Origin of the sequence: Kitasatospora sp. NPDC051853 (assembly GCF_044452665.1) — a bacterium.
In the GTDB taxonomy this organism is placed as follows: domain Bacteria; phylum Actinomycetota; class Actinomycetes; order Streptomycetales; family Streptomycetaceae; genus Kitasatospora.
This window is the reverse complement of sequence record NZ_JBITBY010000014.1, coordinates 175750-261224: the sequence shown is the minus strand read 5'-3', so window position 1 is coordinate 261224 and position 85475 is coordinate 175750. Positions and strand designations below refer to the sequence as shown.

The 85475-nt window shown below is 73.3% G+C and carries 65 protein-coding genes, 1 tRNA gene, 1 rRNA gene, 1 other RNA gene and 1 riboswitch; of the genes, 50 read left to right on the top strand and 18 right to left on the bottom strand.

The features are described from left to right. Positions 1-83: ribosomal RNA gene (gene rrf / locus ACIA8O_RS34000) — 5S ribosomal RNA — on the top strand; the annotation flags it as partial. A 42-nt stretch (positions 84-125) separates the two neighbouring features. Next, positions 126-176 (top strand): hypothetical protein, encoded by a 51-nt coding sequence (locus ACIA8O_RS33995; protein ID WP_396297878.1) that lies wholly within the window; start codon positions 126-128, stop codon positions 174-176. Between the two features lie 676 nt (positions 177-852). On the opposite strand, the gene ACIA8O_RS33990 is transcribed toward ACIA8O_RS33995, so the two are convergent. From ACIA8O_RS33990 to ACIA8O_RS33970, 5 genes are read right to left on the bottom strand one after another with little or no spacing between them, the layout of a single operon-like run. Beyond that, positions 853-2163 (bottom strand): DUF58 domain-containing protein, encoded by a 1311-nt coding sequence (locus ACIA8O_RS33990; protein ID WP_396297866.1) that lies wholly within the window; start codon positions 2161-2163, stop codon positions 853-855. 30 nt (positions 2164-2193) lie between these two features. Then, positions 2194-3222: an AAA family ATPase gene (locus ACIA8O_RS33985; protein WP_396297865.1), complete on the bottom strand. Its 1029-nt coding sequence runs from the start codon at positions 3220-3222 to the stop codon at positions 2194-2196. Further along, positions 3219-4484 carry a DUF4350 domain-containing protein gene (locus tag ACIA8O_RS33980; RefSeq protein WP_396297864.1) on the bottom strand — a complete coding sequence of 422 codons (1266 nt, stop codon included), beginning with the start codon at positions 4482-4484 and terminating at the stop codon, positions 3219-3221. The genes ACIA8O_RS33985 and ACIA8O_RS33980 overlap by 4 nt, the downstream gene beginning before the upstream one ends. Next, positions 4481-5140 carry a DUF4129 domain-containing protein gene (locus tag ACIA8O_RS33975; RefSeq protein ID WP_396297863.1) on the bottom strand — a complete coding sequence of 220 codons (660 nt, stop codon included), beginning with the start codon at positions 5138-5140 and terminating at the stop codon, positions 4481-4483. Before ACIA8O_RS33975 ends, ACIA8O_RS33980 begins: the two co-directional genes overlap by 4 nt. Next, positions 5140-6399, bottom strand: coding sequence for a hypothetical protein (locus ACIA8O_RS33970; protein ID WP_396297862.1), 1260 nt, complete (start codon positions 6397-6399; stop codon positions 5140-5142). Before ACIA8O_RS33970 ends, ACIA8O_RS33975 begins: the two co-directional genes overlap by 1 nt. A 205-nt stretch (positions 6400-6604) precedes the next feature. Between ACIA8O_RS33970 and mtrA the strand changes: the two genes are divergently transcribed. From mtrA to ACIA8O_RS33955, 3 genes are read left to right on the top strand one after another with little or no spacing between them, the layout of a single operon-like run. Then, entirely contained in the window at positions 6605-7282 is a 678-nt protein-coding gene (gene mtrA, locus ACIA8O_RS33965) for an MtrAB system response regulator MtrA (protein ID WP_104816374.1), read from the top strand. Position 7283: 1 nt separating this feature from the next. Then, positions 7284-9410, top strand: a complete 2127-nt coding sequence (mtrB, locus tag ACIA8O_RS33960; protein WP_396297861.1) for an MtrAB system histidine kinase MtrB — start codon at positions 7284-7286, stop codon at positions 9408-9410. After that, positions 9388-11226 (top strand): LpqB family beta-propeller domain-containing protein, encoded by a 1839-nt coding sequence (locus tag ACIA8O_RS33955; protein WP_396297860.1) that lies wholly within the window; start codon positions 9388-9390, stop codon positions 11224-11226. The genes mtrB and ACIA8O_RS33955 overlap by 23 nt, the downstream gene beginning before the upstream one ends. Here ACIA8O_RS33955 and ACIA8O_RS33950 read toward each other — a convergent pair. Further along, positions 11214-11906 carry a ComF family protein gene (locus ACIA8O_RS33950; RefSeq protein WP_396297859.1) on the bottom strand — a complete coding sequence of 231 codons (693 nt, stop codon included), beginning with the start codon at positions 11904-11906 and terminating at the stop codon, positions 11214-11216. The genes ACIA8O_RS33955 and ACIA8O_RS33950 overlap by 13 nt on opposite strands. Before the next feature lie 340 nt (positions 11907-12246). Between ACIA8O_RS33950 and hpf the strand changes: the two genes are divergently transcribed. Continuing rightward, positions 12247-12939 (top strand): ribosome hibernation-promoting factor, HPF/YfiA family, encoded by a 693-nt coding sequence (hpf, locus tag ACIA8O_RS33945; protein WP_396297858.1) that lies wholly within the window; start codon positions 12247-12249, stop codon positions 12937-12939. 144 nt (positions 12940-13083) lie between these two features. Beyond that, positions 13084-13812 carry a response regulator gene (locus ACIA8O_RS33940; protein ID WP_396297857.1) on the top strand — a complete coding sequence of 243 codons (729 nt, stop codon included), beginning with the start codon at positions 13084-13086 and terminating at the stop codon, positions 13810-13812. A gap of 28 nt (positions 13813-13840) precedes the next feature. Here ACIA8O_RS33940 and ACIA8O_RS33935 read toward each other — a convergent pair whose 3' ends face one another. Then, positions 13841-15007: a winged helix-turn-helix domain-containing protein gene (locus ACIA8O_RS33935; RefSeq protein ID WP_396297856.1), complete on the bottom strand. Its 1167-nt coding sequence runs from the start codon at positions 15005-15007 to the stop codon at positions 13841-13843. A 259-nt stretch (positions 15008-15266) separates the two neighbouring features. Here ACIA8O_RS33935 and secA point away from each other — a divergent pair, with 259 nt between their 5' ends. Beyond that, positions 15267-18026, top strand: coding sequence for a preprotein translocase subunit SecA (gene secA, locus ACIA8O_RS33930; RefSeq protein WP_396297855.1), 2760 nt, complete (start codon positions 15267-15269; stop codon positions 18024-18026). 331 nt (positions 18027-18357) lie between these two features. Here the strand turns inward: secA and ACIA8O_RS33925 are convergent, their stop codons facing one another. Next, complete coding sequence (locus ACIA8O_RS33925) at positions 18358-18828, bottom strand: Rv3235 family protein (protein ID WP_396297854.1); 471 nt, start codon at positions 18826-18828, stop codon at positions 18358-18360. 251 nt (positions 18829-19079) lie between these two features. Between ACIA8O_RS33925 and ACIA8O_RS33920 the strand changes: the two genes are divergently transcribed. Together ACIA8O_RS33920 and ACIA8O_RS33915 are read left to right on the top strand one after the other, a co-directional pair. Continuing rightward, the gene (locus ACIA8O_RS33920) at positions 19080-20066 is read left to right on the top strand and encodes a patatin-like phospholipase family protein (protein ID WP_396297853.1); all 987 of its coding nucleotides are present in this window, start codon (positions 19080-19082) and stop codon (positions 20064-20066) included. 65 nt (positions 20067-20131) lie between these two features. After that, the gene (locus ACIA8O_RS33915) at positions 20132-20641 is read left to right on the top strand and encodes a DUF6912 family protein (RefSeq protein ID WP_396297852.1); all 510 of its coding nucleotides are present in this window, start codon (positions 20132-20134) and stop codon (positions 20639-20641) included. Between the two features lie 14 nt (positions 20642-20655). Here the strand turns inward: ACIA8O_RS33915 and ACIA8O_RS33910 are convergent, their stop codons facing one another. Next, positions 20656-21873: a PucR family transcriptional regulator gene (locus ACIA8O_RS33910; RefSeq protein WP_396297851.1), complete on the bottom strand. Its 1218-nt coding sequence runs from the start codon at positions 21871-21873 to the stop codon at positions 20656-20658. A 300-nt stretch (positions 21874-22173) separates the two neighbouring features. Between ACIA8O_RS33910 and ACIA8O_RS33905 the strand changes: the two genes are divergently transcribed. From ACIA8O_RS33905 to ACIA8O_RS33885, 5 genes are all read left to right on the top strand, one after another. Then, positions 22174-22620: an SsgA family sporulation/cell division regulator gene (locus ACIA8O_RS33905; RefSeq protein WP_396297850.1), complete on the top strand. Its 447-nt coding sequence runs from the start codon at positions 22174-22176 to the stop codon at positions 22618-22620. A 29-nt stretch (positions 22621-22649) separates the two neighbouring features. Beyond that, on the top strand, positions 22650-23303 hold the full coding sequence (locus ACIA8O_RS33900; protein ID WP_396297849.1) for an HAD family hydrolase: 654 nt from the start codon (positions 22650-22652) through the stop codon (positions 23301-23303). Positions 23304-23583: 280 nt separating this feature from the next. Further along, a complete protein-coding gene (locus ACIA8O_RS33895; protein WP_396297848.1) occupies positions 23584-28524 on the top strand; it encodes an NAD-glutamate dehydrogenase in 4941 nt (1646 codons plus the stop codon). A 102-nt stretch (positions 28525-28626) separates the two neighbouring features. Further along, the gene (locus tag ACIA8O_RS33890; RefSeq protein WP_396297847.1) at positions 28627-29241 is read left to right on the top strand and encodes an RNA polymerase sigma factor; all 615 of its coding nucleotides are present in this window, start codon (positions 28627-28629) and stop codon (positions 29239-29241) included. Next, complete coding sequence (locus ACIA8O_RS33885) at positions 29241-30215, top strand: CU044_5270 family protein (protein WP_396297846.1); 975 nt, start codon at positions 29241-29243, stop codon at positions 30213-30215. Before ACIA8O_RS33890 ends, ACIA8O_RS33885 begins: the two co-directional genes overlap by 1 nt. A gap of 7 nt (positions 30216-30222) precedes the next feature. On the opposite strand, the gene ACIA8O_RS33880 is transcribed toward ACIA8O_RS33885, so the two are convergent. Next, positions 30223-32964 carry an FtsK/SpoIIIE domain-containing protein gene (locus ACIA8O_RS33880; protein ID WP_396297845.1) on the bottom strand — a complete coding sequence of 914 codons (2742 nt, stop codon included), beginning with the start codon at positions 32962-32964 and terminating at the stop codon, positions 30223-30225. 276 nt (positions 32965-33240) lie between these two features. Between ACIA8O_RS33880 and ACIA8O_RS33875 the strand changes: the two genes are divergently transcribed. The 3 genes from ACIA8O_RS33875 (at position 33241) to prfB (ending at position 37730) form a co-directional block, all read left to right on the top strand. Continuing rightward, on the top strand, positions 33241-35154 hold the full coding sequence (locus ACIA8O_RS33875; protein ID WP_396297844.1) for a serine/threonine-protein kinase: 1914 nt from the start codon (positions 33241-33243) through the stop codon (positions 35152-35154). A gap of 182 nt (positions 35155-35336) precedes the next feature. Next, positions 35337-36611 carry a serine/threonine-protein kinase gene (locus ACIA8O_RS33870; RefSeq protein ID WP_396297843.1) on the top strand — a complete coding sequence of 425 codons (1275 nt, stop codon included), beginning with the start codon at positions 35337-35339 and terminating at the stop codon, positions 36609-36611. Between the two features lie 9 nt (positions 36612-36620). Continuing rightward, the gene (gene prfB, locus ACIA8O_RS33865; protein WP_396297842.1) at positions 36621-37730 is read left to right on the top strand and encodes a peptide chain release factor 2; all 1110 of its coding nucleotides are present in this window, start codon (positions 36621-36623) and stop codon (positions 37728-37730) included. Between the two features lie 57 nt (positions 37731-37787). Here prfB and ACIA8O_RS33860 read toward each other — a convergent pair whose 3' ends face one another. Continuing rightward, on the bottom strand, positions 37788-37982 hold the full coding sequence (locus tag ACIA8O_RS33860; RefSeq protein WP_396297841.1) for a hypothetical protein: 195 nt from the start codon (positions 37980-37982) through the stop codon (positions 37788-37790). A gap of 299 nt (positions 37983-38281) precedes the next feature. On the opposite strand from ACIA8O_RS33860, the gene ftsE reads away from it, so the two are divergent. From ftsE to ACIA8O_RS33810, 10 genes are all read left to right on the top strand, one after another. After that, positions 38282-38971 (top strand): cell division ATP-binding protein FtsE, encoded by a 690-nt coding sequence (gene ftsE, locus ACIA8O_RS33855; protein WP_345281355.1) that lies wholly within the window; start codon positions 38282-38284, stop codon positions 38969-38971. A 57-nt stretch (positions 38972-39028) separates the two neighbouring features. Then, positions 39029-39940, top strand: a complete 912-nt coding sequence (ftsX, locus tag ACIA8O_RS33850) for a permease-like cell division protein FtsX (RefSeq protein ID WP_345281357.1) — start codon at positions 39029-39031, stop codon at positions 39938-39940. 59 nt (positions 39941-39999) lie between these two features. Beyond that, on the top strand, positions 40000-41085 hold the full coding sequence (locus ACIA8O_RS33845) for a S41 family peptidase (protein WP_396297840.1): 1086 nt from the start codon (positions 40000-40002) through the stop codon (positions 41083-41085). A 45-nt stretch (positions 41086-41130) separates the two neighbouring features. Continuing rightward, a complete protein-coding gene (gene smpB, locus ACIA8O_RS33840; protein WP_396297839.1) occupies positions 41131-41610 on the top strand; it encodes an SsrA-binding protein SmpB in 480 nt (159 codons plus the stop codon). Between the two features lie 93 nt (positions 41611-41703). Next, positions 41704-42079, top strand: a transfer-messenger RNA (tmRNA) gene (gene ssrA, locus ACIA8O_RS33835). Between the two features lie 187 nt (positions 42080-42266). Further along, a complete protein-coding gene (locus ACIA8O_RS33830) occupies positions 42267-43631 on the top strand; it encodes a nitrate/nitrite transporter (RefSeq protein ID WP_396297838.1) in 1365 nt (454 codons plus the stop codon). A gap of 167 nt (positions 43632-43798) precedes the next feature. Further along, on the top strand, positions 43799-44965 hold the full coding sequence (locus ACIA8O_RS33825; RefSeq protein ID WP_396297837.1) for a uroporphyrinogen-III synthase: 1167 nt from the start codon (positions 43799-43801) through the stop codon (positions 44963-44965). 263 nt (positions 44966-45228) lie between these two features. Next, a complete protein-coding gene (locus ACIA8O_RS33820; RefSeq protein WP_396297836.1) occupies positions 45229-47511 on the top strand; it encodes a HelD family protein in 2283 nt (760 codons plus the stop codon). A 325-nt stretch (positions 47512-47836) separates the two neighbouring features. Further along, positions 47837-49312: an NAD-dependent malic enzyme gene (locus tag ACIA8O_RS33815; protein WP_396297835.1), complete on the top strand. Its 1476-nt coding sequence runs from the start codon at positions 47837-47839 to the stop codon at positions 49310-49312. 528 nt (positions 49313-49840) lie between these two features. Next, a complete protein-coding gene (locus ACIA8O_RS33810; RefSeq protein WP_104816345.1) occupies positions 49841-50122 on the top strand; it encodes an HU family DNA-binding protein in 282 nt (93 codons plus the stop codon). Between the two features lie 78 nt (positions 50123-50200). On the opposite strand, the gene murA is transcribed toward ACIA8O_RS33810, so the two are convergent. Beyond that, on the bottom strand, positions 50201-51541 hold the full coding sequence (gene murA, locus ACIA8O_RS33805) for a UDP-N-acetylglucosamine 1-carboxyvinyltransferase (RefSeq protein ID WP_396297834.1): 1341 nt from the start codon (positions 51539-51541) through the stop codon (positions 50201-50203). A gap of 283 nt (positions 51542-51824) precedes the next feature. On the opposite strand from murA, the gene ACIA8O_RS33800 reads away from it, so the two are divergent. The 10 genes from ACIA8O_RS33800 (at position 51825) to ACIA8O_RS33755 (ending at position 63267) form a co-directional block, all read left to right on the top strand. Continuing rightward, a complete protein-coding gene (locus ACIA8O_RS33800; RefSeq protein ID WP_396297833.1) occupies positions 51825-52394 on the top strand; it encodes a YqgE/AlgH family protein in 570 nt (189 codons plus the stop codon). A 72-nt stretch (positions 52395-52466) separates the two neighbouring features. Beyond that, the gene (locus ACIA8O_RS33795; protein ID WP_345290380.1) at positions 52467-52748 is read left to right on the top strand and encodes a DUF3039 domain-containing protein; all 282 of its coding nucleotides are present in this window, start codon (positions 52467-52469) and stop codon (positions 52746-52748) included. Between the two features lie 73 nt (positions 52749-52821). After that, positions 52822-54423 carry a beta-N-acetylhexosaminidase gene (locus tag ACIA8O_RS33790; RefSeq protein ID WP_396297832.1) on the top strand — a complete coding sequence of 534 codons (1602 nt, stop codon included), beginning with the start codon at positions 52822-52824 and terminating at the stop codon, positions 54421-54423. Positions 54424-54710: 287 nt separating this feature from the next. Then, positions 54711-55571: an FAD binding domain-containing protein gene (locus tag ACIA8O_RS33785; RefSeq protein ID WP_396297877.1), complete on the top strand. Its 861-nt coding sequence runs from the start codon at positions 54711-54713 to the stop codon at positions 55569-55571. Further along, positions 55568-56773 (top strand): (2Fe-2S)-binding protein, encoded by a 1206-nt coding sequence (locus ACIA8O_RS33780; RefSeq protein WP_396297831.1) that lies wholly within the window; start codon positions 55568-55570, stop codon positions 56771-56773. Before ACIA8O_RS33785 ends, ACIA8O_RS33780 begins: the two co-directional genes overlap by 4 nt. After that, positions 56770-59097: a xanthine dehydrogenase family protein molybdopterin-binding subunit gene (locus tag ACIA8O_RS33775; protein WP_396297830.1), complete on the top strand. Its 2328-nt coding sequence runs from the start codon at positions 56770-56772 to the stop codon at positions 59095-59097. The genes ACIA8O_RS33780 and ACIA8O_RS33775 overlap by 4 nt, the downstream gene beginning before the upstream one ends. A 113-nt stretch (positions 59098-59210) precedes the next feature. Beyond that, entirely contained in the window at positions 59211-59843 is a 633-nt protein-coding gene (locus tag ACIA8O_RS33770) for a DUF3558 family protein (RefSeq protein WP_396297829.1), read from the top strand. A gap of 104 nt (positions 59844-59947) precedes the next feature. Beyond that, positions 59948-61315 (top strand): type VII secretion-associated serine protease mycosin, encoded by a 1368-nt coding sequence (mycP, locus tag ACIA8O_RS33765; RefSeq protein WP_396297828.1) that lies wholly within the window; start codon positions 59948-59950, stop codon positions 61313-61315. Positions 61316-61454: 139 nt separating this feature from the next. Next, on the top strand, positions 61455-61781 hold the full coding sequence (locus ACIA8O_RS33760) for a hypothetical protein (protein ID WP_396297827.1): 327 nt from the start codon (positions 61455-61457) through the stop codon (positions 61779-61781). A 1-nt stretch (position 61782) separates the two neighbouring features. Further along, positions 61783-63267 (top strand): PPE domain-containing protein, encoded by a 1485-nt coding sequence (locus ACIA8O_RS33755; protein ID WP_396297826.1) that lies wholly within the window; start codon positions 61783-61785, stop codon positions 63265-63267. A 178-nt stretch (positions 63268-63445) separates the two neighbouring features. Here ACIA8O_RS33755 and ACIA8O_RS33750 read toward each other — a convergent pair. After that, positions 63446-63520, bottom strand: a tRNA-Cys gene (locus tag ACIA8O_RS33750). A 261-nt stretch (positions 63521-63781) separates the two neighbouring features. Next, positions 63782-63842, top strand: a riboswitch (guanidine-III (ykkC-III) riboswitch). Between the two features lie 35 nt (positions 63843-63877). On the opposite strand from ACIA8O_RS33750, the gene ACIA8O_RS33745 reads away from it, so the two are divergent. Next, entirely contained in the window at positions 63878-64192 is a 315-nt protein-coding gene (locus ACIA8O_RS33745) for a DMT family transporter (protein ID WP_396297825.1), read from the top strand. Positions 64193-64297: 105 nt separating this feature from the next. Then, positions 64298-65746, top strand: coding sequence for an MFS transporter (locus tag ACIA8O_RS33740; RefSeq protein ID WP_396297824.1), 1449 nt, complete (start codon positions 64298-64300; stop codon positions 65744-65746). A gap of 8 nt (positions 65747-65754) precedes the next feature. Here the strand turns inward: ACIA8O_RS33740 and ACIA8O_RS33735 are convergent, their stop codons facing one another. Further along, the gene (locus ACIA8O_RS33735; protein ID WP_396297823.1) at positions 65755-66999 is read right to left on the bottom strand and encodes a hypothetical protein; all 1245 of its coding nucleotides are present in this window, start codon (positions 66997-66999) and stop codon (positions 65755-65757) included. Between the two features lie 191 nt (positions 67000-67190). Here ACIA8O_RS33735 and ACIA8O_RS33730 point away from each other — a divergent pair, with 191 nt between their 5' ends. From ACIA8O_RS33730 to ACIA8O_RS33715, 4 genes are all read left to right on the top strand, one after another. Further along, positions 67191-69764, top strand: coding sequence for a phosphatidylglycerol lysyltransferase domain-containing protein (locus tag ACIA8O_RS33730; protein ID WP_396297822.1), 2574 nt, complete (start codon positions 67191-67193; stop codon positions 69762-69764). A gap of 306 nt (positions 69765-70070) precedes the next feature. Further along, positions 70071-70685: a class F sortase gene (locus tag ACIA8O_RS33725; RefSeq protein WP_396297821.1), complete on the top strand. Its 615-nt coding sequence runs from the start codon at positions 70071-70073 to the stop codon at positions 70683-70685. Positions 70686-70721: 36 nt separating this feature from the next. Beyond that, positions 70722-72032 carry an alpha/beta hydrolase gene (locus ACIA8O_RS33720; RefSeq protein WP_396297820.1) on the top strand — a complete coding sequence of 437 codons (1311 nt, stop codon included), beginning with the start codon at positions 70722-70724 and terminating at the stop codon, positions 72030-72032. Beyond that, a complete protein-coding gene (locus ACIA8O_RS33715) occupies positions 72029-74545 on the top strand; it encodes a bifunctional lysylphosphatidylglycerol flippase/synthetase MprF (RefSeq protein ID WP_396297819.1) in 2517 nt (838 codons plus the stop codon). The genes ACIA8O_RS33720 and ACIA8O_RS33715 overlap by 4 nt, the downstream gene beginning before the upstream one ends. A gap of 12 nt (positions 74546-74557) precedes the next feature. Here ACIA8O_RS33715 and ACIA8O_RS33710 read toward each other — a convergent pair whose 3' ends face one another. After that, positions 74558-74983 carry an SsgA family sporulation/cell division regulator gene (locus ACIA8O_RS33710; protein ID WP_396297818.1) on the bottom strand — a complete coding sequence of 142 codons (426 nt, stop codon included), beginning with the start codon at positions 74981-74983 and terminating at the stop codon, positions 74558-74560. Between the two features lie 340 nt (positions 74984-75323). On the opposite strand from ACIA8O_RS33710, the gene ACIA8O_RS33705 reads away from it, so the two are divergent. From ACIA8O_RS33705 to ACIA8O_RS33695, 3 genes are all read left to right on the top strand, one after another. After that, positions 75324-77144: a DEAD/DEAH box helicase gene (locus tag ACIA8O_RS33705; RefSeq protein WP_396297876.1), complete on the top strand. Its 1821-nt coding sequence runs from the start codon at positions 75324-75326 to the stop codon at positions 77142-77144. Between the two features lie 380 nt (positions 77145-77524). Continuing rightward, positions 77525-78175 (top strand): IclR family transcriptional regulator, encoded by a 651-nt coding sequence (locus ACIA8O_RS33700; protein WP_396297817.1) that lies wholly within the window; start codon positions 77525-77527, stop codon positions 78173-78175. Positions 78176-78307: 132 nt separating this feature from the next. Beyond that, entirely contained in the window at positions 78308-79087 is a 780-nt protein-coding gene (locus ACIA8O_RS33695) for a S16 family serine protease (protein ID WP_396297875.1), read from the top strand. Between the two features lie 29 nt (positions 79088-79116). Here the strand turns inward: ACIA8O_RS33695 and ACIA8O_RS33690 are convergent, their stop codons facing one another. Next, a complete protein-coding gene (locus ACIA8O_RS33690; protein ID WP_396297816.1) occupies positions 79117-79671 on the bottom strand; it encodes an Lrp/AsnC family transcriptional regulator in 555 nt (184 codons plus the stop codon). Between the two features lie 226 nt (positions 79672-79897). Here ACIA8O_RS33690 and ACIA8O_RS33685 point away from each other — a divergent pair, with 226 nt between their 5' ends. Then, positions 79898-80431 (top strand): VOC family protein, encoded by a 534-nt coding sequence (locus tag ACIA8O_RS33685; RefSeq protein ID WP_396297815.1) that lies wholly within the window; start codon positions 79898-79900, stop codon positions 80429-80431. A gap of 219 nt (positions 80432-80650) precedes the next feature. On the opposite strand, the gene ACIA8O_RS33680 is transcribed toward ACIA8O_RS33685, so the two are convergent. Both ACIA8O_RS33680 and ACIA8O_RS33675 read right to left on the bottom strand, forming a co-directional pair. Further along, positions 80651-82027 carry a sensor histidine kinase gene (locus ACIA8O_RS33680; RefSeq protein ID WP_396297874.1) on the bottom strand — a complete coding sequence of 459 codons (1377 nt, stop codon included), beginning with the start codon at positions 82025-82027 and terminating at the stop codon, positions 80651-80653. 35 nt (positions 82028-82062) lie between these two features. Further along, positions 82063-82776, bottom strand: a complete 714-nt coding sequence (locus tag ACIA8O_RS33675) for a response regulator transcription factor (protein ID WP_396297814.1) — start codon at positions 82774-82776, stop codon at positions 82063-82065. Positions 82777-82944: 168 nt separating this feature from the next. Here ACIA8O_RS33675 and ACIA8O_RS33670 point away from each other — a divergent pair, with 168 nt between their 5' ends. After that, entirely contained in the window at positions 82945-83496 is a 552-nt protein-coding gene (locus ACIA8O_RS33670; RefSeq protein WP_396297813.1) for a hypothetical protein, read from the top strand. 281 nt (positions 83497-83777) lie between these two features. Next, a complete protein-coding gene (locus ACIA8O_RS33665; protein WP_396297812.1) occupies positions 83778-85334 on the top strand; it encodes a cellulose binding domain-containing protein in 1557 nt (518 codons plus the stop codon). Positions 85335-85475: the final 141 nt, after the last annotated feature.

Sequence of the window (85475 nt, the reverse complement as noted above, 5' to 3'; positions counted from 1 at the left end):
ACATTCCGAACCCGGAAGCTAAGCCTCACAGCGCCGATGGTACTGCAGGGGGGACCCTGTGGGAGAGTAGGACGCCGCCGAACAATCATTCAAGAAAGCCCCGCCGGGTATCCCGGCGGGGCTTTCTGCATTTCACGGCAGTGGCGGGAGCGGGACCGGGGGGATCGTGCTGCTGACGCCGTTCTGGTCGACGACGACGCGGGGCTGGGTGGGGTCCTTGAGGTTGGACGCCGAGACGTAGGCGGTGTCGGAGGCCTTGTCGAAGAGGATGCTGCTGCTGTGGGCGGTGAGCAGTGACTTGTCGAGCTCGCGGACGGAGACCCAGGTGGCGGCCGGCGGGAGGTGGGGGACCAACGGGGCCGGGAGCTTGCCGAGGTCGCGTTCGCGGTAGGTGACGGGGTACTGCTGGACCTGGGGGAGCTCGGCGGCGGTGACGGGGCGTTGGCCGAGGAGGCTGGTGACGTGGCCCGGGGGGAATCGGGCGACGATGTGGCAGCGGTAGTCGTTGGGACCGGGGAGGCGGTCGCCGGGCCGGGCGGAGGAGCTCTCGATCCAGTGGGTGGAGACGACCGGGCCGAGGCGGGCCAGGCAGCGGCGTACCGGGTCGAGGTCGGTGAGGACCTCGGGGGGCTCCATCAGTGGGTTGTGGGCCTCGGCCGGCTGGGTCTTCTTGCCGTCGGGCAGGACGAGCAGGGCCAGTGGTGACAGGCCCAGTGCGCCCAGCAGGAGGAAATTCCTGCGCTTCATGTGGTGCTCCCCCGGAGGTGTTTCGGTGATCGGTCAATTCGATCACCGGGAGGAGCGGCGGGGGATACGCCGGAGGTACCGCAGGCGTACGCCGCAGGTACCGGTTCAGAGGCGGCCGGCGGCCTTGAGGGCGAGGTAGGTGTCGGCGAGGGCCGGGGGGAGGGCCGCGGGCGGGGCGTCGAGGACGGTGACGCCGCGGCGGGTGAGGTGGGTGGCGGTGCGGGCGCGGTCGGCGCGGGTCTGCTCGGCGGCCGCGGCGGCGTAGACGTCCTGGACGGTGCCGCGGGTGGTGGCGAGTTCGTCGAGGCGGGGGTCGGCGACGGAGGCCAGGACGACCTCGTGGCGCTTGGTGAGGAGGGGGAGCTGAGGGAGCAGGCCCTCCTCGATCGGGCCGGCGTCGAGGCCGGTGATCAGGACGATCAGGGAGCGGTGGGGGGCCAGCCGGAGGGTGGCGGAGGTGAGGGCGCGCAGGTCGGTCTGGACCAGGGCGGGCTCCAGGGTGGCCATCGCGTCGGTGAAGGCGGGGAGCACGTCGGAGGCCGAGCGGCCGACGACGGTGCGGCGCTTGTGGGAGTCGTGGGCGAGCAGGTCGACCCGGTCGCCGGCCTTGGTGGCCAGGGCGGCCAGCAGGAGGGCGGCGTCGAGGGCGGCGTCCAGGCGGGGGGCGTCGCCGACGCGGCCGGCGGAGGTGCGGCCGGTGTCGAGGACGATCAGGACGTGGCGGTCGCGTTCGGGGCGCCAGGTGCGGACGGCCACGGTGTGGCGGCGGGCGCTGGCGCGCCAGTCGATGGAGCGGACGTCGTCGCCGGGGAGGTACTCGCGCAGGGAGTCGAACTCGGTGCCCTGACCGCGGGTCAGGATCGAGGTGCGGCCGTCGAGTTCGCGCAGGCGGGCCAGCCGGGAGGGCAGGTGCTTGCGGCTGGCGAACGGGGGGAGGGCGCGGACCGTCCAGGGGACCAGGTGGGAGCCCTGGCGGGCGGCCAGGCCGAGCGGGCCGTGGGAGCGGACGGTGACCCGGTGGGCGTGGTGGTCGCCGCGGCGGCTGGGGAGCAGGTGGGTGGTGATCCGGCGGCGCTCCCCGGCGGGGATGGTGAGGGCGTGCCGGGAGGCCTCGAAGGAGGTGCCGGGGCGCCAGCTGGAGGGCGGCCAGGCGTCGCGCAGGCGGGCCCTCAGGGGGCGCCGGGAGGGGTTGGTGACGGTCAGTTCGACCGTGGCCGGCTCGCCGAGGCGGACGGTGGTGTCGCCGGTGCGGGTGAGCACCAGGGACCGTACCGGGGCCGCCAGGGCGAGGTCGGCGAGGACGGCGAGCAGGAGCGGGCCCGTGACCGCGCCGATCCCGGCCCAGGAGGGCAGCAGGAGGCCCACGACCAGCGCGCCGAGCGCGGCGATGAGGGCGGTGCGGCCGGTCAGGGCCATGGGTGACGCTCCTTCAGCAGTACTGCGTGGTCAGCGCGGGGCCGGGGTCTGGGCCAGGACGGCCTGGATGACGGAGTCGGCGGTGACGCCCTCCATCTCGGCCTCGGCCCGGAGCTGGACCCGGTGGCGCAGGGTGGGCAGGGCGAGGGCCTTGACGTCGTCGGGGGAGACGTAGTCGCGGCCGGCCAGCCAGGCCCAGGCGCGGGAGGCGTTGAGCAGGGCGGTGGCGCCGCGCGGGGAGACGCCGATGGAGAGCGACGGGGACTGCCGGGTGGCCCGGCAGAGGTCGACGATGTAGGCCAGCACCTCGGGGGAGACGGTGAGCTTCGCGATCTCGGCGCGGGCGGCGGCGAGGTCGGCGGGGCCGGCCACCGGGCGCACGCCCGCGGCGGCCAGGTCGCGCGGGTCGAAGCCGGAGGCGTGCTTGGCGAGGACCTGGAACTCCTGGTCCCGGGTGGGGAGCGGGAGGACGAGCTTGAGCAGGAAGCGGTCGAGCTGGGCCTCGGGCAGCGGGTAGGTGCCCTCGTACTCGACCGGGTTCTGGGTGGCGGCGACCAGGAACGGGACGGGCAGCGCGCGGGGCTCGCCGTCGACGGTGACCTGGCGCTCCTCCATGGCCTCCAGCAGGGCGGCCTGGGTCTTCGGCGGGGTGCGGTTGATCTCGTCGGCCAGCAGCAGGTTGGTGAAGACCGGGCCGGGCTGGAAGGAGAACTCGGCGGTGCGGGCGTCGTAGACCAGGGAGCCGGTGACGTCGCCGGGCATCAGGTCGGGGGTGAACTGGATGCGCTTGGTCCCCAGGCTGAGCGCGGTGGAGAGGGTGCGCACCAGCAGGGTCTTGGCGACGCCGGGGACGCCCTCCAGCAGCACGTGGCCGCCGCAGAGCAGGGCGACCACCAGGCCGGTGACGGCGGCGTCCTGGCCGACCACGGCCTTGCCGATCTCGGCGCGCAGGGCGGTGAGCGCGGCCCGGGCGTCGGTGGCGGCGGCCGGAGCGGCCGAGAGGGTGGCACCGTCCTCGGGGGTCGGCTTGCTGAGGGAGGTGGTGGCCTGCTCGGTCACGGCTGTCGTACCTGCCTTTCCAGGGCGTCGAGGGCGTCGGTCAGCCGCAGCAGGGCGGCGTCGTCGGTGGGTGCGTCGCCGTACAGCAGCGCGTGGAGGTCGGCGGCGGGGCGGCCGAGGCGGTCGGCCAGGGCGGTGCACAGGGCGGCCGGGTCGGGTTCCCCGGTGTGCAGGGGGATGCCGAGGGCCGGGGCGGTGCGGTGGCGGGTGGCCCGGCGCAGGGCGTCGGCGGCCCGGCCGCGGGCCTTGGCGCGCTGGTAGAGCCGGGCCCGGCCCTCGGTGGTCTCGGCGGCCCGGACCACGACCGGAAGCCGTTCGGTGACCACCGGGCCGAGCCGGCGGGCCCGCCAGAGGGCGGCCAGCACGGCGGCGACGGCGAGCTGGAGGGCGGCCCAGTTCCAGCCGGCCGGGATGTGGTCGGTGAGGCTCTTCGGCTGCTCGGCCGGGGCCTGGGAGTAGTCCGGGAGGTACCAGACCAGGTGGTGGCGGGAGCCGAGCAGGCCGAGGGCCAGCGAGGCGTTGCCCTGCTCGGCGAGCCGTTCGTTGGTGAGGAAGCGGCCGCTGCCGAGCACCACGGTCTCGCGGGAGCCGGGGTCGGTGTGCCGGACCAGGGAGGGGCGGCCGTTGACGGGGTAGCAGCCGGTGTCGCCGGGGCCGGGCCGGTAGAGGACGCCGCCGAGCTCCGCCCTGCCGGCCCGGGCGGCCTCGGGGAGGGTGCAGCCGGGGGCGGTGGGGGCGGACTCGGCGAGGTGCGGCTCGCCGGAGGCGTCGGTGGCCTCGGAGATGCCGGGGGCGAGTCCGGCCAGGGCGTCGGCGTCCGGGCCGATCAGCACCAGGCGGCTGTCGCTGCCGCGCTTGCGGGCGGTGAGCGGGCCGAGCTGACCGGCCGTCAGGGGGACGGTGAAGGGCAGCACCACGGTGGTGCCGGGGGCGGCCAGGGCCTCGGAGAGCTCGTCCTGGGTGCCGGCGGTGCGGACGTCGACGCCGCGCTGTTCGAGCAGGCGGACCACGGCGCGGGTGCCGTGCGGGTCGGGGTCGCGCGGGTGGAGCGGGGGGTACTCGCGGTGGTCGTCCAGGCCGCTGACGAGCAGGCCGCCGACCAGGACGACGGCGGTGCCGAGCAGGAACCAGCGGCTGCGGCGCCAGATCGGACCCCAGCCGGGGAAGACCCGGACGGCGGTGCCGGAGGCGGGCGGGGCCTCGGCGGACGGTGCGTCAGGAGCGGGGGCGCCGGGGGCCGGCGCGGTGGTATCGGTGCTCACGTGGTGCTCCCGGCGAGGGACGGCCGGCTGGCGGTGACGGCCCGGTCGAGGTCGAGCAGGGCCTGGTAGGCGGCCGCGTCGGCGGTGTGCTCGCCGTAGACCACGTCGTCGAAGGTGCGGGCGGCCCGGTGCAGCGCCTCGGCGTGCTCGGGGAGCACCCGGCCGGCCTCGGCGGCGGCCTCGTCGGCGGTCCGGCCGGGCCGGACGTCGAGCAGCGTGCGCTCCTCCAACCCGCGTATCAGGGCGCGCAGTTGGTCGCGTACGGCCTCGGCCCAGGCGCCCGCTGCGGCGTGTGCGGCGGCGGCCGCGCGGTGCTCGTCGGCGGTGGTCGGGCGGTCGGTGCCGAACAGTGCGGCGGTGCTGCGGGCGGCCCGGCGCGGGGCGCCGAGGCGCCACCACAGGAGGGCGGCCAGGACGACCAGGACGAGCAGGAAGAGCATCACGGTGGTGATGCCGTGGGTGGCGATGCCGACCGCGCCGAAGGCCTTGTCGAGCTGCTCGAGCACCCAGTCCCAGATCCGCTGCATCAGGCTCGGGTCGTGGTGGTGGTACGCCGGGTCGAGCCGTTCGATCCGGGCGGCGTCCCGGGCCGCGTCACGCTCCTCGGTGACCGGGACGCCGGTGGCGAGCGGGGCCCACTCCCCCCAGTTGGGCATCAGCTTCCCTGCGGTCCGGTCTGGTCGGGGGCGGTGCCGGCGGCCGGGGCGGCGGCGGGGGACGGCTCGTCGGCGGGCGTGCTCGCGGCGCGGGCCAGCTCGATGTCCAGGCCCTCGCGGCGGATCCGGCGGTCGACGTAGAGCAGCACGTTGATCGCGGCGACCAGCGGGATGGTGACGCAGGAGGCCAGGATGGCGCCGACCGACAGGAGCAGGATCAGCGACGGCGGGTAGCTGGTGCCGATCAGGCCGAACTCCGAGTCCGGGGTGAGCGCGTCGTCGCCGAGTGCGGCCATCCCGATGACGGTGAACGGCAGCACGAAGACGGCGGCGATCAGCCCGGCGATGAACTGGCCGAGCAGGGTGACGCCGAAGGTGCGCCACCAGGCGCCCTTGACGAGGCGTCGGGAGCGGGAGAGGGCGGTGAAGACGCCCTGCTTCTCCAGCATCAGGGCCGGGGCGGCCATGCTGAGCTGGACCATCACCCAGACCATCACGCCCAGCCCGGCGAGCAGCGGGAGCACGGCGAGGGCGATCAGCGCGTCGTCGGCCCCGGAGATGCCGAGCAGGAAGACGGGCGCCACGGCGACCACCCCGATGCCGGTCATGATCAGGCTGGTGACCACGGTGAGTCCGAAGAGCTTCAGCAGCTGCGGGCGGGCGGCGGCCCAGGCGGTGCCGAGGGTGGCGCGCTGTCCGAGGATCGCCTTGCTGACCACCATGGTGAGCAGGCCGGAGGCGATGATGCCGAGCAGCATCGCGAACAGGTAGCCGGCGACCGACAGGATCGCCGGGCCGATCGCGTCCGGCTGCTCGTAGCCCCACCACTGGGCGCCCGCGGTGAGCGCCTGCTCGGCGACCGCGACGCCGAGGGAGAGGCCGACGGTGGAGCGCCAGTAGCGGCGCACGGTGGTGAAGGCGCCGTCCAGCAGTTCGCCGACGGAGAGCGGGCGGAGCGGGATGACACCGGGCTTCGGGCTCTGCGGCTGTCCCCAACCGGGGGCACCCCACTGCGGTCCGCCGCCCCAGCCGGGCTGCGGGCCGGGGGGAGGCTGCTGGCCCCAGCCGGGCTGCTGCTGTCCCCAGCCGGGCGGGGGCTGCTGCCCGTAGGCACCGGCGTAGGGGCCCGGCGCGGGGCCCGCCTGCGGCGGGACCGGCGGGGCGGTGGCCGCGGCGGGAGGCGGCGTGTCCGACGTCCCGGCGTCCTCTCGGGGCGGCTCGGGGGAGCCGGGCGAGGCCCAGCCCGGAGTGTCGGTCATCACTGCTCCCGTCGAATCGGTACTCTGTGGCGCCCATCGTGCCACGGCACGGTTCGGCGCTCGCAGGGATATCCCGGCCCGGCTCCGGGCCCGGTCCGGGCGGGGGGCGAACTCTGCGACGATATGACTGACTTGGCGGGCGGAAGCACGCCGGAATGGCACGACTGTGCGGCAGGTCACAATCCGGTAATGAGAGGATGGACGCATGAAGGGACGTGTCCTCGTCGTCGATGACGACACCGCACTGGCCGAGATGTTGGGCATCGTGCTTCGTGGTGAGGGTTTTGAGCCGTTTTTCGTCGCGGATGGGGACAAGGCGCTAGCCGCGTTCCGGGAGACCAAGCCTGATCTGGTCCTCCTCGACCTGATGCTGCCCGGGCGGGACGGGATCGACGTGTGCCGTCAGATCCGCTCCGAGTCCGGCGTGCCGATCGTGATGCTCACCGCGAAGACCGACACCGTCGACATCGTGGTCGGACTGGAGTCCGGCGCCGACGACTACGTCGTCAAGCCGTTCAAGCCCAAGGAGTTGGTGGCCCGGGTCCGCGCCCGGCTGCGCCGCGCCGAGGAGCCGACTCCGGAGCAGCTGACCATCGGTGACCTGGTGATCGACGTGGCCGGTCACTCCGTGAAGCGGGAGGGCCGGGGCATCCCGCTGACCCCGCTGGAGTTCGACCTGCTGGTCGCGCTGGCCCGCAAGCCCTGGCAGGTGTTCACCCGCGAGGTGCTGCTGGAGCAGGTCTGGGGCTACCGGCACGCCGCCGACACCCGTCTGGTGAACGTGCACGTGCAGCGCCTGCGCTCGAAGATCGAGAAGGATCCGGAGCGCCCGGAGATCGTGGTCACCGTCCGCGGTGTCGGCTACAAGGCCGGGCCCAGCTGACGTGACGCAGCAAGCTGACGACTCCCCGTCGGGCACCGCCGCCGACGGGGAGTCCACTGTTCGCGGGGACGTGCTGAGCTCCACCACCACCGGTGGCCGCCGGCCCCGGCGCGGCCCGGTGGCACTCTTCGCGTTGGTGGCCCGTCAGTTCCGGCGCCCCTTCCACCGGGTGGTGGCGCTGTACCGGCGCTCCATCCAGGTGCGGGTGGTGGCCGCGACCCTGCTGCTCTCGCTCGCCGTGGTGCTGGTGCTGGGCGTGGTGGTGGTCGCCCAGGTCCGCACGGTGCTGCTGGACGCCAAGAAGCACTCGGCGCAGAACCAGGCCCGGGGCGGCTTCGAGATCGAGCAGGACAAGATCAACGACGCGATCAACCTGCAGGCCACGGTCGGTGCCAACACCGACCCGACCCGGGTGAAGACCAGCACCTGGCTGATCAAGCAGGTCTCCGACCTCGCCACCGGCGGCAGCGGGGTCTACTCGGTGATCGCCCTGGTGCCCAACACCGACGAGGTGCACAGCTCGTCCAGCGCCGCGCTGCGCGGCGCGTACGGCTCCGGCGAGATCCTGCCCGCCTCGATCTCGCCGGAGCTGCGTGCCCAGGTCGCCGCGAACCCAGGGGTGATGTTCGAGCAGACCTCCGAGGTGAAGCGGGCGGCCGGGCCGGGGAAGGCTCCGAAGACGGAGCCGGGCCTGATCATCGGCCAGCAGTTCCGGGGCCCCGACGGGACCACCCAGTACCAGCTGTACTACGTCTTCTCGTTCGCCCAGGAGACCAGCTCGCTCGGGCAGGTCACCGGCACGCTGGCGACCGCCGGGGTGTTCGTGGTGATGCTGCTGGGCGGCATCGCCTGGCTGGTGGTCCGTCAGGTGGTCACCCCGGTGCGGATGGTGGCCGGGATCTCCGAGCGGCTGGCCGCCGGGCACCTCGAGGAGCGGATGAAGGTCACCGGCTCCGACGACATCGCCCGGCTCGGCGAGTCCTTCAACCGGATGGCCAACGCGCTGCAGGCGCAGATCCGGCAGCTGGAGGAGCTCTCCCGGGTGCAGCGGCGGTTCGTCTCGGACGTCTCGCACGAGCTGCGCACCCCGCTGACCACCGTCCGGATGGCGGCGGACCTGATCTACGACAGCCGGGACGACCTGGACCCGATGGCGGCCCGCTCGGCGGAGCTGCTGCAGGGTCAGCTGGACCGTTTCGAGTCGCTGCTCGCCGACCTGCTGGAGATCAGCCGGTTCGACGCGGGCGCGGCGATCCTGGACGCCGAGCCGGTGGACCTGCGGGACATCGTCGGCCGGGTGGTCGAGGCCGCGGACCCGCTGGCGCAGGCCAAGGGCAGCGCGGTGGTCATCCGGGGCGGCGAGGAGCCGGTGGTCGCCGAGGTGGACTCCCGGCGGATCGAGCGCATCCTGCGCAACCTGGTGGTCAACGCGCTGGAGCACGGTGAGGGCCGGGACGTGGTGATCCGGCTCGGTTCGGCCGGGGGCGCGGTCGCGGTCGGCGTCCGGGACTACGGCATCGGGCTCAAGCCCGGCGAGGCCTCCCGGGTGTTCCACCGCTTCTGGCGGGCCGACCCGTCCCGGGTGCGGACCACCGGCGGCACCGGCCTCGGCCTGTCGATCGCGGTCGAGGACGCGCACCTGCACGGCGGCTGGCTCCAGGCCTGGGGCGAGCCGGGCGGCGGATCGCACTTCCGGCTCACCCTGCCGCGCACCCGCGGCGGCGAGATCAACCGGGCGCCGTTCCGGCTGGAGCCGGAGGACTCCCGGCACAACCGGGGCCTGGCCAGCGCGGGCCCGTACCGCCGGGCCAGGCCGGCCGGGGCGACCGCGCTCACCTCGGCCGAGCAGTCGGCGGAGATCCCGGAGACGCCGGAGGGCCCGGCCACCGGCTTCGGCCCGGGGCTGGGCGGGGTGCTGAGCATCGGACCCGGGCTGGGCAAGGCGCCCTCGGCCCCGGTGGCCGACCCGTCGGACGTCCGGGCCGCTTCGGCGGGGTACGGTGCGACCGGCGCACACGTGGTGGTGGACCGGTCGGCCGGCAGGCCGGCCGAGGCGCCGTCGGCCGGCGCGGCCGACGGGGAGAGCGACTCGGAGGGGGAGCGGCGTGCGGAGGACGGACAGGACTGACCGGCGGCTGCTCCGCGCGTTCGGAGCGGCGCTCGCCCCGCTGATGGCCGCGGGCTGCGTCTCGATGCCCTCGGACGGCTCGCCGGAGCGGGTCGGCAGCCCGGCGACCGCCGCCCCGGAGAACCTCCAGGTACGGGTCTACCCGGCGCCGCCGCACCCGGGGGACAACCCGGAGAAGCTGCTCACCGGCTTCCTGGACGCGGCCAACGCCGACGAGCCGAACTACGCCACCGCCACGCAGTACCTCACGGCGGCGGCCGTCCGGAAGTGGCAGCCGGAGGCGCAGGTGGTGGTCCTGGGCTCGCAGGCCAGGTACACCGTCTCGCTGGCCGGGGGCTCCGACCGGGCCGAGGTCCAGGTGCAGGGCAGTCAGATAGCCGAGGTGGACCGGCACCGCACCTACAAGCCGAACCCGGACCCCGGCTACAAGGCATGGTTCAAGTTGGTCCGGGAGACCGAGGGCAAGAACAAGGGCGAGTGGCGGATCGACGACCTGCCCAACGGGCTGATCACCGATCAGACCGAGTTCAAGAACGGGTACCGGGCGGTGCACCGCTACTTCCCGACCAAGCCGGACGACTCGGCCGACCAGGCCCGGCAGCCGGTGCTGGTGCCCGATCCGATCTACGTGCGGCGCCGGGTGGACCCGCTCACCGCCGCGGCCAAGGCGCTGGTCGACGGGCCGTCGGCCTGGCTCTCCCAGGGGGTCCGCACGGCCTTCGGCGAGCAGGTCGAGATCGAGGGCGCCGTCACGGTCAACGACTCCAACGCGGCCACCGTGAAGGTGAACGTGGCGGACCTCGGTGCCGAGATGGGGCGCTGCGGCGAGATGGCCGCGCAGCTCTTCCACACCCTGTCGGACGTCCAGGGCAAGCGACTGGTCCAGCTGACCCTGGCCGGGCACAAGGGGAGCTGCCAGACCGGGAGCGAGACCGTGCTGCGCGCACCGGGCGCGCTGGCCGGCGGCGTGTTCGGCACCAGGCAGTACTACCTGGACCGGGCGAAGGGCCAGCTGATGCAGACCGCGGACACCGACGGGAGGGGCACGCCCGTCCCGGGCCCGCTGGGCGAACAGAACAACCCCCTCCGGCCGAGCGCCTTCGCGGTCCGCCGGGACGGCGTGGCGGCGGCCGTGGTCGGGGCGGACGGCCACGACCTGTACGTGGTCGACCTGGCGCAGGGGAGCACCCGGGGGGAGTCCGTGCACCGGAGCGGGAGCACGCTGGCCTCGCCGAGCTGGGACGGCTGGAACAACCTCTGGCTGGTGGACCCCGCAGCCCCCTCCGGCATGGTGATGGTGCGCGGCCGGACGCCGGTGCCGGTCCAGGTCGGCGGGCTGGGCAGCGGGAAGGTCCAGTCGCTGCGGATCTCCTCGGACGGCACCAGGATCGCCCTGGTGGTGAAGGACGGCGGCAAGACGGCGCTCAGGCTCGGCCTGGTCCTGCACACCGGCACCCCGGCCAGGCCGGGGGTGGAGGTGGTGGTGGATCTGCGACCGGTGGCCTCGGTGCTGAGCGAGGTGGTCTCGGTGGCCTGGGCCGACACGGACCAGCTGCTGGTGCTCGGCAAGGAGCCGGACAAGCTCCAGCAGCTGCACTACTTCGGCACCGACGGCTCGGTCAGCGCGGACGTGCCGCTCCAGGGCGGCGACTCGATGACCTCGGTCTCGGCGACCGAGGCGCGGAACACGGGCAGCAAGGAGCTGCTGCCCCCGGTGCTGGCCACCTCGGCCGAGCAGGTCTACCGGCTGTCGGGCAGTCAGTGGGTGGAGCTGGCGCCGGACCTGAAGGGCGGTCAGTTCTCCTACCCCGGGTGACCGGTGGCCCGCCGGACGGCCGCCACGGTGGCGGCCGCGCGGGGCGGGTGGCCGAGGGCCGCCAGGGCGCGGGCGGCCTCGGCCAGGGAGGCTCCGGTGGTCACCAGGTCGTCCACCAACACGGCCTGACGGCCGGTCAGCAGGCGGGCGGCGCCTGGGCGGGCGGTGAGCGCGCCGTGCAGGTTGGCGTGCCGCTGGGCGGCCGTCAGGCCGGCCTGGTCGGCCACCGCGCGGCGGTGCCGCAGCAGGTGCGCGGCCCGGACGGGGTGGCCGTGGCGGCGCAGCTCGCGGGCGGCGGCCCGGGCGAGGCGCAGCGTCGGGTCGTGGCCGCGGGCGCGGGTGGCGGCCCGGGTGGACGGGACGGGCACCAGCAGTGCCGGGCCGGGGCCGAGCGCGGGGCGGACGGCGGCGGCCAGAGCGCGGCCGAGCGGCGCGGCCAGGCGCAGCGCGCCGCGCTCCTTGTGGGCGATCAGCAGGTGGCGGACCGGGCCGGCGTAGCGGGTGGCGGCGTACACCGGGGGCAGGCCCTCGGGGCGCGGGTGCGGAGTGGCCGGGCCGGGGACGGCGGTGTCCAGGGCGGCGCGGCAGGCCGGGCAGAGCGGGGTGCGGCCGGTGCGGCAGCCGGCGCAGCGGGCGGGCAGCAGGAGGTCCGCGAGTTCGAACAGGACGAGGGCGGTCATGACGGCTCCCGGTGCTCGGCCGGTGCTCGGGCGGTACCAAACGGTGGGCCGTCCGGGGGGTGTTGTCCAGGTGTTTACCGGTTTTTCACTCGGCTGAGGGTAAACAGGACGGAACAGTCCTCCAGCCGACCGGGGATGGCGAAATCCCGGTGTGAGGTGTTCGATGAGGCTCCAAGGGGTTTCAAGCGCTTCTGGTGGGGAGGAAGTGAGGTGAGGGCCAGTCCCTCCCAGCGCCCCCGGAAGCCCCGGTGGTGATGGTGAAGCGGCTGGTCCGGCTGGGTCTCAGTCCGGTGCCGGGAACGTTCCGGCCCGGCGTCAGCACGAGGGATCGGAGTTCTGCGTGGACATCGTCGTCAAGGGCCGCAAGACCGAGGTGCCCAAGAGGTTCCGAGAGCACGTGGCCGAGAAGCTGGAGAAGGTCCAGAAGTTCGACGGCAAGGTGATCAGCCTCGACGTCGAGGTGTCCAAGGAACACAACCCGCGCCAGGCCGACCGGTCCGAGCGGGTGGAGATCACGATGCGTACCCGCGGCCCGGTGATCCGGGCCGAGGCCGCCGCCGCGGACCCCTACGCGGCGCTCGACCTGGCCTCCGCGAAGCTGGACGCGCAGTTGCGCAAGTCCGCCGACCGGCGGCGGGTGCACAAGGGCGGCAACGGCCGCACCCCGATCAGCGTCGCGGAGGCGACGGCGGCGCTGGCGTCGCTCCCCGAGGTGGAGGAGCCCAGCGCCGGGGTCAACGGCTCGGCCCGCAAGACCATGATGGGATCGCTGGAGGTGGAGGGCGACGGACCGCTCGTCGTCCGGGAGAAGACGCACGGCGCCCCGCCCATGTCGCTGGACCAGGCGCTGTACGAGATGGAGCTCGTCGGCCACGACTTCTACCTCTTCGTGGAGAAGGACAGCGGCCTGCCGAGCGTGGTGTACCGGCGGCACGGCTACCACTACGGCGTGATCCACCTGGCCACCGACGGCACGAACGTCGGCCCGGCCAGTGACGCCGGTGGTGCGATCGGCGGTCCCGACCAGGACTGACGCACAGGAGGCGGAACGGGTGACCCCCGGTGGCAGCGGCCACCGGGGGTCACCCGTTCCGGGAGGGGCGACGGCGGAGGGTGATCGGCCCGGGGTGCTTCGTGGAATGATGGCCCGACACTGACCAGCGGCGGGGAGGGGCGGATGGGGGAGCGATTCGGTCCGGCGGGCGGACCGCTGGGGGATGCGGACGGGCCGCCGCACCGGGACGAGCCGATCCGGGTCCTGGTGGTGGACGACCACGCGCTGTTCCGCCGGGGCCTGGAGATCGTGCTGGCGGAGGAGCCCGACATCCGGGTGGTGGGCGAGGCCGGGGACGGGGCGGAGGCCGTGCTCAAGGCGGCCGACCTGCTGCCCGACATCATCCTGATGGACGTGCGGATGCCGCGTCGCAGCGGGATCGAGGCCTGCACCGCGATCAAGGACGTGGTGCCCAGCGCCAAGATCATCATGCTGACGATAAGCGACGAGGAGGCCGACCTCTACGAGGCGATCAAGGCGGGGGCCACCGGCTACCTGCTGAAGGAGATCTCCACCGACGAGGTAGCCACCGCGATCCGGGCGGTCGCCGACGGGCAGTCGCAGATCAGCCCGGCGATGGCCTCCAAGCTGCTCACCGAGTTCAAGTCGATGATCCAGCGGCGTCCGGACGAGCGGGAGCTGCTGCCGGCGCCGCGGCTCACCGAGCGCGAGCTGGAGGTGCTCAAGCTGGTGGCCACCGGGATGAACAACCGGGAGATCGCCAAGGAGCTCTTCATCTCCGAGAACACGGTGAAGAACCACGTGCGCAACATCCTGGAGAAGCTCCAGCTGCACTCCCGGATGGAGGCCGTGGTCTACGCGATGCGGGAGAAGATCCTGGAGATCGGCTGAGCCCGGGGCCCGGCCGGACGGGCCGGGATCACCCGATCAGCTTCTCCAGGGCGGGGCGCAGGCCCTCGTCGGACAGCCGCTCCACCCGGACGGCGGTGCAGCCCACCCATCCGGCCGCCTCGCGCAGCGCGGTGGCCAGCGCCTCCAGGTGGCGGGGCGAGTCCAGCGAGACCTGACGGGCCACCAGGGTCTTCCCCTCCCGGGCCGGGTCGACCCGGCCGACCAGCTGACCGCCCGTCAGCAGCGGCATCGCGAAGTAGCCGTGCACCCGCTTCTCCTTCGGGGTGTACGCCTCCAGCCGGTGCGTCAGGCCGAAGATCCGCTCCGTCCGGGGCCGGTCCCAGATCAGCGAGTCGAAGGGCGACAGCAGGGTGGTGCGGTGCCGCCCGCGCGGGGCGGTCTCCAGCGCCGCCGGGTCGGCCCAGGCCGGGGCGCCCCAGCCGGCCACCGTCACCGGCACCAGGCCGGACCCGGGCAGCGCCGCGTCGAAGTGCTTCGCCTTCAGCCGGTAGTAGTCCATCAGATCGGCCCGGGTGGCCACCCCGAGCGCCGTGCCGGCCTGGGCCACCAGGCGGCGCACGCACTCCGCGTCGGAGGGCTCCTCGGCCAGGTACTCGGCCGGGATCGCCTGCTCGGCCAGCGCGTACACCCGCTTCCAGCTGCGCCGCTCGGTGCAGACCACGTCGCCGAAGGCCAGCGCCTTCTCCACCGCGACCTTGGTGTCCGACCAGTCCCACCACTCCGAGGTGCGCTTGGCGCCGCCCAGCTCGGTGGAGGTCAGCGGGCCCTCCGCGCGCAGCTGGTCCAGCACCTGACGGTACGTCCGCTCCTCGGTGCTGCGGCCCCAGACGTGACCGTTGGACCGGTAGGAACGGCGGCGGAAGCCGAACAGCGGCCACTCCTCCACCGGCAGGACGCAGGCCGCGTGCGACCAGTACTCGAAGGAGGTGCCGCCGCCCCAGTACGCCGCCTCCACCGCCGGGCGGCCGACCGCGCCGAGGCGCGCGTACGGCACCAGCTCGTGCGAGCGGGCCAGCACCGAGATGGTGTCCAGCTGGACCGAGCCGAGGTGCCGGAGCACGCCGCGCACCCCGCCCCTGCGGTCGGGCGCGCCGAGCAGGCCCTGGGCGCGCAGCGCGATCCGGCGGGCCTCGTCGGCGGAGAGTTCGAGGGCGGGGGCAGGCATGGCGGTCATGCCGCGCAGGGTAGACGGGGGGACTGACAGCGGCGGGAACCAAGTCAGGTCCCGGTGCGTACAACCTGAGCGAGGGCCGGATGGTGACCGAATTGTCCTCACCGGAGCGCAATCGGCCGTTGTGCCCCCACGGGTGACACGGGAATACCGTGCTGACGCACCTCCCGGCGCGTTGGCTCCCTCGCATACGATGGCCCGTGCGGTGGGGTCGACCCACCGTGCTGCCGTCCAACGCCGAACAGGCAAGGAGCCCGCCCTAGTGTCCGTCTTCGACAAGATCCTGCGCGCCGGTGAGGGCAAGGTCCTTCGCAAGCTCCAGCGGATTGCTGCCCAGGTCAACTCCATCGAAGAGGACTTCGTCAACCTCAGCGACGAGGACCTGCGGGCACTCACCGACGAGTACAAGCAGCGCCTCGCCGACGGCGAGACCCTGGACGACATCCTCCCCGAGGCCTTCGCCACCGTCCGCGAGGCGGCCAAGCGGGTGCTCGGCCAGCGCCACTACGACGTCCAGCTGATGGGCGGCGCCGCGCTGCACCTGGGCTACGTCGCCGAGATGCGCACCGGCGAGGGCAAGACCCTGGTCGGCACCCTGCCCGCGTACCTGAACGCGCTGAGCGGCAAGGGCGTGCACCTGATCACCGTCAACGACTACCTCGCCGAGCGCGACTCGGAGTGGATGGGCCGGGTGCACCGCTTCCTCGGCCTCGAGGTCGGCGTGATCCTGGGCAACATGTCGCCCGCCGAGCGCAAGCGCCAGTACGCCTGCGACATCACCTACGGCACCAACAACGAGTTCGGCTTCGACTACCTGCGCGACAACATGGCGTGGTCGCAGGACGAACTGGTGCAGCGCGGCCACAACTTCGCGATCGTCGACGAGGTCGACTCGATCCTGATCGACGAGGCCCGCACCCCGCTGATCATCTCCGGCCCGGCCGACCAGGCGACCAAGTGGTACGCCGACTTCGCCAAGCTGGTGCTGCGCCTCAAGCGCGACCGCGACTACGAGGTCGACGAGAAGAAGCGCACGGTGGGTGTCCTGGAGGAGGGCGTCTCCCGGGTCGAGGACTACCTCGGGATCGACAACCTCTACGAGTCGGTCAACACCCCGCTCGTCGGGTTCCTGAACAACGCCATCAAGGCCAAGGAGCTCTACAAGAACGACAAGGACTACGTCGTCATGAACGGCGAAGTCATGATCGTCGACGAGCACACCGGCCGCATCCTGGCCGGCCGCCGCTACAACGAGGGCATGCACCAGGCGATCGAGGCCAAGGAGGGTGTGGAGGTCCAGAACGAGAACCAGACCCTGGCCACCGTCACCCTGCAGAACTTCTTCCGCCTCTACGACAAGCTCGGCGGCATGACCGGTACCGCCACCACCGAGGCGGCCGAGTTCCACCAGATCTACAAGCTCGGCGTGGTGCCGATCCCGACCAACAAGACCCCGCTGCGCATCGACCAGCCGGACCTGATCTACAAGTCCGAGCCGGCCAAGTTCGCCGCCGTGGTCGAGGACATCGTCGAGAAGCACGAGAAGGGCCAGCCGGTCCTGGTCGGCACCGTCTCGGTCGAGAAGTCCGAGTACCTCTCGCAGGAGCTGCGCAAGCGCGGCGTCCCGCACGAGGTCCTCAACGCCAAGCACCACGAGCGCGAGGCGCAGATCGTCGCGCAGGCGGGCCGTCGTGGCGCGGTGACCGTGGCCACCAACATGGCCGGCCGCGGCACCGACATCATGCTCGGCGGCAACGCGGAGCACCTCGCGGTGGCCGAGCTGGCGCAGCGCGGCATCACCGAGATCGACACCCCGGAGCAGTACGAGGCGGCCTTCCCGGCCGCGCTGGAGAAGGCCAAGGCCGCCGTGAAGGCGGAGCAGGTCGAGGTCCAGGAGCTGGGCGGTCTGTACGTGCTGGGGACGGAGCGGCACGAGTCGCGCCGGATCGACAACCAGCTGCGCGGCCGCTCCGGCCGTCAGGGCGACCCGGGCGAGTCGCGGTTCTACCTGTCGCTCGGCGACGACCTGATGCGGCTGTTCAAGGCCGGGATGGTCGAGCGCGTGCTGGCCATGGCCAACGTGCCGGAGGACGTGCCGATCGAGTCCAAGATGGTGACGCGGGCCATCGCCTCGGCGCAGACCCAGGTCGAGCAGCAGAACTTCGAGATCCGCAAGAACGTCCTCAAGTACGACGAGGTGCTGAACCGTCAGCGCGAGGTCATCTACGGCGAGCGTCGTCGCGTGCTGGAGGGCGAGGACCTGCAGGAGCAGGTCACGCACTTCATGGACGACACCGTGGAGGCGTACGTCAACGCCGCGACCGGCGAGGGCTTCGAGGACGACTGGGACCTGGACAAGCTGTGGGCGGCGCTCAAGCAGCTGTACCCGGTGACCCTGGACCTGGAGGAGCTGGAGGAGGAGGCCGGCGGCCCGGCCGGGCTCACCGCCGAGTTCCTGGTGAAGGCGCTCCAGGAGGATGTGCAGGGGCAGTACGGGGCCCGTGAGGACGCGCTCGGCGCGGAGATCATGCGGGAGCTGGAGCGGCGCGTCGTGCTGTCCGTGCTGGACCGGCGCTGGCGCGAGCACCTCTACGAGATGGACTACCTCCAGGAGGGCATCGGCCTGCGGGCGATGGCCCAGCGCGACCCGCTGGTCGAGTACCAGCGCGAGGGCTTCGACATGTTCTCCGCGATGATGGAGGGCATCAAGGAGGAGTCGGTCGGCTACCTGTTCAACCTGGAGGTGCAGGTCGAGCAGCAGGTCGAGGAGGTCCCGCTCGCGGAGACCGAGGAGACCCTCGCGCGGCTGGAGAAGGACCAGGCCGCGGGCCGCCCGGAGATCAAGGCGAAGGGCCTGGAGGCCCCGAAGCCGCAGCGTCTGCACTACACCGCCCCGTCGGTGGACGGCGACGAGCACGTCATCGAGGGAGACTTCGAGGACGGCCTGGAGGACGGCGACGGGCTGACCCGGGCGGAGCGGCGGAAGGCCGCCCGTGCGGCGAAGGGGCGTCGCAAGAAGTAACACCCGGTAGGGGTTTTCAGGGGCGCGGGGAACTGCGCGCATGGGAACGGCAGCACCGGCAACTGGCTGATGGTGGGTCAGTTGCCGGTGGGCCGCCTCCCGGAGCGCGCAGTTCCTCGCGCCCCTTGGTGTTGCAGCTGGCTCTCGGTGCTTGAGTGGCAGCTGGGGCGCCTTCCGGAGTGCGCCCGCGCGGCGGAGCCGCAGATCAGCGGAGCCTCGCGCCCCTTGGTGTTGCAACTGGCTGCCGGAGCTCGTGTTGTAGGTGGGTGCCTTCCGATTCGCGCAGTTCCTCGCGCCCCTGGGCGTTGCCCTGCCGAGCCGCTGCCTCCAACTACCTCGCTTCGACGGCGGTGCACTGCCATTGGTCGGTGCGGCGGTGCTGCTCCAGGCGGAAGGCGACCATGTGGTGGCGGGGGCCGAACTCGACGCGGACGCAGACTTCGAGGGCGCGGGGGGTGGGGGCGGAGTCGTAGACGCGGCCGAGGCGGTGCGGGGTGAGGTGGCCGCGGGGGCGGAGGGGGCCGGTGCGGACCAGGGCGGTGAGTTGCTGGTAGCCGGGGAGGGTGGTGTGGCGTTGGAGTTGGCCGGCGGGGCGGTGGCCGGTGAGGACTTCGACGAGGCGGTGGGCGAAGCGGGCGGCGAGTTGGCTGCGTTCGGTGCGGACGGGGGCGCAGGCGGCGCGGGGGTGACGCGGGGTCAGTTCGCCGACGGGGTGCGGGCGGCGCGGGGTGCGTTCGGGGCGTCGCGGGTGGGGGTGGGCCAGGGCTCGGACCCGGGGTGCGGCGGCGGTGGGAGCGGTCATCGGCGGCGCCCTTCGTGCGGAGCGGTGCGGGTTCGGCTCCTTGGTACCCGGGCCCCGGGGCGCTGGCAACGGACCGGCGGTGGCGGGTCGGGGGGCCGGTGCGGTGTCACCTATCCGGGTGGTTCCCGCTGTGCGGGAAGGGCTCCGGCGGGTGGTGGGGGTGCGCGGGGTTGACCGGCGGGGCGCGGGGGGTGGGCACGAAGGGGGACGTACCGTGGGGGCCGGTCGGTGGAGGGCGGAGGTGGTGCCTGGTGCGGCGGGGTCTGGTGCTCGGTGGTGGCGGGGTGCTGGGGGCGGCCTGGGCGGTGGGTGCGCTGCGGGCGGTGGAGGAGGAGACGGGGTGGCGGCCGGGGGAGGCCGAGGTGATCCTCGGGACTTCGGCGGGGGCGGTGCTGGGGACGCTGCTGGCGGCCGGGGTGGGGACGGCGGAGCTGACGGACCACCAGCGCGGGCTGGCGGTGGGGGGTGTACTCGAAGGGGTGGGCTTCGGGTACGAGGCGGCGCTGGGCGGGGCGTTGCCGCCGCTGCCGAGGCCGGGGTTCGGTTCGCCGGGGCTGCTGCGGGCGACGGTGCGCAACCCGCGGGCGTACCCGTTCCTGACCATGGTGTCGGCGGCCGCGCCGACCGGCCGCGGGTCGGTGGCGCCGGTCGGCGAGCTGGTGCGCGGGCTGGTCGGCGGGGCCCGGCCGGAGGGGTGGCCGCTGCGGGTGGTGTCGGTGGACTACGGGACCGGCCGGCGGGTGGTGTTCGGGGATCCGGGGCAGCCGCAGGCGCCGGTGGCCGAGGCGGTGATGGCCTCCTGCGCGATCCCGGGGTGGTTCGCGCCGGTGGAGCTGGACGGGAGCCGGTACGTGGACGGCGGCTGCTGGTCGGCGAGCAACGCGGACCTGATGCTCGGCCGGGGCTTGGACGAGGTGTACGTGCTGGCGCCGATGGCGCTGCGGCCGGGCTGGCCGGACGGCCGGGGGGAGGGCCGGGCCGGGGCGGTGCGGGAGTGGCGGCGGCGGGACCGGCCGCGCGGGGTGCTGGTGCAACTGGTGGGCCGGTACCGCAGGGTGGTGACCCGTCAGTTGTTCCGCGAGGTGCGGGCGTTGCGGGCCGCGGGGGTGCGGGTGCAGGTGCTGGCCCCGACGCTGGAGGACCTGGCCGCGATGGGGCCGAACATGATGGACCCGGTGCGCCGCGCGCTGACCCTGGAGACCGCCCTGCACACCACGGCGCGGGCCCTTCGGGGGTGAGCCCGGCCGGGCCCGGGTGCGTATTGTTTGGCTGTCCAGATCGTCCGAGGAACCGGAGTCACCCGATGCGCGTGTACGTGCCCACCACCCTGGCCGGACTGGCGGCCGCGCACCCCGGCGGTTCGCTGGACCAGTCGGTGGCGTACGCGGTGACCCCCGCGCTGCGGGAGTGGTACGTCAGCGACGACCTGGAGGAGCTGGAGTACGCCGCGCTGAACCGGGCCGCCCAGGCCGCGCTGCGGCTGCTGGCCGAGGACGCGGACACCCCGCGCCGCCGGGTGGTGGTGGCGGTGGACGTCGCGGACTCGGCGGTGGCGCCGTTCCCCGGCGACGAGTACCAGGACCAGGCCTCGCTGGGCCGGATCGTGCTGAGGGGCCCGCTGCCGCTGGCCAAGGCGGCCGCGGTGCACGCGGACGTGGCCGACGCGGACGTGGTGGCCGACGTGGCGGCCGCGGTGGCGGCGGTCGGCGCGGCCGACGGGGGCGACGCGGACGCCCAGTTCACGGTGGACGGCGCCGAGGACCACGAGCTGCTCTGGTTCGCCACCCAGGAGATCCCCGCGCTGCTGGCCTGACGGGGGCTCAGGGGTCAGTGCAGCGGGTCGCGGACCACCTCGGGCAGGCGGAGGACGGCCTGGAGGGCGATGTAGAGCTCGGCCGAGTCCAGTGGGCGCTCGAAGGAGCGCCCGCTGAGCTGTTCGATCCGGCGCAGCCGGTAGCGGATGGTGTTGGGGTGGCAGAACAGCAGCTTGCCGGCCTTGTCGGCGGAGCCGTCCACCGTGAAGTAGGTGGACATGGTGGTGAGCAGCTGCTCGCGCTGGCCCTCCGGGAGGTCCATCAGGGGGCCGAGCACCTGGTGGCCGATCCGGGAGGCGGTGGAGGGGGAGCTGACCACCAGCATCGGCAGCGGGGAGGCGTCGAAGACCGAGACGGTCTCGGACCGCGGGGCCGCGCTGGCCAGGGCGACCTGGGCCAGGTGGAGGGCCTGCGGGGTCTGGTCGAGTCTGGAGTAGCAGGGGCTGACCCCGGCCCGGCGGACCGTCTGGAGCCGTAGCGTCTCGACCAGTTGCTCCATCGCGGTGCCGTCCTGCATGGAGACGATGCCGATGTGGGCGTCCGGGGTGAGCCGCCAGGCGGAGCCCATCTGGTGGTTGCGCAGCGCGGGTTCGATGTCCGGCAGGGCCTGCCGGGCCAGGCCGGGGGCGTGCGCGACCACCACGGCGAAGGTGCCGTCGTAGGGCAGGGTGAGCATGTCGGCGGCCTCCAGGACCAGGCCGGGGTTGCCCATGCCGCCGCGCAGCACCACGTCCACCAGGGCCGAACGCTCCTGGTCCCACTGGATCTTGAGGGCGGCGGTGCGCTCGTTGAAGGCGTCCACCATGACCGCCAGCACCTCGTCGTTGTACCGCCAGACCTCGCTGGCCATCGCGACCAGGTCGTCGCTGCTGGCCGCGCCGGTGCGCTTGGCCTCGGAGACCATCCGCTCCCAGAGGCAGCGGAAGCCGATCCGGTAGGCGGTCTGCACCATGGCCAGCGGCACGCCCTGCTCGGCCCGGCGGCGGCCGGTGACGTGCGGGGCCTCCAGGGTGATCCGCTCCCCGGCCAGGCCGCGCAGCGAGTAGGCGAGGTTGTCGCGGACGGCCTCGTGCAGCTGGCCGGAGGGGAGCGGGCCGGCCGCCTGGTAGACCTTCAGCTCCTCGCGGATCCGGCGGACCGTCTCCTCGGTCAGCTCCGGCAGGCCGTCCAGCAGGATCCGGGCCAGCCGTTTGGTCGATTCCCCCAGCACCGTGGTCGGTTCAGCGTCCATAGCGGCCAGGGTAGGAAGCGGCGGCCGGGCCGCCCCGGGGCCGGACGCGACCGTCCCGGCGCCGCCGCACGGTGGGGTGGCGGGACGGGGGAAGGGACGGATGCCCGTTCGAAGGGTGAAGCGGAGGCGCAGAGTTGACGCGATGTCATCCGGAAGGCCCCGGTGCCGTTTTGTCGCCACCGACAGAACCGGCCGGGCCCCCGCTGTCCGCCCCTACAGGGTTTCGAATCCGCGGATACCGACCCGTCACCGGCGTCGTTCTCAGGGCGCCGGACCGGGACGAGCGGAGGAGAGCGCGAGATGGAGAGCCGCGAGATGGAGAGCACCGTGCTGGAGCGCGACCTGACCATGGAGCTGCTGGTGTCGCCCCAGGACAGCATCCCGGTCCGGGCCCGGCTGGGGTACCGGGCCGACGACCCGTACGCCGTGCACGTCACCTTCCACGTGCACTCGGCCTCGCCGGTCAGCTGGTACTTCGCCCGGGAGCTGCTGGCCGAGGGCGTCTACCGGGCCACCGGCAGCGGGGACGTGCGGATCTGGCCGACCACGGTGGGCGGCCGCGGCCTGCTCACCGTGATGCTCCGCTCGCTGGAGGGCGATGTGCTGCTCCAGGCCGACGCCTCCACCGTCGCGGAGTGGGTCCGCCGCACCGAGGAGCTGGTGCCCCCCGGCACCGAGCACGTGCACGACCAGGTCGACCGGGCGCTGCGCGAGCTGCTGGCCGACGGCTCCACCCCCGGCGCCTGAGCGACGGCGGCGGCGGGTACCGTTCCCGGGTGAGCACGCACATCGTCTGGGACTGGAACGGCACCCTGCTGCACGACATGGCGGCCGTGGTGGCCTCCAGCAACGCGGCCTTCGCCACGCTCGGCATGGCGCCGATCACGCTGGAGCAGTACCGGGAGCTGTACACCTTCCCGATCCCGAAGTTCTACGAGCTGCTGCTCGGCCGCGAGCCCAGCCGGGACGAGTGGACGGTGCTGGACGCCGCTTTCCAGGACCGCTACCAGGAGCTCAGCGACGCCTGCGGGCTGACCGAGGGCGCGGCCGGCCTGCTCGCCGAGTGGCAGGCGGCGGGCCGCAGCCAGTCGCTGCTGTCGATGCACGAGCACCACCGGCTGGTGCCGCAGGTGCGGGCCCGCGGGATCGAGGAGCACTTCGTCCGGGTGGACGGCCGGGTCGGCGAGTCGTACGGGACGGGCAAGCGCGACTACCTGAAGCGGCACCTGGAGCGGCTCGGCCAGGACCCGGCGCGCACCGTGGTGATCGGGGACGCCGCGGACGACGCGGCGGCCGCCCACTGGGTGGGCGCGCGTGCGGTGCTGTACACCGGGGGTTCGCACACCCGGGAGAAGCTGGCCGGGCTGGGGGCCCCGGTGGTGGACTCGCTGGCGGAGGCCGTCGGACTGGTGCTGGCCGACGAGGTCTGACGGGGCGTCATGTGACCGGCCGGTTTGGACATCGTGTCCAGGACGGTGTGATCTTCCTCCGGCTTTGTGCCTCCATGTCCCCTGACACCTTGCTGGGCTTTGGTTAGGGTGAGTGACGTCGTCGGGTGCCGAATCCGTCACCATTACCCGGACGAAGGTCGTTTCATGCGAGCCATGGGCCACTTTCCTCCGGGGCTGGTGGAGGATTGCGGGGAGACCCGGCGGTGAACCGGACCCATCACCGAGTCACGCAACGGCGCGCGACAGGAGCCATACAGCCATGCAGACCAAGCTGGACGCAGCCAAGGCCGAGCTGCTCACCAAGGCGGCGGCAGCCGCTGAGAACAGCCAGGTGGGGGGAGCGGCGCCCGGGGAAGGCCTGAGCAACGGTGCTCTGGCTTCGTACCTGCGGTACTACTACCTCCACACCGCCCCCGAGGACCTCGTCGACCGCGACCCGGTGGACGTCTACGGCGCGGCGGCCTCGCACTACCGCCTCGGCCTGAAGCGCCCGCAGGGCACCGCCGAGGTCCGGGTCTACACCCCCACGGTGGAGGAGAACGGCTGGTCCTGCGGCCACACCGTGGTCGAGGTCGTCACCGACGACATGCCCTTCCTGGTCGACTCGGTCACCAACGAGCTGACCCGCCAGGACCGCGGCATCCACGTGGTGATCCACCCCCAGCTGGTGGTGCGCCGTGACCTGACCGGCAAGCTGCTGGAGATCCTCGACCTGGACGCCTGCTCGCGCAGCCAGGCGGCCGGCACCGAGTGGCCCGCCGACGCCACGGTCGAGTCCTGGATGCACATCGAGATCGACCGGGAGACCGACCGCGAGGACCTCCACGCGATCGAGGCCAACCTGCGCCGGGTGCTCGGTGACGTCCGCGAGGTCGTCGAGGACTGGGGCAAGATGCGCGACTCCGCGCTCCGCCTGGCCGACGAGCTGGCCGAGGAGCCCCCGGCCCACCTGCCCGAGCAGGAGGTCGGCGAGGCCTGGGAGCTGATGCGCTGGCTGGCCGACGACCACTTCACCTTCCTCGGCTACCGCGAGTACGACCTGGCCGAGCACGAGGGCGAGGAGGTGCTGCGGGCCGTTCCCGGCACCGGCCTGGGCATCCTGCGCTCCGACCCGCTCAGCCACGACACCGACCACCACCCGGTCTCCGAGGCCTTCGGCCGGATGTCCGCCCCGGTCCGGGCCAAGGCGCACGAGAAGAAGCTGCTGGTCCTCACCAAGGCCAACAGCAAGTCCACCGTGCACCGCCCGGCCTACCTGGACTACGTCGGCGTGAAGCGCTTCGACGCCCAGGGCAACGTGATCGGCGAGCGCCGCTTCCTCGGCCTGTTCTCCTCGGCCGCGTACACCGAGTCGGTCACCCGCATCCCGGTGGTCCGCCGCAAGGTGCAGGAGGTGCTGACCGGCTCCGGCTTCGCCACCGAGAGCCACGACGGCCGCGACCTGCTCCAGATCCTGGAGACCTTCCCCCGGGACGAGATCTTCCAGACCCCGGCCGAGCAGCTGCTCTCCATCGCCACCAGCGTGCTCTACCTGCAGGAGCGCCGCCGGCTGCGGCTGTTCCTCCGTCAGGACGAGTACGGGCGCTACTTCTCCGCGCTGATCTACCTGCCGCGCGACCGCTACACCACGCGGATCCGGCTGCGCCTGATGGACCTGCTGCTGCAGGAGCTGAACGGCGAGAACATCGAGTACACCGTCTGGTCCACCGAGTCGGTGCTGACCCGACTGCACTTCGTGGTCCGGGTCGCCAAGGGCAGCGAGCTGCCCTCGCTGACCGACGCCGAGGTGGAGCGGATCGAGGCCAAGCTGGCCGAGGCCGCCCGCTTCTGGATGGACGGCTTCCACGACCAGCTGCACGTCGAGCTGGGCGAGGAGCGCGCCGCCGAGCTCGGCCGCCGCTACGCCAACGCCTTCCCCGACGGCTACCGCGCCGACTTCCCGCCGCGCACCGCCGTCGCCGACCTCAAGCAGATCGAGGCGCTGAGCGGCGAGGGCGACTTCCGGCTCAACCTCTACCAGCCGGTCGGCGCGGGCGACGACGAGCGCCGCTTCAAGATCTACCGGGTCGGCGGCCCGATCTCGCTGACCGAGGTCCTGCCGGTGCTCCAGCGCCTGGGCGTCGAGGTGCTCGACGAGCGCCCGTACGCGCTCACCCGCGAGGACGGCTCCAAGGCCTGGGTCTACGACTTCGGCCTGCGGCTGCGCGAGTCCGCCGCGCTCACCGACGAGGCGCGCGAGCGCTTCCAGGACGCCTTCTCGGCGACCTGGACCGGCAAGGCGGAGAACGACGGCTTCAACGAGCTGGTCCTCACCGCCGGTCTGACCTGGCGTCAGGCCGTGGTGCTGCGCGCCTACGCCAAGTACCTCCGCCAGGCCGGGAGCACCTTCTCCCAGGACTACATGGAGGACGCGCTCCGCAACAACATCCACACCACCCGGCTGCTGGTGAACCTCTTCGAGGCCCGGCTCAGCCCCGGCCACCAGCAGGGTGCGTCCGAGCTGACCGAGGGCATCCTGGAGGAGCTCGCGGGCGCCCTGGACGAGGTCGTCTCGCTGGACGAGGACCGCATCCTGCGCTCCTTCCTGCACCTCATCAAGGCCACCCTGCGGACCAACTTCTTCCAGCACGCCGCGGACGGCGAGCGGCACTCCTACGTGTCGATGAAGTTCGACCCCAAGGCCATCCCGGACCTGCCGGCCCCGCGCCCGGCCTTCGAGATCTGGGTCTACTCGCCCCGGGTCGAGGGCGTGCACCTGCGCTTCGGCAAGGTCGCCCGCGGCGGTCTGCGCTGGTCCGACCGGCGCGAGGACTTCCGCACCGAGATCCTCGGCCTGGTCAAGGCCCAGATGGTCAAGAACACCGTCATCGTCCCGGTCGGCGCCAAGGGCGGCTTCGTCGCCAAGCAGCTGCCGGACCCGTCGGTGGACCGCGACGCCTGGCTGGCCGAGGGCATCGCCTCGTACAAGACCTTCATCTCGGCGCTGCTGGACATCACCGACAACCTGGTGGCCGGTGATGTCGTGCACCCCGCCGAGGTGGTCCGCCACGACGAGGACGACACCTACCTGGTGGTCGCCGCCGACAAGGGCACCGCGACCTTCTCGGACATCGCCAACGGCGTGGCCGAGCAGTACGGCTTCTGGCTGGGCGACGCCTTCGCCTCCGGCGGCTCCGCCGGGTACGACCACAAGGGCATGGGCATCACGGCGCGCGGCGCCTGGGAGTCCGTCAAGCGCAACTTCCGCGAGCTGGGCCACGACACCCAGACCGAGGACTTCACCGTGGTCGGCATCGGCGACATGTCCGGTGACGTGTTCGGCAACGGCATGCTGCTCAGCGAGCACATCCGGCTGGTGGCCGCCTTCGACCACCGCCACATCTTCCTGGACCCGAACCCGGACGCGGCGGTCTCCTTCGCCGAGCGGCGCCGGCTCTTCGACGTCCCGCGCAGCTCCTGGGACGACTACGACAAGAGCCTGATCTCGGCGGGCGGCGGCGTCTTCCCGCGCTCCGCCAAGTCGATCCAGCTCTCCGCCCAGGTCCGCGAGCGGCTCGGCATCGAGGAGTCCAAGCTCACCCCGGCCGAGCTGATGAAGGCGATCCTGCAGTCCCCGGTGGACCTGTTCTGGAACGGCGGCATCGGCACCTACATCAAGTCCTCCGCCGAGACCAACGCCGAGGTGGGCGACAAGTCCAACGACGCGATCCGGGTCAACGGCGGCCAGGTCCGGGCCCGGGTGGTCGGCGAGGGCGGCAACCTCGGCTGCACCCAGCTCGGCCGCATCGAGTACGCCTCGACCGGCGGCCCGGAGGGCACCGGCGGCTGGATCAACACGGACGCCATCGACAACTCGGCGGGCGTGGACACCTCGGACCACGAGGTCAACATCAAGATCCTGCTCAACCAGGTCGTCGCCGACGGCGACATGACGGTCAAGCAGCGCAACAAGCTGCTCGCCGAGATGACCGACGAGGTCGGCCACCTGGTGCTGCGCAACAACTACGCGCAGAACGTGGTGCTGGCCAACGCGGTCGCCCAGGCCCTCTCGATGGTCGACGTGCACGCCCGCATGATCAACCGCCTGGAGGGCAACGGCCAGCTGGACCGGGCCATCGAGTTCCTGCCGACGGACCGTCAGATCAAGGAGCGGGCGGCCGGCGGGCGCGGGCTCTCCCAGCCCGAGCTCTCGGTGCTGCTCGCCTACACCAAGATCACCCTGGCCGACGAGCTGCTGGCCACCGAGCTCCCCGACGACCCGTACTTCCGCACCGCGCTGCACGAGTACTTCCCGAGCGCGCTGCGGGCCCGGTTCGCCGAGGCGATCGACCAGCACCCGCTGCGCCGCGAGATCATCACCACCCTGATCGTCAACGACACGATCAACCGCGGCGGCTGCACCTTCGCCTTCCGGCTCCGCGAGGAGACCGGCGCCACCATGGAGGAGATCGCCCGCACCCACGCGGCGGCGCGCGCGGTCTTCGGCCTGGAGCGGATCTGGTCGGACGTCGAGGGCCTCGACAACGCCGTCCCGGCGCGGGTGCAGACCAAGATGCGCCTGCACACCCGCCGGCTGGTCGAGCGGGCCACCCGCTGGATGCTCAACAACCGGCGCCAGCCGCTCGACATCGCGGGCACCATCGAGTTCTTCCAGTCCCGGGTCGACCAGGTCTGGGACAGCCTGCCCAAGCCGCTGCGCGGCGAGGACCTCACCTGGTTCGAGGGCATCCACCGGGAGCTGGCCGGGGCCGGCGTGCCGGAGGAGCTGGCGCTGCGGGTCGCGGGCCTGTCGTCCGCCTTCCCGACCCTGGACATCGTCGGCGTGGCGGACCGCAACGACGCCGAGGTGACGGAGGTGGCCGAGCTCTACTACGACCTGGCCGACCGCCTGCAGATCACCCACCTGCTGGACCGGATCATCGAGCTGCCGCGCGACGACCGCTGGTCCTCGATGGCCCGCGCCGCGATCCGCGAGGACCTGTTCGCCGCGCACGCCGCGCTCACCGCGGACATCCTGTCCTGCGGCACCGAGGGCTCCACGCCCGAGGAGCGGTACGCGGCCTGGGCCGAGCTCAACTCGACCCTGCTGAGCCGGGCCAAGACCACCCTCGACGACATAAGGGGTTCGGACAACTACGAGCTGTCCAGCCTCTCGGTCGCCATGCGGGTGATCCGCACCCTGCTCCGCACGGGCGTCTGACGGTCCGACAGTTCACCGCGAGGGCGGTACCGGCTTTCCAGCCGGTACCGCCCTCGCGGCATTCTGTTCGGAACCCGGGGGCGCGAGCGGACAGGTAGGGGCGTGGAACTGTCACTGCGGGCCCGGCTGCGCGCCGGGGACCAGAGCGCCTTCGGGCGGCTCTTCGACGAACACGCACAGGGGGTGTACGGGTATGCCGTACGGACGCTGGGGGACTGGGCCGCCGCCGAGGACGTGGTCTCGCTGACCTTCCTGGAGGCCTGGCGGCTGCGCGGGAAGCTGCACGAGGAGGGCGAGTCGGTACGCCCCTGGCTGTTCGGCATCGCCACCAACGTGCTGCGCAACACCACCCGGGCCGGCCGCCGCCACCGGGCCGCGATGGCCCGGCTGCCGGAGCGGGACGTGGTGCCCGACTTCGCCGACGAGCTGGTCGGCCGGATGGACGACGGCGCCCGGCTGGCCGCCGCCAAGCGCGCGCTGGAGCGGCTGCGCCGCCGCGAGCGGGAGGTCTTCCAGCTCTGCGTGCTGGCCGGGCTGGACTACGCCTCGGCCGCCGAGGCGCTCGGCGTGCCGGTCGGCACCGTCCGCTCCCGGCTCTCCCGGGCCCGGGCCCGGCTGCGCGACCTGGCGGCGGAAGAACTGACGGAACCTCACCGCGGCCGCGGACAGGTAGGGAGTGACCGCGTCGAAGCGGTCCGGTCCGAGGGGAAGAACTGATGAACCGTGAGCACGAGCCGGTGCTCCCCGCCGACCGCCACCAGCTGTTGAGGGGACATCTGATGAGCGAGATCGACCAGGAGAACGCACCGCGCCGGAGCCCGGCGCGGCGGTACGGATGGGTGGCGCTGCCCGCGCTGGCGGGCGGGCTGGCGCTGGTGATGGTGCTGGGCGGCGGGGGGAGCGGCGAGGTGCCGGAGCGGCCGCCGGTGGCGGCGGGCCCGCTGGGGACGCCGTCGGCGAGCGCACAGCCGGTGCCGGAGCCGGTGCAGCTGCTGGACCGGATCGCCCAGGTCGCGGCGGCCAAGCCCGCCCAGGAGGTGAAGGACCACCAGTTCGTCTACGTGAAGTCGGTGAACCGCTTCCCGGACTATTGGAAGAACGTGATGGTCCCCGGGACGTTGCGCGAGCGGGAGGCCTGGCACTCGGTGGACGGGAAGAAGGCCGGTCTGCTGTACGAGCCCGGCCTGTTCCGCCCCGGGGTGGACCCGGGGGTGAAGCCCGACGGGACCATGGAGCTGGACACCAACACCAGCCCGAACGTGAACAGCCCCACCTACCGGTACCTGGCCGCGCTGCCCACCGATCCCAAGGTGCTGCTGCAGAAGATGATCGACGAGAAGTCGGGCAAGGAGCACACGCCCCAGAGCGCCTTCGGGGTCATCGGGGACCTGCTGCGCGAGCAGATCGCCCCGCCGGAGGTGACCGCCGCGCTCTACCGGGCGGCCGGCCTGATCGAGGGCGTCCAGCTGATCGACGACGTGGCCGACGCCCGGGGGCGCCACGGGGTGGCGGTCGGGCTGACCGTCCAGGACGTCCGGCTGGAGTGGGTCTTCGACCGGGGCACCAGTGAGTTCCTCGGCGAGCGCCAGGTGGTGGTCAAGGAGGGCAGCCGGGGCAAGCCCGGTGACGTGATCGCCGAGACCGCCGTGCTCACCCGTGCCGTGGTGGACAAGGCGGGTGACCGCCCCTGACCCTCCGTCAGCTGCCCGCCCGCAGGGTCGCGGCCCGCTGGAGGGCGCTGGCCAGCAGGGCCAGGTCGGTCGGCCCGTTGCCCAGTTCGCGGACCGGGCGGCGGGTCGGCGGGGTGCCGAGCTGGGCCGGGTCGACGGCGACCACGGTGGGGCGCAGGGTGGCGGTACGGGGGATCCGGCCGCTGACCCGGGCGGCCTGGAAGGCCGTCACCCCGCCGTCCGGGCGGCGCAGGTAGCCCCGGCCCGGGGTGCCCTCGGGGAGGGCGGCGGCGTCGGTGAGGTGGATCAGCAGGTCGGAGTCGACCGGGTCGGCGGTGCGCAGCGCGATCCGCAGTTGGGCGTTCTCGTCCAACGCGGTGCCCACCGCCAGCTCGGGCGCCCCGGTGGCGGCCACCAGGTGGACGCCGAGCCGGCCGCCGCGTTCGGCCACGGCGGACAGCGCCCGGCTGAGCGGGCGGCCGGCCGGGGAGGTGGGGGAGAGCAGCGCGTCCAGGTCGTCGACCACCACGACCAGCCGGGCCGGGGCGGTGAGCACGTCGGCCGGCTTGCGCTGCTGGCCGACCCGGGGGGCCGTCATCGGGGCGGTGCCGCCGCCGGCCGTCACCAGGGCGGGGGCGGGCTGCACGGCGGCCCGGGCGTTGTGCCAGGCGGTGAACGAGAGGCCGTCGAACAGCGCCTCGCGGTGGGCGAGTTCGTCCAGCAGGGTCTCGGCGGCGAGCAGCGCCCGGCGCGGGTCGGCCCCGGCGTCCACGTGCTCGGTGACCTGCGGCAGGTCGGTGCAGCCGGCCAGCCCGGCGGGGGCCTCGGCGGTGCCGCCGCCCCGGCCGTCGACCACGGTGATCCGCAGCCGTCCGGGCTGCTCGGAGACGGCCAGCGAGGCGACCAGGGTGCGCAGCAGTTCGGTCTTGCCGGTGCCGCGGGCGCCGCCGATCAGCAGGTGCGGGCCGTTGGGCTCGTCCGGGTCGGCGAGGTCGACCAGCAGGGTCTCGTCCCGGCCGGTGCCGAGCAGGGCGGTGGCGGTGCCGGGGCCGCCGGGCAGGGCGGCCCAACGGGCGGCCAGCTTGGAGGGGGTGACGGTGTCGGGCTGGAGCAGGTCCAGCAGCCGCAGCTGCTCGGGCAGCGGGCCGCGGGAGACCGGGGAGGCCTCGCGCAGCGGGGCCAGCACCCGGGCCAGCCGCTCGGCCCAGGCGGGGGAGACGGCGTCCAGGGAGAGGTCGCGGACGAGTTCGCGGCCGCCGCCGCCCAGCGGGCGGTCCAGGGTCAGCTGGGTGGCGACCTCGCCGGTGACCACCGCGGTGGCGCCGAGCCCGGCGGGCAGCGCCTCCGGGGTCTCGGCCAGGCAGACCGGGAAGACGCCGAGCGCCGGGCCCTGCTCCAGCAGGACGGCCAGCGCCTCCCGGGCGGGCCCGGTGGCGGGGGCGCCGTCGAGCAGCAGCACGGTGGTGCCCGACGGTCCGTCGGCCGCTCCGGCCCGGGCCCCGGTGGCCAGCTCGGTCAGCCGGGCCTCGGTCTGCTCGGGGCCGAACCCGACCAGCAGGCGGCAGTCCTGACCGCGCGTCGGCTCCAGGTGCGGCAGCCAGAAGGCCCAGGACCAGTCGGCGGAGTGCGCCTCCTCGGCCCCGGCCACCACCAGGCTGAGCGAGCTCGGCGGGTGCAGTACGGCGAGCTGGGCGAGCACCGCGCGGGCCAGACCGGCCAGCCGGGGGCGCGGGCCGGCCAGGCCGAGGCTGCCGGCGGTCTGCAGGTCCACGGTGACCGGGACGGCGGGCAGCACGGTGCCGGGGGCGGTGCCGGGGCCGCCGGGGCGGTCGGCGGTGCCGAGCCGCAGGGTGAGCGCGTCGGGGTGCTGCGGGCCGCGCTCCCAGAGCCGGGGGCCGGAGCCGAGCGCGGTGAGCAGCAGGGCGGCCGGGTCGGGCCAGCGCTCGCGCTGGGCGGCGGCCTGGCGGCTGCGCACGGCGGCGTGCTGCTGGGCGGCACTCGGCCCGGCGGGCTCGGCCTGGCGGCGGCGGGAGAACAGCGAACGGGCCCGGCCGCCGGTGGCGGGGGGCTCGGTGGCGGGCGGCTCGGGCAGGGCGGCCGCCGGTACCGGCGGGGCCGGGGGAGCGGCGGCCAGCTGGAGCCGGCCGAGGCCGTCGGGGGTGGTGCGGCCGCCGTCCCGGGCCTCCTGACGGGTGATCAGCAGGGTGGACTCGCCGATCCGGACCAGGCCGTCCTCGGCCAGCTCGACCGCCTCGTCGCGCAGGAAGCGGCCGTCCAGCACGGTGCCGTTGGTGGAGGCCAGGTCCCGGACGGTCACGGTGCCGTCGGGGGAGAGCTGGAGGGAGAGGTGCAGCCGGGAGACGTCCGGGTCGTCCAGCGGGACGTCGGCGGCGCTGGAGCGGCCGACGGTGACGCGCTCCCCGTGCAGGCGGTGCACGCCGCCCGCGTCCGGGCCGCCGGTGACGCGCAGCTCGGCCGGGGCCGGGGCGTCGTCCTGGTCGGCGTCCGGGTCGGGCTCGTTGAGCGAGAGCACCGCGCCGTCGAGCAGCGGGGGGTGGCCGAGCAGGGTCTGCTCGTCGATCCGCCGGCTCCCGGCGTACAGGTGCACATGGGTCGCCGAACGCGGGCCGCGCACGCCCACCGCGCCCGCGAGCGCCCCCGCGACCGCGCCGAGCGCCGTGCCGACCGGGGCCGTGACCAGGACGTCGGTGGCCGTTCCGGCGGCTGCCGGTCCGCTGCGCGGTCGGAGGACAGTGAGCCGGATCTGCATCGCCCCCGCACTCCCCTTCAGTGATGCCGTTGGGCCACAAGAGTGGTGCCTGTCATCCTGCCACCCCGGGGGGACGCCGCGCGCCCGGCACCGTAATCGGACGATCTTGCGATCATCGCCATGGTGGAGCCGACGCCCCGTCAGGTCAACCCGCTCCGGTACCGCTCCGGTCGGGGTGCCTCGGAAACCTGGACGACCGCCGTTAGAGTTGCCGAAAACCACGGCAGCCCGTCATGAGCCAGAGGGCACGGCGAATGACGACAACAAGGAGACAGCGTGCGGCCAGTCGGCAGCAAGTACCTGCTTGAGGAGGCCCTCGGACGCGGGGCCACCGGCACCGTCTGGCGCGCCCGGGTCCGGGAGGGCGTGGTGGTGCCGGGCATCGAGCCGGGCAGCGCGGTGGCGATCAAGATACTGCGCGAGGAACTGGCCGCCGACCCGGACGTGGTGATGCGCTTCCTGCGCGAGCGCTCCGTCCTGCTCCGGCTGACCCACCCCAACATCGTCCGGGTCCGCGACCTGGTGGTCGAGGGCGAGCTGCTGGCCCTGGTGATGGACCTGGTGCAGGGCCCCGACCTGTTCCACTACCTGCGCGGCAACGGCCCGTTCAGCCCGATCGCCGGCTCCCTGCTGATGGCCCAGATCGCCGACGCGCTGGCCGCCAGCCACGCCGACGGCGTGGTGCACCGCGACCTCAAGCCGGCCAACGTGCTGCTCGCCTCCACCACCGTGGACGGCGCCGAGCAGATGCACCCGATGCTCACCGACTTCGGCATCGCCCGGCTCGCCGACTCCCCGGGCATCACCCGCAGCCACGAGTTCGTCGGCACCCCCGCCTACGTCGCCCCCGAGTCCGCCGACGGCCGCCCGCAGACCTCCGCGGTGGACGTCTACGGCGCCGGGATCATGCTGTACGAGCTGACCACCGGCCGGGCCCCGTTCCAGGGCGACAACCCGGTGGCGATCCTCCAGGCGCACCTGGCCCAGGACCCGGAGCGCCCGCGCAGCATGCCCGAGCCGCTCTGGACGGTGATCGAGCGCTGCCTGCGCAAGGACCCGGCCGAGCGGCCCGGCGCGGTGGCGCTGGCACAGGCGCTGCGCGTGGTGGCCGCCGGGGTCGGCGTGCACGCCTCCCCGGACCAGGCCGAGGCCGCCCTCGCGGTCGGCGAGCTGCTCCGCCCGGACCCGCGGCCCACCCCGGCGACCGGCGCCCCGACCGAGCCCGGCGTGCCGGTGCCGGCCCAGTTCGCCGACTCCTCGTTCGGCGACCAGACCTTCGGCGAGCAGACCCAGGTGCTGCCCTCGGGGCAGTACGACGCGGCCGCCGCCACCCAGTTGATGAGCCCTCAGGGGGCGGCCGCCCCGCCGCCGGGCGCCGCCGACCGCACCGCGGTGATGCCGCAGGCCCCGGCGATGCCGCCCGCGCCCCCCGGCGCCCCGGCCGCCCCCGCGGAGGAGCAGCCGCACCCGTGGCAGACCCAGCTCCGGGCCGCCCGGGACCGCAACCAGCAGACCGAGGTCTTCGCCCCCGGCGACTACGGCGTCCAGGACGACTGGCCCGCCCCGCAGGTGGCCCCGCAGCCCTACCAGTCCCGGCCGCAGCCGCCCCGGCCGCCGCAGGGCTACCAGCCGCCGCAGCCGTACTCGCCGTACCGCCCGGACCAGCCGCAGCAGCAGCCCGGCCCGCCGCAGGGCGGCCCCCGCCCCGGTGCCCGGCCGCAGCCGCCCGGCGGCTACAACCAGCGCCCGCCGGTGGCCCCGCCGCCGTACCAGGGCCAGCAGCAGCCCCAGCCGGGGTACGGCCACCCGCAGCAGCACCAGCCCCAGCCCGGCTACGGCTACCCCCAGCAGCAGCCCCAGCCGCCCGCCTACCAGCAGGCGCCCCCGCCGGCCCCGGCCCCGGCCCGCCGCCCCGAGCCGGCCCCGCCGCGCCGCCAGGAGCCCCCGGCCCCGCAGCAGCGCGAGCCGGAGCCCCCGCGGGAGCGCGAGCGCGAGCCGCGCCGGCGCAGCCGGAACCGGATGTACATCCCGGGCCTGGGCTGCCTGAAGGGCTGTCTGATGATCATCGTCGTGCTGGCCCTGGCCGCCGTGGCGCTGTGGAACTTCACCGACCTGCCGATCTGGTGGGAGAACACCAAGGGCTGGTTCACCGACGTCAGCGACTGGGTCACCAGCCTGACGGGCAGTTAGGCGGCCGGTCGCATAGGGGACTTGTCGACAATTCACGATTTTTCCTGCCCCCTGAGGGCTGTTGAGGGCCGTTCGGCGTCCCCCGAACGGCCCTCGGGCGCGTAGGTTGGGTGGCTGAGAAGCACCGACCTACCGAGCGCGCAGCCGGGCAGCGCGCTCCCGCCGCCTACGGAGCAGCAGCATTGGCACGCAAGATCGGCAGCCGGTACACCGTCCAGCAGGTGATCGGCCGGGGGTCCGCCGGGACCGTGTGGCTCGGTGAGGGCCCGGACGGACCGGTGGCAGTCAAGCTGCTGCGCGAGGACCTGGCATCCGATCAGGTGCTGGTCGGCCGCTTCGTCCAGGAGCGCGCCGCGCTCACCAGCCTCGACCACCCCAACGTGGTCGAGGTCCGCGACATGGTGGTGGACGGCGACGACCTCGCCCTGGTGATGGAGCTGGTCCAGGGCACCGACCTGCGCTCCCGGCTGGAGCGCGAGGGCGCGCTGGCCCCGGCCGTCGCGGTCTCGGTGATCGCCGACGTGGCCGACGGCCTGGCCGCCGCGCACGCGGCCGGGATCGTCCACCGCGACGTCAAGCCGGAGAACGTGCTGCTCGACCTGGCCGCCCCGGCCGGCCCCGGCGGCGCCCCGCGGGCCAAGCTCACCGACTTCGGCATCGCCCGCCTGGTCGACGCACCCCGCCGCACCCGGGCCACCCGGATCATCGGCACCCCCGACTACCTGGCCCCCGAGATCATCGAGGGCCTGGAACCGCGGGCCGCCGTCGACATCTACGCCCTGGCCACCGTGCTCTACGAACTGCTCACCGGCTTCACCCCGTTCGGCGGCGGCCACACCGGCGCGGTGCTCCGACGGCACGTCACCGAGCAGGTGCCGCCCGTCCCCGGCCTGCCCGAGGGCCTGTCCCGGATCATCACCGAGTGCCTGGCCAAGGCCCCGGCCTCCCGGCTGCGCGCCGCCGAGCTGGCCACCCGGCTGCGCGAGCAACTCCCGTACCTGGTCGGCCTGCCCCCGCAGCTGCCGCCCGAGCGGGCCGAGGCCGAGCCCCCGCTCACCCCGGGCGAGGCGGTCTACACCGAGGTGGACGCCGGCCCCGGCACCCACCGCCGCCGCCGCGGCCCGGCCGTCCCGCTGGTCCAGGCCCCGCTGCCGGACTCCACCCGGGACACCCACACCAGCCTGCGCCGCCCCTCCGACCGCGAACTCGCCTCCTACGCCGCCGAGTCCCAGGCCCAGCGCCGGGAGGCCGCCCCCGCCGGGCACCGCAAGGGCCGCCGGGCGCTGGTGCGCCGCCGCCGGCTCTACGCGGTGCTGATCGCGGCGGTGCTGCTGCTGGCCGGCGCGGCCGCCGCCTACTCCGCCTTCGCCCAGGAACGGCACGCCGCCGGGGCGCGACCGGCGGGAATCCACGGGGTGACGGATACCCATGCGCAGTCGGGCCCGCCGAACCATTAGTCTGGTGGCGTGGCAGCCGTCGATCCTTCCGAAGAGCTCAAGTCCCTCGAAACGACCATGGGGTCGATCGAGGCCGTCCTCGACCTGGACAAGATCCGGGCCGACATCGCCGTGCTGGAGGAGGAGGCAGCCGCCCCGACCCTCTGGGACGACGTCGCGAACGCCCAGAAGGTGACCAGCCGGCTCTCCTTCCTCCAGGGCGAGGTCCGCAAGTTCGAGACCCTGCGCGGCCGGGTCGACGACCTGGGCGTCCTGTTCGAGCTGGCCGAGGCCGAGGACGACGCGGACACCCGCGCCGAGGCCGAGGCCGAGCTGGTGTCGGTCCAGAAGGCCGTCGAGGAGCTCGAGGTCCGCACCCTGCTCTCAGGCGAGTACGACGCCCGCGAGGCCCTGGTCAACATCCGGGCCGAGGCCGGTGGCGTGGACGCCGCCGACTTCGCCGAGCAGCTGATGCGCATGTACCTGCGCTGGGCCGAGCGGCACGGCTACCCGACCGAGGTCTACGACACCTCGTACGCCGAAGAGGCCGGCATCAAGTCCGCGACCTTCACCGTCAAGGCGCCGTACGCCTACGGCACCCTCTCGGTGGAGCAGGGCACCCACCGCCTGGTCCGCATCTCGCCCTTCGACAACCAGGGCCGCCGGCAGACCTCCTTCGCCGGCGTCGAGGTGCTCCCGGTCGTCGAGACCTCCGACCACGTCGACATCGACGAGGGCGAGCTGCGCATCGACGTCTACCGCGCCTCCGGCCCCGGCGGCCAGGGCGTCAACACCACCGACTCGGCGGTCCGGATCACCCACATCCCGACCGGCATCGTGGTCTCCTGCCAGAACGAGCGCTCGCAGATCCAGAACAAGGCCTCGGCGATGAACGTCCTCCAGGCCAAGCTGCTGGAGCGGCGCCGCCAGGAGGAGCGCGCCGCGATGGACGCGCTCAAGGACAGCGGCTCGTCCTGGGGCAACCAGATGCGCTCCTACGTGCTGCACCCGTACCAGATGGTCAAGGACCTGCGGACGGAGTTCGAGGTCGGCAACCCGCAGTCGGTGCTGGACGGCGACATCGACGGCTTCATCGAGGCCGGCATCCGCTGGCGGAAGCAGCGGGAGACCGCCGCGTAAGGACGTGCCGAAAAGGGCCCCGGGTCTTCCCGGGGCCCTTTCGCGTGTGCGGGTCCGTCAGGCCAGGGCCTGACGGGCGATCAGCGCCACCGCCAGCAGGCCGACGAGCAGCGCGAGCAGCGCCGTCGGCGACAGTGCGGCGAACGGGCCCTGCTGGTCCTGCAGCCGGGCCCGGTTGGCGCGGCAGACCGGGCAGCGGCCGTCACTCACGCGGCCGTTGCAGTTGGCGCACACCAGATGGTCGCAAGTCATGCGATCTCCTCCTTGCTGGTTACTGCAACGCGCCGGACGGGCTTCCGGTTCCTCGGACGGCCCCGGACGGGCGCTCTCAGCTACCACTGTGCCAGGTTCCGGCCGTTCCGGCCCGTCCTCCCCGTTCGCCGACCGCTCAACCGCATGCCGGGCTGTGACATGGGTCGCACTTATCCGGGCAGAACGGGATATTTCTCACCAAATCCCAGGTGAACCCCCGGACAGTGCCTGCGGGCCCGGAGGGGCTTCGCGTAGGGTCCGAGTCCTGACCCACCTAGGATGGCCCCCGTGATGCAGCCGTGATCAGATTCGACAACGTCTCCAAGACCTATCCCAAGCAGAACCGTCCGGCCCTGGACAACGTCTCGCTGGAGATCGAGAAGGGCGAGTTCGTCTTCCTGGTCGGTTCGTCCGGCTCCGGCAAGTCGACCTTCCTGAGGCTCTGCCTGCGCGAGGAGCGCCCGAGCACCGGTGCGGTGCACGTGCTGGGCAAGGACCTGGGCAAGCTGTCCAACTGGAAGGTGCCGCACATGCGGCGTCAGCTGGGCACCGTCTTCCAGGACTTCCGCCTGCTGCCGAACAAGACCGTCGCGCAGAACGTCGCGTTCGCGCTGGAGGTCATCGGCAAGCCGAAGAGCGCCATCAACAAGGTGGTGCCCGAGGTGCTCGACCTGGTCGGCCTCGGCGGCAAGGAGGACCGGATGCCCGGTGAGCTCTCCGGCGGTGAGCAGCAGCGCGTGGCGATCGCCCGGGCCTTCGTGAACCGGCCGATGCTGCTGATCGCGGACGAGCCCACCGGAAACCTCGACCCGCAGAACTCGGTCGGCATCATGAAGCTGCTCGACCGGATCAACCGCACCGGCACCACCGTCCTGATGGCCACCCACGACCAGGCCATCGTCGACCAGATGCGCAAGCGGGTGATCGAGCTCGACAAGGGGCTGCTGGTCCGCGACCAGGCCCGCGGCGTCTACGGCTACCAGAACTGAGCCACCAGACGCCCCGTCCGCCTGCCCGTTCCACCTGCCTGCCCCTGGAGTAACGCCATGCGCGCCCAGTTCGTCCTGTCGGAGATCGGCGTCGGTCTCCGCCGCAACCTGACCATGACCATCGCGGTCGTGGTCAGTGTCGCGCTATCGCTCGCCCTCGCCGGCGCCTCGCTGCTCGTCCGCGACCAGGTCAACTCCATGAAGGGGTACTGGTACGACAAGGTCGAGGTGAGCATCTACTTCTGCACCAAGTCGGACGCCAAGACCTCCGCCCAGTGCTCCGCGGGTGCCGCCACCGACCAGCAGATCGCCGAGGTCAAGGGCCAGCTGGACAAGATGACCCAGCTGGTGCAGAGCTCCACCTTCGAGAGCTCGCAGGACGCGTACAAGCGCTGGAAGGAGACCAACCCGGACAACCCGCTGCTCGCCGCCGTGGGCGCGGAGGCGATGCCGCAGTCCTGGCGGGTCAAGCTGAACGACCCGACCAAGTACGACGTGGTGCAGAGCGCCTTCGCCGGGAAGCCGGGCGTCAAGTCGGTCGAGGACCAGCGGAAGATCCTGGAGAACCTGTTCGGCCTGCTGAACGGCCTCCAGACCGCGGCCTTCGTGATCATGGTGCTGATGCTCTTCGTCGCCCTGCTGCTGATCGTGAACACCGTCCGGGTGTCCGCGTTCAGCCGACGGCGCGAGACGGGCATCATGCGCCTGGTCGGTGCCTCGAACTTCTACGTGCAGATGCCGTTCATCGCGGAGGCGGCCTTCGCCGCGCTGCTCGGTGCGGTGCTGGCCTCCGGGCTGCTGCTCGGCGGGCACTTCTTCGTGCAGGAGTTCCTGGCCCAGCGGGTGCAGTTCATCCACTTCATCGGGCTCTCCTCGGTGCTCACCGTCATCCCGCTGCTGGTCGTGGTCGGCATGGGAATGGCCGGCATCGCGGCGTTCATCACCCTCCGGAAGTACCTGAAGGTCTGACACCCCCTCAGGCAGTACGCCTAGACTCCTTTGCCATGCCGGTGACACTGCGTGCGGGAGTGCGCCAGGGAGCTGTGCTCTCCCTGGCGTTCGGGGCCGTGCTGTTCACCGGGGCGGTCACCGGCGCCTGGAGCGAGCCTCCGGCCGACGGGCGCCCGCCCGCCACCTCCTCCGATGCCCTGGCCGGGCGTGACCTGGCCGGGGCGTCGCTGTCCCGTCAGCAGGCCGAGCGGCTGGTCGCCGAGGGCGGCGACCCGTGGGCCGCGTACTACACGCCCGAGGAGTACACCGACCTGACCAAGGGCCGGTACCGGGGCGTCGGGCTCTCGGTGCGCCGGGCGGCGGACGGGGCCACCACGGTGGACCGGGTGCACCCCGACGGGCCCGCCCGGCAGGCCGGGATCGCGGCCGGGGACGTGCTGCTCGGCATCGACGGCACCCCGGCCGACCGGCTGCCGGTCACCGAGGTGGTGGCCGGGCTGCGCGGCGAGGTCGGCACGGCGGTGGAGCTGACGGTCCGCCGGCCGGGCGGGCCGGCGCGCGAGCTGACGCTGCGCCGGGCCGAGCTGGCCGCCCGGGACGTGACGGTGGAGCAGCTGCGGCCCGGGGTGGTGAGGGTCGCGGTGCGCGGCTTCACCGCCGGGGTGGCCGGCGAGGTGGCGGAGGCGGTCCGGGGCGCCCGGGGCGTCCTGCTGGACCTGCGGGGCAACTCCGGCGGACTGGTGGACCAGGCCGTGGAGACCGCCTCGCTCTTCCTGGACGGCGGCCCGGTGGCCTCGTACCAGGAGCGCGGCGAGCGGCGCGAACTGACCGCCGCGCGCGGGGGAGACACCACCGTGCCCCTCGTCGTGCTGGTGGACGGCGGCACCATGAGCGCCGCCGAACTGCTCGCCGGGGCGCTCCAGGACCGCAGCCGCGCCGTCCTGGTCGGCTCCCGCACCTTCGGCAAGGGCACCGTCCAGCAGCCCAGCCGGCTCGCCGACGGCGCCGTCCTGGAACTCACCGTGGGTCGCTACGCCACCCCGGCCGGCCGCTCCCCGGACGGCACCGGCCTCACCCCGGACGTCCCGCAGCCGCCGGGCGGCGACCCGGAGGCGGTGACCCGGCTCGCCGACACGGTGCTGTCCGGGCTGGGCCGCCGCTAAAGGGGCTGCCCGTCCGCCCGGCGAGGTGCGAGAATGGCCGACGCTATGGCTAAGGAAACGGGACAGAAGCTGATCGCGCAGAACAAGAAGGCGCGGCACGAGTACACCATCCTCGACACGTACGAATGCGGGCTGGTGCTGACCGGGACGGAGGTGAAGTCGCTCCGGGAGGGGCGGGCCAACCTGGTGGACGGATACGCGTACATCCAGAACCACGAGGCCTGGATCGACAACGTGTTCATCCCCGAGTACACCCAGGGGACGTGGACCAACCACGCCTCGCGGCGCAAGCGCAAGCTGCTGCTGCACAAGCTGGAGATCCGCAAGATCGAGTCGAAGGTCAAGGAGACCGGCCACACCCTGGTGCCGCTCTCGCTGTACTTCAAGGACGGCCGGGTGAAGCTGGAGCTGGCGCTCGCGGTCGGCAAGAAGCTGTACGACAAGCGGCAGACCCTGCGCGAGAAGCAGGACCGCCGCGAGTCCGACCGGGCCGTGGCGGCGGCGCGCCGGAGGCAGCGGGGTTAATCCGCTTGGCCGGGGCCGGTGCCTGCGCGTACTATGGCCCGAGCAACACCACCGGAGGGCTCGCCCGCCGGATGCTGTTTGTCAAATCAACATGGGGATGATCGGTTTCGACAGGGGACGTCGAAACAGGAGAAGCGAGCCGAGGAACGCGGCAATGATCTCGTTAACCATCTGTCGCAAAAAAATAATCGCCAACTCTAAGCGCGATTCCCAGCAGTTCGCTCTCGCTGCCTAAGCAAGAGTGAATGGGTGTCAGCCCGGGGAGTTCCCGACCCGGATCCTGGCATAATCTAGGGAACTCATCCGCCACCCCGGCCACGGGGGTCGGCGGAAAAACAAAACAGTGGCTGGGCCTGTTGGCGGCTTGTCCGCGTGACTGCCAGGGCCGAGAAACTCACAGCGGACTGCGCTCGGAGAAGTCCTGAATCCACTCCACTGGACCCGGGTTCGATTCCCGGCATCTCCACAGACCCATGTCGCTCGAAGGCCGCACTCCGCGAGGAGGCGGCCTTCTTGCGTTTCGGCGGTCTCACACCGCGCCGGGGTGCCCGGTGAGAGGACCGTACCGGCGGGTTCACAGCCCACAACTCTCCCGAAATCACGGGCCGTTAGTGTCATCCAGGTCAGGGCGCCGGGACAGCACGAGGGGAGTTGCGATGAGTGGGAACACGACGGTGCGACGGCGTTGGATCCAGGAGTGGGACCCGGAGGACCGGGCCTTCTGGGAGCGGACGGGGCGGCGGACCGCCAACCGCAACCTGGTCTTCTCGGTGCTCTCCGAGCACATCGGGTTCTCGATCTGGAGCCTCTGGTCGGTGATGGTCCTCTTCATGGGGCCGAAGTACGGGATCGACCCGGCCGGGAAGTTCTTCCTGGTCGCCATGCCGACCCTGGTCGGCGCCTTCGTCCGGATCCCCTACACGGTGGCGGTGGCCCGCTTCGGCGGGCGGAACTGGACGGTGGTCTCGGCCCTGCTCCTGCTGCTGCCGGCCCTGGCGGCCGCGTACGTGATGGAGCCGGGCACCTCGTACACCACCTTCATGGTGGTGGCCGCGCTGACCGGTCTCGGCGGGGGGAACTTCGCCTCCTCGATGACCAACATCAACGCCTTCTTCCCGCAGCACCGCAAGGGCTGGGCGCTCGGGCTGAACGCCGGCGGCGGCAACATCGGGGTGCCGGTGATCCAGCTGGTCGCGCTGGCCGTGATCACCTGGGCCGGGGCCACCTCCCCCCGGCTGGTGCTCGGCATCTACATCCCGCTGATCGTGGTCTCGGCCACCCTCGCCGCGCTCTTCATGGACAACCTGGCGCCGATGAAGAACGACACCGGGGCGCTGGCCGAGGTCCTGAAGGAGCGTCACACCTGGCTGATGTCCGTCCTCTACATCGGCACCTTCGGCTCCTTCATCGGCTTCAGCTTCGCCTTCGGCCTGGTGCTGCAGACCCAGTTCGGCCGCACCCCGCTGCAGGCCGCCCAGCTGACCTTCGTCGGCCCGCTGCTCGGCTCGCTGATCCGCCCGCTCGGCGGCTGGCTGGCCGACCGCTGGGGCGGAGCCAGGATCACCCTGTGGAACTTCGCCGGGATGGCGGCCGCCACCCTGGTGGTGCTCTACGCCTCCTCGCAGCGCTCGCTCCCGGTCTTCCTGGCCGGCTTCACCACGCTCTTCGTGCTGGCCGGGCTGGGCAACGGCTCCACCTACAAGATGATCCCGGTGATCTTCGAGGCCAAGGCGCAGAACCGGATCGCCGAGCTCGGGATCAGCACCGAGCAGGCCGCCGCCTGGTCCCGCCGGATGTCCGGCGCGGCGGTCGGGGTGATCGGCGCGGTCGGCGCGCTGGGCGGGCTCTTCATCAACCTGGCCTTCCGGCAGTCCTTCCTGGTGGCGAAGACCGGCACCCCCGCCTTCGCCTCCTTCCTGGCCGCGTACGCGGTCTGCGCCGCCCTCACCTGGACCGTCTACCTGCGCCGCCCCACCCGCAGCGCGGCACCGGCCCCGGTGAAGGAGTCCGTCCACGCCTGAACACCGCCCGGACCGGCCATCCAGCTCCTGGGCGGCCGGTCCGGTGCGTGAAACACACCGGAAATCCTTCCGACCCCGCTGCGACACCGCCCGGAGGGAGGATTTCCGTCCACCCACCCTCCCGGCCCGCCGCAGCCGGGGTGCGCACCACCGAAGGACCCACAGTCATGGACGAACTGACGGCCCCTCAATCCGTCGATCCGGTGCCGCCGCTGGCCGGATTCACCGTCGGCATCACCGCCGCCCGGCGCTCCGAGGAGCTGGCCACGCTGCTCCAGCGCCGGGGCGCCGCCGTGCAGCGCGCCGCCGCGCTGCGGATCGTGCCGCTGCCCGACGACACCGAACTGCTCGCCGCCACCCGGGCGCTGGTCGCCGACCCGCCGGACGTCGCGGTGGCCACCACCGGGATCGGCTTCCGCGGCTGGATCGAGGCCGCCGAGGGCTGGGGCCTCGGCGACGAGCTGATCGAACGGCTCGGCAAGGCCTCCGTGCTGGCCCGCGGCCCCAAGGCCAAGGGCGCCATCCGGGCCGCCGGGCTGCGGGAGGAGTGGTCGGCCACCTCGGAGTCCTCGGTGGAGGTGCTGGAACGGCTGCTGGAGCAGGGCGTCGAGGGCAAGCGGATCGCCGTCCAGCTGCACGGCGCCCCGCAGCGGGACTTCGTCGACTCGCTCACGGCGGCGGGCGCAGAGGTGGTCGAGGTGCCGGTCTACCGCTGGCTGCCGCCCGCCGACCTCGCCCCGCTGGACCGGCTGCTGGACGCCTGCTGCTCCGGCGCACTGGACGCGATCACCTTCACCTCCGCCCCGGCGGCGATCAGCCTGCTCGACCGGGCCGCCGAGCGCGGCCTCACCGAGGAGCTGCTGCACGCCCTGCGGCGGGACGTCCTGCCGGTCTGCGTCGGGCCGGTGACGGCGGCCCCGCTGGAGGAGCTCGACATCGCCACCGTCTGGCCCGAACGGATGCGGCTGGGCGCGATGGTGCAGCTGCTCACCGCCCGCCTCCCCGAGCGCGGACGGCGCCTCTCGGTCGCCGGGCACCAGCTGGAGCTGCGCGGCCAGGCCGCCCTGGTGGACGGCGAGCTGAGACCCGTCCCGCCCGCCGGGATGGCCCTGCTGCGCGCCCTGGCCCGCCGCCCCGGGTGGGTGGTGGCCCGCGCCGAACTGCTCCGGGCCCTGCCCGGCAGCGGCAACGACGAGCACGCCGTCGAGACCGCGATGGCCCGCCTGCGCGCGGCCCTCGGCACCCCGAACCTGGTCGCCACCGTGGTCAAGCGCGGCTACCGCCTGGCGGTGGACCCGTCGGCGGAGCCGGGGGAGAAGTACGGCGGCGGCTGACGGCCGCGGCGGTCACCCCGGGGGTTCGGGGAACTACGCGTAGGGGAGCGGCAGCGCGTGCAACTGGCTGACGTGCCCCGATCTGGCGCTGGTCCGCCTTCCGGACTCGCGCAGTTCCTCGCGCCCCCGGTGTGACCACCTGCCCGGGTGCCGGTGGTGAAGGGGATGTGAGCGGGTGTCTGCCGCTGGGCGGGGTGCGGGGCGTAGGATCTTCCGTCCGTCTCTTTTTTCCCGCAGGTTCACAGCCGCCACTGAACGAGGCCATGCACAGCAGCACAGACTCAGACACCGTCCGAGACCGCGAGATCGCCGAGGAGCAGCGCCACCTCGACACCGTCTACCGCCGGTTGGAGGAGAAGCTCGCCGAGGCCGAGTACATCCTCGAGGACGCCGCCAAGCGCGTCCACGTCGGCACGCCCGGCGCGCTGGCCGAGCGGGACGCCCAGGTGTACCGCGCCGGGGCGCACCTGCACCGGCTGAACACCGAGTTCGAGGACTTCCTGTTCGGCCGGATCGACCTCCAGCAGGCCGACGCCCCGGAGGAGCACGGGATCCCGTCGCAGACCCCGCTCGACCCGGCCGACCCGGCCGTGGCCGAGACCCTGCACATCGGCCGGCTCGGCGTGCTGGACGCCGAGTACGGCCCGCTGGTGATCGACTGGCGGGCCCCGGCCGCCGCGCCGTTCTACCGCTCCACCCCGGTCGAGCCCGGCCGGGTGATCCGCCGCCGGGTGATCCGCTCCAAGGGCCGCCGGGTGATCGGCGTCGAGGACGACCTGCTCCGCCCGGACCTGACGCCGACCCTGGGCGGCGAGGAGCTGGCAGTGGTCGGCGACGGCGCGCTGATGGCCACGCTCGGCCGGGCCCGCAGCCACACCATGCGGGACATCGTCTCCTCGATCCAGAAGGAGCAGGACGAGGTGATCCGGGCCCCCGCGCCCGGCGCCACCCTGGTCACCGGCGGCCCCGGCACCGGCAAGACCGCCGTCGCGCTGCACCGCGCCGCCTTCCTGCTCTACCAGGACCGCCGCCGGTACGCGGGCGGCATCCTGGTGGTCAGCCCGACGGCCCTGCTGGTCTCGTACACCGAGGGCGTGCTGCCCGCGCTGGGCGAGGAGGGCCAGGTGGCGATCCGCGCGGTCGGCAGCCTGGTGGACGGCATCGAGGCGAGCCGGTACGACACCCCGGAGACCGCCCACGTGAAGGGCTCGGCCCGGATGGTGACGCTGCTCCGCCGGGCCGCCCGGGCCGCCCTGGAGCTGGGCGCGCCCACCGAGCTGAAGGTCTTCGCCCGCGGCGAGGCGCTGCGCCTGGACGCCGGCCGTCTCAAGGCGGTGCGCGGCAACGTGGTGGGCAGCGGCGGCACCCCGCTCAACCTGCTGCGCCCGCGCGCCCGCCGGCTGCTGCTGGACGCGCTCTGGCAGCAGGCCACCCGGCACCTGCCGCGCCCGTCCGACCACTACGCGCGCGAGCAGCGCCAGGAGGAGAAGGAGGCCTTCGACGAGTACGTCTCGGACGAGGCCGCGTTCCTGGACTTCCTGGACGCCTGGTGGCCCGCCCTGACGCCCCGTCGGGTGCTGGCCACCCTCAAGCAGTCCCGGCACACCAACCGGATCGCCCGACGGGCCGTCACCCCGGAGGAGGCCCGTCTGCTGGCCGACTCCTGGCGGCACCTGACGGCCCGTGGGGACGGCGAGCTGTCGGCGCACGACGTGGCGCTGGTGGACGAGCTCCAGCTGCTGCTCGGCGAGGCGGCGGTGCGCAAGGTCCGCGAGGTGGACGCGGTCGACATGCTGACCGGCCTGGACGAGGTGACCACCTACGCCGACCGGATGTCCCGCCAGCGCGAGCGCGTCCCGGTGGAGCGCACCGAGTACGCGCACGTGATCGTGGACGAGGCGCAGGACCTGACGCCGATGCAGTGGCGGATGGTCGGCCGGCGGGCCCGGATGGCCACCTGGACCATCGTCGGTGACCCGGCGCAGTCCTCCTGGCCGTTCCCGCAGGAGGCGCAGTCCGCGATGGACGAGGTGCTGGCCGGCAAGCCGCGCCGCCGCCACACCCTGACCGTCAACTACCGCAACCCCTCGGAGATCGCCGAGGTGGCGGCCAAGGTGCTGGAGCTGGCCGCGCCCGGCACCCCCTCGCCGACCGCCGTCCGCTCCACCGGCCTGGCGCCGCGGTTCGCCGCGGTCGCCTCGACCGAGCCGGCCGCGGTCGCGAAGGCGGCCCGGGCCGAGCTGGAGCGGCTGCTGGCCGAGGTGGACGGCACCGTCGCGGTGGTGGTCCCGATGGACCGCCGGGCCGAGGCGGCCGGCTGGGTGGCCGGGCTGGGCGAGCGGGCCGTCGCGCTGGGCTCGCTGGAGGCCAAGGGCCTGGAGTACGACGCCACCGTGGTGGCCGACCCGGTCGGCATCGCGGGCGAGTCCGAGGCGGGCCTGCGGGTGCTGTACGTGGCGCTGACCCGGGCCACCCAGCGGCTCACCGTGCTCTCCGGCCCGGACGACCTGCCGGACGCGGACGGGGTGCCGGCGCTGCTGCGCTGACGGACCGCCAGCTGACGCGGGAACAGCGGAAGGCCCCCTCACCGGACTTGGTGAGGGGGCCTTCGAAGCTATGACACCGACCCGCCATGCTCGCCTCGCGGCAAGTGGTCCCTCTGAGGGACGAAGGTTGGGCCCGGGGGCTTGGATCGAGCCGGTGCCTTGTCCAATGTAACGCATCGCCCGCCGAGGGCAAGAAGCCTTGTCGACTCCGCACACTCAATGAACGTTATTTCTATCGAACCCTTGGAGAGTGCGACGATCGAGGTCTAGCATGCCGACTGCGCAGGCATTCAACAAAGTGTTGATTTCAGGAAGAAGGACGTCGATGGCGACGGTGCCCAGTGTCTCGAACTCGATCACGGTCCGGTTGGAGGTGCCCGCCACCGGCAACGCGGTGAGCTCGATCACCACCGCCGTCGAGTCCTCCGGTGGCTCCGTCACCGGCCTGGACGTCACCGCCTCCGGCCTGGAGGCCCTGCGGATCGACGTCACCGTGGCCGCCGCCTCGGTCGCCCACGGCGAGGAGATCGTCGAGAAGCTGCGCGCGATCGACGGCGTGGCGATCGGCAAGGTCTCGGACCGTACCTTCCTGATGCACCTCGGCGGCAAGATCGAGATGTCCTCGAAGCTGCCGATCCGCAACCGTGACGACCTCTCGATGATCTACACCCCCGGCGTGGCCCGGGTCTGCATGGCGATCGCGGAGAACCCCGAGGACGCCCGCCGCCTGACCATCAAGCGCAACAGCGTCGCCGTGGTCACCGACGGCTCGGCCGTGCTGGGCCTGGGCAACATCGGCCCGAAGGCCGCCCTGCCGGTGATGGAGGGCAAGGCCGCGCTGTTCAAGCGCTTCGCCGGCATCGACGCCTGGCCGATCTGCCTGGACACCCAGGACGCCGACGAGATCGTCGCCATCGTCAAGGCGATCGCCCCCGGCTTCGCCGGGATCAACCTGGAGGACATCTCCGCCCCGCGCTGCTTCGAGATCGAGGCCCGGCTGCGCGAGGCCCTGGACATCCCGGTCTTCCACGACGACCAGCACGGCACCGCGATCGTGGTGCTGGCGGCGCTCACCAACGCCCTCAAGGTGGTCGGCAAGCCGATCTCCGAGATCCGCGTGGTGATGTCCGGCGCGGGCGCGGCCGGCACCGCCATCCTCAAGCTGCTGCTGGCGGCCGGCGTCGAGCACGCCACCGTGGCGGACGTCCACGGCGTGGTCCACGAGGGCCGCGAGGACCTCAACGACAGCCTGCGCTGGATCGCCGAGCACACCAACCGCTCGGGCCGCACCGGCAGCCTCAAGGCGGCGGTGGCCGGCGCCGACGTCTTCATCGGCGTCTCGGCCCCGAACGTGCTGGACGGCGACGACCTGGCCACCATGGCCGACAACGCGATCGTGTTCGCCCTGGCCAACCCGGACCCGGAGGTGGACCCGGCGGTGGCCCGCCAGACCGCCGCCGTGGTGGCCACCGGCCGCAGCGACTTCCCGAACCAGATCAACAACGTGCTGGTCTTCCCCGGCGTCTTCCGCGGCCTGCTGGACGCCCAGAGCCGCACCGTCAACACCGAGATGATGCTGGCCGCCGCCCGGGCGCTGGCCACCACGGTCGCCGACGACCAGCTGAACCCGAACTACATCATCCCCAGCGTCTTCCACCCCGACGTGGCCAAGACCGTGGCCGCCGCCGTCCGGGAGGCCGCGCTGGCCGCCCGCGGCGAGACCGAGCCGGCCCCCGCCCCGCCCACCCCGGGCATCGTCGGCACCCTGGACACCACGTCGTTCCCGGCCGTTCAGCTCTGATCCAGCCGCAGCTCGGGCGGGGTGACGGCCCGGCTCCGGACCTCCCGCGCGGAGGGTCCGGCGGCCGGCCGGCCACCCTACCCGGGCCCGCCCGCCCCGAACCCTTGCGACACAAGGGGAAGGGGCGTGTTTGGGCTTGTCGGTGGCAGGGCGTACGGTAGCCCTGCACGGGGCAGGCGTGTCCGACAAGTACGGAACGTCCCCCTGGGCCCTCGGCATGTCCACCCGGGCAGCCGCCCGCTCCGGTCCGCCGGAGCCGACGGGGCGTCACACCTCCGTCCGGCGGGCGCTGTTCGGGTCAACCGCGCCGGGGTCCGATTGGCTTTCTCAGTGCCGGTCGGGGCAGGATTCGTACCCAGGCAGTGCGGTTTGAGGCGCTTCGGGGTGCAAGCCCGACCCCTGACCAACCCTCGCCTGAACGAGCACAGTGTGCGGACCAGCGGCCCGGCAGCCGCCAGCGATGGTGGCCCGGCGGGACGACCGAGGGGCCCCCGCACACCGCAACGCGAACAGACCACAGGAGTACACATGAACCGCAGTGAGCTGGTGGCCGCTCTGTCGGAGCGCGCCGAGGTGACCCGCAAGGACGCCGACGCCGTTCTGGCCGCCTTCGCCGAGGTCGTCGGCGAGGTCGTCGCCAAGGGCGACGAGAAGGTCACCATCCCCGGCTTCCTGACCTTCGAGCGCACCCACCGTGCCGCCCGTACCGCTCGTAACCCGCAGACCGGCGACCCGATCCAGATCCCGGCCGGCTACAGCGCCAAGGTCAGCGCCGGTTCGAAGCTGAAGGAGGCCGCCAAGGGCAAGTGACGCCCCTGGTAGCACTCACGACCGTGGCCGGTCTCCCCTCGGGGAGACCGGCCACGGTCGTCGTGCGTGCGGTGCGGATCAGACCGCGACCAGCTCCTCGTTCTTCAGCTCGACCTGGGCGCCCAGGTCGCGGAGCTTCTCCATGAAGTTCTCGTAGCCGCGGTTGATCAGGTCGATGCCGTGCACCGTGGAGGTGCCCTCGGCCGCCAGCGCCGCGATCAGGTACGAGAAGCCGCCGCGCAGGTCCGGGATGACCAGCTCGGCGCCGATCAGCTTGGACGGGCCGGAGACCACCGCGGAGTGCTGGAAGTTCCGCGCGCCGAAGCGGCACGGGGTGCCGCCGAGGCACTCGCTGTAGAGCTGGATGTGGGCGCCCATCTGGTTCAGCGCACCGGTGAAGCCGAGCCGGGACTCGTACACCGTCTCGTGGACGATGGAGAGGCCGTCGGCCTGGGTCAGCGCGACCACCAGCGGCTGCTGCCAGTCGGTCTGGAAGCCGGGGTGCACGTCGGTCTCCAGGGCGATCGCCTTGAGCTCGCCGCCCGGGTGCCAGAACCGGATGCCCTCGTCGTCGATCTCGAAGGCGCCGCCGACCTTCCGGAAGGTGTTCAGGAAGGTCATCATCGGGATCTGGTCCGCGCCGCGGACGTAGATGTCGCCCTTGGTGGCCAGCGCCGCGCAGGCCCAGGAGGCCGCCTCCAGGCGGTCCGGCAGGGCGCGGTGGGTGTAGCCGCCGAGCTCCTCCACGCCGGTGATCAGGATGGTGCGGTCGGTGCCCATCGAGATGATCGCGCCCATCTTCTGCAGCACGCAGATCAGGTCGACGATCTCGGGCTCGACGGCCGCGTTGCGCAGCTCGGTGACGCCCTCGGCGAGCACCGCGGTGAGCAGCACCTGCTCGGTCGCGCCGACCGAGGGGTAGGGCAGCTCGATCTTGGTGCCCTGGAGGCGCTGCTGGGCCACCAGGTAGGTGCCCTGCGGGTGCTTCTCGATGGTGGCGCCGAACTGGCGCAGCACCTCGAAGTGGAAGTCCACCGGCCGGCCGCCGATGTCGCAGCCGCCCAGGCCCGGGATGAAGGCGTGGCCGAGGCGGTGCAGCAGCGGGCCGCAGAACAGGATCGGGATCCGGGAGGAGCCCGCGTGGGCGTCGATGTCGGCGACGTTGGCGCTCTCGACGTGCGAGGGGTCGAGGATGAGCTCGCCCTCCTCGTCGCCGGTGCGCACGGTCACGCCGTGCAGCTGCAGCAGGCCGCGCACGACCTTGACGTCGCGGATGTCCGGGACGTTGCGCAGTCTGCTGGGGCCCGTGCCGAGCAGGGCGGCGACCATGGCCTTCGGGACCAGGTTCTTCGCACCACGGACGCGGATCTCGCCTTCGAGCGGGTTTCCGCCGTGAACCAGCAGGACGTCGTCGGTCATCGTTCTCGCAATCCGGGGTGACTGGGGGAGGAAGCGGCTGCGGAGCAGGGCAAACGCGAGTGGAAGGAACTTCCGCCGTTCGGCGAATGCCCTTCCACCACCTGTAGATGGTAATGGGCGGGCGGATGGTTCCCTTGCGCCCTAGTGGTGATGGTCGCCTCCCCGGTACCTCCACGGCGGCGACACGGCGGCGCGGTACGGCCGTACGGGTGTTCGCCCACGGCGTGTCGGGGCTTCCCGTGTTGTCCGCCCCGGTCGGGCCGGACTGGGGGATCATGTGGGCATGACCCCGGCCTCCTCGCACACCGGCCGACTGCTGGTCGCGACCCCGCTGCTCACCGACCCCAACTTCTCCCGGGCGGTGGTGCTGCTGCTGGACCACGACGCGCAGGGCGCGCTCGGCGTGGTCCTCAACCACCCCACCCCGATCGAGGTCGCCGCCGTGCTGGACGGCTGGTCCGCGCTGGCCGGGGCGATGCCGGTGGTCTTCCAGGGCGGCCCGGTCGGCCTGGACTCCGCGCTGGCGGTGGCCGTCGTCCCGGGGGAACCGGGTGGGGTCGAGCCGCTGGGCTGGCGACGGGTGCACGGGGCGATCGGGCTGGTCGACCTGGAGGCCCCGCCCGAGGTGCTGGCCGGGGAGCTGGGCGGGTTGCGGGTCTTCGCCGGCTACGCGGGCTGGTCGCCGGGGCAGCTGGAGTCCGAGATCGCCGAGGGCGCCTGGTACCTGGTCGACTGCGAGCCCGGGGACATCTTCTCGCCGGAGCCGGAGCGGCTCTGGCGTGCGGTGCTGCGGCGTCAGCGGGGGCCGTTGGCGGTGCTGGCGACGTACCCGGACGACCCGACGCTGAACTGAGGCGGCCCCGGCGGCGCGGGCTGCGGGCGCGTGCCTTCTGTTCGGTTCGGCGGGCCCATAGACTTGAGCGTCATGAGCACTCTTGAGCCCGAGCGCGGCCTCGGTACCGGCACCCTGGTCGAGCCCGTCCCCCAGGTCTCCAACGGGGACGGCGACCACGAGCGCTTCGCGCACTACGTCCAGAAGGACAAGATCATGGAGAGCGCGCTCTCCGGATCCCCCGTGGTCGCGCTCTGCGGCAAGGTCTGGGTGCCCGGGCGGGACCCGAAGAAGTACCCGGTCTGCCCGATGTGCAAGGAGATCTACGACGGCATCGGCGGCCCGCAGGGCGGCGGGGACGACGACAAGAAGTAGCCGGTAGCGGTATGCAGAACACTTCCCCGAGTGGTCTATGCCACTCGGGTGTCAGCGGGGCAGGATGCAGGTCATGGACCTCATCCCTGCCCCGCTGAGTGTCATCCGCCCCGAGACCCCCGGTGCCTACGCCCTCGACACGGGCACCGGCCTGACCGCCGCGCCCGAGCTGGCCCCGGTCGCGGCCTGGCTGCGCACCGTCCTCGGCGCCGCCACCGGCCTTCCGTTCCCCGCCGCCCCCGGCGGCATCGAGCTGCGGCTGGACACGGCCGCCGCCCCCGAGGCGTACCGCCTCGCCGTCGGCCCGGACGGCGTGCTGCTCTCCGCGAGCACCACGGCCGGCGCCTTCGCCGGTGCCCAGACGCTCCGTCAGCTGCTCGGCGCCGACGCCTTCCGCACCGCCCCGCTGCGCCGGACCGGCTGGGAGCTCCCGTACGCGGAGATCGAGGACGCGCCCCGGTTCGGCTGGCGCGGCGTGCTGCTGGACGTCTCGCGGCACTTCATGCCGAAGGCGGGCGTGTTCCGCTTCATCGACCTGATGGCGGCGCACAAGCTGAACGTGCTGCACTTCCACCTGACCGACGACCAGGGCTGGCGGATCGAGGTCAAGCGCTACCCGCGCCTGACCGAGGTGGCCTCCTGGCGGGAGCGGTCGATGGTCGGCTTCCGGGCGGCGGACCGCCGGGACGACCGGCCGCACGGCGGCTTCTACACCCAGGACGACCTGCGGGAGATCGTCGCGTACGCGGACGCCCGGCAGATCACCGTGGTGCCGGAGATCGACCTGCCGGGCCACTCGCAGGCCGCCGTCACCGCCTACCCGGAGCTGGGCAACACCGACGTGGTGGACACCGCCGCGCTCGGGGTCTGGACCGACTGGGGCGTCAGCGACAACGTGCTGAACGTCTCCGAGGCCACCCTGCGGTTCTTCGAGGGCGTGCTGGAGGAGGTGCTGGAGATCTTCCCCTCGCAGTTCGTGCACCTGGGTGGGGACGAGTGCAGCAAGGCGCAGTGGCGGGAGAGCGAGGCCGCCCAGGCCCGGATCCGCGAGCTCGGGCTGAAGGACGAGGACGAGCTGCAGAGCCACTTCATCCGGCACTTCGACACCTGGCTGGCCGAGCGCGGCCGCCGGCTGATCGGCTGGGACGAGATCCTGGAGGGCGGGCTGGCGGACGGCGCCGCGGTCTCCTCCTGGCGGGGTTTCGAGGCCGGCATCGAGGCGGCCAGGGCCGGGCACGACGTGGTGATGTGCCCGGAGACGCACGTCTACCTGGACCACCGGCAGGGGGCGGGGGAGGAGGAGCCGATCCCGGTCGGCTTCGTCCGCACGCTGGAGGACGTCTACCGCTTCGAGCCCGTCCCGGCGGAGCTGGACGAGGCGGCCGCCGCGCACGTGCTCGGCACCCAGGCCAACATCTGGACCGAGTTCATGGACGACGCCCGGGACGTGGACTTCCGGGCCTTCCCGCGGCTGGCCGCGTTCTCCGAGGTGGCCTGGTCGGCGCTGCCCGCGCCGGCCGAGCGGGACTGGGAGGGCTTCGAGCGGCGGATGGCGGCGCACTACGCGCGGCTGGACGCGCTCGGCGTGGAGTACCGCCCCCCGGGCGGCCCGCACCCCTGGCAGAAGCGCCCCGGCGTGCTCGGGCGTCCACTCGACGGGCCGAAGGACTCCTGACGGAGTGTGGGAAGCCTCCGGGAACTCCTGACGGAGGCCCGGACGTCAACAACAGATGAAGATCCGATCCGGTGGCCGCCGGATCGGATCGTTCTGTGCCTGGATTCGTCCGGGATTGACACAGCTTGTTCGCGGGCCAGGAAATGATCACCAAGCTTTGTGTGCCAGAGTTGCCCAACCCGCACCGATCGCCCGTACCCTACGGGCCAGGCCACACACCGCCGGGGGACGGCGGGGCAGTTGATGAGCAAGTGGAGCACGGTGGATTCCTGGTGAACCGGACGATCATGCTGCCGGCCTCGCTCGACGAGGCCGTCGAGGCGCTCGCCGCCACACCCGGCGCGGTGCCGGTGGCCGGGGCCACCGACCTGATGGAGGCGGTCAACGCCGGACGGCTCCGCCCGGCCGCGCTGATCGGCCTCGGCCGGATCACCGAACTCCGGGGCTGGCGCTACGAGGACGGCGGCACCGCCGTCCTGGGCGCGGGCCTCACCTTCGCCCGGATGGACCGGCCCGACTTCGCCGCGCTGATCCCCGCGCTGGCCGACGCGGCCCGCACCGCCGGGCCCCCGCAGATCCGCAACGTCGGCACCCTGGGCGGCAACGTCGCCACCGCCGCCCCCGGCGGCGACACCCTGCCGGTGCTCGCCGCGCTGGAGGCCGCCGTCACCCTGGCCCGGCCCGGCGGCAGCCGCGAGGTCCCGGTCAGCCACCTGCTCACCGGCCTGGACCCGGTCCGCCCCGGCGAGCTGCTCACCTGGGTGCGGGTCCCGCTGCTGCACGCCCCCCAGGTCTTCCTGAAGGCCACCGGCCGCAGCGGCCCGTCCCGCGCCACCGCCTCCGTCGCCCTGGTGCTCGACCCGGCCCGCCGGGCCGTGCGCTGCGCCGTCGGCGCCGTCGCCCCCGTACCGCTGCGCCCGCTGGAGGCCGAGGCCTGGGTGGCCGGCTGCATCGACTGGGACGCCCGCGGCGACCAGGCCGCCGACGCCATCGACCCGGCCGCCGCGGCCGCCTTCGGCGAGTACGTGGCCGCCGCCTGCGTCCCCGACGGGGCACTGGAGGGGGAGGGGGCCCCGGCCGCCGCGGCCCGGCTGCGGCGTACCGTATCCGTGCTGGCCCGACGGGCGCTGGGAAGGGCACTGAAGTGACGGATCTGGTGAGCGACGGCCTCGGCTCCGCGTTCGGCGGCGCGGTCGGTGGCGACCTGCGCCCCACCGCCTCGTACACACTGCGGGTCAACGGCTTCGAGCGGCCCGTCAGCGACGCCTGGATCGGTGAGAGCCTGCTCTACGTGCTGCGCGAGCGGCTCGGCCTGGCCGGGGCCAAGGACGGCTGCGAACAGGGCGAGTGCGGGGCCTGCTCGGTGCAGGTGGACGGCCAGCTGGTGGCCGGCTGCCTGGTGCCGGCGGCGCTCGCCTCGGAGAGCGAGATCGCCACCGTCGAGGGCCTGAGCGCGGACGGCTCGGCCAGCGACGTCCAGCAGGCGCTGGCCGACTCCGGCGCGGTGCAGTGCGGCTACTGCACCCCCGGCATGGCGATGGCCGTCCACGACCTGCTCCAGCGCAACCACCGGCCCAGCGAGGTCGAGGCCCGGCAGGCGCTCTGCGGCAACCTCTGCCGCTGTACCGGCTACCAGGGCGTGCTGGCCGCCGTGCAGACGGTGGCGGAGGCCCGCGGGCTGGCCGAGGAGGAGGCGCTGGCCGCCGCCGAGGCCGCTGCGGCGGGCGAGCAGCCCGCCGCCGCTTCTGGCTCCGCCGCCGGGGCCGAGGCCGAGGCCGCCGAGGTGGCCGCCGCCGTCGCGGACCTGCCGACGGCCGGTGAACTGCCGCTCTACGCCGACTCCGAGGTCTGGGTGGAGGCCGAACCGGCCCTCCCCGAGTACGGTCTGACCACCCATCAGACCGGCGTCTACGAACCGGGCTTCCCGGCCGGCGCCCCGTACGGCCCCGGCTTCGACCCGGCCCCGTACGACCCGGGCCACGACGCCGTCTACGAGCCCGTCCAGGGCGAGGCCACCCCCGCCCACGGCACCGCCTACGACGGCCCCGCCGCCACCGGGACCCCGGCGCACGGCACGCCGTACGTCCCGACCCCGGCCCACGGCACCGCGTACGACCCCGGCTACGAGCAGGGCCCCGGCCAGGGCTTCGACCACGGCCTCGACCAGGGTCTTGGCCAGGGTCTTGGCCAGGGCCTCGACCAGGGCACGGTCTACGAGGGCGGCTTCGAGCAGACCTACCAGGCCTTCGACGGCGGCTACCGGCCCGGGTACGACCCGGCGTCCGCCCAGGCCCACGACGGCACCACTCCGCCGCACGGCATCCGGCACCCCGAGGACGATCGCGCATGAGCTCGCCCACCGACCTCACCGCCCCGGCGGCGCCCACCACGGGGGAGGCCGAACTCCCGGACGGCACCGAGCCGTTCGGCCTCGGCACGTCCGCCCGGCGCAGCGACGCGCTGCCCAAGGCGCTCGGCATCTACCCCTACGCCTCCGACCTCTGGGCCGAGGGCCTGCTCTGGGGCGCCGTGCTGCGCTCCCCGCACCCGCACGCCCGGATCGTCTCGGTCGACACCAGCGCCGCCCTGGCCGTCCCCGGCGTGCACGCCGTGGTCACCGCCGCCGACCTGCCCTCCGTCGCCGTCGAGGGCCTGACGGACCGCCGGGGCCTCGGCGACCGGCCGGTGCTCGCCGACGGACTGGTCCGCCACCACGGCGAACCGGTCGCTGCCGTCGCCGCCGACCACCCCGACACCGCCCGGCTGGCCGCCGCCTCGATCGTGGTCGAGTACGAGCTGCTGGAGCCCGTCACCGACCCCGAGCAGTCCTTCACCTGCCCGCCGCTGCACCCCGACGGCAACCTCTTCCGCCACCTCCCGCTGCGCACCGGCGACCCCGAGGCGGTCGGCGAGATCGTGGTCGAGGGCCTCTACCAGGTCGGCCGCCAGGACCCGGCCCCGATCGGCGCCGAGGCCGGCCTCGCCGTGCCCCGCCCCGACGGCGGCGTCGAACTCCACCTCTCCTCCACCGACCCGCACGGCGACCGCGACCGCACCGCCGCCTGCCTCGGCCTGGAACCCGACCGGGTCCGCCTGGTCGCCACCGGCGTGCCCGGCGCCACCGCCGACCGCGAGGACCTCTCCTTCCAGGTCGTGCTCGCCCTGCTCGCCCTGCGCACCGGCCGCCCGGTGAAGATGACCCTCACCCGCGAGGAGTCCTTCCACAGCCACACCAGCCGGCACCCCGCCCTGCTGCGCTACCGCCACCACGCCGACGCCGAGGGCCGACTGGTCAAGGTCGAGGCGCAGATCCTGCTGGACGGCGGCGCCTACGCCGAGGTCTCCGCGGAGGCGCTGGCCGCCGCCACCGCCTTCTCGGTCGGCCCCTACACCTGCCCCAACGTCTTCGTGGACGCCTGGGCCGTGCGCACCAACAACCCGCCCGCCGGGCGGATGCGCGGCGAGGGCGCCCTGCAGACCTGCTTCGCGTACGAGTCCCAACTCGACCAGCTCGCGGCGCGGATCGGCGTCGACCCGGTGGAGATCCGGCGGCGCAACGCCATGGCGACGGGCGACCCGCTGCCCACCGGACAGGCCGTCACCTGCCCCGCGCCGGTGGCCGCCCTGCTCGACGCCGTCTCCACCGCCCCGCTGCCCGCGCTGCCGGTCGACGACCCGGACAGCGAGTGGCTGCTGCCCGGCGGTCCGGGCGGCGCCGGTGACCCGGCCGCCGTCCGGCGCGGCATCGGCTACGCGCTCGGCATGGTCCACATGCTCGGCGCCGAGGGCGAGGACGAGGTCTCCACGGCGACGGTACGGGTCAGCGGTGACCACGCCACCGTCATCTGCGCCGCCGTCGACGTCGGCCAGGGCTTCGCCACCCTGGCCCGGCAGATCGTCCAGTCCGTGCTCGGCGTCTCCGAGGTCTACATCGCCCCGGTCGACAGCGACCAGTCGGCGGCGGGCCCGTCGGCGCGGGGACGGCACACCTGGGTCAGCGGCGGCGCGGTGGAGCGGGCGGCCGTGATGGTCCGTCACCAGCTGCTCCAGCCGATCGCCGCCAACTTCGGCATGTCGGTCGAGCTGCTCACCATCGCCGACGGCAAGATCTCCTCCTACGACGGCGTGCTCGGCATGCCGGTGACGGAGGCGTTGGAGGGCAAGGAGCTCTGGGCCACCGCCCAGTGCCGCCCGCACCCGACCGAACCGCTGGACGAGAACGGGCAGGGGGACGCCTTCGTCTCCATCGCCTTCTGCGCGATGCGGGCCGTCGTCGACGTGGACATCGAGCTCGGCGCGGTCCGGGTGGTCGACGTGACCGTCGCCCAGGACGTCGGCCGGGCCCTGAACCCCCGTCAGATCGAGGACCGCATCGAGGCCGGGGTCGCCCAGGGCGTCGGCCTGGCGCTGCTGGAGGACCTCCGCACCGAGGGCGGCCGCCTCCTCAACCCCTCCCTCACCGGCTACCGCCTCCCCACCGCCCTCGACACCCCCGAGGTCCGCATCGCCGCCCTCCTCGAGGAACGCGACGTGGTCGCCACCTTCGGCGCCAAGGCCGTCAGCGCCGTCCCCGCCGTCGCCGCCCCCGCCGCGGTGGCCGCCGCCGTCCGCGCCGCCACCGGCCTCCCCGTCGCCCGCCTCCCCATCCTCCCCGAGGACGCCATCACCGCCTGACGGAACCACGCCCGCTAGGGTGACGTCCCGTAGACAACCAGTACCGGCCGGGGGGCTCCGTGGTTCGCGCGCGCCCCGCGCTCGCCGGACCGAACGGAACGAGGACCGAAGCCATGCGCCGACCTGCCACCTTTGCGGCCGTTGCCCTGCTGTCGCTCGCCCTGACGGGCTGCTCCGCCCTGAACGGGGTCAGCTCGGACTCCACCGAGCCGGCCGTGAAGCTTCCGGTGGCGGAGGAGACGGTCGACCCGGGGAACGGCGAGCCGGTGACCCAGCAGAAGAAGACCAAGTCGGTGGAGATCTGCACCCTCTTCAACGCCTCGGACATCAACCGGGTCACCAATGACGAGATGGAGGGAACGCTGGCCGGAGGCGGCAACTACTGCGTGGTCTCCACGAAGAAGACCCAGCTCGCCGTCGACGTCATGTCGATCCGCTACGAGCAGGGCCTCCAGGACCAGGGAGGTGACGGCACCAAGCTTCGGATCGGCGGTAACCGGGCCTCCCAGAAGCTGGGCAAGGACAAGGAAGGGCGGCGCGACCAGTGCTACGTCGTCGTGCAGTTGAACAGCATCAATGAGTTCGGCGACAACGCGGTTCGGATCGAGATCGTCAACTATGCCAAGGACGGCTCCAAGCCGGACCTCTGCGGAGTCGCTCGGAACGTCACGCAGATGGTCTTCGACAAGATCCCTGCAGCGACCGGCCGTCCCGGCACCGGTGGTGTTACTGCGGATTTTGTGTAGCCATGTGGCCTCCTGCCCGGCGTAGTTGGTCGGGCGATACGATCGAGTGGTCCGTGCCCTGACGGTGCGGCCGTGGTGTCCAACTGACGGGGTACGGGGTAGGGATGACGCTCAATAGGACTTGGCGCGCGCTCGGTGCCACGACGTTGGCGGGTGGGCTGCTGTTGGCAGGGGCTCCGCTGGCCTCGGCAGACGCGGTGCGGGATGCCCAGTGGCCGATTCAGCAGCTTGGCCTGGAGAAAGCCTGGTCGGTCAGCAAGGGCGACGGTGTCATCGTCGCGGTCATCGACTCGGGTGTGGACCCCAACCACCCGGACCTGGCGGGGCAGATACTGCCGGGCTACGACCCGGGCGGCCAGGGCAGGGAGACGAACGGGTCTGCCGGTCACGGTACATCGATGGCCGCAATCATCGCCGGCAAGGGGCACGGGGCCGGTGAGGGTGTGATCGGGGTTGCCCCTGGGGCGAAGATCCTCCCGATCTACAAGGCCGCAGCGGATGAGGCCAGCGGTGTCGCGGACGGCATCCGATGGGCTGCGGACCACGGGGCCAAGGTGGTCAACATCTCCCAGGGGCGCCCCGGGACCTCGACCCCGAAGATGGTCAGCGCTGTCGAGTACGCGCTTTCCAAGGATGTCCTCGTGGTGGTTGCGGCGGGGAACAGCGGGACCACCCCGATCGAGTCCCCAGGCAATACACCTGGTGTCCTTGCCATCGGTGCCGTCGACAAGTCTGGCAAGATCTGGGCCAAGTCCAACTACGGCCCCGAGGTGTTGCTCGCCGCGCCGGGCGTGGACATCGTCTCCGCAGGCAACTGCAACGGGAACAAGTACTGCGTGGCTGACGGGACTTCCTCTGCTACGGCGTACGCGTCCGGTGCGGCGGCGCTCCTTCGTGCCAAGTATCCCGACCTGACCGCCGGCCAGATTGCTAACCGGCTGGTGAAGTCCGCCAAGGCGCCAAGCGGCACTCAACTGCCCGACGCTCACTACGGATACGGGTGCATCCGCCCGTACGAGGCGCTGACCCAGGACATTCCGGCAGGCTCGGCTCAGGGGCCACTCAAGGCATCCAGCGGATCGGCTGCGTCTAACAGTCCGTCCGGTGCGGCTTCACCCGCGCCCAGCTTGGGCGGCGGCGATACCCCCGGTGGCTCGACCGCGGATGTGAAGGATTCGGAGAGCTTCTCCTTCCTGGGCAAGGGTCTGGCCATCGGCGGTGCCGTGCTCCTCGGCCTGCTGCTGGTGTTCATCCTGATTGTGGTGCTGATCGTCCGGGCGTCGAAGCGCCGCCGTGCCGCTGCTGCTCCGCAGCTCACCCCGCCACCCGGCCAGGCGCCGTACGGCTACCCGGCCGCACAGCCGCCGTACCCGAACCAGCCTTACGGTCAGCAGCCGCCGCCGTCCGGGTACCCACAGCAGGGCAACCAGCCGCCGTACCAGAATCCTTACGGATCCGGTGGCAATCAGTGACGCTGAGGGTGTGTCAGGGCACTCCGTACAAGCGATACGATCGAACGTCCTGACCGCGTGACAACAACCGGTCGACCGGGCGTCAGCAGCGTCCGTGCCAGTCAGACGGGGAAGCAGACACTCCAGGGGGAGGAGCCGGATGTCGAACGGATACCGGGTCAACACCGATGAGTTGGAGGCGGTGGTCAGGCGACTGCGTGCACTCCAGCAGAACCTCGGCCAGACCGCCAACAGCAGCAAGTACAACACCGTGGTCGCGCAGAACGACTTCGGCGGCTCCGGCTTCAAGGAGGCCAAGGCGCTGGCCGACGCGCACGGCAACATGCAATCGTTCCTTGCCCGGACCATCTCGGACCTGAACACGCTGATCAACGAGTTCGGGGACAAGACCCAGCAGGTCAACGAGAACTACCGTGGTACCGAGTACGAGCAGAAGTCCGTCATGAACTCCCAGAAGGCAGACTGACATGGGAAGCCGTTCGTACTTCGAGGACCACGCGCTGATCCCGCTTCAGAACATGCTGAGCGGCTCCAACCCGGGGCGTCTCAGGGAGGTCTCCGACCACTGGAAGAACGTCGACGCCGAGCTCCGGGCTGCCGCCGACGACTTGCAGAAGGCCGTCCAGCATGCGCTGCAGAGCTGGGAGGGCAAGGCGTCCGAGGGGTTCACCCAGGCGGCCGCCCGCATCCAGACCAGCCTGACCAACACCGCGAGCTACGCCGTCCGCACCTCCAGTGCGATGGAATTCGCAGGCAAGGTGCTGGAGCAGAGCAAGTCCAAGATGGGGGACATCGAGGTCCCCAGCCGCCTCGAGAGTGGCATCAAGCTGGTCGGTGACCTCGGCCAGCGCTCCGACGCCCAGTTCAAGGCGGACCTTGCGGCGAACATGGACCGGGCCGCCGCGGTCAACAAGAACTATGACGAGCTGTCGGCCACCGAGATCGCCCATCAGCGCGCGATCGTGGTGATGGAGCACCTGGCTCCGCAGTACCAGTCGGCGGTCGACTTCCTGGGCGAACCGCCGCTCGAGGAAGACCGTAACGACAGGCTCAGGCCCTTCCCGTCGGAGCCGACGCCCACGCAGACGCCCCCGCAGGTGAAGCCGCAGCCCAACATCGCGCCGCCCTCCCCGAACAACCCGGGTGGTAACGACAGGCCCGGCTGGACGCCGCCCGGCAGCACGCCCGGGATGCCGAAGCCGGACAGTCCGCAGTCGCCTAACCTGCCGGGTACGCCGGGCGGTCCGCACACGCCGGACAACACCCTGCCGGGGACGACGCGGCCGTTGCCGGGTGGTCCGCGGCTGGACAGTGTGGTGCCGCCGGTGTCGACCTTGCCGACGCCGGGGCACAACGTGCCGACGGTGCCGACCGGGCCGGGTGGCGGCGGTGGTGGCGGTGGCGGCGGCGGGCTGCCGCCGGTGGGGCTGCCGGGTATTGGCGGTGGCGGTGGTGGCCGCGGCATCGGTGGCGGTGGTGCCGGTGGTGGTCGTGGGATCACCGGTGGCGCGGGCCGTGGTGGTGCCGGTGCCGGTGCCGGTGCTGGTGGTGCGGGCGGCGGCCGTGGTGCCGGTGCCGGTGGTGCCGGCGGTGGTGCCGGGTCGGGCCGTCAGGGCATGCCCGGGATGGGCGGTATGCCGGGTGGCGGTGCCGCGGGTGCCGGCGGTGGCAAGGCCGGTGGCGGCAAGCCGAGTCTGGTCCGTCGTGAGGGCGGGACGGTCGGTGGTGCCAAGGCCGGTGGGGCCAGTGGGCGTTCGTTCACCCAGGGCGGTTCGGGTCTCGGCCAGGGCGGCGGGGCGCGCGGTGGTGCGGCCGGTGCTGCGGGCATGCCTGGGATGGGTGCTGCCGGTGGCAAGAAGAAGGACAAGAACGGTCAGCGTCCGGACTACCTGGTCGAGGACGAGGACACTTGGCGTACCGGCGGGAAGGCCAACCCGCCGGTGATCGACTGATCCACTGATCGGCTGACCGAGGGGTCGGCCGGGCGGTACTTGCCGGAGAACGGCCGGGGCCCGGCCGCAGGAGAGATCCTGCGGCCGGGCCCCGGCTTTTTCCGGTGGTGTTCGGCAATTCCTGGAAAATGGCATGCCGAATTCACCCGCCGGGAGGAGGTCGGGTGAATTCGGCAAATGGAGGCCATGACGGGAATCGAACCCGTGTACACCGCTTTGCAGGCGGTTCCCTCAACCACTCGGGCACACGGCCGTGAAGGGGTGACGGCAGGTCGGTGACGGCTGCCGGCGGAAAACGGGGAGGTCAGCGACAGGAGCGACAACAGGGAGCGGCACAGGTGCGGGGCGCTGCGATCGCCACCGTCTTCCTGCTCATGGCCTGCTCCTGTCGTCCTGGCCCGGAATTCCCGGGGCGCTGTGTGAATTCATGGTGGCGGATGGAGTGAGTCCTCGTCAATCCCCGAATGTGAATTGTCTGTTGCACGGTGCGCGAGAGGCGCGTGCTAGCCTCGGAGGCAGGTGAGTGATCACCCCGGACGAGGCGCGTCGTACCCGGAACGACAAGACGGCGCAGTAGTGATGTCGAGACCTACTGCGAGGAGTGCCCGTCGTGGCCTGGATCGTGTTGATCGTTGCCGGTGTGCTGGAGACCGTGTGGGCCGTCGCCCTGGAGGCGTCGAAGGGGTTCTCCCGGCTGGTGCCGAGTGTGGTGTTCGGGGTGGCCCTGGTGCTGAGCATGGGCGGGCTGGCGTACGCGATGAAGAGCATCCCGTTGGGGACGGGGTACGCGGTCTGGGTCGGGATCGGGGCGATCGGGACGGCGGTGTACGGGATGGCCGTCATGGGGGACGCGGTGACGGCGGCCCGGGTGACCTGTCTGGTGCTGATCCTCGGCGGTGTGGTGGGGCTGAAGGTGCTGCACTGACGGCGGCGCCGGCGTGGGCCTACGTGGGCCTAGGACCTGCGGGGTAGTGGGAACGGACCTGCAGGTCAGGGGTCATTTCGGCGGACGGCACTTACGATGTCGGGCATGACCACAGCAGCCGGCAGCGCCACCCAGACCGTCCACGAACCACCTCTCGAGGACGCGGGCGGTGTGCTCAGCGGCCCGTACCGGGCGCTGACGCTGGGGATCGTCTCGGTGGTGCTGCTGCTGGCCTTCGAGGCGACGGCGGTGAACACCGCGATGCCGGTGGCGGCGGAGCACCTGCGCGGGCTGGGGCTGTACGCCTTCGCGTTCTCCGGGTACTTCACCTCGACGCTGTTCGCGCTGGTGATATCCGGGCAGTGGTCGGACCGGCGGGGGCCGGTCGGGCCGCTGTTCGCGGGGATCGCGGTGTTCGGCGCGGGGCTGGTGCTGGCCGGGGCGGCCGTGAACATGTGGATGTTCGTGGCGGGCCGGGCGGTGCAGGGGCTCGGCGGCGGGTTGGTGATCGTGGCGCTCTACGTGGTGGTGGGGCGGGCGTTCCCGGAGCGGCTGCGGCCGTCGGTGTTCGCGGCCTTCTCGGCGGCCTGGGTGCTGCCCTCGATCGTCGGGCCGGTGGTCTCGGGGGCGGTGACCCAGCACCTGGGCTGGCGGTGGGTGTTCCTGGCGGTGCCGGTGCTGATCCTGCTGCCGCTGGCGGTGATGGGTCCGGCGCTGCGGCGCTCCGAGCGGGCCCAACCGCCCGCCGAGGCCAAGGAGTTCGACCGGGCCAGGACGGTGCGGGCGGCGATGGCCGCGCTCGGTGCGGGGCTGCTCCAGTACGCGGGCCAGCGGCTCGACCTGATCGGGCTGCTGCCGGCCGTGGCGGGGGCGGCGCTGCTGGGCCCCGCGGTGGTGCGGCTGCTGCCGCCGGGGGCGCTGCGGGCGGCCCGCGGGCTGCCGACGGTGATCCTGCTGCGCGGGATCGCGGCGGGGGCGTTCTTCGCGGCGGAGGCGTTCATCCCGCTGATGATGGTGACCCAGCGCGGGCTGTCGCCGACGATGGCCGGGCTGACGCTGACCAGTGGCGGGCTCTCCTGGGCGGTGGGTTCGTGGCTACAGGGGCTGCCGGGGGCGCAGGCGCACCGGGAGGCGATGATCCGGTTCGGCTTCGTGCTGACGGCGGTGTCGATCGCGGGGGCGGCGCTGGTGCTCGTCCCGGCGGTGCCGGTCTGGGTGGCGGCGGCGGCCTGGGCGGTCGGCGGGGCCGGGATGGGGCTGGCGGTGGCCAGCATCAGCGTGCTGATGATGAAGCTCTCGGCGCCGGAGGAGGCCGGGGTCAACTCCTCCTCGCTCCAGCTGAGCGACGCGCTGGGCAACGTGCTGCTGATCGGCCTGGCCGGGGTGCTGTTCGCGGGCCTGGGCGGCGGTTCGCCGGTGGGGACGGAGGGCGGCGGTTCGGTGCCGGTGGCCCCGTTCACGGCGATCTTCGCGGTGATGACGGGCGTGGCGCTGGTCGGCGCCCTGCTCTCCGGCCGGGTCCGTACCCGGGCCGGAGAGCAGGCGGACGGCTGAGACGGGCTCTATGGCGTGCCGAGGAAGGTCTCCCAGCCGCCGGTGGGGGCCTGGCCGGGGGTGAGGGTCTGGAGCTTGCGGAGCACGGCCGGGTCCTGGACCTCCAGCCAGTCGACGAGCTGACGGAACGACACCATCCGGACCTCGGGCTTGGCGGCGATGGTCCTGATGGTCTGTTCGACGGCGTCCATGTAGATGCCGCCGTTCCACTGCTCGAAGTGGTTGCCGATGTAGAGCGGGGCCCGGTTGGAGGTGTAGGCGCGTTCGAAGCCGGCCAGCAGGGAGCCGGTGGCCTGGGTGCGCCAGGCGTCGTAGGAGCCGGGGTTGCCCTTGGTGTTGTTGCCGGACTGGTTGTACATGATGTTGTAGTCCATCGAGAGGACCTGGAAGCTGTGCCCGGGGAAGGGGACGGACTGCAGCGGCATGTCCCAGAGCGCGCCGCCCTGGAACTTCTGGGGCCAGACCTGGGTGCCGCCGGGGCCGCTGGAGTCGTACTTCCAGTTGCGCTTGACGGCGGTGGGCAGCAGGCCGCGCTGGCCCTCCAGGCAGGGGGTGCGGGCGCCGACGAGTTCCTTGCGGTAGTCGAAGGGCAGCGCGGGCAGGTCGGTGAAGCCGGTGTTGGTCCTCCAGTTCATCACGAAGTCCATGGCCTGCTGGATCTCGCTGTCCCACTCCTCGGGGGACCAGCGGCCACCGCCGTTGGCGCCGCAGAAGTGGCCGTTGAAGTGGGTGCCGATCTCGTGGCCCTCCAGCCAGGCGGCGCCCAACTGCTCGATGGTGTCGTGGATGTGCTGGTCCGACAGGTAGCCGATGTCGCTGGCGCCGACCCGGTGCTGGGGCGGGTGGTAGAGGTCCTTCTTGCTCTCGGGCAGCAGGTAGATGCCGGAGAGGAAGAAGGTCATCGAGGCGTTGTGCTCCTGGGCCAGCTTGCGGAAGCGGGTGAAGAGGCGGTTGTCCAGCTCGCCGGCGCCGTCCCAGGAGAAGACCACGAACTGCGGGGGCCGCTCGCCGGGCTTGAGCTTCTCGGGGGTGGGCTGGTGGGGCTGGGGGCCGGTGTCGGAGGTGGAGCCGTCGCCGATCGGGGTGGCGGGGGGCTTGGCGGGGGCGGCCTGTTCGCCGGGGGCGGCGGGTGCGTTGGCGGGCGGGGCGGCCTGCTCGCCCTCGTTGGTGGTGCCGCTGCCGCAGCCGGCCGCCAGGGTGGCGGCGGTGGCCGCTCCGGCGGCCAGCAGGCTGCGACGGGAGATTGCGTCCATGGGCACGTCCGTTCCGGAAGCTCGTCGGGGCAGCGTGGGCTGTTTGTCCGATAAGTGCATGGATGTCGGTGATCGGGCCAAAGCTTCCCATGCACGAGGGCGCGAAACGGGTAAGGCGGGGCGGGATCCGCGGGTGATCCTGCGGGCGTGCACGGCGCGCTCACCCGCGCGGAGTACCCCGGTGGCGCGCCGTGCTGACCGGTCGTCAGATGGGGGTGACCCCGCGCGGCGACCGGGGCGGACGCGGGCCGCGGTGGGAGGAGCAGCAGCCGATGTGGCAGTCGCTGCTCGACGCCTACCGGGAGCGGATCGTCGACACCGGCCGGGAGCCGCTCTTCCTGCTGCTGCTCGGTCTGATCGGCTCGTTCCTGTTCATCCGGTTCAGCGTCCGGATGATCCGCCGGGGCACCAGCTGGTGGCCCGGCAACGTCACGCCCGGCGGCCTGCACATCCACCACGTGGTCTTCGGCCAGGGGTTGATGGTGGTCTGCGGGGTCGGTGCCTTCGCCGTCCGGGGTGACGGCGGGCAGCTGTGGAACGTGCTGGCGGTCGGCTTCGGGATCGGCTGCGGGCTGGTGCTGGACGAGTTCGCCCTGGTCCTCCACCTCAAGGACGTGTACTGGAGCGAGCAGGGCCGGGCCTCGGTGGACGCGGTGATCCTGGTGGTCGCGCTGATCGGGCTGCTGCTGCTCGGTGAACTGCCGCTCGGCGGCTTCTCCGGCCGGCTGACCCTCGGTCAGGTCGGGGTGGCCGGGCTGCTGCTGGTGCCGGTGCTGGTCTGCCTGTTCAAGGGGAAGATCTGGACCGGCCTGATCGGGGTGATGCTGCCCCCGCTGGCGGTGGTCGGGATGCTCCGGCTGGCCCGCCCCGCCAGCCCGTGGGCCCGCTGGCGCTACCACGCCCGGCCCCGGCGGCTGGCTCGGGCGGAGCGGCGGGAGGAGCGCTTCCACCGCCGGGTGGTGGCGGCCAAGACCTCCTTCTACGACGTGCTGGCGGGCGCCCCGGACCCGGGCACGGCCGAGCCCGCCGCCGCCGTCGCGGCCCCCGGGCCCGCCCCGGCACCCCCGCCGGTGCCCGCACCGCCGCGGCCCGCGCAGGGGCCGACGGTCCGTCAGCCGGTGCCCCGGTGGCGGTTCCGCTGCGCCACCGCCGCCGAGTGGTACCTGCGGGTGGCCACCCTGCTCAACCTGGTGGCCGGCCTGATCGCCCCGTTCCGGGACCGGGTGCAACGCGCCAACAGCGGCGAGTACTTCACCCCGGTGCTGATGACCGCCGGCTTCACCGCCGCGCTCTTCGCCGGCCTGCTCGCGGTGATGGTCCGCCGCCGCAAACGGGCCGCCTGGCTGGTCACCACCGCGGTGGTGGCCGGGTACGCGGCGCTCTGCGGGCTGGCCCTGGCCGCCCTGCCGGAGGACCGCGCGCACCCCTTCAACTGGGTCTCGGCCGGGCTCACCACCGCCCTGCTGCTCGCCCTGCTGGCCGCCCGCCCGGCCTTCCGGGCCCGCGGCGAGCGCGGCAACCTGGCCGCCGGGCTGACCGTGCTGGCCGTCGGCGGCGTCGTCATGACGGGCGTGGGCACGGTCGTGCTGCGGCTGGCCGACGAGGGAGAGCACCCCGGCTGGGCGGACTGCGCCCGGTACGTGGCGCTGCGGCTGGTCACCATGGCCGGGCTGGTCGAGTACACCGACCTCACCGTCCCCGGCTGGCTGGACCTGCTGCTCAACGTGCTCGGCGCCGGGGTGCTGCTGCTCGCGGTGCGGATGCTGTTCCGCTCCCCGCGCGGCACCGAGCGGCTGGAGCCGCCCGAGGAGGGGCGGCTGCGCGCGCTGCTGGCCCGGTACGGGGAGCGGGACTCGCTGGGCTACCTGACGCTCCGTCGGGACCGGGCGGTCTGCTGGGCGCCGGACGGGCGGGCCGCGGTGGTGCACCGGGTGCTCAACGGCGTCTCCTTCGCGGCCGGGGACCCGGTCGGCGACCCGGAGGCCTGGGCCGGGGCGGTGGCCGCCTGGCGCGAGCGGGTCCGGGAGGCCGGCTGGGTGCCCGCCGTGATCGGGCCCGGCGGGCGGGGCTGCGAGGCGTACCGGGCGGTGGGGCTGCGGGCCCTGGAGTACGGGACGGAAGGGGTGGTCACGGCGGCCGGGTTCGTGCCCGGGCCGGAGCTGCGGGCGGTCCGGGCCCGGGTCACCGCCGCCGGGTACCGGGCGGTGGTCCGCCGCCACCGGGACGTCCCGGCGGAGGAGGTGGCCGAACTGGTGCGGCTGGCCGACGCCTGGCGGCACGGCCGCGACGTCCGGGACTTCGTGCTCACCCTCGGGCGGTTCGGCGACCCGGCGGACGGGGACTGCCTGCTGGCCGAGGCGCTGGACGAGCGGGGGCGGGTCTGCGCGCTGGTCAGCCTGGTGCCGTGGGGCGGGGACGGGCTGGCGCTGGACCTGATCCGCCGCGACCGCGAGTCGGACGACGGGCTGGTCTCCCACCTGCTCACCGAAGTGCTGCTGCGCGCCGGGGAGTTCGGCCTGCGGCGGGTCTCGCTCAACTTCACCATGGCGCCGGGGGCCCGGTGGCGGGTGCTCCGGCTGCTCGGCCGCTGGTGGCGGCTGGACGAACGCCAGCGGGCCGCGGCCCGCTTCCTGCCTGCTCGGCGGTCCCGTTACCTGCTCTACGAGAAGTCCTCGGAACTGCCCGCCATCCTGGCCGCCGGGCTGGCGGGGGAGGGGCTGCTGACGCGGCGTCGGCTGCGCGGCGCGCGGGGTGCCGGGGCGTGAGGCCGGGGGTGCTCGTGGTCACCCCGGGGCGTGGGGAACGTACGTGGTTACCCCGGGCCGCGAGGGACGTACGTGGATACCCGGGGGCGCGGGGAACTGCGCGCGGGGGAACGGCAGCACGTGCAACTGGCTGACGTGCCCTCAGATGCAGGTGGGCCGCCTTCCGTACTCGCGCAGTTCCTCGCGCCCCCAGCGGCGCAGCCGCATGCGGCTTCGGTCACCCGTTCAGAAGCCCACAGCGGGTGGGTGGGGCGGATGGCCGGTTGACTGGCGGGGTCGTGAGTCGGGCGGAGCGAGGGAGTGCGGGTGGTGGGGAACTGGGCCGGGGCGGTGTTGGCCGGGGGTGCGGTCCTGGTGGGGGCGTGGCTGCTCGGGGGCGGGGGGATCGTGCTGCCGCCGGCGCCCGGGGCGGCGCAGGCGTTGGACGGGGCGACCACCGCCGCGCTGCTGGTGCCGCCGAGGGAGCGGGCGGTGCCGACCCGGATCAGGATCCCGGCGATCGGGGTGGACGCGCCGGTGGCCCGGCTCGGGCTGGACGGCGGCGGGCGGCTGGAGGCCCCGGCGGAGAAGGAGCGGAACCTGGCCGGCTGGTACCGGGAGGGCGTCACCCCGGGGCAGCGCGGGACCTCGATCATGGCCGGGCACGTGGACACCGCGGACGGCCCGGCGGTCTTCTACCGGCTGGGTGCGCTGCGCAAGGGCGACCAGGTGGAGGTGGAGGGCGAGGACCGCGGCACCGGCTGGTTCGTGGTGGACGCGGTGGAGAGCTTCGCCAAGCGGGACTTCCCGGACACCCGGGTCTACGGCCCGGGCCGGGACTCCCAGCTGCGGCTGATCACCTGCGGGGGCGACTACTCGGCGGCCCGCGGCTGGGAGGCCAACGTGGTGGTCTTCGCCCACCTGGTGCGCAGCGCCACCTGACCGGCCATCAAACGGGGGGCGGAGGAGACGAGCGGCATGACGATCGCGGCCTGGGACCCGTTGGACTGGAGCCTGACCACCGGGGTGATCCCGTACCTGGTGCTGGTGGCCGGCTGCGCCGCGCTGCTCGGGCTGGCGCTGTCCCGGGGCCGCGGCTGGTGGACCCGGCGCTTCCCGTGCGCGGTGGTGACCGCCGCCGCGCTCTCGGTGCTGCTGAAGTACGTGGTGGACGACTGGTGGCAGCCGCTGCCGGACGGGCTGCCGCGGCCGACGCTGTTCTGGATCTCGGTGGGAATCCTGGGTGTCTGCCTGGCCCTGTTCCGGATGCCGCCGCTGCCCTGGCGCGGGCGGGCGCTGGCCGCGCTGGGCGCCGCCCTGGTGGTGCTGATGGCCTCCTCGGAGATCAACCGGGAGTTCGACCAGTACCCGACCGCGCGGGTGCTGCTGGCCCCGTGGATCGGCAAGACCGACGCCCTGACCACCGGCCGGGTGCGCGCGGTGGAGGTGCCGCCGGGCAAGGTGCTCTCCGAGGTCTGGCACGCCCCGGCCGGGCTGCCGGCCAAGGGCACCGTCTCCACCGCGCCGGTGCCCGGCACCAAGTCCGGCTTCAAGGCCAGGGACGCGTACGTCTACCTGCCGCCCGCCTACCAGGCCGACCCCCGGCCGCTGCTGCCGGTGCTGGTGCTGATGGCGGGTCAGCCTGGTTCGCCGGCCGACTGGGTGAACTCCGGTCAGCTCCCGGAGCAGCTGGACGCCTTCGCCGCCGCGCACCAGGGCCTGGCCCCGGTCGTGGTGGTGGCGGACCAGATCGGCTCCCAGTGGGCCAACACGCTCTGCATGGACTCCCGGATCGCCAAGGCCCAGACCTATCTGGCCGTGGACGTGCCGGACTGGATCCACGCCCACCTGCAGACCGCCACCGGCCGCACCGCCACCGCGATCGGCGGCCTCTCGCTGGGCGGCACCTGCGCGCTCCAGTTGGCGGTCAACGCGCCGCAGGTCTACGGCTCGTTCCTGGACATCTCGGGCCAGCAGGAGCCGACCCTGGGCAGCCACGCCAAGACCGTGGACGAGGCCTTCGGCGGCGACGAGGCGGCCTTCGACGCGGTGGACCCGCTGCACGTGATGGCCCGTCAGCGCTTCCCCGACACCGCCGCCACCTTCGTGGTGGGCGACGGCGACGGCGAGTACGGGCCGCAGCAGCGGGTGGCGTACCAGGCGGCGCTGGCGGCCGGGATGCAGGCGCGGTTCCAGACCGTCCCCGGTGCCCACGACTGGAACACCTTCCGGGCCGGGCTCGGCGACAACCTGACCTGGCTGGCCCGGACGACGGGACTGATCCGATGACCGAGACCCTCCCGGCCGCCGGGGCGCCCACCACCCCGGCCCCCGAACGGCACCGCCGGCTGCGGATGCTGGCCCTGCTGGCCGCCCGGGTGCGCACCGCCCCGCTGACCCTGGTGCTGTTCGCCGCCCTGTGGGCGGTCGGCGCCGCCACCGGCAGCCTCGGCGCCGGCCCGGACCAGCCGTTGCTGGAGCGGGTCGGGGTCGGCCTGCCGACCCTGGAGGCCGGGCGCTGGTGGACCCCGCTGACCTCGCTGCTGTGGATGCCGGGCATCGGCGCGTACGTGGTGACCGGCCTCTTCCTGCTGCTGGTCGGGCCGGTCGCGGAGCAGCGGCTGGGCGCGGGCCGCTGCGTGCTGGCGCTGACGGTCTGCCAGGTACTGGGCTCGCTGCTCGCGGTGGCCCTGGTGCGGCTCGGGGTGGCCGCCGACCTGAACTGGACGCAGGCGGTCCAGGACCAGATCGCGGTCGGCCCGGTGCCGGGGCTGCTCGGCCTGGCGGCGGTGCTCAGCTACCGGCTGACCGCGCTCTGGCGGCGCCGGCTGCGGCTGCTGGTGGTGCTGATGCCGGTGGTCACCATGCTCTACATCGGGCACCTGGAGGGCGTGCGCCGGGTGGCCGCGGTGCTGGTCGGTCTGCTGCTCGGGGCGGTGCTGTTCCACCGGGGCCCGGCCCGCCCGCGCGGGATCTCGCACACCGAGGCCCGGGTGCTGGTCGCGCTCTGCCTGGTGGCCACCGCGGTCGGCCCGCTGGTGGCCTCGCTGTACAAGGACGCGATCGGGCCGTTCAACACCATGAGCGAGCTCTACTTCTCGCACGTGCCCTCGGCCGAGGAGGTGGCGGCCGCCTGCGAGGAGTCGGCCCGGGCCTGCGCGGCCGCGCACTCCACCCAGCGGTTCTTCGACTCGCCCGGGCGCCTGATGGCGGCCCTGGTCCCGGCCCTGCTGCTGGTGCTGGCCGAGGGGCTGCGCCGGGGCCTGCGGCTCGCCTGGCGGCTGACGGTGGTGACCGAGCTGGCCTGGGCCGGGGTGCTGGTCTGGCTGCTGGTGGACAACTACGACGAGTTCGCCTCGACCGGCGGCGCCGGCTTCCTGATCCAGCTGATGGGCGAGGCGATGCTGCTGCCGGTGCTGGTGCTGGTGCTGCTGCTGACCACCCGTCAGCGCTTCGACCAGCTGCTGCCCGGCCGGGTGGTGCGCCGGCTGGGCATCGTGGTCGGCGCGGCGCTGCTGCTCGGCTGCGGCGCGTACGTCGGGATCGGCTGGCTGGTGCGGGACCAGTACGAGCCGGACGCCACCTTCGGGCAGCTGGTCGCCGGGCTGCCCTCGGAGCTGCTGCCGCCGGCCTACAACGCGCTGGTGCCGGACTACCCGATCGCGGCCGGCGGGACGGCGCAGGCCACCCAGATCTGGTGCGGGGTGCTGTTCTGGGCGGTGGCGCTGACGGCGCTGTTCCTGGCCTTCCGCCGCCCGGTGGTGCACGTGGACGCCGAGGACGCGGCCCGGGCCCGGGAGCTGCTGACCCGTCACGGCGGCTCGACCCTCTCCTTCATCACCACCTGGGACGGCAACCACTACTGGTTCGACGAGCGGGGCGAGGCGGCGGTGGCGTACCGGGTGCTGGCCACCGTGGCGCTGACCACGGGGGACCCGTTCGGGGAGCCCGGGGCCCGGCTGCGGGCGGTGGCCGGCTTCGCCCGGTACTGCGACGAGCGCGGCTGGACCCCGTGCTTCTACAGCGTCACCCCGCAGGTCCAGCAGGAGGCCGAGCGGCTCGGCTGGCGCTCGCTCCAGGTGGCCGAGGACACCGTGGTGCCGCTGCCGGACCTGGCCTTCACCGGCAAGAAGTGGCAGGACATCAGGACCTCGCTGAACAAGGCCGCCAAGCAGGGCATCACCGCCGAGTGGTGGACCTGGGCGGACGCCCCGATCGCGGTCAGGGACCAGATCCGCTCGATCTCCGAGGAGTGGGTCTCGGACAAGGGCCTGCCCGAGATGGGCTTCACCCTGGGCGGCCTGGACGAGCTGGCCGACCCGGCGGTGCGGATCCTGATCGCGGTGGACGGCGACCGCACCGTGCACGGGCTGACCAGCTGGATGCCGGTGTACCGGGACGGCGTGCCGGTCGGCTGGACGCTGGACTTCATGCGCCGCCGCTCGGACGGCTTCCGGGGCGTGATGGAGTTCCTGATCGCCTCGGCCGCGCTGGGCTTCAAGGAGGAGGGCGCCCAGTGGCTCAGCCTGTCCGGCGCCCCGCTGGCCCGGGTCGAGCGGGGCGGGCAGCCGACCGCGCTGGACCGGCTGATGGACTGGCTGGGCCGCTCGATGGAGCCGGTGTACGGCTTCCGCTCGCTGCTGGCCTTCAAGGCGAAGTTCCAGCCCGAGTACCGCCCGATGTACATGGTGTACCCGGACCCGGCGGCGCTGGCCAGCATCAGCCGGGCGATCGGCAAGGCCTACCTGCCGCACCTGACGCCCGCTCAGGGGGTGCGCCTGATGCGCAAGCTCTCCTCCTGAGGCCCCGCCGGATCACCGGAGCAGCTCGGCCAGCGCCCGGTCGGCGTCCAGGTGGAGGTGCTCCTGGCCGGCCGCCACCAGGGCGTGGCTGCGCCAGAGGAAGCGCCGCAGGTCGGGGGTGGGGAAGCGGACCAGCGCGGTGCCCTCGGGGGAGCGCAGCTCGACCACGGTGTGCCGCGCGGAGGACGGGCGGACGTGCACGTCGCCCTGGCCGCAGGGCAGGTCCACCCCGCCCGCGAGCAGCTCGCGGGCGAAGACCCAGGTGATCTCCGGGGTGTCGTCCGGGGCGGCCTCCCCGTCCAGGGCGAACTCGGCGGGGAAGCCCATCCGCACCGCCAGCGGGTCCCCGGCCAGGTAGCGCAGGGTGACCCGGAGCGGGGCCGAACGGTGCGCGCTGACGATGAGGCGGGCCTGGACGGCCTGCTCGACGACGGACATGGTGCCTCCCGGTGGCGGTGCGTGCGGCCCGCTTGTCGTGGCCACACCGGAAGAGACGCGTGCGGCGCCCGGGGCTTACGCGACTACGGTGGCGTGAACGGGTGATCCGCATCACAGGCGAGGGCCCCTCCGGAGGCCCCGGAAGGGGCCCGCGGGAGCCGCTGACCAGGGCCCCGGGGGCACCCGCGCGGCCCCCGTGTCGGGCCGTCCTCCCGCTCCGGCCCCGGTAGGCTAGGCGGGTTGTCCGACCGCCGTCCCACCGTGGATCGGGCCCGCCACATCGGCCCTGACCTGCGACGATCCCCCCTCGGAGACCGTGAGTACTGCCGCCAGCTCCGCCATGACCCCGCTCTTCTCGGACGCCCAGCCGCACCATGCGGCGAAGGCCGCCCACGCGGGCTCGCACCACCTGTCCCCGGCCTTCCCGAGCCGTGCCGCCTACGGCACCGCCGGCAAGCTCCGGGCCTGGCAGCAGGGTGCGCTGGACAAGTACGTCGAGAACCAGCCGCGGGACTTCCTCGCGGTCGCCACCCCGGGCGCAGGCAAGACCACCTTCGCCCTCACCCTGGCCTCGTACCTGCTGCACAACCACCTGGTGCAGCAGATCACCGTGGTCGCGCCCACCGAGCACCTCAAGAAGCAGTGGGCGGAGGCGGCCGGGCGGATAGGGATCAAGCTCGACCCGGCCTACTCCTCCGGCCCGCTGTCGAAGGAGTACCACGGCATCGTGGTCACCTACGCGGGCGTGGGCGTCAACCCGATGCTGCACCGCAACCGGACCGAGGCCCGCAAGACCCTGGTCATCATGGACGAGATCCACCACGCCGGTGACTCCAAGTCCTGGGGCGAGGCCTGCTTCGAGGCCTTCGAGCCGGCCACCCGGCGTCTGGCGCTGACCGGTACGCCGTTCCGCTCCGACACCAACCCGATCCCGTTCGTCCAGTACGGGGTGGACACCGACGGCCTGCGCAAGTCGGTGGCCGACTACACCTACGGCTACGGCCACGCGCTGGCCGACCACGTCGTCCGCCCGGTGATCTTCCTCTCCTACAGCGGCAACATGCGCTGGCGGACCAAGTCCGGCGACGAGCTGGAGGCCCGGCTCGGCGAGCCGATGACCAAGGACCTGATCGCCCAGGCCTGGCGCACCGCGCTGGCCCCGCAGGGTGAGTGGATCCCGAGCGTGCTGCAGGCCGCCGACAAGCGCCTCACCGAGGTCCGCAAGGCCATCCCGGACGCCGGCGGCCTGGTGATCGCCACCGACCAGAACGTGGCCCGCGCCTACGCCAAGATGCTCCGCGAGATCAGTGGCGAGAAGGTCACCCTGGTGCTCTCGGACGAGGCCGAGGCGTCCAAGCGGATCTCCGACTACGCGGCCGGCACCTCGCGCTGGATGGTCGCGGTCCGGATGGTGTCCGAGGGCGTCGACGTGCCCCGGCTGTGCGTCGGGGTGTACGCCACCTCGATCTCCACCCCGCTGTTCTTCGCCCAGGCCGTCGGCCGCTTCGTGCGCGCCCGCAAGCGCGGCGAGACCGCCTCGGTCTTCCTGCCCACCGTGCCCACCCTGCTCGGCTTCGCCAACGAGATGGAGCTCCAGCGCGACCACGTGCTGGACCGGCCGAAGAAGGAGGGCGAGGGCCTGTTCGACGAGGAGGACCGGCTGCTCGCCGAGGCCGAGCGGGCCGACGACGGCCCGGACGGGGCCGGCGGCGACGAGTTCAGCTACGAGGCGATCGGCTCGGACGCGGTCTTCGACCGGGTGCTCTACAACTCCATGGAGTTCGGGATGCAGGCGCACCCGGGCAGCGAGGAGGAGGAGGACTACCTCGGCATCCCGGGCCTGCTGGAGCCGGACCAGGTGCAGATGCTGCTGCAGAAGCGGCAGACCCGGCAGATCCAGCGCTCCAAGGGCAGGCCGGCCGAGGAGGCCGACCTGCTCGAACTCCCGGCCGAGCAGCGTCCGGTGGTGACCCATCAGGAGCTGCGCGACCTGCGCAAGGAGCTGAACGGCCTGGTCGCGGCCTGGCACCACCGGACCAACCAGCCGCACGGCACCATCCACAACGAGCTGCGCCGCCAGTGCGGCGGGCCGCTCACCGCGCAGGCCACCGCCAACCAGCTGAAGGCCCGGATCGCCAAGGTGAAGGAGTGGGCCAACTGACGGCCCTCCGCCCGGAGTCCGTTCACACCTTCCGTTCACACCGCCCGTGTCCGGACTCCGGAATTCCTTCGAACACCTGACTGATTAAGCCCTGGGAAATGGGCTTGTTGTCCCTTTTTGGCGCGCGTTCGATAACGGATGTTGACCGAATTTTGGACAAGCCCTTCCGCAGCGCGGCCTCCGTTCACTACTTTCTCCCCACGCTCTCTCGAACGACCACCCGCGGTCGGGACGGGCGCACCCGCAAGGCAGTGCGCTCGTCGACGGCGCCGACGCACAGCCTCAGCGCGGACACCCCCACCTGCGCGCGACACCCCGGTCTCCGGCTTCGGTCCCCCCTGCCCGGAGCCAGGCGGCCGCCGCAGAAAGGAATGCGCGTCGTGACTGCCGAGACCTCCCAGACCCTGGACCGTGGTGTCCGGGTCCTCAAGCTGCTCGCCGACTCCGAACGCGGCCTGACCGTCACCGAGTTGGCGGCACGACTGGCCGTCAACCGGACCGTCGTCTACCGCCTGCTGGCCACCCTGGAGCAGCACGGACTGGTCCGCCGCGACATCGGCGGCCGGGCCCGGGTCGGCCTCGGCGTGCTCCGGCTCGCGCACCGGGTCCACCCGCTGCTGCGCGAGGCCGCGCTGCCCGCGCTGCGCAGCCTGGCCGAGGACCTCGGCGCCACCGCCCACCTGACCCTGGTGGACGGCGCGGAGGCGCTCGCGGTGGCCGTGGTCGAGCCCAGCTGGACCGACTTCCACGTCGCCTACCGCACCGGCCTGCGCCACCCGCTGGACGAGAGCGCGGCCGGCCGCGCCATCCTGGAGGCCCGCAACTTCCCCGGCCAGCGCCGCCCCGAGCAGGGCTTCGTGATCACCCGGGCGGAGGAGCAGTCCGGCGCCAGCGGGGCCGCCGCCGCGCTGATCGGCCTGAGCGGCATCGAGGGCAGCGTGGGCGTGGTGATGCTCAACGGCCTGGTGCCCGAGCGGGTCGGCCCGCGCGTGGTGGAGGCCGCCACCGAGGTGGCCGACGCCCTGCGCTGAGCACCCGCTCCGGACACCCCGGCCGAACGCCCGGCGGTGGGCCCGGCGCCGGGGGCGACCCCGTACGATCACGGTGTGTCCGATCTCGGTGTGCCCGACCAGAACCCGTCCCCGGCCCCGCGCGCCCGCAGGCTGCCCGGCCCCCGGGCCCGTGCGCTGACCCTGTGCGGGGTGCTGGTCGCGGCGCTGTTCGGGACGGCCGCCCTCGTGCCGCTGCCGTACACGCTCACCATGCCCGGGGACACCGCCGACGTGCTCGGCGCCTACCAGGACCGGACGGTGCTCACCGTCACCGGGGCGCCGGTGCGGCCCACCAGCGGGCAGCTGCGGATGGTGACCATCTCGGCCACCAACCCCGGTGAGCGGCTCAGCCTGGCCGAGGCGCTGAGCGCCTGGATCGACCCGGACGAGGCCGTGCTGCCCTCCGAGGCGGTCTACCCCGAGAAGGACCCGGAGAAGGCCGAGCAGGTGACGGCCGAACAGATGACGGACTCCCAGGACAGCGCCACCACCGCCGCCCTGGGCTACCTCAAGCTCTCGCCCGCCCAGGTCAAGGTCACGGTCGACCTCGGCGCGGTCGGCGGGCCGAGCGCCGGGCAGCTGATCGCGCTCGGCATCGTGGACAAGCTGGCCGGCGACGGCAAGGGCGGCGACCTGACCGGCGGGAAGGTGATCGCCGGCACCGGGACCATCGACGACCAGGGGAACATCGGCGCGGTCGGCGGGGTGCCGCTGAAGACCCAGGCCGCCGCCCGGGACGGGGCCACCGTCTTCCTGGTCCCGAAGAGCGAGTGCTCCGAGGCCGGGGTGAACCTGCCGGCCGGGCTGCGGCTGGTGCCGGTGGAGACCCTGGCCGGGGCCGTCGCCGCGCTCACCGCACTGAACGAGGGCGGCGCGGTCCCCACCTGCTGAGCCCTGACGGGGAGTCAGCGACGCCGCGCTCAGGCGCCGGTGCGGGTGTCGTGGAGCCGGTCGTGCCCCGTCTGGTCCCGCGCGGCCTGGTCCCGGGCGGCCTGCTCGCGCGCCGCCTGGTCCACCAGCGGCAGCACCCGGAACGGCACCGGGTTCTCCAGCGCGATGGCGGTGGAGGCCCGGACGATCCCGTCGAAGCCCACGACCCGGTCGATCACCCGCTGGAGGTCGGCGTTGGACCGGGCCACGATCCGCACCAGCATGTCCCCCTGCCCGGTGATGGTGTGCAGCTCCAGCACCTCCGGCACCGAGGTCAGGTGCGCCCGCACGTCCACCCCCTGGCCCTGGGAGATCTCCAGGGTGGCGAAGGCCGTCACCGGGTAGCCGATCGCCGCCGGGTCCACCTGCGGGCCGAAGCCGCCGATCACCCCCCGGGACTGGAGGCGGTCCAGCCGGGCCTGCACGGTGCCGCGGGCCACCTGGAGGCGGCGGGAGCACTCCAGCACGCCGATCCTCGGCTCCTCGCTGAGGAGCCTGATCAGCTTGCCGTCGAGCTGGTCGATGGCGTCGTTCGGCGTCTGCACGGCGGCTGCTCCGTCCGGGGGTGGGGGCGGTGGGGCGGTGCCCGTGGGGGTGGGCAATCTGTCCAGCGGTGACCGCCATTCTCCGGCCCGGGGGGGCAGCTTGCCCAGGACCGGGAGCACCGGTTGCGTAACGCCGGTGCGGACGGGACGCTCCCTGCACCGCCCCGCGGAACGGGCCCCCACACCGGGCCGCGGGGCCCAGGCCGGCCCACCGGGGAGGTACTCGTTGACCGACGTCTCCACCGCACCGCCCGTCCTCCACCCGGACGGGGCCGGTCCGCTCCCGGCACTGCGCACCGACGCCGTCTACGCCGTCCGGGACGCCCGCCTCGCCGCCCGCCACTACGCCGTCTCGCTCGCCATGCGCTGCACCGCCTGGGCCGGCCCGGCGACCGGCTGCCCCTCGGTGCTCTCGTACGTGCTGGAGTCCGGGCCGGTCCGGCTGGTCGTCAGTTCCGCGCTGGCGCCGGTGAGTTCGCACGCCCGGCGGATCGCCGAGCACGTCGAGCGGCACGGGGACGCGCTGCTGGACCTGGTGATCGAGGTGCCGGACGCGTACGCCGCGTACGACTACGCGGTGGACCGCGGCGCCCGCTCGGTCATCGAGCCGTTCGAACTCAGCGACTTCTACGGCACCGCCGTCCTCGCCGTGCTCGGCACCCCGGGCCCGGCCCGCCACCTGCTCGCCGACCGCACCGCCTACCCGGGCCCGTACCTGCCGGGCTACCGCCCCGCCCCGCCGCACCTGCTGCGGCCCTAGCCGACGGGCCGCCCGGAGGGCGGTCAGGGGCGCGGGGCTCTGCTGATGTGCGGCTCCGCCGCGTGGGCGCGAATCGGAAGGCGCTGACTCGTGTGCCGGGTACGGAGAACCACCTGCAAGTGGGTGCCCGTACCCGGCACACGAGTCTCCTGCTTACGTCGCGCGCAGTTCCCCGCGCCCCTGACCGGCCTTCGGCCGGCCGCCTGGCCGGAGGCCAGCTCAGCGGCGGCGGCGGGCGGGGCGGGGGAGGGTCGGCCTGGTCTCCAGGCGCAGGCGGAGTTCGGCCCCGCCGAGGCCGGCCGAGCGGCCCAGCAGCAGGTCGCCCCCGGTGGTCTCGGCCAGCTTGCGGACGATGTCCAGGCCGAGCCCGGTCGAGCCCTCACCGCCCTGTCCCTCGCCGCGGCGCAGGGCCGCCTCCGGGTCGGCGAAGCCGGCCCCCGCGTCGCCGACCAGCACGATCACCGAGCCCTCGGTGGCCAGCACGTCCACCGAGAAGGCGGTGCCCATCGGGGTGTGCCGGAAGACGTTGCCGAGCAGGGCGTCCACCGCCGCCGCCAGGTCGCCGCGCTGGACCGGCACCGGGGCCGTGCCCTCGGCCCCGGCCAGCTGCCAGCGGCGCCCCTCGTCCTCGGCCAGCGCGGACCAGAAGCCGACCCGTTCGCGGATCACCTCGGCCGCGTCGCAGCCGATCGCCACCTGCGGGACGTCCTCGGGGGAGCGCCGGGCGGCCCGGATGATCTGGTCCACCTCGCGCTCCAGCTGGGCCACCGCGTGCCGGGTCGCGTCCGCCGCGTCGCCGCTGCCCAGCGACGCGGCGTTCAGCCGGAGCACGGTCAGCGGGGTGCGCAGCCGGTGCGACAGGTCGGCGGCCAACTCCCGTTCGGCGGCGAGCAGGTGGACCACCCGGTCGGCCATCGCGTTGAACGCGTGGGCGGCCTCCCGGAGTTCGTTCGGCAGGCCCTCGGACTCCCGGCCGTCCACCGGCACCCGCACCGCCAGGTTGCCGCCGCCGAGCGAACGGGCGGCGGCCGCCAGCCGGCGGGAGGAGCCGACGATCCGGGACCCCATCCGGTCCGCCACCAGCACCGAGATGGCCACCAGTCCGACCGCCACCCCGGAGAGCACCAGCCAGGCGGTGACCACCCCGTGGCCGAGCTCCTCCTCGGCCACGAACACCTCCACCACCGCGACCCGACTGCCGCTCACCGCAACGGACTTGAGCAGCACGAAGCCGCCGGGCGCCTCGGCCACGAAGGACCGGCCCTGCCCGGAGCGGCCCTGGCCGGCCGCCTCCGCCACCGAGGACTGCGGTGCCCGGCCGTGGCCGACCACCGTGCCGGGGCCGAAGCCGGTGACCGGCAGGTGCACCGCGACCCGGTCCTGGGTGGCCGAGTCGGTGGAGGCCAACGCCCGTGCGATGGCGTCCTGTTCGGTGGTGATGGCCAGGGCCGGGCCGAGTGCGGCGGCCTGCCGCTCGGCGGCGGCGAAGGCGCGGTCCCGGGCGGTCTGCTGGACCATCAGGCCCAGCGGGATCAGGAAGGCCAGCGCGACCATGGTGGTCCCGGCCACCGCCGCCCTGACCAGTGCCCAGCGCAGCGACTGGCCGCCCCCGCCGGTCCGGTCGCGCCGCCTCACGCCGTTTCCCCGCCGTCCGGCGCCGGAGCGGCGGGCGCCTCGAGGCGGACCCCGACGCCGCGCACCGTGTGCAGGTAGCGCGGCTTGGAGGCGGTCTCGCCGAGCTTGCGGCGCAGCCAGGACAGGTGCACGTCGATGGTCTGGTCCCCGCCGTAGGTCTGCCGCCACACCTCGGCCAGGATCTCCTTGCGCGGCACCACCACCCCGGGCCTGGCCGCCAGGAAGGCCAGCAGGTCGAACTCGCGCCGGGTCAGGTCCAGCGGTCGGGTGTCCAGCAGGGCCTCCCGGCGCTGCACGTCGATCGCCAGCCCGCCGACCCGCAGCACCCGCCCGGCCGGGGCGCTGCCGCCGCCGAAGCGGCGCAGCACCGCCGCCATCCGGGCCGTCAGGTGCTCGACGGAGAACGGTTTCACCAGGTAGTCGTCGGCGCCGTCGTTGAGCAGCCGGACGATCTCCGCCTCGTCGTCCCGGGCGGTGGAGATGATCACCGGGACGTCGGTCAGCCCGCGGATCATCTTCAGCGCCTCGCCGCCGTCCAGGTCCGGCAGGCCGAGGTCCAGGATCACCAGGTCGCACCCGACCTGGGCCACCTCGCGGAGCGCCTCCAGCGCGGTGCCGACGCTCCTGACGGCATGGCCGGACTCGGCCAGGTGCCGGATCAGGGCGGAGCGTACGAAGGGGTCGTCCTCGACCACGAGCACTGTTGCCATGGGCCCGCAGGCTACGCCATCCCGGCCCAGTGGTCTGTACCTCGGTGGGTCTGGCAGGAGTACCGGACGGCCGCCCCCTGCCACCTCGGTGTCATTTGTGCAACTTCCCTGCCGATTCCCTGACCTGCACGCCAGCCGGTCCCGGTGGTACGGCAGGATGAGGGCGCGATGCGGAACGGACTCGTACAACTCGGCGCCTGGACGGCTGCCACCGGGGCGGCGGTGGCGCTGTCCTGGTTCGGCGTGCACGCGGTGCTCGCCGAGACCGCCTTCGAACAGCCCTCCGCCCTCCAGCTCCCCACCTCGGCCGGCCTGCCCTCCGATGAGGCCCCGTCAACTCCCCCCGCCGCCACGGCCGGTGAGTCCTCGTCGTCCCCCTCGCCGACGCCCTCCACCGTCCCGCTCGCCCCCGCCAGCCCGTCGCCCAGCCGCACCCCGTCCAAGAAGCCCGCCGCCCCCAGCGCCACCCCGGCGGCCCCCGGCAGCCCGACCGCGGTCTCCTCGGTCAAGAGCTACCGCGTCCCCGGCGGCCGGGTCGCCCTCGACATGCAGCCCACCACCGCCGAACTGGTCTCGGCCACCCCCGACCAGGACTGGCAGATGCAGATCTGGCAGGGCGACAAGTGGCTCCGCGTCGACTTCACCAAGGACGGCGCCACCAACTCCGTCTTCGCCACCTGGAACGGCCACCACCCGGACGTCCAGACCGTCGTCCGCTGAAGGTGGCCACGCCTTCGGGGGCGCGGGGAACTGCGCGCGGGGGAACGGCAGCACGTGCAACCGGCTCGCCTGCCCCGACCTGGCGGTGGTCCGCCTTCCGTACTCGCGCAGTTCCCCGCGCCCCCGGTGTAACCACCTGCGTTCCCCGGCCCTCTTCCTTAACGGTGCCGTAAGAGAGGTGTTCGGCTGGCTGAGGGGCGGCTTCCGGGGGGTGCGGCGGGGCTAGCGTCTGGCTCGTCCGGGAGCGAGGGGTTCCCGGTGACGCCGGAGGTAGCGAGCAGATGAGCCAGCCCACCCGCCGTTCGGGACACCGCCGCCGCAGCCGGAAGGCGCCGATGGCGGTCGCGGCCGCCCTGGCCACCGTCCTCGCTGCCGGAGCCGCCGTCACCTTCGCCTCCTCGGCCGGCGCGGCCAGCCTCGGCGCCGTCTACAGCCGCACCAGCACCTGGGACTCCGGCTACACCGGCCAGTACCTGGTGACCAACCCGGGCAGCGAGGCGATCGACGACTGGACGCTCGGCTTCGACCTCCCCGCCGGTGCCCGGATCGACTCGCTGTGGAACGCCACCTTCAGCGCCAGCGGCCAGCACGTCACCGTGAAGGCCCAGGCCTGGAACAAGCGGATCGAGCCGGGCAGGACCGTCGAGGTCGGCTTCGTGGTCCAGGGCAGCGGCGCCGCCCAGGCCGAACCGGCCAACTGCACCGTCAACGACTCCCCGTGCAAGGGCGGTTCGACCCCGCCGCCCACCCCCTCCGGCCGCCCGAGCACCTCCGCGTCCCCGACGGCGTCCGCGTCCGCCTCTCCGACCGCGTCCGCCTCCGCGTCCGCCTCCGCGACCGTGACGCCCAGTCGGACCCCGACCTCGACCCCCACCCCGACGGCGTCCCCCACCCCGACCCCCACCACCCCGCCCCTGACGACCGCTCACTTCGCCCCGTACGTCGACACCTCCCTCTGGCCCCCCTTCGACCTGGTGGCCACCGCCAAGGCCGGCGGCGTGAAGAACTTCAACCTGGCCTTCGTGGTCTCCGGAGGAGGCTGCACCCCGAAGTGGGGCGGCGTCAGCGACCTCACCGCCGACCCGGTGGCCGCCCAGATCGGCGCCCTGCGCGCGATCGGCGGCGACGTCCGGGCCTCCTTCGGCGGTGCCAACGGCAGCGAGCTCGCCACCGCCTGCACCTCGGTGGCCGAGCTGACCGCCGCGTACCAGAAGACCGTGGACGCCTACGCCCTCACCAAGGTCGACTTCGACGTGGAGGGCGGTGCCCTCGGTGACACCGCCGCCAACACCCGCCGCGCCCAGGCCATCGCGCAGCTGCAGAAGAACGCCGCCGCCAAGGGCCGCCCGCTGGACGTCTCCTTCACCCTCCCGGTGCTGCCCAGCGGCCTCACCCAGGACGGCGTGAACCTGGTCGCCAACGCCAAGGCCGCCGGGGTGGCGATCGGCGCGGTGAACGTGATGGCGATGGACTACGGCGCCGGGGCGGCCCCGAACCCCCAGGGCCGGATGGGCAAGTACGCGATCGACGCCGCCACCGCGACCCAGGCCCAGCTGAAGTCGGTGCTCGGCCTGGCCGACGCCGCGGCCTGGGCCAAGGTCGCGGTCACCCCGATGATCGGTGTGAACGACGTCACCACCGAGGTCTTCACGGTGGCCGACGCCACCGAGCTGGCCGCGTTCGCGAAGACCAAGCACCTGGCCTGGCTGTCGATGTGGTCCGGCACCCGTGACAAGGCCTGCCCCGGTGGCCCGAAGCAGGCCGCCGACGCGACCTGCAGCAGCATCGCCCAGCAGCCGCTGGACTTCACCCGGGCCCTCGGCGCGTACACCGGCTGACGGTCCGTCCGTCCCGCGGCCGGGGGGGGGGGCCCCCCGGGGGGGGGGGGCCCCCCCCCCGGCCCCCCGGCGGGGGCCGCACCCGGGGCCCGGGCGGGGGCCCGCGCGGGCCGCGGGGCGGGCGCCCGGGGCGGCCGGGCG

Excerpts from the sequence above, each read along its gene's own strand:
- ACIA8O_RS33710 (WP_396297818.1), bottom strand. The coding sequence starts at position 74,983 with ATGTCCGTCGTCGAGCAGGCCGTCCAGGCCCGCCTCATCGTCAGCGCG.
- ACIA8O_RS33715 (WP_396297819.1), top strand. The coding sequence starts at position 72,029 with ATGACCGAGACCCTCCCGGCCGCCGGGGCGCCCACCACCCCGGCCCCC.
- ACIA8O_RS33665 (WP_396297812.1), top strand. The coding sequence starts at position 83,778 with ATGAGCCAGCCCACCCGCCGTTCGGGACACCGCCGCCGCAGCCGGAAG.
- ACIA8O_RS33935 (WP_396297856.1), bottom strand. The coding sequence starts at position 15,007 with ATGACCGCCATGCCTGCCCCCGCCCTCGAACTCTCCGCCGACGAGGCC.
- ACIA8O_RS33990 (WP_396297866.1), bottom strand. The coding sequence starts at position 2,163 with ATGGCCCTGACCGGCCGCACCGCCCTCATCGCCGCGCTCGGCGCGCTG.
- ACIA8O_RS33675 (WP_396297814.1), bottom strand. The coding sequence starts at position 82,776 with ATGGCAACAGTGCTCGTGGTCGAGGACGACCCCTTCGTACGCTCCGCC.
- murA (WP_396297834.1), bottom strand. The coding sequence starts at position 51,541 with ATGACCGACGACGTCCTGCTGGTTCACGGCGGAAACCCGCTCGAAGGC.
- ACIA8O_RS33970 (WP_396297862.1), bottom strand. The coding sequence starts at position 6,399 with ATGACCGACACTCCGGGCTGGGCCTCGCCCGGCTCCCCCGAGCCGCCC.
- ACIA8O_RS33705 (WP_396297876.1), top strand. The coding sequence starts at position 75,324 with ATGACCCCGCTCTTCTCGGACGCCCAGCCGCACCATGCGGCGAAGGCC.
- ACIA8O_RS33810 (WP_104816345.1), top strand. The coding sequence starts at position 49,841 with ATGAACCGCAGTGAGCTGGTGGCCGCTCTGTCGGAGCGCGCCGAGGTG.
- ACIA8O_RS33820 (WP_396297836.1), top strand. The coding sequence starts at position 45,229 with ATGCACAGCAGCACAGACTCAGACACCGTCCGAGACCGCGAGATCGCC.
- ACIA8O_RS33825 (WP_396297837.1), top strand. The coding sequence starts at position 43,799 with ATGGACGAACTGACGGCCCCTCAATCCGTCGATCCGGTGCCGCCGCTG.
- smpB (WP_396297839.1), top strand. The coding sequence starts at position 41,131 with ATGGCTAAGGAAACGGGACAGAAGCTGATCGCGCAGAACAAGAAGGCG.
- ACIA8O_RS33790 (WP_396297832.1), top strand. The coding sequence starts at position 52,822 with ATGGACCTCATCCCTGCCCCGCTGAGTGTCATCCGCCCCGAGACCCCC.
- ACIA8O_RS33775 (WP_396297830.1), top strand. The coding sequence starts at position 56,770 with ATGAGCTCGCCCACCGACCTCACCGCCCCGGCGGCGCCCACCACGGGG.
- ACIA8O_RS33940 (WP_396297857.1), top strand. The coding sequence starts at position 13,084 with ATGGGGGAGCGATTCGGTCCGGCGGGCGGACCGCTGGGGGATGCGGAC.
- ACIA8O_RS33760 (WP_396297827.1), top strand. The coding sequence starts at position 61,455 with ATGTCGAACGGATACCGGGTCAACACCGATGAGTTGGAGGCGGTGGTC.
- ftsX (WP_345281357.1), top strand. The coding sequence starts at position 39,029 with ATGCGCGCCCAGTTCGTCCTGTCGGAGATCGGCGTCGGTCTCCGCCGC.
- ACIA8O_RS33815 (WP_396297835.1), top strand. The coding sequence starts at position 47,837 with ATGGCGACGGTGCCCAGTGTCTCGAACTCGATCACGGTCCGGTTGGAG.
- ACIA8O_RS33720 (WP_396297820.1), top strand. The coding sequence starts at position 70,722 with ATGACGATCGCGGCCTGGGACCCGTTGGACTGGAGCCTGACCACCGGG.
- ACIA8O_RS33975 (WP_396297863.1), bottom strand. The coding sequence starts at position 5,140 with ATGCCCAACTGGGGGGAGTGGGCCCCGCTCGCCACCGGCGTCCCGGTC.
- ACIA8O_RS33910 (WP_396297851.1), bottom strand. The coding sequence starts at position 21,873 with ATGGACGCTGAACCGACCACGGTGCTGGGGGAATCGACCAAACGGCTG.
- mtrA (WP_104816374.1), top strand. The coding sequence starts at position 6,605 with ATGAAGGGACGTGTCCTCGTCGTCGATGACGACACCGCACTGGCCGAG.
- ACIA8O_RS33950 (WP_396297859.1), bottom strand. The coding sequence starts at position 11,906 with ATGACCGCCCTCGTCCTGTTCGAACTCGCGGACCTCCTGCTGCCCGCC.
- ACIA8O_RS33735 (WP_396297823.1), bottom strand. The coding sequence starts at position 66,999 with ATGGACGCAATCTCCCGTCGCAGCCTGCTGGCCGCCGGAGCGGCCACC.
- mycP (WP_396297828.1), top strand. The coding sequence starts at position 59,948 with ATGACGCTCAATAGGACTTGGCGCGCGCTCGGTGCCACGACGTTGGCG.
- ACIA8O_RS33915 (WP_396297852.1), top strand. The coding sequence starts at position 20,132 with ATGCGCGTGTACGTGCCCACCACCCTGGCCGGACTGGCGGCCGCGCAC.
- ACIA8O_RS33740 (WP_396297824.1), top strand. The coding sequence starts at position 64,298 with ATGACCACAGCAGCCGGCAGCGCCACCCAGACCGTCCACGAACCACCT.
- ACIA8O_RS33785 (WP_396297877.1), top strand. The coding sequence starts at position 54,711 with ATGCTGCCGGCCTCGCTCGACGAGGCCGTCGAGGCGCTCGCCGCCACA.
- ACIA8O_RS33925 (WP_396297854.1), bottom strand. The coding sequence starts at position 18,828 with ATGACCGCTCCCACCGCCGCCGCACCCCGGGTCCGAGCCCTGGCCCAC.
- ACIA8O_RS33795 (WP_345290380.1), top strand. The coding sequence starts at position 52,467 with ATGAGCACTCTTGAGCCCGAGCGCGGCCTCGGTACCGGCACCCTGGTC.
- ACIA8O_RS33830 (WP_396297838.1), top strand. The coding sequence starts at position 42,267 with ATGAGTGGGAACACGACGGTGCGACGGCGTTGGATCCAGGAGTGGGAC.
- ACIA8O_RS33755 (WP_396297826.1), top strand. The coding sequence starts at position 61,783 with ATGGGAAGCCGTTCGTACTTCGAGGACCACGCGCTGATCCCGCTTCAG.
- ACIA8O_RS33860 (WP_396297841.1), bottom strand. The coding sequence starts at position 37,982 with ATGACTTGCGACCATCTGGTGTGCGCCAACTGCAACGGCCGCGTGAGT.
- ACIA8O_RS33885 (WP_396297846.1), top strand. The coding sequence starts at position 29,241 with ATGAACCGTGAGCACGAGCCGGTGCTCCCCGCCGACCGCCACCAGCTG.
- ACIA8O_RS33880 (WP_396297845.1), bottom strand. The coding sequence starts at position 32,964 with ATGCAGATCCGGCTCACTGTCCTCCGACCGCGCAGCGGACCGGCAGCC.
- ACIA8O_RS33895 (WP_396297848.1), top strand. The coding sequence starts at position 23,584 with ATGCAGACCAAGCTGGACGCAGCCAAGGCCGAGCTGCTCACCAAGGCG.
- ACIA8O_RS33670 (WP_396297813.1), top strand. The coding sequence starts at position 82,945 with ATGCGGAACGGACTCGTACAACTCGGCGCCTGGACGGCTGCCACCGGG.
- ACIA8O_RS33905 (WP_396297850.1), top strand. The coding sequence starts at position 22,174 with ATGGAGAGCCGCGAGATGGAGAGCACCGTGCTGGAGCGCGACCTGACC.
- ACIA8O_RS33770 (WP_396297829.1), top strand. The coding sequence starts at position 59,211 with ATGCGCCGACCTGCCACCTTTGCGGCCGTTGCCCTGCTGTCGCTCGCC.
- ACIA8O_RS33800 (WP_396297833.1), top strand. The coding sequence starts at position 51,825 with ATGACCCCGGCCTCCTCGCACACCGGCCGACTGCTGGTCGCGACCCCG.